The sequence below is a fragment of the Cellulosimicrobium funkei genome (assembly GCF_900155925.1).
Lineage (GTDB): Bacteria > Actinomycetota > Actinomycetes > Actinomycetales > Cellulomonadaceae > Cellulosimicrobium > Cellulosimicrobium funkei.
In genome coordinates this window covers 399293-512747 of sequence record NZ_FTMI01000001.1, presented here as the reverse complement: position 1 = coordinate 512747, position 113455 = coordinate 399293, and the positions used below count along the sequence as shown (strand labels likewise).

Genomic DNA, 113455 nt, shown 5'->3' with positions numbered 1-113455 from the left:
AAGAAGGCCTACGACCCGCGCGCCTGGGGCAAGCTGGCCGAGGCCGGCATGGCCGCGCGCATCATCGAGGCGTCGCAGCAGCTGCGCTCCGCGGGCAACAAGATCCGCTGACGCCGCACGGCCCGGCGTCCGCTCCGGGCCCGCGTCGCACGAAGGCCCCCGGTCCGTGAGGACCGGGGGCCTTCGTCGTGCTGCGGCCGCGGGCGCGCCCGACGACGGGCGTCAGGCGGCCACGGGAATCAGTCGGTGGTGCCCGCGCCGTTGCCGGGAGGCTCGTCGAGGTCGAAGCCGGGGTCCACGTCGACGATGTCGAGCAGCTCGCCGATGCGGGTCACCTCGAGCAGGAACCGGACCGTGGGCGGGGCGCGGAGGACGCGCACGCGGTGCGGGCCGCGCGACGCGAGACGTGCGAGGAACGCCACACCGGACGAGTCCATGAAGGTCACGTGGTGGGCGTCGATCTCGACGGGCAGGCCGGAGTCCTCCGCCGCGGCGGTCGCCTCCTGGAGGTCGGCGCCGAGGTCGGCGTCGATCTCGCCCGAGAGCACGATGCGGGCTCGCGTCGTACCCACGATGACGTGCACGCTCGCGGGGTCGCCCGCTCCTGCGGGGTCGCCGGCGACGCCGACCGGGCGGTCTGCGGCCGGGGGTGTACCTTCGCGCACCGGCGCTCCTCTCTGGCGTGGTCCGGACCGGTTCCGGTCTCGGGAAGCACCAATCTACGGTTGAATGTCCAGTCGGGACAGTAACGCGACCGTGGCGTCCGTTTCCAGACGATCGACGCTCGGACCGTCGGAGGTGACGATGGGCAGCTCGCCGGGGCTCGGCACCGACCTGCCCGCGCACGTCCAGGAACTGTGCACACGCGCGATGGACGCCACCGGGGTCGCGATGTTCGTCACGGGCCCGCGGTCGGCGGAGATGCCGATCGTCTGGGTCAACCGCGCGTTCGAGCGGCAGACCGGGTTCACCGCCGCCGAGGTGCTCGGCCGCAGCCCCCAGGTCCTCGAGTCGCTCCTCGCGAACCCCGTCGACGCCCAGCAGCTCCGCGCCGCCGTGGCCGACGAGCGCGAGCTCACCTACACCGTGCGCACCTTCCGGCGCGACGGGGTCGCGGTGTGGACGCAGCTCTCGCTCGCGCCCCTCACCGGCCCGGACGGCACGGTGACCCACTGGGTCGGTGCGCAGGTCGACGTCTCCGAGCACCTCGACCGGTACGCGGCCCAGGTCGCGTCGCTCGCGCTCGAGCGGCGCGAGCGCGCGGTGCTCGACGTCGTCTCCCGCAGCTCCGACCTCCTCGCCGACCTCGACCAGCCGTACGCGTTGCGCGACATCACGGCGCTGCTCGCGGGGTACGTCGTCGACTGGGCGGGCTTCTACCTCAACGACGACGGGCTGCGGTACGCGGAGGGCGTCGACACGGCGGCGCCCCCGAGCGGGCGCGGCCAGCGGCACGGCCGCTACACGCCCGGCGTCCTGCCCCTGGCCCCGGGCGTGCACGCGACCGACGCGCTCGGCGACTCGGCCTCCGTCACCGGCTCGGTGCCGCGCGTCCGCGTGGACGTGCCCGACCGCGTCCAGGACGTGCTCGACGGGCGCATCGAGGGGCCGGTGACGCTCGACCTCTCCGCCACGTACCCGCAGTGGTCCGCGTCGGGCTGGCTCCAGCGCGACCTCCACCACCGGCTCTCCGGGCTGCCCCGGCGGCCGGGGTCCGTGACGGTGTCCGCCGTCCCGGGGCGCCGGCGCATCCTCGGCCTGCTCGTCACGGGAGACCTGCCCGACACGCCGCCGCAAGGGTTCGGCACCGACGCGGAGGCCCGCGAGGGCGTGCGCACGCTGCTGCAGGTCATCGCCCGCCGCGCCGGCACCGCGATCGACAACGTGCGCCTGTACGCGCGCGAGCACCGCCTCGCCGAGACGCTCCAGCGCGCGATGCTCCCCGAGCAGGCCGACGTCACGGGCCTCGACGTGTGGACGTACTACGCGCCGAACTCCGAGCACGCCCAGGTGGGCGGCGACTGGTACGACGTCCTGCAGATCGCGCCGGACGTCGTCGGCCTCGTCATCGGCGACGTCGTGGGGCACGACGTCGAGGCCGCGGCCGCGATGGGCCAGCTGCGCTCGGTGGTGCGCTCGTACGCGTACGAGCTCACGACGCCCGGCCCCGTGCTCGAGCGCGTCGACCAGCTCGTCCAGGGCATGCGCATCCCGCGCTCCGCGAGCCTCGTGTACGCGGCGCTCACGCAGCCGGACGCCGCGCAGCCCGAGGACACGTGGCGGATCGAGTACTCGCGCGCCGGCCACCTGCCGCCGCTCCTGCTGCGCGACGGCACCGTGACGCAGCTCGACGACGCCGGGGGAGCGCTCGTCGGCTTCGGCGGCCGCAGCCGCTCGACGGGCGTCGCGACGCTCCTGCCGGGCGACACGCTCGTCTTCTACACCGACGGCCTCATCGAGCGCCGCGACCGCGCCCTGCGGGTCGGGCTCGAGGCGCTCGTCGCGGCGTCCGAGGCGGTCACGGCCGTCGACGCCGCGGGCGTGGGCGAGGAGCTGCTGTCGCGCCTGGCCGACGCCCCCGAGGACGACGTCGCGCTCGTCGTCGTGCGCATCCCCGACCCGCAGCGGGACGCGTCCGCCGTCGTGCTCAGCCCGCGCAGCCGCCGCTGGCTCCTGCCGAGCGAGCCGGCGTCGATCGGGCGTGCGCGGCACGCCGTCGTGCGCACGTGCCAGGCGTGGGGCGTGCGGGAGAGCGCCAACGCGGAGCTCGTCGTCTCGGAGCTCGTCGCGAACGGCGTGCTGCACGGCTGGGGCCACCTCGCGCTGCGCCTGTTCGACACGGGCGACGGCATCCGCGTCGAGGTCGAGGACTCCAACCCGGCGCCCCCCGTCCCCACGGACGGGCACCCGAACCGCATGGGCGGCTTCGGCATGCAGATCGTCGAGCGGCTCGCCGACTGGGGGTGGCGCCCGACGGCGTCGGGCAAGCTCGTGTGGGCAACCCTGCGACCCTCGGGGCGCTAGGACGCCCCGCGGGCGTCAGGCCGGGGGCTCGACCTTGGCGAAGCCGGACGGGGGCGTCGCGGGCTCGCAGCGGTGGTCGTTGTCGATGCGGAACAGCTCGAGCGCGCCGCACACCTCGAGCACGAACAGGTCGCGGTCGTCGCAGCCGCGCAGCACCGTCGCACCGCCGCGCTTGCGACCGGCGTCGGCGAGCGAGATGAGGAACGCCGCGCCGGTGGAGTCCATGAACGTCACGCGGCACATGTCGATGACGAGGAGCTGACGGCGCAGCCCGACGACGCGTGCAGCGATCTCCGGGAACTGGTCGCGCTCGGCGAGATCGAGGTCTCCGGCGATGACGAGGGTCGTCGTCGCGGGGGACGTGGCGATCTCGATCATGCCCACGACTCTAGACGCCGCCCGGGTGCGTCGCGCGCCCACCCGGTGGTCGCCGGGCGGACGCGCGGCCGGTCAGCGCAGCGCGCGCACCTCGTCGGCCGAGGTCCCGGAGTCGCGCAGGAACTGCTCGCAGCGCTCCGCCTCCTCGACCTCGCCGAGGTACGCGGCGCACTCGGCGAGGGCCAGGAGCGCGCGCAGGAAGCCCTGGTTCGGCACGTGGTCGGCCGGGATCGGTCCCTGGCCGCGCCAGCCGGCGCGCCGCAGGGAGTCCAGCCCGCGGTGGTAGCCGGTGCGCGCGAACGCGTAGGCCGTCACCGCGCCGCGCGAGCCGTTCTCGTGGAGGAAGTCCTCGGCGAGGTAGGCCCACGCGAGCGAGCTCGCGGGCGAGCGGCCCGCGATCTCGTACGGGTCGCCGTCGGCCGCGATGGCGTCGCGGACGTGCGCGTAGTCGTCGGGCAGGCGGACGGGTGCGGGGCCGTCGAGGAGGTTCGGGTGGGTGTCGCTCATGAGGCCATTCTGCCCATCCCGGGCGTGACGCGGTCGATAGACGCCTCGAAGGTCAATTTCCGTCATCCGCCCGGTAAACTCGGCGCCGGTCCCCGGGTCTCTGCCGCCCGGGTGACGCCTCGGGCCCGCGGGCCCGGCGCCGTCGGGCACGCGTGCCCGCTCCGCTCCGGACGTCGGTGCGCGCCCACGACCATGACCGGCCCGAGGAACAGGCAGCGCGAAAGTGGGGATTCCATGCCAGGCGTGGTGCTCGTCGGTGCCCAGTGGGGCGATGAGGGCAAGGGCAAGGCGACCGACCTCCTCGGGTCCCGGGTCGACTACGTGGTCAAGTTCAACGGCGGCAACAACGCCGGCCACACGGTCGTCATCGGGGACGAGAAGTACGCGCTCCACCTGCTGCCGTCGGGCATCCTGTCCCCGGGGGTCACGCCGGTCATCGCGAACGGTGTCGTCGTCGACATCGAGGTGCTGTTCCAGGAGCTCGACGACCTGATCTCGCGCGGCGTCGACGTCTCGCGCCTGCTCGTCTCGGGCTCCGCGCACGTCATCGCGGGCTACCACCGCACGATCGACAAGGTGAGCGAGCGGTTCCTCGGCAAGCGCCGCATCGGCACGACGGGCCGCGGCATCGGGCCGGCGTACGCGGACAAGATCAACCGCGTCGGCATCCGCATCTGGGACCTGTTCGACGAGAAGATCCTCGCGGAGAAGATCGAGGGCTCGCTCGACCAGAAGAACCACCTGCTGGTGAAGGTCTACAACCGCCGCGCGATCACGGTGGACGAGACCGTGGCCGAGCTGCTGCAGTACGCCGACCGGCTCAAGCCGATGGTGGCGGACACGGCGCTCGAGCTGAACAAGGCGCTCGACGCGGGCAAGAACGTCCTCTTCGAGGGCGGGCAGGCCACCATGCTCGACGTCGACCACGGGACGTACCCGTTCGTCACGTCGTCCAACGCGACCGCGGGCGGCGCGCTCACGGGCTCGGGCGTCGGGCCGACGCGCATCAGCTCCGTGATCGGCGTCATCAAGGCGTACACGACGCGCGTGGGCGAGGGCCCGTTCCCGACCGAGCTGTTCGACGCGAACGGCGAGTACCTGCTCAAGCAGGGCGGCGAGTACGGCGTGACGACGGGCCGCGCGCGCCGCTGCGGCTGGTACGACTCGGTGATCGCGCGCTACGCGACCCGCGTCAACGGCATCACCGACATGGTGCTCACCAAGCTCGACATCCTCACCGGCTTCGAGAAGGTCCCGGTCTGCGTCGCGTACGACGTGGACGGCGTCCGGTACGACGAGATGCCGCTCGACCAGACGGCGTTCCACCACGCGAAGCCGATCTACGAGGAGCTCGACGGCTGGTGGGAGGACATCTCCGGCGCCCGCACGTTCGACGACCTGCCGGTCAACGCGCAGCGCTACGTGCACGCGCTGGAGGAGATGTCGGGCACGCGGATCTCCGCGATCGGCGTGGGCCCGAGCCGCGACGCGATCATCCCGCGCCACGACCTGATCCACTGAGCCGACGACGCCCGCCGACCACGGCCCGGACGCCCCGCGGGGCGTCCGGGCCGTCTCGGTAGACTCGGCGCCCGTGAAGATCCTCGTCGTCGGGACCGGTGCCCGCGAGCACGCCATCGTCCACGCCCTCGCGCACGAGGCCGACCGCCCGGGCGCGGAGCGCCACGAGCTGCACGCCGCCCCGGGGAACCCGGGCATCGGGGACCTCGCCACGCTGCACGCGGTGGACCAGGACGACGGCGCCGCGGTGGCCGCGCTCGCGACGGACCTGGGCGTCGAACTCGTCGTCGTCGGCCCGGAGGCGCCGCTCGTCGCCGGCGTCGGGGACGCGGTGCGCGAGGCCGGCGTCCCCGTGTTCGGGCCGAGCGCCGAGGCCGCGCGGCTCGAGGGGTCCAAGGCGTTCGCGAAGGACGTCATGGCCGCCGCGTCGGTCCCCACGGCGCTCGCGCACGTGTGCACCGACGTCGACGAGGTCGCGGCCGCCGTCGACGCGTTCGGCGCGCCCTACGTCATCAAGGACGACGGCCTGGCCGCGGGCAAGGGCGTCGTCGTCACGGAGGACCGCCAGGCCGCGCTCGAGCACGCCGCCGCGTGCTTCGCGACGCCCCGCCGCGCGGCGGACGGCACGCCCGAGGACCCGTGCGTCGTCGTCGAGGAGTACCTCGACGGTCCCGAGGTCTCCCTCTTCTGCGTGAGCGACGGCGCGACGGTCGTGCCGCTCGCGCCCGCTCAGGACTTCAAGCGCGCGTTCGACGCCGACGCGGGCCCGAACACGGGCGGCATGGGCGCGTACAGCCCGCTGCCGTGGGCGCCCGAGGGCCTGGTCGAGGAGGTCGTCACGCGCGTCGCGCAGCCGACGATCGACGAGATGGCGCGCCGCGGCACCCCGTTCGTCGGCGTGCTCTACGTGGGCCTCGCGCTGACGAGCCGCGGCACGCGCGTCGTCGAGTTCAACGCGCGCTTCGGCGACCCGGAGACGCAGTCCGTGCTCACGCGCCTCGCGACGCCGCTGTCCGCGGTCATGCTCGCGGCGGCGCAGGGGCGGCTCGCCGAGGTCGGCCCGCTGCGCTGGCACGACGACGCGTCGGTCACCGTCGTCGTCGCGGCGCACGGCTACCCGGGCGCCGTCCGCGGCGGCGACCCGATCACGGGGATCGACGCGGCAGAGGGCGTGGAGGGCGTGCACGTGCTGCACGCGGGCACGTCGCGCGCGGACGACGGCGGCCTGGTCGCCTCGGGCGGCCGCGTGCTGTCGGTCGTGGCGCGCGGCGCGGACCTGGCCGAGGCGCGCCGCCGTGCGTACGCGGCGGTCGACCGCATCGTGCTCCCCGGCTCGCACCACCGCACCGACATCGCGGCGAGGGCCGCCGCGGGCGAGGTCACGCTCGCGCGCTGACACTCCGCCGTCGAGCACGGCACGGCGGTCGTTCTCCGCGGGGAGCGACCGCCGTGCCGTGCGCAGCACCTCAGGGGCGAGGCGTCAGGCGCGGCGCCACTTCTGGGCCGCGGTGCCGTTGCACGTCCAGATCTGCAGCTTGGTGCCGTCGGCGCTGTTGCTGCTCGGCACGTCGACGCACTTGTTCGCCAGCACCGACACGAGGTCGCCCGCGCCGCTGAGCACGAACTTCTGGGCCGCGTTGCCGCTGCAGTTCGCGAGCTGGAGCGCCGTGCCGTCGGCCGTGGCCGCCCACGCGACGTCCATGCACCTGCCGCCCGCGCGGACGGTGCCGTCGGCCTCGAACGTCCAGCGCTGCGCGCTCGACCCGTTGCACGTCCACAGCTGGAGGCGCTTGCCGTCGCTGAAGTCGGACCCGGGGACGTCGATGCACTTGCCCGCGAGCCCGACGAGCGCGCTGCCCGACCCGCCGCCCGTGGTCACGAGCGACAGTCCGTAGGCCGACAGGATGGGGTTGACGGGCTGGTAGATGAACTTGCCGCCGTTCGAGCAGTCGTTGATGCGGCCCGACGTGACGCCCTGCGCCTGGTTGCCGGAGATCACCGACCCGCCCGAGTCGCCGCCCTCCGCGCACGCGCTGCCGCGCACGAGGCCGGGAATGTCGCCGTTGCCGTAGTTGACGGTGATGTTCTTCTGCTCGATGACGCCGCAGCGCCAGCCGGTCGTGGCGCCCGAGCGGCACACCGACGCACCCACGGGCGCCTCGGCCGAGCCGGCGACGTCGACGGTGCCGCCCGCGTAGTTGTTCACCCGGGGGACGGGGGAGAACCCGGCGTCGACGCGCACCCACGCGTAGTCGTGGCCGGGGAACGACGCCGCCTGGACCGTACCCATGCGCGCCCAGCTCGCGGTGAGCACCTCCTTGCCCGCCGCGCCGCAGTGCCCCGCCGTGACGAAGCCGCCCTGCACGGCGAAGCCGATCGAGCAGGCCGAGCCCGACGACGCGCCCGGGTCCCGGGTGATGTAGCGGTCGCCGCCGCGCACGTCGGCCGTGAGCTCGTACGGCGCCGCGAGGACCTCGGTGCGCACCGCGGCTGCGTCGACCCCGGACGCGGCGACGAACGCCTGCGCTGCCGCGGGGTCGAGCGACTCGACGACCACCTCGTTCGTGGTGACGTCGACGTACCAGGCCTGGACGGCGTCGGGGGTGGTGGTCGCGTCGAGCCGTGCCGCGACGTCGTCGAGCTCGGCCAGGCCGTGCTCCACGACGACGGCCGTCGCGCCGGCCGCCTCGACGTCGGCGACCGCCGCCGGGTCGGTCACGGCGACGACGGGGGCGCCCGCCTCGGCGTCGACCCACGTGCCGGCGTACGCCGTCCCGAGACCGTCGCTCAGTGCGCGCTCGACGGTGGCCGTCGCGGCGTCGAGCGCGAGCCGGTCGGCGACGTCCGCGGCATCGAGCCCCAGGTCGCGCTCGAGAGCGCGGAGCTGCCCTTCCGACAGGTCGTCGGGGGCGGGGGCGGCGGGGCTCGCGGTCGTCGGTGACGGGCTCGGGCTCGGTGCGGACAGGGGCGCGCCCGCGGGACCGAGAGCGTCCGCGTGCGCGGTCGTCGCGAGGCCCACGCTCGCGACGACCACCCCCACCCCGGCCGCTAGCGCTGTCAGGCGATGGTGCATCGTGCGGTGGTGCATCGTTGCCTCCTCCGTGCGGATGGGGCCCGCCGCCGTCGGTGGGCCCGGACAGCAGCGCACGCGCCCCCGCAGGAGTCGCTCCGGTGCGGCCCCCTGGCGGCGGGAGAGCGCTCCCACGGCCGTCCTGGGAGGCACAGTAGCGACTTTTCGTCCCTACGTCGCGCGCTCCTGGACCGGTGGGCGAACCTCGCCGGGGCCGGTGCGAGACTAGGGGCCGTGACGCACCCACCCCTGGACCCCGGCTCGGCTCTCTCGCTCGGAGAGGCCGACGCCTTCGACACGGCCGCGCTCGACCTGCCCGGCTGGACGCACGCGTACTCCGGCAAGGTGCGCGACCTGTACACGCCGGACCTGCCGGCCGTCGGGGGCGTGCACCCCCTGGGCGACGTCGTCCTCGTCGTCGCGAGCGACCGGGTGAGCGCCTACGACCACGTGCTGTCGCCCGGTATCCCGGACAAGGGCGTCGTGCTCACGCAGCTCAGCCTGTGGTGGTTCGAGCAGCTCGCCGACCTCGTGCCGAACCACGTCGTCTCGACCGCCGTCTCGGCGGTGCCGGGCGACGGCCTCGTGCCGGACGTCGTCGCCGGGCGCGCGATGATCTGCCGCCGCCTCGACATGTTCCCCGTCGAGTGCGTGGCGCGCGGGTACCTGACGGGCTCCGGCCTCGTGGAGTACCGCGCGGGCGGCGAGGTCTGCGGCGTGCCGCTGCCCGACGGCCTCGTCGACGGGTCGCGCCTGCCCGAGCCGATCTTCACGCCGGCGACGAAGGCTGCCGTGGGCGAGCACGACGAGAACGTCTCGTTCGACGTCGTGGCCGAGCAGATCGGCCTCGACGACGCCACGCGCCTGCGCGACCTCACGCTCGCCGTGTACGCGCGCGCCGAGGAGATCGCGCGCGATCGCGGCGTGATCCTCGCGGACACCAAGCTCGAGTTCGGCGTGGACCCGGCGACGGGGGAGACGGTGCTCGGCGACGAGGTGCTCACGCCCGACTCGTCGCGCTTCTGGCCCGCGGACCAGTGGGAGCCGGGCCGCGCGCAGCCGAGCTTCGACAAGCAGTTCGTGCGCGACTGGCTCACGTCGCCCGCGTCGGGCTGGGACCGCGCCGCGGACACCCTGCCGCCGTCGATCCCGGCCGACGTCGTCGCGCGTACTCGCGCGCGCTACCTCGAGGCGTACGAGCGGCTCACCGGATCGCCGCTCGCCTGACGCCTGACGCCTGACGCCTGGCTCCTGACGCCTCGCTCCGGACGCCTCACGCCGTCCGCAGGGTGCCGGGTCGGAGGTAGGTGTGCCCGCTCGGCGCGGTCCACCGGACCGACCCGTCGGCGAGCAGCGCCGGGCGCCAGCCGTCGCGTGCCCGGACGACCCGGTGGTGGCGGCACAGGGCGACGAGGTTGTCGGCCCCGTGCGCGGGCTCCGTGTCGTCGTCCGTGCCCGTGCCTGTGCCTGTGACCGGCCGCGGGGCGACGACGTGGTCGAGGTCGCAGCGGAACGCGGGTACGCGGCAGCCCGGGAAGACGCACGTCCTGTCGCGCGCGAGGACGCGGGCCACGGTGGCCGGCGCGGGTCGTGAACGGCCGCGGTCGATCATCGGGACGGGTGCTGCCGGTGCGTCCATGGTGAGCCTCCGTGCGTCGTCGGGCGAGGTGTCGTGCGAGGGCGGGGAAGGGGCGCGACCCCGCCCTCGCACCGTGCCCGAGCGTGCGTCTCGAACACGTGTTCGAGCCTAGCCCCACCCTCCGACACACTCCGAGCGCTTGCGCACATAGGTCGCCGGGCGATATATATCGACCATGGTCACCTCAGCCCCGTTCCGCATGACGGAGCAGGCGTACCTCGTGCTCCTCGCGCTCAGCGGGGAGCCACTCCACGGCTACGCCGTCATCCGGTCGGTGCGCGACCTCTCCGACGGCCGCACCCGCCTCGGCGCGGGCACCCTCTACGGGAACCTCGACCGCCTCGTCGCGGCCGGTCTCGTCGAGCCGACGGGCGAGGAGGTCGTCGACGGCCGGCTGCGTCGCTACTACCGCGCGACCGACGACGGGCGCCGGGCCGCCCGCGCCGAGACCCTCCGCCTCGCCGAGCTCGCGGAGCGCGCGCGCCGGTCGCTCGCCCGCGGGGCCGGTCGGGGCGCCGCCGACGGTCTCGCCGGGAGCGGCGCGTGACCGGGCGGCGGGCCGGTGCCGGTGGTGCGCAGCCCGGCCGCAGTGCCCGCGGGGCGCGCGGCGCCGACCGGTACGAGCGGTCCGCGCGGTTCTGGCTGCGCGCCTACCCGCGGCGCTGGCGCGACCTGCACGGGGACGAGGCGCTCGCCGTCCTGCTCGACCTGGCACCCGAGCCGGACGACGGCGCCGCTCCGCGCGGCATCGGCGCCCGCGAAGCGTGGGGCCTCGTGCGCGCGGGGTGGGCGCTGCGGTGGCGCGAGCACCCGCCGCTCGGGCGCTGGCTGCTCTACCGGTCGCTCGACCTGCGGCTCCCCGCGCGGTACTGGTGGTGGGTCGCCGACGACATCCACGGGGCGCTCTACCCCTGGCGCGCCACCCTGGGCAGCCTGGGGACCGCGCTGGCGGTGTTCTACGGGTGGCCTGTCCTGGGCCACGTCCTCTTCTCGAACGACGTCACCCGGCCGGACCTCTGGCTCGGCGCCGTCTGGTGCGCGGCCGCGTTCGTGAGCGGGTTCCTGTTCCGCCGCTCCCACGTCGACCGGGCCTGGCGCAAGCACGTGCACGACGGCAACATCCCCGTGGGCACCCCGGACCAGCGCCGCACCGCGGGCGGCTGAGCCCGCCCGCTCACCGTGCGGACGCCCGACCGGGCGGGTGCGCGCGCCCGCTAGACTGAGCGCGGAATCCCGCCGTCGGCTCCCGCTCGTCCCGTCCTCCCGGGCGTCCTCGACGCCCGTGACGTGGCCGGGATCCCGGAGCCCCGGCCCTCCCAACACTCTCGCCAAGGAGCCCCCGTGGGACGCGTCGTCGTCGAGGTCATGCCCAAGCCCGAGATCCTGGACCCGCAGGGCAAGGCCGTCGTCGGGGCGCTGCCGCGCCTCGGCTTCACCCAGTTCACCTCCGTCCGCCAGGGCAAGCGGTTCGAGCTCGAGGTCGAGGGCCCGGTGACGCCGGAGGTCCTTGCCGCCGCCGAGGAGGCCGCGGTGAAGCTCCTGTCGAACCCCGTCATCGAGGACGTCGTGCGCGTCGCCGACATCGAGACGGACGCCGCCGCGACGATCACGTCGCAGGGTCTCGCCTGATGACCGCCTCGGCTCTCGCGACGGCCACGGTCGGCGTCGTCACCTTCCCCGGCACGCTCGACGACCGCGACGCCGCGCGCGCGGTGCGTCTCGCGGGCGGCGAGGCGGTGTCGCTCTGGCACGCCGACGCCGACCTCCACGGCGTGGACGCGGTCGTCCTGCCCGGCGGCTTCTCCTACGGCGACTACCTGCGCGCGGGCGCGATCAGCCGCTTCGCGCCGGTCATGGAGTCGATCGTGGACGCCGCGAAGGGCGGCATGCCCGTGCTCGGCATCTGCAACGGCTTCCAGATCCTCACCGAGGCCCACCTGCTCCCGGGGTCGATGGTCAAGAACGACCACCTGCACTTCGTGTGCCGCGAGCAGGTCCTCGTGGTCGAGAACGCCGACACCGCCTGGACGCGCGACTACACGGCCGGCCAGCGCATCACGATCCCGCTGAAGAACCAGGACGGGCAGTTCGTCGCCGACGAGCGGACGCTCGACGAGCTCGAGGCCGAGGGGCGCGTCGTCTTCCGCTACGACGGGTGGAACCCGAACGGGTCGCGCCGCGGCATCGCGGGCATCTCGAACGCGGCAGGCAACGTCGTCGGCCTCATGCCCCACCCGGAGCACGCCGTCGAGCCCGGCTTCGGCCCGGCCGCCGAGGCCGGCCCGCGCGCCGGCACCGACGGTCTCGGGTTCTTCACGTCCGTCCTGGGCGCGCTCGTCCGCGCGTGACGCTCCCGCGCGTCCTGCCCGACGCCGTCGGGCGCCCCGGGGCCGGGGTCGTCACCGTGGCGACGGTCCCGGCGGACGACGCCGCGGCCGAGCGGCTGCGGTCGCGGCAGCAGGCGGAGCTCGCGGTGCGCTACGGCGAGCCCGACGCCGGCACGTTCGCCCCCGAGGCGGCGCTCGCGAACGTCGTGGTCCGGGAGGACGGCGAGCCGGTCGCGTTCGTCGCGCTGCGCGACGTCTCCGGCACGCCGGACGGACGTGGCGGCACGCACCCCGCGGGGACCGGCGAGGTGAAGCGCCTGTACGTCGAGCCCGCCCACCGGGGTCGCGGGCACGCACGCACCGCGATGCGCGCGCTGCACGAGCGCGCGGTCGCCGCGGGCCTCGACCGGCTCGTGCTCGAGACGGGCACGCTCCAGCCGGAGTCCATCGACCTCTACCTCGCGCTCGGGTACGTGCCGATCGAGTCGTACGGCCACTACGCCGGCCAGCCGCTCTCGCGCTGCTTCGCGCTCGACCTGCGCGTGTCGCCCGCCGCTGCGTCGGATGCCGCCGGAGCGCGGACCGCCGCGCCGGATGCCACCGGACCACGGGGCGCTGCGCTGGACGGCACGAGGTCGGGGCCCGGCGCCGCGGCGGGCGGCCTGGTCGTCGGGGGTGCGGCGGTCGAGCTCCGAGCCGTCCCGTGGGACGACCCCGACGCGGCAGCGCTGCGCCGCGAGATGCACGAGACGTCGTCGGCCGTCCTGTACCCCGAGCTCTTCAGCGGCCTCGACTCCGCCGGAGGCTTCGAGGCCGTGGACGCGCGCCTGGGAGCGGACGTCGTGGTCACCCTCGTCGCGTACCGGGACGGCGAGGCGCTCGGGTGCGCGTCGCTGCGACGGCCCGAGCCCGGCGCGCCGCAGGACGCGCTCGAGGTGAAGAAGGTGTTCGTGCGCGAGAGCGCGCGCCGCACGGGGACCGCGCGCCGGCTCCTCGACGGGCTGGAGACGGCGGCGCGTGAGCGCGGGGTCTCCACGCTCCTGCTCGAGACGGGCATCCGCCAGCCCGGCGCCATCGCGCTCTACCGCTCGCTCGGCTTCCGTGCCGTCGCGCACTTCCCGCCCTACGACGGCGACAACCATGTCGCGCTGTGCTTCGCCAAGCCGCTGACCTGAGGCGATACCCCGCCGTGCCGCATATGACCGCGCTGTCCGGTTCCGCTAGGGTGGACCGGTGATCCCCCTCGCGTCCGGCGCCCACTCCGTGGCCTCCGTCGTCCTCGAGCTGCTCGGGTGGGTCTCCGCAGCCGTGACGCGGGTGCCCGGACGGATCGGTGCGCTCGCGGCGGAAGTGCGCGAGACCGCGGCGGGCTGGGGCCTCCCGGTCGGCGAGGTGACCGACCTCTATGCCGACTTCCCCGTCCGCCTCGCGCTCGCCGTCGGCGCCGTCGCGCTGGTGTGCGCGGTGGTCGCCCTCGTCCACGGCCTGCGGCAGCGGCCCGGCGCCGCGGGCACCGAGGGCGACACCGGGCGCGTCACCGGGAGCTGAGCAGCGGCGCGACCTCTCGCCCGAGGAAGCGCACGAACGCCTCGACGTCGGGCTCGTCCGCGGTCGGCTGGACCGCCACGGCCGTCGCGCCCGCCTCCGCGAGAGCCAGGACGCCCGCCGCGACCGCCTGCGCGTCGCCCGCGGCGCCGATGCCCCGACCGGGCTCCGCGCCCCACACCGGCAGCTCGCGGTCGACCCGCGCCTGCGCGTCCGGGCCCGTCGCGGCGATGAGCGTCGCGTGGACGTCGAACCCGGGGCCCGCACCGCCCTCGCGCGCGACGGCCGCCGCGCCCCGCACGTCCTCGGGGGTCAGCGCGTTCGTGAGGATGAGACCGTCGCCGAGCTCGCCGGCCAGCGCGAGCGTCCGCGGCCCCGACCCGCCCAGCCACAGCGGGACGGGACCCGTGGGCGGCCAGTCGAGCCGGACGGCGTCGAGCGTGACGTAGCGACCGTCCGTCGTGACCTCCTCGCCCGCGAGCAGGCTCCGCAGCGCCGTCGCGTGCTCGCGCAGGAGCGTCAGGGGAGACGCGACGCGCACCCCCGCCTGCCCCATCCACTCCTGGACGCCGTGCCCGACCCCCGCGACGAGGCGACCGGGGAACATCCGCGCGAGCGTCGCCACCTCCATCGCCGTGATCGCCGTGCTGCGCAGCGGGGCGGGCATGAGCCCGATGCCGACGCGCACGCGTTCGGTCCACGCCAGGGCAGCGGCCGCCGAGGCGAGTCCGGACTGCTTGAAGCAGTCCTCCCACACCCAGAGGTCGTCGAGGCCGGCGTCCTCCGCCGTCGTCGCGAGCCGCCGCAGGCTCTCGGGTGCGTGGGTGGGCACGAACGCGATACCGAGCCGTGGTGTCGTCATCCCGTCATCGTGCACCGTGGCACCGACAGTCAGCCGTCGCGGCTCGGGGCGCCGGGGGTGTCGTCGGCCGCGTCAGCTCCGATGTCGGCGATCGTTCTGGTTCTGGTTCTGGTTCTGGTGCTGGTGCCGGTGCCGGTGCCGGTGCCCGCGTCGGTGTCTGGGCCGGCGAGGAACGCGAGCTGCGCCGCGACCGACTGCCGGGCCGCCCCGCGGACCGTGGGGTCGACGTCGGCGTAGACCCGCGCGACCATCTCGTCGACCGCGCCCGGTGCGTCCGGGGCCAGGCCGAGCGTGGTCAGCGCGGCCCGCACCTGGGCGAGACGGTCGTGACGGTGCTCCCGGTACGCGCGAACGCGTGCCGCGAGGTCGTCGACGACCGGTCCGTGGCCCGGGAGGCCGGCCACCGGTCCCAGGCCGCCCGAGACGGCCTCGATCGCGTCGAGGCTCGCGAGGTAGGCGCCGAGGGACCCGTCGGGCGCCGCGATCACCGTCGTCCCCGCCCCGAGCACCGTGTCACCCGTGAGGATCGTCGTGCCCGACGGCGCCCGCGCGCCCTCGTCCGCCGCGGTCCCGGAGCCCGCGGCGGCGGGGCCCGCGGTGCCGGAGCCCGCCGGGCCCGGGTCCGCCGTGCGGCGGGCGCGGTCGTCGGTCGAGGCGACCGGGCCGTCGTCGGGCAGGACGAGGCAGACCGAGTCGGCGGTGTGGCCGGGCGTGGCGAGGACCACGACCCGCAGGCCCGCGGCCTCGATCACCTCGCCGTCGCGCAGCGGCGCGCCGCCGTGGCAGTGGTCCGGGTCGGCGGCCCGCACGGGGGCGCCGGTGCGCGCGCGCAGGCCGGGGGACCCGGCCGTGTGGTCGGCGTGGCGGTGGGTCACGAGCACGAGCTCGACCGGCCCGGCGGCGGCGAGCGCGTCGAGGTGGGTCGCGTCGTCGGGCCCCGGGTCCACGACGACGCACGACGCCGAGCCCGGCGCGCGCAGCACGTACGAGCGCGTGCCGTCGAGCGTCATGGGGCCGGGGTTGTCGGCGCGCAGGACGGCGGCGAGGCGCGTGACGGGCGTCGGGGCGCTCATGTCACGCGCGGTGCCGCAGGACCGCCGGGCGGCCCTCGTCGTCCCACTGGGCGAACCGCGCGTCGATCAGCGGCGCGACGAGCTCGTACGTCTCCCACGTGTCCGGGACGCGGTACACGTCCTCGGGCTCCCCGTCGCCGGGGCTCACGGCGTCCACGTAGTCCTCGAGGTAGAGGCCGGCGTCGCCCTCGTCCTCGTCGTCGCCCGCGTAGTAGGCGCTCGCGAACGCGGTGCCGATGTCGTCGAGGTCGTGGTCGACGAGCTTGCCGTCGCACGAGTCGTGCACGAACGCGCCCGGCGTGACGGTGCGCTCGCGCAGCGCCGCGAGCTCGTCCGCGGAGTCCTCCTCGAGCTCCGGGGACGTGTGCCCCGCGAGCACCGCCCACGCGAGGAACATGCCGATGTGCGTCGCCCCCGCCTCGGGACCGGCCTCGGGCGGGTAGCCCTCGCCGCCGGAGTGCCAGGACGCGTCGTCGTACTTCGTGCTCATGCGCGCGACGCTACCGCCTCCCACCGACGCCGCCGCGCCCCGGCCCCGACGCCGCCGCCGACCACGACGCCGCTCCGCGTCGAGCACGACCTTGCTGTCGTGACGGGCGCCTTGGCGACAGCAACGTCGTGCTCGGCGGGAGGGTCAGACGGCGAGCTCGCCCGCGAGGAGCTCGAGCGTGCGCGCGCGGCCCGGCGTCGTGTCGAGCGCCTCGTCCGCGCGGGACGCGGCGACGGGCACGACCATGACCTCGTCCACGCCATGGCGCTCGGCGAGCCGACGGACCTCGGCCGCCGCGGCGTCGGGCGTGCCGACGGCCCAGCGGCGCAGGCTGTCCTCGACCATCTCCCCGGCCGCGCCGTCGAGCGGCGCGGCCTGCGCCTCCTCGACGGTCTCGAGCGCGGTGAGCGCCTGCCCGGTGCGCAGGCGCGCCATCATGCGGGCCTGGGGGAGTGCCCGGGCGCGCGCCTCGTCGTCGGTCTCCGCGACGACGGCGTTGAGGGTGAGGAACGTGCGGGGCTCGGGGAACGCCTCGCTCGGGCGGTAGCCCTCGCGGTACAGGGCGAGGATCTCGTCGATGCCCTGGCCCGAGAAGTGGTTCGCGAACACGTACGGCAGGCCGAGCTCGGCCGCGAGGCGCGCGGAGTAGTCGCTCGACCCGAGCAGCCAGACCGTCGGGGTGCCGTCCGCGGCGGGCGTCGCGTGCACGTCGTAGACCTGCCCGCTCGTGAGGCGCAGCGTCGCGCCCTGCGGGCTCATGAGCGCGAGGATGTCCGTGACGTGCTGGGGGAAGCGGTCGACGTCGGCCGTCGGGCCGGTGATGCGCAGGAGCTGCGTGACGACCGGGTCCGAGCCGGGCGCGCGGCCGAGGCCCAGGTCGACCCGCCCCGGCGCGATCGCCTCGAGCGCCGCGAACTGCTCGGCCACGACGAGCGGCGCGTGGTTGGGCAGCATGACGCCGCCCGAGCCGACGCGGATCCGGTCCGTCACCGACGCGGCCGCGGCGATCATCACGGGCGGGGTCGAGGCCGCGACCGCGGGCATGTTGTGGTGCTCGGCGAACCAGTAGCGCTCGAAGCCGAGCCGGTCGGCGAGGCGGACCAGGTCGAGCGACGCTCGCACCGCCTGGGTGCTGGACTGGCCCGAGCGGACGGGCACGAGGTCGAGGACGGACAGGCGGGGGGTCTGGGTGCTCACCCTGGTGCCAACCGGCCACCCCCGTGCCTCATTCCCCGGGGCGACCGCGCACGCCTGCCAGGATGGTCGCCATGGACGTCCCCTCGATGATCATGGGCGCCGCCGTCGCGTCCGTCGCCTGGATCGTGCTCGTGCCCTGGGGCCGCCTCAAGGAGCTGCGCGAGCGCGATCAGGCGGAGCGCACCGAGGACTGACCGCCGGGCAGCGGAGTCCGCAGCCCGCTCGCCCGGTGGACCGGGCTCGTCACCGCGGTGCGCACGGCGTCCTCGGAGCCGACGACGCGCACGAACGACTGCGCGCGCGTCACCGCCGTGTACAGCAGCTCGCGCGTGAGCAGCGGCGAGGTCGCGGGCGGCAGGACGAGCGTGACCCGGTCGAACTGGCTGCCCTGCGCCCGGTGGACCGTCATGGCGTGCACGGTCTCCACGGGCGGCAGCCGGTGCGTGCGCACGCGCAGCGGCGCGCGCGGGTCCCCGAACACGGCGACGACCCCGCCCGAGGGCTCCGCGACGAGCACGCCGGTGTCGCCGTTGTAGAGGCCGACGTCGGCGTCGTTCGTCGTGACGAGCAGGGGCCGCCCGGCGACCCACGGGGAGTCGGTCGCGTGGTGGCCGGTCGCCTCCTCGACCCACGCCTCGACCTGCGCCGCCCACCGGCCGCGCCCCGCGGGCCCGCGCCGGTGCGCCACCATGACGCGGTGCCGCGCGAGCGCGTCGAGCGCGGCGGCGGCGTCCCCGGCGCGCGCGGCCTCGACGAGCAGGGTCCCCGCCGCGACGGCGTCCGCGCGGACCGCGGCCAGCACCGCGTCGTCGGGCTCGTCGTCGGGCGCCCCGAGGAACTCCACGGACCCGTGCCCCGCGCGCAGCAGGGCGAGCGTCGCCTCCGCGTCCTCGGCCCGGATCGCGGCGGCGAGCGGCAGGATCTCCGAGTCGCGGTCCTGACGGTGGACGGTGCGCAGCCGGACGACGCCGTTGCCGAGCACCGCCCGGTCGTCGACCTCGCCGTCGGCGGGCGGCGGCGCGTCGGCCAGCGCGGTCTCGGCCGCCGCGAGCACGACCGGTGCGGTGGCCGGGGGCGTGACGGGCTCGCGGTGCACGAGGTCGCCGAGCACGGCGCCGGCCTCCACCGAGGCGAGCTGGTCCGGGTCCCCGACGAGCACGAGCCGCGCGTCGGGCCGCAGCGCCTCGAGCAGCCGCGCCATGAGCGGCAGCGCGACCATCGACGTCTCGTCGACGACGACGACGTCGTGCGGCAGGTGGTGGTGCGCGTCGTGGCGGAACCGGGTGCTGCTGCCCGGCCGGTACCCGAGCAGGCGGTGCAGCGTCGTCGCGACGGGAGTCCCGACGCGCGCGCGGTCGGCCGCGTCCCCGAACCCGGCGACGACCTCGCGCACCGCCTCCTGGAGCCGTGCGGCGGCCTTCCCGGTCGGCGCGGCGAGCGCGACGCGCAGCGCCGTGCCCTGGTCGGCCGGGGCGTTCGCCCCCGTGCGCGACGGAACGGGCGCCACCGCGGCCGCGGGGCGGGCAGCGTTGTGCGGGACGGCGTCGTGCAGGACGGCGAGCAGCCGCGCGACCGTCGTCGTCTTGCCCGTGCCGGGGCCACCCGTGAGGACGGTGAGCCGGCGCGTGGCGGCGTGCGCGGCGGCGAGCCGCTGGCGCGTGTCCTCCGCCGCGGGGAAGAGGCGGGCCAGCGCGGCGTCGAGACGACCGGCGTCGACCGGCAGGTCGGGCGCCGCGAGCCGGCCGTCGACGTCGTGCCGGACCGCGAGCTCGTCGCGCCAGTAGCGGTCGAGGTACAGCGCGCCCCCGACCCAGCGCGCGGGGCGGTCGGGCGCGCCGTCGACCCCGACGGCGACGAGCGGGCTGCGCGCGACGGCGTCGGCCCACGCGGTGCGGTCCGGCCACGGCAGGTCGGCGGCGTCGGTCCGGGCGGCCTCCTCGTCCTCGGGCAGCGCCAGGGAGCCGAGGTCGTCGAGGCGCACGCACACGGAGCCGCTGCGCACGGCACGGACGGCGAGCGCGACGGCGAGCAGCACCCGGTCGTCGTGCTCGCCCGTGAGCCGGCCGAGCCGCAGCGCGACGCGCACGTCGGCGGCCGAGACCACGCGCGCGACGTTGAACGGCGCCAGGCCCGTCGGCACGCCGACGGCGAGCCGCGGGTCGCCCTCGTCGACCGTGTCGCCCGCAGGAGGAGCGGTGGGCCGGAGCGCCGACCCGGGAGTGGTCGTGGTCATGCGCGACCTCCGTCGAGCAGGGCGGACAGGGCGACGACGAGCCCGGGCGGCGGGCTCCAGGCGACGACGCCGTACGGGGTGCCGTCGGGGCCGCGGGGCGTGTCCGGGCCGGCCATGCCGCGCACGAAGAGGTACGCCCCGCCGGCGAGGTCGCGGTCGGGTTCGTAGTCGCGCACGCGCCACCGCAGGTAGCGGTGGAGCGCGACGAGGTAGAGCACGAGCTGCAGCGGGTAGTGCGAGGCGAGCATCGCGTCGCGCATGGCGTCGGGGTGGTAGTCGCCCACGGCGAGCGGGACCCCGAGCGGCCCGACGCGGTTCGTCTTGTAGTCGACGACGAGGTACCGGCGGCGGCCGCCCGGATCCCCGTCCGGAGCGCCGTCGGGACCCGGGGCGGGCACGCGCAGCACGGCGTCGATCGAGCCCGTGAGGTAGCCGCGCAGCGGGACGCCGCCGGTGCTCGTGCCCGTCTCGGACTCGTCGGCCAGCGCCGCCAGGAGGTCGGGGTATCGGGCGAACGCGTCGTCGGCGGGCAGGTGCGCCCGCAGGACGTCCGCGAGGTCGCGCAGCGTCGCGGGACGCACGCCCTCCGTCTCGTCGCCCCCGGCGAGCGGGAGCTCGAACTCGAGCTCGGGCAGCCGGTCCCGCGGGTCGACGTCGGCGAGCGTGAGCCCGCCCGCGATCGGGCCGAGCGGCGTGCGCAGCGACAGGCCGAGCGCCGTCGCGAGCGCGACGGGCTCGACGCCCGGCACGCGGACCGTCGCCGCCTGCGCGCAGCGGGCGCGCACCTCGGCGTCGAGGTCGTCGGCCGCGGTGTCGACGTACTCGAGGATCTCGTGCACGAGCGTGCCGAACGCGGTGCCGCCCGGCTGCCCCTCGTACGGGGACGGCACGTCCGCGCCGGGGCGCGGGGCCGAGGTCGAGGACGCGGGCGCGGGCGCGGCGGTGTCGTCGTCGGTGGTCTCCTCCGGCTCGTCCTGCACGCCCGGGTCCTCGGGCTCGCTCTCGATCCCGCCGACCGGGCCGTGGTGCGCGGCCGCGGTCAGGGCCGAGTACGACGCCCGACGCCATTCGCGGTCCGGGAGGTGGGCCGCGGTCGCGAGCGCGAGGTCCGTGCCCGACCGGGTGCCGGGCGACCAGCGCTCGCCCTTCGGCCGCGCGTCGACCTGCTCGACGACGACCGTCCCGCCCGACCGCGCCGCGACCGCCTCGAACGCGGACCGGACGGCGTCGTCGCGCATCGCGTCGGGCCGTGCGTGGCGCCCGGGCTCGCCGCCGAGCATCCGGTCGGCGAGCAGGAGGCGGGTGAGCGGTCCCGATCCGGTGCTGCGCTTCGTGGGGGTCCAGTGCACGACGACCTGGTGCCGAGCCCGGGTGAGCGCCACGTACAGCAGGCGCAGGTCCTCGCCGAGCTCTTCGTCGCGCCAGCGCGCCTTGGCGTCCACGAACCCGGGGGAGCCGACCCCGCCGAGGTGCAGCACGCGCTGCCCGTGGTCGTCGTGGAACGCGAACAGCTCCTGGTCGTCGGGCTCGAACCGTTCCCACCCGAACGGGACGTAGACGACGCCGAACTCCAGACCCTTCGCGGCGTGCACGGTGACGACCTGCACGGCGGCGGCGTCGGTCTCGAGACGGCGGGTGCGCTCGTCGGTGAAGACCGTCCCGACCTCGGCGATCCGGGTCCGGAGCCAGGCCGTGAGCGCGGCCGTGCCGAGCCCCTCGGTCGTCGCGGCCTCGTGCAGCGCCTGCGTGACGTGGCGCAGGTCGGTGAGGTAGCGCTCGCCGTCGGCGCGCGCCATGACACGGGCCGTCGCCCCGCGCCGTGCGGCGACCTCCGCGACCGCGGCCACGCCCCGGTCGGCGAGCAGGTGCGCCCAGGCCCGGACCGTGTCGCCGAGCTCGTCGTGGTCCGCGTCGTCCGCCGTCGCGAGGCGCTGCGCGTCCCAGCCGACGAACGGGGTGAGGGCGAGCGCCGTCGCGCGCCGGTGGAGGCCCGGCTGCTCCAGCGCCGCGAGGAGCGTGAGCCAGTCCTGCGCCGCGGCCGACCCGAACACGCTCGACGGCCCGGAGACGACCGCGGGCACGCCCAGCGCGACGAGCGCCGAGCGCACCGCCTCGGCCTGCGCGTTCGTGCGCGTCAGCACGGCGACGTCGCGCGGCTCGAGCGGGCGCCAGCGCGCCGCGTCGCCCGCCGCCCCGCCGACGTCGTCGCGCACGCGGTCGCCCCCGCCGGACGCGGTGCCGAGACGGCTCGCGACGTCGGCCGCGACGTCCTTCGCGAGCAGGCCGCGCGCGTCCGGGGCCGACGGCGCCGACGAGGCGCCCAGCCGGTAGGCGCGGCGCGTCACCTGCCGCAGCCGCACCGGCGCGCCGCCGGAGAACCGCGCCTCGGGGTGCGCCGCGTCGACCGGGCGCACGACGATGCGCGGGTCGCCGAGCGCCGTCTCGCCGAGCAGCGCGTGCAGGCCTGCGAGGAGCGGGCCGTCGCTGCGCCAGCTCGTGCTGAGCGTCGCGGTGTCCGTCGCGTCCTCGACGGCCTGCAGGTACGTCACGACGTCCGCGCCGCGGAACGCGTAGATCGCCTGCTTGGGGTCCCCGATGAGGACGAGCGCGCTGCTCTCGTCGGGCCGCCCGTGGAACGCGGTGCGCAGGATCGCCCACTGCTCGGGGTCCGTGTCCTGGAACTCGTCCACCATGACCACGCGGAACCTCGACCGGACGCGCTGCGTCGCCGTCGCACCGTGCTCCGGGTCGGTGAGGGCGCGGCGCAGCAGGACGAGGAGGTCGTCGTAGTCGAGCAGGTGCATCGCGCGCTTGCGCGCCTCCACCTCGCGGCGGGCGGCGACGGCGACCTCGTACCGCGCCGCGGCCACCGAGCCCTCGGCCGCGTCCGACGGCGCGACCACCGCCCCGTGGTCGCTCACCGCCGCGCGGGCGACCGCGCGCACGTCGCGCGGCGAGAGGATCGGCTCGCTCTGGTCGGCGAACCGCCGCACGTACAGGTCGTCCGTGACCTCCTCGACGAGGTCGGCCACGTCGGGCAGGAAGCTCGTCGCGAGGTCGACGTCGGCCGCCGTCCCGAGCGCGGTGAGCATCTGCTGGCAGAACCCGTGCGTCGTCGTGATCGTCGCGGCGTCGAGCTGGGACAGCGCGACGCGCAGGCGCTCGCGACGGCGGGCGAGCTCGTCGGCGTCGACCGCGGCGAGGAACGTGACGAGCTCGTCGGCGCTGTGCGCCGGGTCGTGGCCACGCAGCGCGCGCTCGGTCGCGACGAGGCGCTCGCGCACGCGGTCGCGCAGCTCCGACGTCGCGGCCCGGCCGAACGTCACGAGCATGATCTCGGGCAGCGCCGCCACGCCCTCGGCGACGTAGCGCGTGGTGAGGGTCGCGATGGTGTGCGTCTTGCCCGTGCCGGCGCTCGCCTCGAGCACGACCGTCCCGCGCGGCAGGTCGCCGAACGGGTCGAAGCGCCGCGGGCTCCCCGCGACGGGTCCGGGCACCGCGGGTCCGGACGCCGCGGCGGGCGTGGCGGGTGCGGACGTCGGGCCGCTCATCGCGCACCTCGCAGCTCGTGCTCCAGCAGGGGGTCCCACACGCGGCGCGCGAGCGCGCCGAGGCGGGTCGGGTCGTCGGGGAAGCGGCCCAGGTCGGCGGTCGTCGCGTGGCCCGCGAGGTCGGGGAGCGCCGGGTCCTGGCCCCACGCGAGCACGACGTACGGGTCCTTGCGCTCGAAGCCCTTGTTCCACGCCCACCCGGCGCGCATCAGGGCGTCGCGCGCGTCGGTGGTGCGCCGCTCCTCGGCGTAGCGGAGCGCGACCTCGGGCAGCAGCGGCAGGGGCTCGCGGGCGGCCTCGTCGCGCAGGGCCACGAGGTCGGCCAGCACGGCGGCCGCCGTGTCGCGGTCGGGCGGCGTGAGCGTCGACCACGCGACCCCCGGGCCGCGGGGCGATCGGCCGATCGCGACGGCGTCCCACGGGCGGTCCGGGTCGCTCACGCGCAGCGCGAGCGCCTGCACCCAGGCGCGCAGCCGGTGCTTCGGCCCGAGCCGCGAGTACTCCGTGCGCACCACGCGCGCGCCGTGCACGCCCGGCACGCTGCCGACGAGCGTGCCGCCGTCCGGGAGGGTGGCCCGCACGTCGACCGTCTCGGCGGAGCTCAGCACGTCCTGGCTCACGGGACGACCGGCCGCGACGTCGGCCTCGCGCGCGGCCTCGACGGACGCGACCCGGAGCGGCCCCACGGCCCGGACGACCTCCTGGAGCGCCGACCGGCCGAGCTCGCGCGGCGGGACCTGGCCGCGGCGCCACTCGGCCTGCATCGCGCGGTTCGGGTCGACGCCCGCGAGCGCGGCCCGCAGCACGCGGTCGCCCACGCCCCAGCCCGCGAGCCCCGTGAGGGAGAGGGGCAGCCGGTCCTCGACGTCCTCCTCCTCCAGCACGAGACCCACGTCGAGCGTGTGCTGCGCGAACCAGCGGGGTGCGTTCTCGAGCAGGCGGACCAGGTCGTCGAGCTCGACGTCGGCGCGGCGCCCGGTCGCCGTGGGCGACCCCGGTCCTTCCACGGAGCCGACGGCGGCACCGTCCGGCAGCGAGAGCGGTGCGCCGACGAGCGCCCCGACCGGCTCACGCTTCTCGCGCGCCTGGCGGGCCCCGGCGAACGCCGCGTCGTCGTGGCTGAACGGTCCGGGGACGCCGAGCGCGCCCGGCGTGAAGTTCCGCTCGTCGACCGTCTGGAGCGGGTGCTGCACGACGACGTGCTCCCGCGCGGGGCGCCCGTCGGCCGTGGTGGCCACCCGGTCCAGCGCGTCGAGCAGCTCCGCCACGGGCACCGCGGGCGGGCGCGGCGCCCCGGTGCGCTCGTCGGCACCCGTGTGCACGACGACGAGGTGGTCGCCCGCCGCGGCGACGGCGTCGAGGAAGATCTGCCGGTCCTCGCTGCGCGCGTCGCGCTCGCCGATCTCGGGGTGCCGGGCGAGCAGGTCGTCGCCCGCGGGCGCGGCGGTGCGGGGGAACACGCCGTCGTCGAGCCCGAGGAGGCAGACCACCCGGTGCGGCACGGAGCGCATCGGCTCGAGCGAGCACACGGTGAGCGCGCCCGTGCGGAACCCGGCGCGCGTCGGGCGCCCGGCCAGGCGGTCGTCGAGCAGCGCCCGCACGTCCGCGAGCCGCAGCGCGACGCCGCCGTGCGCGGCACCCGCCGCCCGCACGTCGCCCAGCACGCGGCGTGCGGAGCCGATCTGCCACGCCTCCGTCGGCGGCGCCTCCGCCAGGAGCGTGAGCGCGCGGTCGAGGGTGTCGAGCCAGTGCGCGAGCGGGTGCACGCCGTCGAGGCCGCGCAGGATCTCCGTGAGCCGCGCGACGAGCTCCGCGAGCCGGCCCGCGAGGTCCACGTCCGTCGAGCCGACGTCGTCCAGCGGGAGCGCGGGCCCGACGAACCGGGCGTCCTCGTCGGCCATCGCGGCGCCGAGCAGGATGCGGTCGAGCGCCGCGTCCCACGTGCCCTGCCGCACGTGCTCGTCGATCCCGAAGCGGGCACGCCGCTCGCCGTCCTCGCCCCAGTGGACCCCCGCCTCGACGGCCCACTGCCGCAGGCGGTCGACGTCGTCGTCGGAGAAGCGGAACCGGCGGCGGACCGGGCCGCTCGCCGCGAGGTCGAGCACCTCGGACGCCGTGACGCGGCCGTCCGCGAGGCGCAGCAGCGTGGCGAGCAGCGCGAGCACGGGGTTGGTGGTCCCGGCGCCGCGGTCCGCGAGGCTGACCCGCAGCCGCTGGCCGGGGTGCGCGTCGTCGCCCAGCTCAGGGACGGCGCCGAAGGTCGCGGTGACGAGCGGCGCGAACGTCTCGACGTCGGGGCACAGCACGATGACGTCGCGCGCCTGGAGCGTCGGGTCGGCGGAGAACAGGCCGACGAGCGTCTCGCGCAGCACCTCGACCTGCCGGGCGCGGCCGTGGCACGCGAGCACCTGCACGGAGCGGTCCGTCGGGTCCAGCACGTGCGCGCCGTCCGGATCGTCGGCCCGCAGCGCGGACTGCAGCGCGCCGAGCAGGGTCGGCGGCGGGGGCGCCGCCTCGTGGTGGGTCTCGCGCGCCTCGCCCGTGGCGAGCCGCAGCTGCAGCTCGACCGTGTCCCGGCCGGTGGACGCGAGGAACGGGTGGCGCGCGAACGTCGGCAGGTCCGCGCGACGCCGGACGGGCGCGCCCGCGCGGTCCGAGCCCGAGTCCGCGTCGCCCTTGGAGGGGTCGCCGGCGGACGCGGCGACCGTCGCCCACAGCGCCGGCGAGGGGTGCACGAGCCACAGGTGGACGTCGCGGTGCGCGGCGAGCGCGCGCAGGACCCGGAGCTCGTCCTCGGGGAGCCGCGTGGGCCCGAACACGGACAGCCGCGGCGGCAGGTCGACGGCCGCCGGGTCCGCGTGCAGCGCCGCGACCGCCTCCGTCACGCGCCGTGCCGGGTCCGTCGCCGGGACGCGCTCCACCAGGCGGCGCCACAGCTCGGGCTGCCACGCGAGGTCGTCCGGCGCGACGGCGGTCCCCGTGACCGGGGCCGACCACGCGAGCACGACCTCGGGCCGCTGGCGGGCGTAGTCGACCAGGAGGTCCGCGAGCCGTCGCGCGAGCGTGAGCCGCCGGCCCCGCCGCACCTCGTCGCTCGGGTCGCCGACGTAGCGCGCGAGCGGCGCCGCCCAGGGCTCGGCGAGGTGCGCGTCGAGCACCTCGAGCACCGACCACGCGAGCCGCTCGGGCCGCCACGGGTCGTCGTCGGGGTCGAGGTCCGTGAGGTCGGCCACGACCTGCTCGACGAGCCGCCGCGGGCCCCGGAAATCCACGTTCGCGCAGATCCCCGCCGTCTCGCCCGCGCCCAGGTGGTGCGAGAGCCGCTGCGCGAGCCACCGCTCCACCCCGCGCGTCGGGACCGCCACGACGTCCGGCGTGAACGGGTCCGCCGGGACCTCCGCGAGCACGGCGGCGAGCGGCGCCACGAGCGCCTCGGCACGCTCGGAGCGGTGCACGTGCAGCAAGAGGACCCCTGTCGATGGTGGTGGCGTGATCATGTGCCCGGCCCGTGGCCGTGCGCTATGAGGAATCTACGAGGTGCGACCCACACCGTCGAACCGCCGTCCACAGGCGGCCCGGGGACTACGGTGTCCGCACCGCACGCGCGCGGAGGCCGCGGCGGAATCAGCACCCGAGGGAGGACCGATGCGGCAGCGGAGGACGACGGCCGTGCTGTGCACGATCGCCGACGGCGCCTCGCCGGGCACCGTCGCGGCCGCGTGTCGCGGCGCGCTCCTGGCGCTGCGCGACCGGGTGGCACGGCTCCAGGTCGACGTGTACTCCGACGAGCCGTGGCCACCGGACGCGACCGACGCGGTGCATGCCTTGGAGGAGCTGTGCCGCGCACGACGCGGACGCCTCGCCCGGCGCTTCGGGTGGGAGCCCCCGATCTCGCTCGAGCTCGACCCGCGCGACGACCGCGAGCTCGACCTCGCCCTCGCCGTCGCCCCCTTCACGATCTGCGGCTCGGGCTTCGACGAGCACTGGACGCTGCTCTGGGACGTGAACGACACCGGGACGTCGGTGAGCTTCCTCCTGCTGCCGCACGAGCTGGACGCGGTCCGGTCGCACGTCGCACGGTCGGGCGGCCGCCCGGAGGACGTCGTCGTGCTGGGCGACCGTCGCGGCTGACACGATCGCGCTTCGCGCGGCTCAGCCGCGCCGTGCCACGAAGACCCACTCGCGACCCGGGCGGTCGGGCGCGTCCCGGACGTCCACGACCTCGAACCCGCACGCCACGAGCGACGTCTCGACCTCCCCGCGCTCCCGGAAGCGCAGCGTCGAGTCGGAGTGGAGCGTGGTGCCGTCGGGCAGCACGGTCGTGTCGTGGAAGGACACGAAGGGGAGCGACACGTCGGTGAGGTCGGTCCAGGACTCGACCGGGCCGACGTCGGGCACGTCCACGCGCGTGGTCGTCGCCTCGCGGACCCACCCCTCCCAGGCCCGACGGGCGGGCACGCGGGTCTCGAGCACCAGCCACCCGCCCGGCACGAGCGCGTCGTGGACGCCCCGCAGCGTCGCGGCCCACGCGTCGTCGGTGAGGAACACCTGGGCGACGTTCGCCGTCATCGTCGCGAGGTCGACCTGGAGCGGGGGGAGGGCCGTCGCGTCGCCGTGCAGCCAGCGCACGCGCTCGGCGCCTGGCTTCGTGCGGGCGACGTCGAGCGACGCACCCGCCGGGTCGAGGCCGACCACCTCGACGCCGCGCTGCGCGAGCAGGCACGCGAACGTCCCGGTGCCGCACCCGACGTCGAGCACTCGGCGCGCGCCCAGCTCGTCGACGATCGCGACGTAGGCGTCGAGGTCGGACCGGTCCGGGTCGAGCGGGTCGTAGAGGGCGGCGAGGCGGGGGTCGTCGAAGAGGGCGTCGGGCACCCGACGACGCTACGAAAGCTCACGCGACCGGTCCACCCGATCCTGGGAAGCCCCCGGTGCCGACCAGGCCCCTCCTGCCCGCCGAGCAGGTGGTCGTGGCCCGTCCCGGCGCCGGGACGAACCGATACCGCCTGCTCGGCGGGAGGCGGGGGGTCAGGAGTTCAGCGCCTGGGCGACGTCCTCGATGATGTCGTGCGGGTCCTCCAGGCCCACCGACAGGCGCACGGTCGTCTCCGCGATCCCGACGGCGGCGCGGCCCTCGGGGCCGAGCTTGCGGTGGGTCGTGGTGGCCGGGTGCGTGACGAGGGACTTCGCGTCGCCGAGGTTGTTCGAGATGTCGACGACCTGGAGCGCGTCGAGGAACGTGAACGCGCGCTTCTTCGCCGTCTCGGGGTCGGTGCCCTCGGGCACGGCGAGGTCGAACGTCACGACGGTCCCGCCGCCGCTCTGCTGCGACCGCGCGAGCTCGCGCTGCGGGTGCGACGCGAGGAACGGGTAGCGCACGCGGCCGATCCCGGGGAGCTGCTCCAGCGCCTCCGCGACCTGCGCCGCCGCGGCGTTCTGCGCGGCGACGCGCACGGGCAGCGTCTCGAGGCCCTTGAGCAGCACCCACGCGTTGAACGCCGAGAGCGACGGCCCGGTGTTGCGGATGAAGGTCTGCACCGGGCCGGTGACGTACTCCTCGGTCCCGAGGATCGCGCCGCCGAGCACGCGGCCCTGCCCGTCGATGTGCTTGGTCGCCGAGTAGACGACGACGTCGGCCCCGAGCTCGAGCGGCCGCTGCAGCAACGGCGTCGCGAACACGTTGTCGAGCACGACGACCGCGCCGGCGGCGTGCGCGAGCTCGCTCACGCGCCGCGCGTCGACGATGTCCTGCATGGGGTTGGACGGCGTCTCGAAGAACACGACGTCCGCGGGGGTGGACAGCGCCTCCTCCCACTGCGACAGCACGTGGCCGTCGACGTAGTCCGTCCGCACGCCCCACTTCGCGAAGATCTCGTCGAAGATGACGAGGCTCGACCCGAACAGCGCGCGCGCCGCGACGATGCGCGACCCGGACCGCACCAGCGCGGCGAGCGCCGTGAACACGGCGGACATGCCGGACGCCGTCGCGTAGCACGCCTCCGCACCCTCCAGGAGGCGCAGGCGCTCCTCGAACGTGTGCACGGTCGGGTTGCCGTAGCGTGAGTAGACGAACCGGTCGAGCTCTCCCTTGAACGCCGCCTCGGCGTCCGCCGCACGGTCGTACGTGTAGCCCTGCGTGAGGAACAGCGCCTCGGACGTCTCCTGGAACTCGGTGCGCGCGTGGCCGCCGCGCACGGCGAGCGTCGCGGGACGGGCGCTCGCGGGCAGGGGCTTGCGGCCGGAGCCGCCGGGCACGACCGCGCTCATCGGGCGGCCTCGTCGAACGTCGTGGTGGGCAGCCCGCGGACCTTCCAGCCCTCGACGTCCCGCAGGCCCGAGAACCCCTGGGCGCCCTCGAAGCCCTCGAGCACGTTGTACGACGGCCCGAGCCCGGCGGCCGTGGCCGCGCGCGCCGCGCCGATCGACCGCTGGCCCGAGCGGCACAGGAACACGACGGGGCGCTCGTCGCCGGGGGTCAGGCCTGCTTCGACGAGCCGGTCGAGGAACCGCGGGTTGGGCCCCGCCGGGGTCACCCACTCGTCGAACAGGACGTCGCGGCCGAGCTGAGTGGCGTCGGGCACGCCGATGGTGCGCCACTCGCCCTCGGTGCGGACGTCCACGAGCACGGCGCGCTCGTCGTGCGCGAGCAGGTCCCATGCCTGCTGCGGGGTGAGGTCGCCGGCGTAGCCGACGGCGGGACGCGCCTCGGGGGGTGCCGGCCAGGGTGCCGACGCCTGCTGGGACTGGTCGCTCATGAGAGTCCTCCTCCATCGATCGTGGCAGTAGCACCCTGCGCCCGGCCGCCGAGGCGGTCCGGGGGGTTGCTGCGGCGTCGACGTGCCACGTCACTCGGCCGCTCCGGATGGTTGGCTCGGATCGTACGCCACGCGTCCGACGTGCGGAACGCCCGTCTCGGGGAGCGGCCCGTGAGGGGTGCCCGACGCCGCGCGGCTCCGCTAGCGTGGCCGCGCGGCCGGGCGGGGGTCCCGGCGGGCGGGGGGAGTCGATGCAGACGGGACGAGCACGCGCTGCGGGCGCGGGCGTGGCGGCGGTCGTCGTCGCGGCGGGCGCTTGGTGGTGGGCCGCGTCCGGCGGGGAGGAGCCCCCGCAGGGTGTCGTGAGCGTGGGGCCCGTCGGGGACGATGCCGCGCGGACGCCCGGGGAGCGGCCGTCCGTCCACCCGGTTCGCCCCGAGGGCGAGCGACCCGACGACGAGCGGCCCGACGGCGAGCGGCTCGACCCGCCCCCGCCGTCGTCGGACGGGGCCGCGGCGCACCGGGGCGAGCCGGTCGACCTGGCCGATCACACGGTCGGCGGGTACGAGGGCTGGTGGAGCTCCGACGGGAACGGCGCGGCGTGCGACGCCTACGCCGACGCGCACCCGGAGGTCGTGCTCGCGAGCACCCGCACGGGCGCGGTGATCGAGGCCCACACGCGCGGTGTGCGCCTCCAGCGCCCGCCGGCGACACCGCCGGGCGACCCGGCGCGGTGGCCGGCCGACTCGGTCGTCGTGCTCGACGCCGGCACGGGGGAGGTGCTCGAGTCGTTCGCGGTCGACGAGTCGGGGTGGCGCCTGGAGACGCCCGTGGGCTGCGTCCCGCCATCCGAGACGCCGTGACCACCGGTTGACACGCCACCGTGCGCGCGGACATCCTGGTGTGCAGGTCATGAGTGCCAGCGCGAAACCCCGGTTTGCTGGCCGGCAACCCTCCTCTCGCGGCGGGGTGCCCCGGGTGACGACCAGGCCGCACGCCGACCGGCGGGCGGCAAGCGCGGGGAGGTTCTCCCCGGACGACCCTGGAGGACTGTGCCATGACTGCTCTCGCGGACGTCTCGTGTCCCACCGACGCCCCGGCCCCTGACCTCGCGGCGCTCGCCGACGCGCCCGCGCTCCTGCCCGTCGTCGGCGGGGACACGCTCGTCCCGCTCGTCGACGGCCGCAGCGTGCCGTACGCGAACCTCGACGTCGCGGCCTCGGCCCCGGCGCTGCGCTCGGTCGCGGACCGCGTGACCGAGGTGCTGCCGCTCTACGCGAGCGTGCACCGCGGCGCGGGCTACCTCTCGCAGGTCTCCACGGCGCTCTACGAGGCGTCGCGCCGCACGATCGGCGCGTTCGTCGGCGCGCGCGAGGACGACGTCACGGTCGTCACGCGCAACACGACCGACTCGCTCAACCTGCTCGCGGGCTGCGTCCCGGCGAACGCGGACGGCACGCCCGGGCGCGTGCTCGTCCTCGACGTCGAGCACCACGCGAACCTGCTGCCCTGGCAGCGCGCCGGCGGCGCGACGGTCCTCGCGGGCGGCGCGTCCGTCGCGGAGACGCTCTCGGGCCTGCGCACCGAGCTCGCGCGCTTCCCGTACGCGCTCGTCGCCGTGACCGGCGCCTCCAACGTCACGGGCGAGTCCCTGCCCGTCGCCGAGGTCGTCCGCGCCGCGCACGACGCGGGTGCGCGCGTCGTGCTCGACGGCGCTCAGCTCGTCCCGCACCGCGGGTTCTCGCTCGCCGCGTCGGGCGTCGACTACGTCGCGTTCTCGGGGCACAAGACCTACGCGCCGTTCGGCGCGGGGGCGCTCGTCGGGCGGCGCGACTGGCTCGACGCGGGCACCCCCTACCTCGCGGGCGGCGGCGCCGTGCGCCAGGTCGCGGTGACCGGGACGCAGTGGCAGACGGCGCCCGCACGCCACGAGGCCGGCTCGCCGAACGTGGTGGGCGCTGCGGCGCTCGCGGCGGCGTGCGACGCGCTCGCCGCGCTCGACCCGACCGACCTGCACGCGCACGAGGCGGCGCTCCGCGCGGCCCTCGTCGCGGGCCTGGAGGCGGTCCCGGGTGTCCGGGTCGTGCGCGTGTGGGACGACGCCGTCGACCCGGTCGGCGTCGTGACGTTCGCCGTCGAGGGCCACGACCCGGGCCTCGTCGCCGCCTACCTCTCGGCCGAGCACGGCATCGGCGTGCGCGACGGCCGGTTCTGCGCGCACCCGCTGCTCGCGCGCCTCGGCTACGACGCGGGCGCGATCCGCGCCTCGGTGGGCGTCGGGACGACCGGTGCGGACGTCGTGCGTCTCGTCGAGGCCGTGCGCGCGTATGTCGAGCAGGGCCCGACGACCCGGTACGAGGTCGTCGACGGCTGCTGGGCCGTCGTGGACGACCCCCGCCCGGTCCCCGTGGGGTCCGGCCTGGAGGGGCTCTTCGCGACCGCGGCGGCGGGCTTCCTCGCCGACGCGGCGGGCTGCGGGCCGGCCGTCTGACCGGCGTCGACGGCCGACGGCGGAGCCCGTTCACCGGACCGTCGCCGAGCGTTGTCCACCGCGTCGCCGGACCCTCTTGGCGCGGTGTTCCGCGTGTGCTCTGATATGCGCTGTGCTGCACGACGTCGTCCTCTCGGGGCACGGTTTCCGGCTGGAACCGCTGGCCCTGGAGCACGCTGAGACGCTGGCCGGCCTCGTCGACGAGGCGATGTGGTCAGGGATGAGCATCCCCCTGCCCTACGGGGTCGCGGGGATGGCCGATCTCGTGGCCGCGACCCGCGCGGCCCCGGACCTCACGGGCTTCGTCGTGCGCGCCGTCGACCCCGACGGCGCGCCCGGCGCCGTGCTCGGCAGCACCGCGTTCCGCGACCTGTCGCTCGTCGACCGCCGCGTCGAGGTGGGCCGCACGTTCTACGCGCGCTCCACGTGGGGGAGCCTCGTCAACCCCGTGACGAAGTGGCTGCTGCTGCGCCACGCGTTCGAGACGTGGGACGTGCACCGGGTCGGCTTCCGCGTCGACACGCGCAACGAGCGCTCGCTCGGGGCGATGCGCCGTCTCGGCGCCCACGAGGAGGGCGTCATGCGCGGCCACCGCACCGCGCCCGACGGGACGCGCGCCGACTCCGTGCTGTTCTCGATCCTCGCGCCCGAGTGGCCCGGGGTCGAGGTGGGTCTCCTCGCGCGGATCACGGCCCCGCGCGTCGTCCCGGTGCTCGCCCCGGCGCCGTCGGCCGACGTCCGGCCGCTCGCCGCATCCTGACCGTCGCGGCTCCCGGTCGTCGTGTCCTGGTCGTCGCATCCCGGTCGTCGCGCCCCGGGCGAACGGTCCCGAGACGCCACGAGGGCCCCGCCGGAGCGGAGCCCTCGTGAGCAGAACGGTGGAGCACGTCAGCGGTCGAACGCGTCCTTGACGTCGTCGCCCGCCTGCTTGACGTTGGCCTTGGCCTGGTCAGCCTGGCCCTCGGCCTCGAGCCGCTCGTTGTCCGTGAGCTTGCCCGCGCCTTCCTTGAGCTTGCCACCCGCCTCTTCGGCGGCGTGCTTGGCCTTGTCTCCGAGTCCCATGAGTGCTCCTCTCGTCGGTACCTCTCGACCGTAACCACGGTCGGCCGGCTTCGCACGCGGTCGAGCCACCGGGGTGTGGTGGGATGTGCGGGTGCAGCACGAGACCGTCCTCGAAGGCTTCGGCGTCCGCCTCGAACCGCTCGCCGCGACCCACGCGCCGGCGCTCGGCGCCCTCGTCGACGACGGCATCTGGGCGGGCATGTCCAGCGCCGTCCCGCGCGGCACGGAGGCGATGGAGGGCTACGTGCGCGACGCGGTCGCCGCGCCGGGCCGGCTCGCGTTCGCGGTCCTCGGTGCTCCCAGCGCTCCCGGTGCACCCGGTGCGGACGGCGCGACCGCCGACGCCGTGGTCCGTGGCTCGACGTCGCTCTACGAGTGGGTCCCGTCCCAGGGCCGGGTCGAGCTCGGGTCCACGTTCTACGCGCGCGAGTGGTGGGGCGGTACGACGAACCCGGCGTGCAAGTACCTCCTGCTGCAGCACGCGTTCGAGGACCTCGGGGTCGCGCGCGTCGCGCTCCGCGCCGACGCCCGCAACAGCCGGTCCATCGGGGCGATCCGGCGCCTGGGCGCGGTGCCGGAGGGCGTCCTGCGCAGCCACCGCGTGGCGCCCGACGGCTCCCGCCAGGACACCGCCTACTTCTCGGTCCTCCGCGACGAGTGGCCGACCGTCCGCGACGGCCTGCTCGCCCGCCTGCCCTGACGGACCGGCACGCCGAGCACGAGCCTGCGTGGCGTCGAGCACGGGGTAGGTGTCGTCATGCGCTCGAGAACGACATCGACCCCGTGCTCGGCGGCGAGGGTCAGGGGCGGGGGGTGACGCGGCCCGCGAGGTGGAGGCGGCCCTTGCCGTCCCACGCCTGGTAGGTGACGCCCGTGCCCGGGTCGCCCGCGCCGTCGGGCACGGCCGCCGCGACCTGCCCGACGGCGTCCCGCACCTCGGCGGGCACGTCGCCCGCCGGGCGCAGCGCGACGTCGACCGTGCCGGGCAGCAGCACCGGCTTGGCGAACGTGACGGTCCAGTCGTAGGCGTCGCCGCGACCGGGACCCGCCTCGGCGAGCGCCCGCGCCGCGGTGTACATGCCGTGCGCGATGGCCCGCGGGAACCCGAACGCCTTGGCGCCCAGTGCCGAGGTGTGGATCGGGTTGCGGTCGCCCGACACCGCCGCGTACGCGCGGCCCGTCCCCGCCCCGAGCGCCCACCGTGCGGTGGGCAGGGGCGGGACGAACGCGGGCGGGCCGTCGGCGTCGGCCGGGGCGGGGCCGCCCGGGAGGGACGCGCCCTTCGCGAGGTACGTCGAGACGCCCCGGTAGGCGAGCGTCGTCGCGGCCAGCCCGCTCCCCGCGGCGCGCTCGTCGTCCGTGCGCAGCACCGAGACCTCCGTGACGAGGTCCACCTGGACCCCGCGACGGTGCGGGCGCAGGTCCTGCGCCCACGCGCGGACCTCGAGCGCGTCCCCGAGCCGCACCGGGCGCAGCACGGACACCGAGTTCGCGAGGTGCACCATGCCGAGCAGCGGGAGCGGGAAGTCGGTCCGCACCATGACGGCGGTCGCGAGCGGGAACCCCAGCACGTGCAGGTACCCGGCGGGCAGGACGTCCGACGGCGCCTCGCCCACGAGCCGCGCGTACCGCGCGAGGTGCGCGGCGCTGCCGACGTGGCCCGACGCCGCGTCGTCGCCCGTCGGGACGGCCGCGACCCGGTAGGTGACGTCCGGGAGCGTGAGCTCCGTCCGGTCGCCCCGGACGGGCAGCCGGTGCGCCGCCGCGATCCGGCCCGACGCCGCGAGCCCGCGCACGTACAGGCCGCCCAGACCCGGGACGGCGGGCAGCGTCTCGACGCGCGCCGGGGCGCCCGCGGGCGCCGTCACCGGCCCACCACGTTCTGCCCGCACACGCGCAGCACCTGCCCGTTGACGCCCCCGGCCGCGGGCGACGCGAGGAACGCGATCGCCTCGGCCACGTCCACGGGCTGGCCGCCCTGCTGCAGCGACGCGACGCGGCGCGCGACCTCGCGCTGCACGAAGGGGATCGACGCCGTCATGTCCGTCTCGATGAAGCCCGGCGCGACGGCGTTCGCCGTCCCGCCCGGACCGCCCGGCGCCGCGAGCAGGCGGGCGAACGCGCGCGTGTGCCCGATGACGCCCGCCTTCGAGAACGCGTAGTTCGCCTGGCCCCGGTTGCCCGCGATCCCGCTCGTCGAGGCGAGCGAGACGACGCGCGGCGCGGAGGAGAACCCGTTCGCGCCGAGCAGGTACTCCGTGATCCGCAGCTGCGCGGCGAGGTTCACCGCGACCACCGCGTCCCACTTGTCGGGCGACATGTTGGCGAGCAACTTGTCGCGCAGGATGCCGGCGTTGTGCACGAGGACGTCGAGCCCGCCGTGCCGTGCGCGCGCGTGCTCGAGGATCCGGGCGCCCGCGTCGTCGGCGGTCACGTCGAGCTGCAGCGCCGTGCCCTTGATCTCGTTCGCGACCCGGGCGAGCGCCTCGCCCGCCGCGGGCACGTCGACCACGACGACCTTCGCGCCGTCGCGCGCGAGCGTCCGGGCGACCTGCGCCCCGATGCCGCGGGCCGCGCCCGTGACGACGGCGACCTTGCCGGCGAGCGGCTGGTCGAGGTCGGCGGAGGTGCTCCCGGCGGCGCCGTCGGTCGCGCTCGGTCCCACGCGGAGGAGCTGGCCGTCGACGAACGCCGACTTGGCGGACAGGAAGAAGCGGAGGGTCGCGAGGACGCTCGGGCTGTCGACAGGGGCGTCGTCGGTCACCTGGATGCCGTTGGCGGTCGCGCCGTAGCGCAGCTCCTTGGCGACGGACCGCAGGAACCCGTCGACGCCCTCGCGGGCGGCGGCGAGCTCGGGGGAGTCCGTGTCGGCGGGGGCCCGGGAGATCGTCACGACGCGACCGTTCGGCGCGAGGCGGCGGAGCGTCGCCGAGAGCGCCATGACGGGCGCGGACGCGTCCTGCGGCCGCTCGATCCCGCTGAGCACGACGACGACCGCGCCCCAGCGGGTCGTGTCGTCCGGGGTCTGGCGGACGTCGAGGTCCCAGCCGAGCAGGGCCTCGGCGACGAGGTCGGCGTCGTCGCGCACGCCGGGCGTGCCGCCGAGCACGAGCACGGGCCCGACGGTGAGCGGGTCGCCCGCGCGGAAGCGGCGCAGGACCGCGGGGCGCGGGAGGCCGAGCTTCTTGGCGAGCGTCTTCGTGAAGCCGGAGTTGACGGCCTGGACGTAGGAGTCGGTCACGGTGTTCCTCTCGGTCGTCGGGGCGTCAGGCGGCGTCGGTCGCGGGGACGGACTCGAGGATCGCGGCGACGCCGAGGCCCCCCGCGGCGCACACGGAGATCAGCGCACGCGCGGGCGCCCCGGTCTCGGCGGTGCGCTGCGCGAGGAGCTTGGCCGCCGTCGCGACGATGCGCCCGCCGGTCGCGGCGAACGGGTGGCCCGCGGCGAGCGAGGAGCCGTTGACGTTGAGCCGCGAGCGGTCGATCGAGCCGAGCGCGCCGTCGAGCCCGAGCTCGGTGCGGCAGTACTCGTCGTCCTCCCAGGCCTTGAGCGTCGTGAGCACGGTCGACGCGAACGCCTCGTGGATCTCGTAGAGGTCGAAGTCGCCGAGCGTGAGCCCGTTGCGGGCGAGCAGGCGGGGGACCGCGTGCGCGGGGGCCATGAGCAGGCCCTCGTGGCCGTGCACGAAGTCGACGGCGGCGGTCTCCGCGTCGACGACGCGCGCGAGGAGCGGCAGGTCGCGCTCGCGCGCCCACTCGGCCGAGGCGAGGAGGACGGTCGACGCGCCGTCGGTGAGCGGGGTCGAGTTGCCCGCCGTCATGGTCGGGGTGACGCCTTCCAGGCGCTTGCCGTACACCGGCTTGAGCGCGGCGAGCTTCTCGAGCGACGAGTCGGCGCGCAGGTTGTCGTCGCGCACGAGCCCGCGGAACGGAGTGACGAGGTCGTCGAAGAACCCGGCGTCCCACGCGGCCGCGAGGCGCTCGTGGCTCGCGAGCGCGAGCTCGTCCTGCGCCTCGCGCGAGATGTCCCAGCGGGCCGTCGTGATCGCCTGGTGCTCGCCCATCGACAGGCCGGTGCGCGGCTCGTCGGTCGCGGGCGTGAGGGGCGCGAGGTCGGCGGGGCGGACCTTCGCGAACGCCTTGACGCGCTGGCCGAACGTCTTGGCGTGGCTCGCCTCGAGCAGCGCCCGACGCAGGCCCTCGCTCACGGCGATGGGGGCGTCGGACACGGTGTCGGAGCCGCCCGCGACGCCCGACTCGACCTGGCCGAGACGGATCTTGTTCGCGACGGCGATGGTCGCCTCCAGGCCGGTCGCGCACGCCTGCTGGAGGTCGTAGGCCGGGGTCTGCGGGGAGAGCGACGACCCGAGCACCGACTCGCGCACGAGGTTGAAGTCGCGGGAGTGCTTGAGCACGGCGCCGCCGACGACCTCCCCGAGCCGCTCGCCCTGGAGACCGAAGCGCGCGACGAGCCCCTCGAGCGCGGCGGTGAACATCTCCTGGTTGCTCGCGGACGCGTACTTCTTGCCGGCGCGGGCGAACGGGATGCGGTTCCCGCCCACGACCCACGCGTCGCGGGGAGCGCCCGCAGGGGCGTCTTCCCGGGGGGACTGCTCGGGGGTCGGGCGGGGGCTGGTGCTGGTGGCCACTGTGCCTCACTTCCTGTCCGTGCTCGCTGCGCTGCGTTCGGTGCCGGCCCGGGAGAGCGCCTCGGCACGGCGTGCGCGAGGCGGGGGAGAGGACCGGTTGGTGTCCAATACCAAGAGTACCTGATACTCTCGGTTTCGTGAGTCGGGTCACAGGGCTGTGCCCTGCCCCGGCACGGCACCCGTGACGAGGTGCCGACGACATCGAGGTCGGGCGCAACGGAGGACGACGTGAACGCAGGTGCCGACGCGCGACCGGTCACCCGAGGGCGGGTGCAGCCGGCCGCGGTGGTCGACGGTCGGTCGACCCGCTGGGACGAGCACCGGGCGGCGCGCCGCGCGGAGCTCATCCGGGCGGCGAGCAAGGCGGTGCACCGGGGAGGCCCCGGGGTCTCCATGGACGAGATCGCGGCGGCGTCGGGCACGTCGAAGTCGATCATCTACCGCTACTTCGACGACAAGACCGGGCTCCAGGTCGCCCTGGGCTCCGCCGTCGTGGGGCAGATGCACGACGCCCTGACCCAGGCGGCCGAGGCCGCCGAGACGCCCAAGCGCGCGCTGCGCGCGATGGTCGGCGTGTACCTCGAGATGATCGAGAGCTCGCCCAACGTGTACTACTTCGTCACCCGGACGAGCGCCGTCGCGGGGACGGAGGAGCCCGCCGCCCAGCTCGCGGCGAGCGGCCTCACCCAGGGCGCGGGCGGCGCCGACCGCGCCCCGCTCGCCGCCTTCCTCGACTCGGTGATCGAGCTCGTCGCCGAGCCGTTCGCCCGGGTCACCGACGTCTCCCCGGCCGACGCCGCGGCGTGGGCCGCGGGCGCCGTCGGCTTCGTCCGGGGCGCCGGCGAGTGGTGGCTCGCCCACCGCGAGCGCGCCGACGTCCCCGACCGCGAGCAGCTCACCGAGCGCGTCGCCGCGTGGCTGTGGGCCGGCCCCGTCGGCGTCCTCTCCCACAACCCGGGCACGACCCGCCCGGACGCCGTCCGCCCTCCGCACCCGGCGACCGCCTCAGACCCCAAGGAGAAGCCATGACCGCCACGTCCGACCGTCCCGCGCTCGCACCGCGCACGACGAGCGCCGGCGACGCGGGCCCGACGTCGCAGGGCGACGCCCGCGTCGACGTCGCCGCGCTCGAGAAGATCCTGCTCGGCCGCTGGGCCGACCTGCGCGCGACGGCGCGCGCGACCGCGGGCGAGGAGGCGTTCCAGCGCGTCGAGGGCCTGAGCCTGCGTGAGCACCGCGAGCGCGTGCTGGAGCAGATGCACCTGCTCGTGGGCAAGGGCCAGGTGTGGCGCGGGTACCCGGAGCGCCTCGGCGGCGCGGACGACGCGGGCGGCAACCTCGCCGGGTTCGAGGAGCTCGTCGCGGCCGACCCGTCGCTGCAGATCAAGGCGGGCGTGCAGTGGGGGCTGTTCGGCTCGGCCATCCTGCACCTGGGCACGCCCGAGCAGCAGGACCGCCTCCTGCCGGGCGCCATGGACCTCTCGGTGCCGGGTGCGTTCGCGATGACGGAGATCGGCCACGGGTCCGACGTCGCGAGCATCGCCACCACGGCGACGTACGACCCGGAGACCGAGGAGTTCGTCATCCACACCCCGTTCCGCGGGGCGTGGAAGGACTACCTCGGCAACGCGGGCGTGCACGGCGTGGCCGCCGTCGTGTTCGCGCAGCTGATCACGAAGAACGTCAACCACGGCGTGCACGCGTTCTACGTGCCCATCCGCGACACCGCGGGCGAGCGCGACGAGCTCGGTCGGCTGCCCTTCCTGCCCGGCGTGGGCGGCGAGGACGACGGCCAGAAGGGCGGGCTCAACGGCATCGACAACGGGCGCCTGCACTTCGACCACGTGCGGGTCCCGCGCACCGACCTGCTCGCCCGCTACGGCTCGGTGGACGCCGACGGCACGTACTCCAGCCCCATCGACAGCCCCGGGCGCCGCTTCTTCACGATGCTCGGCTCGCTCGTCCAGGGTCGCGTGTCGCTCGACGGCGCCGCGGTGACCGCGGCGAAGCTCGGCCTCGCGATCGCGGTGCGGTACGCGAACGAGCGCCGCCAGTTCACGGGCGCGACGCCGACGGAGGAGGTCGTGCTCCTCGACTACGGCACGCACAAGCGTCGCCTGATCGTCCCCATCGCGGAGACCTACGCGGCGCACTTCGCGCACGACCGCCTGCTCGACCTGTTCCACTCGGTGTTCTCCGGTGAGGAGGACACCCCGGAGCAGCGCGAGGACCTCGAGACGACGGCGGCCGCGCTCAAGGCCACGAGCACGCGGTTCGCGCTCGACGTGCTCCAGGAGACGCGCGAGGCGTGCGGCGGGGCCGGGTTCCTCACGACCAACCGCATCACGAGCCTGCGCGCCGACCTCGACGTGTACGCGACGTTCGAGGGCGACAACACCGTGCTGCTCCAGCTCGTCGCGAAGCGCCTGCTCGCCGACTACGGCAAGCAGTTCAAGGGCATCACCCCCGGCCAGATGGCGCGCGTCGTCGTCGAGCGTGCGGGCGACATGGCGCTGCACCGCACGCCGCTCAAGCGGGCCGCCCAGGCGCTCGCGGACGTCGGCGACCCGCGCCGCGCGGCCGGCCACCTGCGCGACCCCGAGACGCAGCGCGCGCTGCTCACCGACCGGGTCGAGACGATGGTCGCGGACGTCGCGCAGGCGCTGCGCCCCGCGCAGAAGGCCGACCCGGAGACGGCGACGAACCTGTTCAACGCCCACCAGGTCGAGCTCGTCGAGGCGGCCCGCGCCCACGCGGAGCTGCTGCGCTGGGAGGCGTTCACGCAGGCGCTCGACACGATCGAGGACGCGGGCACGCGCGAGGTCCTCACCACGGTGCGCGACCTGTTCGGCCTGAGCCTCGTCGAGCGGCACCTCGCCTGGTACCTGCTCAACGGGCGCCTCTCGACGCAGCGCGCGCGCACGGTGACGAGCTACCTGGACCGCCTCATCGACCGGCTGCGTCCGCACGCGCAGGACCTCGTGGACGCCTGGGGCTACGGCCCCGAGCACCTGCGCGCGACGATCGCGACCGGCATCGAGAAGGAGCGCCAGGACGAGGCGCGCGACTACTACCGGCGCCTGCGCGCGAGCGGCGACGAGCCGCGGAGCGAGAAGTCGCTGCGCAAGGCCGCGAAGGGCGGCCCGCAGGCCCGCTGACCACCCCGGCGTCGTCCTCGGCGCCACCCCGGAACGTCCTCGGCGTCGCAGGCGGAGCGGTACCGCTGCCGAGGGTCAGGCCCGGGCGGCACGACGTCCACCAGCCGTCGTGCCGCCCGGGCCGTTGCCGTCTCGGTCTCGTTCTCCGTCTCGGTCGCCGAGCACGAGGTTCCTCTCGTTCCGAGGCACATGCCGACAGGAACCTCGTGCTCGACGGGGAGGGACGTCGTGCTCGGCGGCCGAGCCGGTGCGCGGGCCGCAGTCGGGACGACGGCGGCGGTCAGGCGGGGTTGCAGCGCGCGGACATGGTGGCGAGGAGCCCGACGTCGGGCCGCCAGGGCTCGAGGTTCCACGTCGCCTTGTCCGGGGCGCCGACGGCGTGGCACACGAGCTGGTCGTGCATCGTCGGGGTGTCGGCCTCCGGCTCGGCGGCGACGACCTGCGCCCACACGAGCTCCTGGCCCGCCTGCCCCGCGGCGCGGGCCCACGCGGTCGGGTCGACGGCGAGCGACCGGCCGCCCTCGCGCTCGCCCCAGTCGGTGCTCCGCACCGCGCGCGTGCCGAGCGGGACGACGACCTCCCACGCCCCGGCGTCGTCGGTCGTCGCGGTCCCGTCCGGGTCCCCGTCGGGAGCGCCCGCCGCGTCGCCCCCGCCCGGCGCCGTCCCCGCCGTACCCGCCGTCCCCACGAGCGTCACCTCCGCGCGGTGGGCGTCGACGAGCGCGACCCGGACGCGCGGGGTCCCGGGTGCGGGGGTGTCCGCCGCGGGGCCGGCGTCCGTGCCGTCGGCCGTCCCGCCCTCTGCCCCGCTCGCCCCGTTCGCACCGTCGGCGCCGTCCGCGCCGGGCGTGCCCGGCGCGCCGTGCCGGCCCACGACGCGCGGGGCGCCGAGCCCGCCGACGGGCGTGCCGCCGTCGTCCAGGACGGTGAGCGTGCCGTCCGCGTGGCGCACGAGCGAGCCGCCCTCCACCGAGACCACGGCGGCGGCACCCGCGAGGGCGAGCGTGACGTCGGACGCACCCTCGGCGTCGGCCGTGACCCGAGGGGGTGCCGCCCCGCCCGACGCCGGCGGGGGCACGGCGATCTCGACCGTCGCCGTCCCGACGGGGACCCGCAGGGACGCGAGCTCGGCGTCGCCGCTCCGGTCGCCGTCCGGGTCGTCCGCGGCGCGGCCGTCCTCCGTGGTGGCGCCAGGGCCGGGGGACGGGAACCGCGCCGGTGCGGACGTCACCACGTCCGGGTCCGGCGGCGGGGTGCCGGGCGTGCACGCGGCGAGCGCGACCGGGACCAGGACGCCGACGGCGAGCGCGCCCAGCACCGTCGTCCCGGGCCGCCCGTCGGCGACCCGGCGCGGGCGGGTCACGACGGCACGGGGAGCAGGCCGGCCCAGCGGCGGGCCACGTCGACCAGGCCGACGCGGTCCAGCGCGTCGACCTCGTCGGGCGTGAACCAGCCGACGTCGTCGGTCGACTCGTCCTCCTCGACGCGCAGCTCGCCGCCTACCACGTGGGCCCGGTAGACGATGCGGATCGCGTGCAGCGACCGGTCGCGGTCCTCGGGCCGGATCCGGTCGGCGGCGTCGATCACGAGGCTGTCGACGCCGAGCAGGCCGTCGAGCTCGACGTCGTAGCCGGTCTCCTCGCGCACCTCGCGGACGGCCGCGGCGGCGGGGTCCTCGCCCGGGTCGATGCCGCCGCCGGGCAGCGTCCAGCCGCCGCGGTCCCCCTCGCTCCAGTGGGGGAGGAGCATCCGGCCGTCCTCGCGGACGACCACGGCGTAGGCGGCGACGCGGATCTGCATGGACCCATCATGCGCGACGGGCTCCCTCCGTCCGGCGCGGTGCGTCGGTCCCTCGGCTCCCCGGGGCCAGCTCGGGGCGCTGGTCGGTGACGGAGCCCGCCGCCCGCCCCGGGAGGCGACGTCGTCGACGGACGTCCGTGTCAGCATGTGGAAGGTCCCCCCGAGCACGCGGGCGGGAGAGGACGATCCTCCCGTTCGTCCCAGGGGGGGGCGTCAGGAGGGGGACATCGCGATGAGGCGAAAGATCATGGCTACCGTGACCGCGGCGGCACTGGCCCTCGGAGGGGCCCTGCTCGTCCAGGGGTCGGCGGAGGCCGCGCTGTGGGCGAACTGCTCGGGGCAGATCCTGAGGAACGGCGCCGGTCAGAGCGCACCGCGGATCTCGTGCACGACCGTCGGTCCTCGGAGCGAGGCGCGCGGGAAGCTGGACTGCACGGCTGCGCCCGACACGGCCACCGCCTGGGTTCGCGCGTACCAGAGCTCGACCGGGGGCTTCTGCCTGTTCGGCGCCCGCGGCTACTCCTACGAGGTTCGCGGGTACTAGCGACCACGGCGTCGTAGGGAGCAGAGCATGACCACGGTCGAGTTCCGGGATGCGACGCTCGTGGTGGGGAGGGGGCGCGTGGCGCGCCCCCTCTTCCGCGGGTTCTCACGGGTGTTCCGCGCAGGGTGCGTGACGGCCGTCGTCGGCCCGTCGGGGAGCGGCAAGACCAGTCTCCTGCGGGCCGTCCTCGGAGAGGTGCCGCTGTCGGCCGGGTCGGTGCACGTGGCCGGGCGAGACGTCGGTCGGCTCCGGGACAAGTCTGCGCTTCGACGGACCTCGGTCACGACGATCGCGCAGGACCTCAACCTCGTCGACACCCTCACGGCCGAGGAGAACGTCCTGTTCGGGCTCAGGGTGGCAGGGGTCCGCGGTGCCGAGGCCCAGGTCGAGGGCTGGTTCGAGCGGCTCGGCATCGCCGACGTCCGTACCATGCTGCCGACGACGCTCTCGGGCGGCGAGCGGCAGCGGGTCGCGATCGCGCGTTCCCTGGCGTCACCACATCCCGTCGTGCTCGCCGACGAGCCGACGGGAGCGCTCGACGAGGAGAACACCCGCATCGTCGTCGAACAGCTCAAGTACTTCTCGTCCGAGGGAAAGTGCTGCATCGTCGTCACGCACGACCCCGTCGTGGCCGCGGGTGCCGACGAGGTCGTGGCGTTCCACGAGGGCTTCGTGGGATGAGAGCCGTCACCCCCGCGGGCCTGGGCGTGCGCAACCTGCGGGGGCTGTGGCGGCACTCCGCGTTGCTGGCGGTCGTCGTCGCGGTCGTCGTCGCGGGGACGTTCGCTGTGTTCTCGGTGCGCGGCAGCGCCCAGTACTCCGGTGAGGAGCTCGCGCGCATCGCCATGGGCGAGGCGGACCTCCAGGCACGCTTCGCGGGGGGCGACGTCGCGTCCGTGCCCGAGGTCGAGCCCGGGCCCGGGACCGGCATCGCTCGCGTGCTCACCGACACCGACCTGCGCACGACGCTCGTCGCGGGCACCGCGTCGCAGATGCTCGACGGGCGGGTCGTCGCCTACGAGGACCCGATGACGACGGGGATCGTCACCTTCGCCCGCGACGTCTCCGGCTCTCCCGAGCTCGCGCTGTCCCCGGCAGCGGCCGACCGCCTCGGGGTCGTCCTCGGAGACACGGTCGGCGTCCGGACTGCCGGGTCGACCGTGACGCTGACCTTCACCGACGAGGTGCGGTACGCCGGCGCCACCGACGCCGCGTTCTTCCTGATCTCCCCGGCCGGGGCCGACGCAGCGCAGCTCGAGCAGATCGTGGACGGCGCGTCGAGCTCCTTGACTCCCCGATGGCTGGTCGAGAGCACGGACCCGCTCGTGACAGGCCAGCGTCTGCGCGACCTGGGGCTCACGGTGGCGACACGAGGCGGCTTCACGGCTCAGCCACCGACGGACCTGGTCGACGTCGATCTCGTGCTGGGCGGTGTCGGGCTGGTGGCCGCCGGCGTCCTCGGCGCCACGACGGCCTCGCTGGCGCAGGCGCGCGGGCGCCAGGACGCGATCCTGCGCGCGCTGGGTGCGACGAGGCGCGAGCGGCGGACGGTGTGGTCGGTCCACGCGGGCGCGGCAGCGGGAGGTGGTGCGGCGGTCGGCCTCGTGCTCGGGGCAGTCGTGACGCACGTGGGCGTCGCGCTGCTCTCGGGCGTCGTCCACCAGGACTGGGGCGGCATCGACTACGCGTGGCTCCCGGGGATCCTCGCCGCTGCGCTCGCGAGCGCTGCCGTGCTCGTGGTCGTCGTCGGCGGTGTCCGTGAGCCTGCCGCGGCAGGGGAGCCGGCTCGTGCGAGGGGACCCGCGTGGACGCGCCGCGGTGGCTACACGGTGCGTGTGGCCGCACGCCTCGCGACCCGATCCCGGGGACTTCGGAGGGTCGGGGTGGTCGTCGTCGGCTCGGCGGTCGCCGTGAGCTGCGCGGGTCTGGCGACGGTGGAGGCCGCCCGGGAGAGGGCGGTCACGGCCTACGTCGCGGCGGTGCCCGTCGGCGATGCGGAGCTCCGGACGGGCCGAGCGCTGACCGACGCCGAGCGGTCGGCGATCGAGGTGAGCGGCAACCTCCGGGTGATCGACGACGCACGGGCGTCCTTCACGGTCGACTCGGCGGGCACGGACGTCCCGGTCGTCCTCGAGAGCGACTTCACCCGGTGCGCGCGCGCCGGGGCCGTCGACGACTGCCTCGACCGAGCAACCCTGCAGGACGACCGGTCGGTGCTCCTGGTGGACGGCGCCGACGAGGCTGCGGCGCTCCTCGGTCGAGACGTCACGGCCGAGGAGAGGAGCGCGCTCGACGAGGGGGACGGGCTCCTCCTGGTCGAGCCGGACGACGACGTGGTGCTCGTGCCGCCACCCGGCTACAGCGAGTCCGAGACGGACTTCCGCCGGGCGCTCGATCCGGTCGCCGTCGACGGGTACGCGACGTTCGGCAGGCTTCCGGCCCTGATCGTCTCCGCGGAGCGCGGGGTGGAGCTGGGGCTCTTCGAGGAGAGGAGCGGGCTGGGGTTCTCCTTCCTCGTCCCTCAGACCGGGGCGATCGACGAGAGCGTCGTCCGGACCGCGCTGCCGGCAGACGTCTCCGGCACCGCCGAGCTCGTCGTCGAGGCCGGGCCGCCTCTCGTCGGGATCCTCGACACGATCGCCCGCACCACGCTCCTCGTCGGCAGCGGGCTCGTCGTCCTCGTCGTCCTCCTCCTGGTCGCGGCCTGGGCAGAGGACAGCGCGCCTCAGCTGCGCGCCCTGGCCGCCGTGGGAGCACGTCCGCGGATGCTGCGCGGGGTCCTCGTGCTGCGCAGCCTGGTGTCGGTCCTCCCCGCGGTGCTGCTGGGCCTCGGGACCGCCGCGGTCCTCGCGGGCGCGTTCGCGCTGGTCGCCGGAGCCCGTCCCTCCGGGGCGGGAGACGCGTGGTGGCTACCGGTGCTCGTCGCGGTGCTGGGGGCGGGCGCCGCCGCGTGGCTCCTGGCTCCCGTGCCGCGGCAGTCTCTCGCGCGGCGCTGAGGCGGGTGGCGCGGCCGACCGTCGGTCCCGCGGTGCCCATGCGCCTCCCGCCGAACGGCGGGTCGTCGGTCACTCGTCGTCGATGCCGTCCTCCAGGCGGGACACGTCGGAGAACGCGATCCGGCGATGGCGCACCGAGCGGTTGTAGAGCCACGTGACGAACGAGAGCACGACCCCGAGGGCCACGAGCGCGCCCGCGATGACGTACTGCTCCTGCTGCTCGGCGCTGCGGGCCCACGGCCCGGCGAGGTACGCGCACGTGAGGGCGCCGAGCACCGCGAGCCAGGTGCGGGTGCGGAAGTGCTCGTGGTCGACGCGGTCGCGGCGCAGCACGAGGAGCGCGATGTTGACGATCGTGAAGACGACGAGCAGGAGCAGCGACGTCGTCCCGCCCAGCAGGGCGACCGCGTTGGTGCCCGCCGCGGTCCCGGACTGCCGCACGACGTACACGATGAGCGCGAACGCGATGGCCGTCGTCACGAGGATCGCGACCCACGGCGTGCGGCGGAACGGGTGCACCTGGCCGAACGCACGCGGCAGCACGCCCTGGTTCGCCATCCCGTAGAGCAGGCGGGACGCCATGAGCATGTTGATGAGCGCCGAGTTCGCGACGGCGAACATCCCGATGAACGGGAAGATCGTGTCGAACGGCAGGTTCGGCGCGCCCGCCGCGACGACCTGCGTGAGCGCCGACCCCTTGGCGTCGTCCGTGAGGTCGCCCACGGGGACGAGCGCGACGGCGGTGATCGCGACGAGCACGTAGATCGCGCCCGTGATCGAGAGTCCCGTGAGCATCATGCGCGGGAAGTCCCGCACGGGGTTCTTGCACTCCTCCGCCATGTTCACGGAGTCCTCGAACCCGACCATGGCGAAGAACGCGAGCGTCGTCGCGGCGGTGACGGCGAGGAACACGCTCTTGTCGTCGGCGCTCTCGAACACGACGACGCGCGAGAAGTCGGCGCGGCCCTGCGTCGTCGCCCACAGCCCCACGAAGACGACGAGCAGGAGGCCGGACAGCTCGACGAGCGACAGCACGACGTTCGCCTTGACGCTCTCACCGACCCCGCGCAGGTTGACGAGCGCGACGAGGGCCATGAAGGCGAGGGCGATGAGCAGGCGGCCGTCGCCGCCCGTCGGCAGCCCGAGCCCGAACCCGTCGGAGACGAACCCCGCGAACGCGTTGGACGCCGTGGAGGCCGAGGTGATCCCGGAGCTCATGACCATGAACGCGACGACGAACGTCAGCAGGTGGATGCCGAACGCCTTGTGCGTGTAGAGCGCGGCGCCGGCGGCGCTCGGGTACTTCGTGACGAGCTCGAGGTAGGAGAACGCGGTGATCGTCGCGACGACGAACGCGAGCAGGAACGGCAGCCACGCCGCCCCGCCGACCTCGCCCGCGACCTGGCCGGTGAGCGCGTACACGCCCGTGCCCAGGATGTCCCCGACGATGAACAGCAGGAGCAGCTTGGGCCCCATGACGCGCTTGAGCTCCGGTTGCTGCCGTTCCTGCGTGCGGCCCGCGGTCTCGCTCATGAGAGGCTCCTTCGCGTCTCGGACGTCCCGGACTCCCATGGAACCCCCGCGCGGGCGTCCTGTCAGCGCGAACGCGCGCGTGTCGCGGTCGGACCGTCGGTCGCGGTCGCGTCGGGGCGCCCGGGAGCGGGCGCAGAGGGCGGGCCTGCCGCGAGGGAGGACGGCACCGCGACGGAGGGCGCCCCCGCGTCGGGCACGACCGCCGTGCCGGGCGGGCGCTGTCGCCCCAGGACGCCCGTCGTCGTCGCGACGCCCAGCAGGAGCACGGCACCGCCCACCACCTCGGCCGCGTTCGGCACCTCGTCGAGCACGAGCCACGCGGCGAGCATCCCGACCGGCGGCACGAGCATCGTGAACGGCACGACCGCCGACGCCGGGTACCGCGCGAGGAGCGTGTTCCAGATCCCGTAGCCCACGAGGCTCGCGAGCCAGGCGGTGTAGAGGGTCGACAGGACCGGCGCGAGTGTGAGGTGGGTGAGCGCGTGCCCGACGGCGTCCGGCCCGTCGAGCGCGAGCGACAGCCCGAGCATGGGGACCGGCACCACGAGCGCCGACCACACCGTCATCGACAGCCCCTCCAGCCCCGGCCGCGGGGAAGAGCCCCGCCCCGCCGAGGCAGACCCCTGGTCGCCCGAGGTAGAGCCCTGGGTGCGCGAGGTAGAGCCGTGGTCACGGCGGCTCCCGGCGCGTCGGGCGACGACGTTCCCGACCGCCCACGACGCCGCGGCGGCGAGCGTCACGACGAACGCGAGGGCCGGCGTCGAGGCGCTGCGGCCCACGCCGACGACGACCAGCCCGGCGGCGCCGACCAGCACGCCCACGAGCTGCGCGCGCGTCGGGACCTCGCGCAGCGCCGCGGCGGCGAACAGCACGGTGAGCCCGACCTGGGCCTGGAGCACGAGCGACGCGAGCCCGGCGGGCATGCCGAGCGCGAGCGCGGTGTACAGCAGGCCGAACTGGCCGAGGCTCATGAACGCGCCGACGAGCAGCACGTCCCGCCACCGCGCGCGGGGCCGCGGCACGAGGAACACCGCCGGGACCAGGACGACGAGGAAGCGCAGGGCGACGAACAGCGTCGGCGGCATGTCGCCGAGCCCCAGGTCGATGACGACGAAGTTCACACCCCAGACGACGGCGACGAGGACGGCGAGGAGGGACGGGCGAAGCGGCATGGCATCGAGGGTGCGCCCGCAGCATCGTGCACGTCCAGCGCACAGTCGTGCACAGTTCCCGGTAGCCACGCTTCCGGATAGCATCGGTCGCATGATCGACCTCGCCGCCGTGGACGCCCTGCTCGCCGTCGAGCGCACCGGCACCGTGCACGCCGCGGCACGCGACCTCGGGTACACGCCGTCCGCCGTCTCGCAGCAGGTGAAGCGCCTGGAGCGCGACCTCGGCGCGCGCCTGCTCGACCGCGAGGGGCGGGGCGTCGTCCTCACGGCCGCAGGGCGGCGCGTCGTCGAGGAGGGCCGCGCGCTGCGCGAGCAGGTCGAGTCGCTGCGGGCCCGCCTGCACGACGCCGGGGCGCGCCCCACGGGGACCGTGCGCCTCGGGTCGTTCTCGACGGCGGTGCGCGGCGTCGTCGCCCCGCTCCTCGCGCGGGTGCGCGACGACGTGCCGGACCTGCGCCTCGTCGTCGAGGAGACCGAGCCGTGGGACGCCGTCGCGGCCGTCGCGGCGGGCACGCTGGACCTCGCGCTCGTGCACCACTGGGAGGGCGTCGGCCTCGCGCTCCCGCCGAGCCTGCGCGCCGAGGAGCTGTTCCGCGACGAGGCCGACGTGCTCGTGCACGCGTCGAGCCCGCTCGCGGGGCGGGCCGCGCTCACGCCGTCGGACCTGCTCGACGAGACCTGGGTCTGCACGCCCGACGGCACCATCTGCTACGAGTGGTTCTGCCACATGTTCGCGCGCGAGCCGCGCGTCCCGCGCATCGACTTCCGGTGCCTCGAGTTCGCGTCGCAGGTCGAGGTCGTGGCCCAGCGCCTCGCCGTCGCGCTCGTGCCGCGCCTCGGGCGCGGCCCGCTGCCGACCGACGTCGTCGCGGTGCCCGTGCACGAGCCCGTCCCGACCCGCCCGGTCACGGTCGTGTGGCGCGCGACCATGACCGACGCCCCCGCGGTGCGCTACCTGCGCGAACGCCTGCGCGTCGCAGGAACCCGGCACGGCCGCGAGCCGTTAGGCCCCGTGAGCACACCTGCCGACGAAGGGGCACGATGACCGAGCACGCGCCGACCCGACGGGCCGCCGACCCGCGCACCGTGGCGATCGCGGGGCTGTCCACCGTGGCGTGGTACGCCGTGCCCGACGTCGTCCGCCCGCGCTGGGCGCGCGCGCTCCTCAAGACCGCCGTCGCGACGGCCGCCGTCGTGCTGACGTTCACCTCGACGACCGAGGGGACCGAGGCGCGCGAGGGCCTGCGCTCCCTGCGCGACGCGGCCCGCGAGGCGGACGCGGACGAGACCGACGCGGAACCCGAGATCGCGACGGCCGACGGCGCCCCGCGCGAGGACAACACCTGGGCGACCGACGACGACGCCACGCCGGTGCCGGCGGGCGTCGTCGTCGCGGGCGCGGCGGCCGGGCTCGCGCTCGCGTCGACCCTCGTCGTCGCGGGCGAGAAGTGGGTCTACCGGCGCGGGGAGCGCCTGCGCGAGCGCGGCGTGCGGCTGCCGCACACGCGCGTCGGGCTCGTGGTCGGCGCGCTGGCCGTGGCGCTCGCGGCGGCCGAGCCGCTCCTGTGGAACGCTGAGGAGCGCTGAGGCAGCGACACCCGGTCGGTACGCCGGGGTCTGCGCACCGTGCGGCCTCGCGGACCGGGAGGGACCGACGATGATCGGGTTCGGGCTGGCGCTCGCGGGGGTCGCCGCGGCGATCCACGTGTACATCTTCGTCATGGAGTCGCTCACGTGGACGAGCGACCGCACGCGCGCCACGTTCGGCACGTCGCCGCAGGAGGCGGCGGCCACGCGCGAGATGGCCTTCAACCAGGGGTTCTACAACCTGTTCCTCGCGGTGCTCGTCGTGCTCGGCATCGTCCTGTACGCGGCGGACCGGCAGGACGTCGGCCTGACGCTCGTGGTCGCGGGGGCCGGTTCCATGGTCGCGGCGGGGCTCGTGCTCCTCGTCTCGTCGCCGTCGAAGGCGCGGGCGGCGCTCGTCCAGCTCGTCCCGCCCGCGCTCGGCGTACTGGGGGTCGTGCTGGGGCTGACGCTCTGAGCCGTCCCGCGTACCGCGGTGGCCGCGCTCGGAGTCGCGGCCGGGAGCCTGGTCAGCAGGACGCCGCGACGCGCATGGCGCTGAGCATCTCGAGGCGCGACAGGATGCGCTCGCGCTCGGCCTCGAGCTCGTCCCGGTAGCGGCCCTCCGCCGGTTCGACGGTCTCGACGGCCCCGTGGCCCACGTAGGAGCCCGTGCGCCGGGAGTAGCCGTTGAGCTGGCGCTCGACGAGCGTGAGCTCGTGGCCGAGCCGCTCCAGGTGCGGGTCGAGGAGGTCGCTGGTTCTGCTGCGGTCGGTGCCGGACGTCGGTTCGAGAAGGGTGGTCACCCCTCCATCGGAACCCGGAAACCGGGTTTCCGCACGGCGAGACGCTCGTCTCACTTCTCGGCCGCCCGCGACGCGAGACGCGCGGACGGCCTCTCCGCGGGCGCCGGTAGACTGGCCGCGCGCCGTCGTGCGCTCCCCGCTCAGCGCCCACCCGAGGGAAACGATGACCGCCCCCGCACCCCAGGCTTCCGCACGCTCCGAGGCTCGTCCTGCCGCGTCGACGCTCGACACCGTCGAGCACGCCGCCGCCACGCCCGACGAGGTCCAGCCGTTCGCCGAGCTCGGCCTCAAGCCGGACGAGTACCAGCGCATCCGCGACATCCTGGGGCGCCGCCCCACGGCCGCGGAGCTCGCGATGTACTCCGTCATGTGGTCCGAGCACTGCTCGTACAAGTCCTCCAAGGTCCACCTGTCGAAGTTCGGCGCCGCGACCACGGACGAGATGAAGAAGCACCTGCTCGTCGGCATCGGCGAGAACGCGGGCGTCGTCGACATCGGTGACGGCTGGGCCGTGACGTTCAAGGTCGAGTCGCACAACCACCCGTCGTTCGTCGAGCCCTACCAGGGCGCCGCGACGGGTGTCGGCGGCATCGTGCGCGACATCATCTCCATGGGCGCGCGCCCCGTCGCCGTCATGGACCAGCTCCGCTTCGGCGCCGTCGACCACCCGGACACGGCGCGCGTCGTGCACGGCGTCGTGAGCGGCGTCGGCGGGTACGGCAACAGCCTCGGCCTGCCGAACATCGGCGGCGAGCTCGTCTTCGACTCCTCGTACCAGGGCAACCCGCTCGTCAACGCGCTGTGCCTCGGCGTGCTGCGCCACGAGGACATCCACCTCGCCAACGCCTCGGGCGTCGGCAACAAGGTCGTGCTGTTCGGCGCCCGCACGGGCGGCGACGGCATCGGCGGCGCCTCGATCCTCGCGTCGGAGACGTTCGAGGACGGCGTGCCCGCCAAGCGCCCGAGCGTCCAGGTGGGCGACCCCTTCATGGAGAAGGTCCTCATCGAGTGCTGCCTCGAGCTCTACGCGGCGCAGGTCGTGGAGGGCATCCAGGACCTCGGTGCCGCCGGCATCTCGTGCGCGACGTCGGAGCTCGCCTCCAACGGCGACGGCGGCATGCACGTGTGGCTCGACGACGTCCTGCTGCGCGACCCGACGCTCAACGCGGGCGAGATCCTCATGTCCGAGTCGCAGGAGCGCATGATGGCGGTCGTCGCGCCGGAGAAGCTCGACGAGTTCCTCGCCATCACCGCCAAGTGGGACGTCGAGACCGCCGTCATCGGCGAGGTCAACGACTCCGGCCGCCTGACGATCGACCACCACGGCGAGCGCATCGTCGACGTCGACCCGCGGACCGTCGCGCACGAGGGCCCGGTGTACCACCGCCCGTACGCGCGCCCGTCGTGGCAGGACGGGCTCAACGCCCGCACCGTGGCCGCCGACGCTCTCGCCCGACCCGAGAGCGGCGACGAGCTCCGCGCGACGGCGCTGCGCCTCCTCGCGTCGCCGAACCTCGCGTCCAAGGAGTGGGTGACGAACCAGTACGACCGGTTCGTCCAGGGCAACACCGCGCTCGCGCAGCCCGACGACTCGGGCGTGGTCCGCGTCGACGAGAGCACGGGTCTCGGCGTCGCGCTCGCGACGGACGCGAACGGCCGCTACGGCAAGCTCGACCCGCGCACGGGCGCCCGCCTCGCGCTCGCCGAGGCGTACCGCAACGTCGCGACGACGGGCGCCCGCCCGCTCGCCGTGACCGACTGCCTCAACTTCGGCTCGCCCGAGGACCCCGACTCGATGTGGCAGCTCGTCGAGGCGATCGAGGGCCTCGCGGACGCGTGCCGCGAGCTCGGCGTCCCCGTGACGGGCGGCAACGTGTCGCTCTACAACGGGACCGGCGAGCCGGGGCAGATCGACTCGTCGATCCACCCGACCCCGGTCGTGGGCGTGCTCGGCGTGCTCGACGACGTCGCGCACGCCACGCCGTCGGGCTGGCGCGAGACGGGGGAGAGCATCTACCTCCTCGGCACCACGCGTGCGGAGCTCGACGGCTCGGCGTGGGCCGACGTCGAGCACGGCCACCTGGGCGGCGTGCCCCCGCGGGTCGACCTCGCGGCCGAGAAGGCGCTCGCCGGCGTCCTCGTCAACGCGAGCCGCGACGACCTCGTGTCGGCCGCGCACGACCTCTCCGAGGGTGGGCTCGCGCAGGCGCTCCTCGAGGCGTCGCTGCGCTTCGGCGTCGGGGCCACCGTGTCGCTCGACGCGCTGACCGAGCGCGACGGCGTCACGCCGTTCGAGGCGCTGTTCTCCGAGTCGACGGCCCGCGCGCTCGTCGCGGTGCCCCGCGGCGAGGAGTCCAAGCTCGTCGACGCGTGCGTCGCGCGCGGCGTCCCCGTCCTGAAGATCGGCGAGACGGGCACCGAGCCCGGCGCCGTCGCCGAGTCGGGCGAGGCGCTCGAGGTCGCGGGCTTGTTCACCGTCCCGCTCAGCGAGGCGGACGCGGCCTTCCGCGGCACGCTGCCGGCCATCTTCGGCTGACACCCGCTCCACCGACGCCCCGGTCACCACGTGGTGACCGGGGCGTCGTCGTCCGGTCCCGGTCCAGCCCTCGGTCGAGCACGAGGTTGGCGTCGGGACGGACCCCGGAACGACGGCAACCTCGTGCTCGGCGGACGGAGGGGACGGGCGGGTGGGCGGGTTCGGTGGAGATCACCGGGCGGGCCGGTGGGGCGGGTCGCGGCGGCGGGGCGGCGCTGCGAGAGTCCGGGCATGACCTCGGCCACCACGCGCCTCCCGCCCGCGCGCGTCACGACGCGGCGCCGACCGGGCGGCCGACCCCTCACGGTCGTCCTCGCCACGGGCGTCGTCGCGGTGCTCCTCCTCACGCTCGTGCGCATGCTGCCCGACGACGCGTGGACGCCCGTCGCGCAGCTCGTCGGGTTCACGCCGTTCGTCGCCCTGGGCGCCGCCGTCGGGCTCGTGCTCACGCTGCTCGCGCGCCGGTGGCTGCTCGCGGCGCTGCTCGCCGTCTGCGTCACCGTGCAGGCGGTGTGGCTCGTGCCCGCGTTCGTGCCCGGCCCCGCGCCGCCCGACGACGCGGTGACGCTGCGCGTCATGGGTGCCAACACCTGGTACGGCGCGGCGGACGCGGAGGCGCTCGTCGACCTCGTCCGCACCGAGGACGTGCAGGTGCTCGCCGTGCTGGAGCTCACGACGGACCTGCGCGAGCGGCTCGTCGCGGCGGGGATCGAGGACGTGCTGCCGTACAGCGCCGACGGCAAGGTCGGGCGCGGCGCCATGGGCAGCGGGCTGTGGAGCGCGCTGCCGCTCCGCGACGTGGACGTCGAGCCGTTCTCGAACGACGCGATGCCGTCGGCGACGGTCGAGGTCGACGGCGTCCCGGTGCGGGTCACCGCGGTGCACCCGATCCCGCCGATCCCGGAGTACGTGGACATCTGGCACGAGGAGACGGACGCGCTCGCCGAGCGCGCGCACGGCGACCCGCTGCCCCAGGTGCTCGTCGGCGACTTCAACTCCACCCACGACCACGCGACGTTCCGCCGGCTGCTGGGCGACCGGTTCCACGACGCGTCGCGCGCCTCGGGCGGCGGGCTCGACCTGTCGTGGTCGCCGCGCCCCGGCGTCGTGCCGCCGGTGCTCAACCTCGACCACGTGGTGACCGACCGTGAGAACGTCGTGACCGACGTCTGCTCCCTGCACGTCGTGGGCAGCGACCACCGCGCGATCGTCGCGACGGTGCACGTGCCCCGCCCCTGACGACGACGGACCCGGCACCACCGGCCGACGAGCGGGCTCGCTCGTCGACCGGTGGCACCGGGTCCGGTGCGGGGCTCCGCGGCCTCAGCCGCGCGCGGTCTCCGGCTCGGTCGCGTCCGGGCCGGTCGTGCCCGGCTCGGTGCCGTCGTCGGGCGCGACGCCCTGAGCCGCCGGGTCGGTCGACCCGTCGAGGTGGTGCGGGTGCCGGCGCTCGAGCGCGGCGCCCTCCACGTCGACGTCGGGCAGGATGCGGTCGAGCCAGCGGGGGAGCCACCACGCCTTGTCGCCCACGAGGTGCATGAGCGCCGGGACGAGCAGCATCCGCACGACGAACGCGTCGACCAGCACGCCGAACGCGAGCGCGAACCCGATGGGCCGGATCATCGCGCTGTGCGAGAAGACGAACCCGCCGAAGACGGAGATCATGATGATCGCCGCGGCCGTCACCACGGCCCGGCCCGCGCGGACGCCCTGCACGATCGCGACGCGCGCGGGGGCGCCGTGCGCGTACGCCTCGCGCATCCCCGAGCCGAGGAAGAGCTGGTAGTCCATCGCGAGGCCGAACAGGATGCCGACGAGGATCGTGGGCAGGAAGTTGAGGATCGGGCCCGGCGTCTCGACGCCGAACACCCCCGCGAGCCAGCCCCACTGGTAGATCGCGACGACCCCGCCGAGCGCGGCGAAGTACGACAGGATGAACCCGAGCGTCGCGACGACCGGCACGAAGATCGACCGGAACACGAGCACGAGGATGACGAGCGACAGCCCGACGACGACCGCGAGGTAGATCGGCAGGGCCTGCGCGAGCTTCTCCGAGATGTCGATGTTGCCGCTGGCCGAGCCCGCGACGCCGAGCGTGACCTCGCCGTCGAGCGGCTCGAGGGCGCGCAGCGCGTGCACGAGCTCCTCGGTGGACTCGCTCGTCGGGCCCTCGGCAGGGATCACCTGGAACGCCGCGACCGTGCGGTCCTCGGACGTCCCGATCGGGGCGACCGCCACGACGTCGTCCTGCGCGAACAGCTCCTCGGCCACGCCGACCTGGTACTCGAGCGCCTCGGCCTCGGTGGGCTCGCCCGGCAGGTCGGCGACGACGAGCAGCGGCCCGTTCGTGCCCTCGCCGAACTCCTCGGCGACGGTCGAGTACGCGCGGTACTGCGTGGAGTCGTGCGCCTCGGACGAGCCGTCGGGCAGGTTGGTCCGCAGGTCGAGCGCGGGCAGGGCGATCACGCCGAGCGCGACGACGGAGAGCAGGGCCGTCCCCACCGCGCGGACGGTCGACATGGGGCGCACGGGCTCCGCGGCGGGCAGGCCGCCCGCGGCGCCCGGCTCCGACGACCCGGCTCCGGCCGACGCACCCGTCGAGGCGCCCGCCGTCGCGGCGGTCCCGGCGAGCGCGGCGCGCTCGCGACGGCTGAGGATCCGCGGGCCGATCATGCCGAGGAGGGCCGGCGTGAGCGTGACGGCGATGAGCACGGCGATCGCGACGCACAGCGCACCGACCGTGCCCATGAGGCCGAGGAACGGGATGCCGGTGACGTTGAGCGCGAGCAGCGCGATGAGCACCGTCGCCCCGGCGAACACGACCGCGTTGCCCGACGTGCCGTTCGCGAGCGCGATCGACTCGTGCAGCTCGTCGCCCTGCTTGAGCTGGCGCCGGTGCCGGTTGACGATGAACAGCGAGTAGTCGATCCCGACGGCGAGCCCCAGCATGAGGCCGAGCACCGGCGTCACCGACGACATCTCCACGACCCCGGACAGCGACATCGCGGCGAGCGCGCCGATCCCGACCCCGATGAGTGCCGTGAGGATCGGCAGGCCTGCGCCCACGAGCGTCCCGAGCATGACGACGAGCACGATCGCCGCGACGACGAGGCCGACGGCCTCGCCCACGCCGAACACCTGCGGCACGCCCTGGGCGATGTCGGACGAGAAGTCGGTCTGGACGCCGTCGACCGGGTCTTCGGCGAAGACGGCCACGAGGTCGTCCTTCGTCTGCTGGTCGATGCTCATGTTCGGCTCGGTGAACGTCACGTTCGCGACCGCCGCGCTCCCGTCCGTGGACACGAGGCGGATGTCGGACGCCATGTCGAGCAGGGGAGCGGAGAGCTCGAGCTGCGCGGACTGCTCCTCGAGCGTCGCGCTCTGGTCCTCCAGCGCGGTGACCTGCTGGTCGAGCGTCGTGGCCTGCGACTCGAGCGTGGCGCGGCCCGCGTCGATCTCGGCCTGCTGCGCGTCGAGCTGCGGCGCCGCCTGCTCCAGCGCGCCCGCGGCCTCCGCCTGGGCACGTGCGGCGTCGAGCTCGGCCTGGCCCGCGTCGAGCTGGGCGCGCGCGGCGTCGACCTGCTCCTGCGCGGCGGCGAGCTGCGCGCGGCCGTCCTCGATCTGCTCGCGTCCCGCGGCGATCTGGGTGCGGCCGTCGTCGATCTGCTTCCGCTGGTCGGCGAGCTCCTCCTGCGTCGCGAACGGGTCGACGACCGACGCGACGCCGTCGACCTCCTCCGCCGCGGCGAAGCGGTCCGCGATCGCCGCCTCCTGCTCGGGCGTGAACGGCGCGCCGTCCTCCGTCGCGAGGACGATCGTGCCGCTCCCGCCCGACGCCTCGGGCAGCGCGGTCTGGAGCCGCTCGGTGACGTCCGCGGTGGGGGTGCCGGGGATCGAGAAGCTGCTGGCGAGCGTGCCGCCGAACGCGACGAACGCCGCCCCGGCGAGCACGAGCACCGCGAGCCACGCGGCGAGGACGGTCCGCGCGCGGCGCGCGCACGCGCGGCCGAGGCGGTAGAGGAGTTCAGCCATGAGGATCCTTCGGTGGGAGTCCGGTCCGGGTCCGGCGGGTGTGCCCGGGGTGGCGGGTGCGGTGCTGCGGGAGAGGTGGTCGCGAGGCGGGACAGGGCGGGGAGGGTGCGGGTCGTGTCAGACGGGGTCCGCCCAGCCGGCGCGGATCCGTTCGACGAGGCGGTCGAGCAGGCCGGACCACACCGCGCGCGACGCGTCGTCGTCGGCGGCGCCGGTCTCGGCCCACCAGCGCCGCTGGATGACGAGGACCCCGGCCATGAGCGCGCCCACGAGCATCTCGATCTCGAGCGGGTCGACGTCCGGGTGCCGGCGCGTGGTCGCCGCGACGAGGCGCTCGGCGAGGTGGGTGAAGGTGCGCACGACCATCGTCGTGACGCGCGGCGTGGGCTCGGTCGCGGTACCGCCGAGGGCGCGCGTGAGGTAGGCCATGGGGCCGACGAGGTCCGTGCCGCGCAGCGCCGCGGTGACGTCGTCGAGGGGCGTGGGGCGGTCGGTGCCCGGCTCGGCCGCGCTCGCCCCGAGCGTCTCGACGACGGTGCCCAGCACGTCCTCGCAGACCTCGACGACGACGTCGTCGAGCGACGCGAAGTGGTTGAAGATCGTGCGGCGCGCGACGTCGGCCCGGGCCGCGAGCTCGTCGACGGTGAAGCGCGCGCCGCCCTTCTCCTCCATGAGCGACGCGGCGGCGGCGACGATCGCGCGGCGGTGGCGTGCGCGCAGGGCCGCGCGACGGTCCGGAGCCGCGGCGTCCGGGCCGGGGACGTCCGCGCTCGGCGCGTCCGGGGTCACGGCGTCCGTCGCGGGCGCGGTCGGGCGCTCGGGTCCGGGGAGGAGAGGCACCTCTTGACACTAGGTGCATCGATGCACTCGGTGCAAACGAGGGCCTCGGCTGCTCAAAGTTGACCGATCGAGTCCAGTATGTGGGAAGGTCCCGGCGGTGCGTTGACACCCTCTCCGACCGCTCGTAGGTTCCCGGCAACCGAGGTCCACGGACCCCGGCACAGGACATGGTCATGAGCTCCGACGCGAAGCCCCGGCTCGTCGGACGGCAACCCTCCCGCGCGGCGGGGTGCCCCGGGTGAGGACCAGGTCCCGCGTCGCGCGACCTGCGCGGTGCGGGGCAACACGCGGCGCCCGGAGACGGGCACGAAGGAGACGGACGATGGACCGGCGAGAGTCGAGCACCGCGGTGAGCACCCCGCACGCGCCGACGTGCCCCTGTCCGGTCCGCGGTGCGGCCGTCGTCTCCTGTCCGGTCGGCGCCCTCGCGGGCGTCACCTGTTGTCGCTGACGACGCCCCGCTCCTGACGCCGCGCGCCCCCGCGCGCACGCCCTGACGGGCCTCCCTCCGGCCTCCCGGGCCCGCCCTGCCGCCCCGCGGCGGGGCGACCCTGCCCACCCCCGGCACCCCGCCGCGCCCTGAGCGCGCGGCCGGCGCCTGTCCCAGAACGGATCCTCGCGATGCCCGACCCCCGCCCCGCCCGTACCGTCCACCTGGGCGTCGACCTCACCGACGCCGGTGCGCACCCCGCCGCCTGGCGGACCGTGGGGTCCCAGGCCCAGCGCCTGTTCGACGCCAAGCGCCTCGTCGAGCTCGTGGCCACCGCCCAGCGCGGCCTGCTCGACCTCGTCACGCTCGACGACGCGTTCACCCTCCAGCCGGGCCGCAACGGGTCCGTGCGCGGCCGGCTCGACGCCGCGCTCGTCGCGTCCCGGCTCGCGCCGCGCAGCGCGGGCATCGGCCTCGTCCCGACCGTCACCACCACGCACACCGAGCCGTTCCACGTCTCCAAGGCGGTCGCGACGATCGACCACGTGAGCTCCGGCCGCGCGGGATGGCAGGTCGGGTGGTCCACGACCCCGGCCGAGGCCGCGGCCTTCGGGCGCAAGGGCGCCCAGGACGAGCCCGACGCCGTGGCCGAGGCCGACGAGGCGGTCGAGGTCGTCACGCGGCTCTGGGACTCGTGGGAGGACGACGCCGAGATCCGCGACGTCGCGACGGGCCGGTTCGTGGACCGCGAGAAGCTGCACTACGTCGACCACGAGGGCATCCGGTTCGCGGTCAAGGGGCCGTCGATCACGCCGCGCCCGCCGCAGGGCCAGCCGCCCGTCGTCGTCCGCGCGAGCACGCCGGCGTCGCTCGACCTCGCGGCCCGGCGCGCCGACGTCGTGCGGGTCCGCGCGGCGACGCGGGACGAGGCGGTCGCGCTGCGGGCGCAGGTGCGCGACGCCGCCGCGGACGCCGGGCGCGACCCCGACGGGCTGCGGGTCCTCGTGGACGCGTACGTCGTCGTCGGGGACACGCGCGCGAGCGCGCAGGCCCGCCTCGACCTGCTCGAGGACCTCGAGGGCGTCTCGTGGGACACCGACTCGCTGACGCACGTCGGCACGGCGCGCGACCTCGCGGCGACGGTCGAGGAGTGGGCGCACGCCGGTGCCGCCGACGGCTTCCTGCTGCGGCCGTCGTCGCTGAGCACGGACCTCGACGCGATCGTCGACGGGGTCGTGCCGCTGCTCCAGGGCGTGGGCCTGTTCCGCACCGCGTACCCGGGCACGACGCTGCGCGACACGCTCGGCCTCCCGCACCCCGCGAACCGCTACGCGGCGATCGCCTGAGCCCGGACGGACGCGACATGAGCACCCGACCCCGCAAGCAGATCCACCTCGGCGCCCACTTCCCGGGCGTCAACAACACCACCGTGTGGAGCGACCCCCGCTCGCGCAGCCAGATCGACTTCGCGTCGTTCGAGCACCTCGCGCGCCGCGCCGAGGAGGCGAGGCTCGACTTCTTCTTCCTCGCCGAGGGCCTGCGCCTGCGCGAGCACAAGGGCCGCATCCACGACCTCGACGTCGTCGGCCGCCCCGACACGCTGCCCGTCCTCGCCGCGCTCGCCGCCGTCACCGAGCGGCTCGGCCTCGCGGGCACGATCAACACGACGTTCAACGAGCCGTGGGAGCTCGCGAAGCAGTTCGCGACGCTCGACCTGCTCTCCGAGGGCCGCGCGGCCTGGAACCTCGTGACGAGCCCCGACGCCTTCACGGGCGCCAACTTCCGCCGCGGTGGGTACCTGCCCTACCCCGAGCGGTACGCGCGGGCGGCCGAGGTCGTCGAGGTCGCGCGCGCCCTGTGGGACTCGTGGGACGACGACGCGGTGCTGGCCGACCGGATCGCGGGCGAGTTCCTGCGGCCCGGGGCGGTGCGGCCGGTCGCGCACCACGGGACGTACGCGGACGTCGTCGGGCTGTTCGAGACGCCGCGCGGGCCGCAGGGCCACCCCGTCCTGTTCCAGGCGGGCGACTCGGCCGACGGGCGCGAGTTCGCCGCCGCGACGGCCGACGTCGTGTTCTCCGCGCACTCGACGTTCGACGCCGGGCGCGCGTTCTACGAGGACGTCAAGGGGCGGCTCGCGGCGCACGGGCGCGAGCGCGACTCCCTGAAGATCCTGCCCGCGACCGTCGTCGTGCTGGGCGACACGCCCGCCGAGGCGGAGGAGCGCGCCCGGGAGATCCGGCTCCAGCAGGTCTCGGGCCCGACGGCGATCGCGTTCCTCGAGCAGGTCTGGGGCCGCGACCTCGAGGCGTACGACCCCGAGGGCCCGCTGCCCGACGTCGACCCCGACACCGAGAACCTGTCGATCACGCGCGGCCGCGTGCGGCACGCGAAGGACCCGGCGGCGGTCGCCGCGGCGTGGCGCGAGCAGGCCGAGGCGAACGGGTGGTCGATCCGCGAGCTCGTCATCCAGGTGACGTCGCGCGGCGGGTTCGTCGGCACGCCGCAGCAGGTCGCGGACGACATCGACCGGCACGTCCAGGAGGACGCCTCCGACGGCTTCATCCTCGTGCCCCACCTCACGCCGGGCGGGCTCGACGACGTCTTCGACCAGGTCGTCCCGCTGCTCCAGGAGCGCGGCTCGTTCCGCACGGAGTACGCGGGCACGACCCTGCGCGAGCACCTCGGCCTCGCCCGCCCCGGCGCGACGCGCGGCGACGGCGAGCCCACGACGGCGCACCCCGCCGAGCTCGTCGGCTGACCGCCGCCGGCACCGCGGCGACCACCGCACCGACCACCCGCACCGACCTCGGAGGACCCATGAGCACGAGCACGCCGACCGCCACGGGCGCCGTGGCCACCGCACCCGCCGACCCCGTCGTGTCCGCGTCGCCCGACGCCGCCGCGTGGGCCGCCTGGCACGCCGACCGCGAGGACGGGCTGCGCCCGCCGCACGGCTGGCTGAGCCTCGTCGCGTACCACGCGCTCCCGGCCGAGCCCGCCGCCCTCCCGGGTGTCCCGGGGCTCTGGTGGGCCGACGCCGACGGCGCGCACCACCGCGCGGACGAGGGCGGCGCCGTCCGGACGACGGGCAGCGCCGTCGGGACCGTCGTCGTCGCGGAGGGCGGGTCGACGCTCGCGGGCACGTTCCTCCCGGACGGCCGGGACGCGGGCGACCCGTCCGACGGCGGCGAGACGCGCGAGGTCGCGGTGGAGGTCGTGCGCCGCACGGGCCGCTACGCCGTCCGCGTGCGCGACCCGCTCGCCCCGGCCCGGACGGCGTTCGACGGCGTCCCGACGTTCGCCTACGACCCCGCCTGGGTCGTCGACGCGCCGGTGCGCTGGTACGACGCGCCGCGGCCCGTCGTCGTCGGCGCCGCCCGGCCCGGCCTCGTGCACCACGTGCGCACGGTCGGCGAGGTCGACCTCGTCGTCGAGCGCGACGGCGCCCGGCGCGGCGCGACGCTCGCCCTCACCGGCGCGCCGGGCGGTGCGGTGACGCTGCTCTTCAGCGACGAGGCGGACGGCGTCGCCCCCTGGCGGGTCCTGCGCGTGGACGCCGACGCGGTGCCCGGCACCGCGGGCAGCGTGCGCCTCGACCTCAACCGGGCCGTCAACCTGCCGTACGCGTTCAGCGACTTCGGCACGTGCCCGGCGCCGGTCGAGGGCAACCACGTGCCGTTCGCCGTCACCGCGGGCGAGAGGGCACCCCGGTGACCGCCGTCGCCGCGCGCCCCGCCGGGCAGGGGACGCGCGAGGTCCGGTCCGTCGCGATGCACGACCCGCTCGTGCGGCCGCTGCTCGACGAGCTCTCCCACGAGTACTGGACGCGGTACCAGCGCGTGCTCAGCGCCGAGGAGCTCCGCGCCGAGATGGAGCACTACCCCGCGCAGGACTTCGCCGCGCCGCACGGCGAGCTCGTGCTGGTGCTGGAGGACGGCGAGCCCGTCGCGGGCGGCGCGTTCCGCCGTCGGGCCGAGCCGGAGCTCGGCGACCCGGCGCGCCTCGCCCGGCCGGCCGCGCGCCGCGCCGACGGGACGCCCGCCGTGCGCACCGCCGAGCTCAAGCGGATCTGGACGCACTCGGCGCACCGGCGCCGCGGGCTGGCGCGCCTCGTGCTCGCCGAGCTCGAGCGCCGGGCCGTCGAGCGCGGCTACCGGCGCGTCTACCTCACGACGGGCCCGCGCCAGCCCGAGGCCGCCGGTCTGTACCTCGCGACCGGCTACACGCCCCTGTTCGACACCGGGACCGATCCCGAGGAGATCGGCCCGCTCGCCTTCGAGAAGTGGTTGGAGGTCGCGCCATGAGCACCGTGTCGCTCCCGCAGGACGAGTCCCGGCAGCTCGCGCCGCCGTCGGGCCGGCACCCCGCCGACCCGCGCGGCGGTGTCGAGGACGCGCTGCCGCTCGAGAGCCTGCGCATCGTCCCCGCCCGGCACCCGGGCCGCTGGGTCGCGACGGCCGGCGTGGCCGTGCTCCTCGCCATGGTCGTCAGCTCGCTCGTGACGAACGACCGCTGGGAGTGGGGCGTCGTCGCGCAGTACCTCACCTGGCCCTCGATCCTCGAGGGCGCGTGGGCGACGATCCGGCTCACGCTCGTCGCGTCGGTCGTCGGGTTCGCGCTCGGCACCGTGCTCGCGCTCATGCGCCTGTCGCGCTCGCCGCTCCTGCAGTCGGTCTCGTGGACGTACACGTGGGTGTTCCGGTCCGTGCCGCTGCTGCTGCAGCTCCTGCTCTGGTACAACCTCGCCTACCTGTACCCGTACCTGAGCGTCGGCATCCCCTTCGGGCCGGAGTTCCTCTACTTCGACACGCTGTCCGTGATCGACAAGTTCTGGGCCGCGATCCTCGGGCTCGGGCTCTCGCAGGCCGCGTACTCGGCCGAGATCGTGCGGGCCGGGATCCTCTCGGTCGACCAGGGGCAGCAGGAGGCCGCCGCGTCGCTCGGCATCCCCAAGCGCCGCCAGGTGAGCCGCATCATCCTGCCGCAGGCGATGCGCTCCATCATCCCGACGGCCGTCAACGAGGTGATCGGGCTGCTCAAGGGCACGTCGATCGTCTACGTGCTGGCGTACGGCGAGCTGTTCTACATCGTCAGCGTCATCTACGGCCGCAACGGCCGCGTCGTGCCGCTGCTCATCGTCGCGTCGATCTGGTACCTCGTGCTCACCACGCTCATCACCGTCGTGCAGTACTACGTCGAGCGGCACTACGCGAAGGGCGCGGTGCGCACGCTGCCCCCGACCCCGCTGCAGAAGGCGCGGTGGACCGTGCTCGTCTGGGCGTCGCGGCTCTCCGGCCGCCCCGTGCCCGACGCCGTCCCGCCCGCGTACGCGGCCCGCGCCCGGGTGGGCGTGCTGACCCGCACCGCGCGCACGTCGGGAGGTGCGGCATGAGCGCCGACGTCGCGACCGCCGGGCTCGTCGAGATCCACGGCGTCCACAAGAGCTTCGGCACCCTCGAGGTGCTGCGCGACGTGTCGCTCACCGTGCCGCCCGGGTCCGTGACGGTCGTGCTCGGCCCGTCCGGCTCCGGGAAGTCGACGCTGCTGCGCGCGATCAACCACCTGGAGAAGGTCGACAAGGGGTTCATCTCGCTCGACGGCGAGCTCATCGGGTACCGCCGCAAGGGCAACACCCTGCGCGAGCTCAAGGAGCGCGAGATCCTCGGCCAGCGCACCCAGATCGGGTTCGTCTTCCAGAGCTTCAACCTCTTCCCGCACCTCACCGCGCTCGAGAACGTCGTCGAGGCGCCGGTATCCGCGCAGCGTCGGCGCCGCGAGGACGTCGAGCCCGAGGCCCGCGCGCTGCTGGAACGCGTCGGGCTCGCGGACAAGGCCGACGCGCGACCCCGCCAGCTCTCCGGCGGGCAGCAGCAGCGCGTCGCCATCGCCCGTGCGCTCGCGCTGCGGCCCAAGGTGCTCCTGTTCGACGAGCCCACCTCGGCGCTCGACCCCGAGCTCGTCGGGGAGGTGCTCGAGGTCATCAAGGACGTCGCGAGCACCGGCACGACGCTCGTCGTCGTGACGCACGAGATCGGCTTCGCCCGCGAGGTCGCCGACACCGTCGTGTTCATGGACGACGGCGTCGTCGTGGAGCAGGGCACGCCCGCCGAGGTGCTCGACCACCCGCGCCACGACCGCACCCGGGCCTTCCTCCAGAAAGTCCTCTGAAACCCACCCGACGTCCACCGACGCCCGCCGTCGTGACCCGCGACCGGCCGCCGGCCGTCCCGCACACCCGCACTCCCTGCGTCACCCCGACGCACCACCCGAGAGGTAGGACTCCCGTGACCGCAACGACCACCCGCGCCCGCGCCCCCCGCGCGCTCGCCGCCCTCGCCGTCGTGCCCCTGCTGGCGCTCGCGGCCTGCTCCGGGGTGAGCACCGACGCCCCGGCCGCCGCGGACGAGGGCGCGGCGACCGACGAGAGCACGACGTCCGTCTCGGACGCCCTCGACGTGAGCACGAGCCCGGACCAGGACCGCATCCGCACCACCGAGTCGGCCGAGGCCGTCGCGCTCCTCCCGGACGCCTGGAAGGACAAGGACGAGCTCGTCGTCGCGATCTCCGCGGGCGCGGCGCCGCCGCTCGGCTTCCTCGCCGACGACGACGAGACGCCCATCGGCAACGAGACCGACATCGCGCAGCTCGTCGCCGACGCGCTCGGCAAGGACCTGCGCCTGGAGGTCAAGGCCTGGGCCGACTGGCCGCTCGCGCTCGGCTCGGGCGACGTCGACGCCGTGATCTCCAACGTCACGGTGACCGAGGAGCGCAAGGAGACGATCGACTTCTCCACGTACCGCAACGACGAGCTCGGCTGGCTCGTGGGCGCCGACTCCGACATCACGTCGATCACGAAGCGCGAGGACATCGCGGGCAAGGTCGTCGCCGTCGGCTCCGGGACGAACCAGGAGAAGATCGTGCTCGAGTGGGACCGCCTCAACCAGGAGGACGGCCTCGAGCCCATCCAGGGCCCCGAGTACTACGAGCAGTTCTCCGATGTCCTGCTCGCGCTCCAGTCCGGGCGCATCGAGACGTACGTCGGCCCCAACGCGTCGCTCGCGTACCAGGCGGCGATCTCCCCGCAGGACTTCAAGGTCGTGGGCACGCTCAACGGCGGCTGGCCCGACACGGCGCAGATCGCCGTCGCCACGAAGAAGGGCAACGAGGCGGCCCCGGCCATCACGGCCGCGATCAACCACGCCATCGAGGACGGCACCTACCTCGAGGTGCTCCAGCGGTGGGGCCTGGAGTCCGAGGCCGTCGAGGAGTCGCAGACCAACCCGCCCGGCCTGCCGAAGACGGAGTGACCCGCGCATGACCACCAGCACCCAGCACGTCGACCACCTCGTGGTCGGGGGCGGCGTCATGGGCTCGGCCGCGGCGTGGCAGCTCGCCCGGCGCGGGCGCGACGTCGTGCTGCTCGAGCGCTTCGCGCCCGGGCACGCGCACGGCGCCTCGCACGGGACGTCGCGCATCTACCGCACGACGTACGCCGAGCCCGAGTACCTCGACCTCGCGCAGGAGGCGCTACGCCAGTGGCGCGAGGTCGAGGACGAGACCGGGACCGAGCTCCTCGACGTGACCGGCGGCGTGAGCCACGGGCGTCGTGACGGCGCGGCCGAGCGCCGCGTCGACGCGATCGGCGCCGCGTTCGCGGTCCGGGGGATCGAGCACGAGTGGCTCGACCCCGCGGCCGCGGCCGAGCGCTGGCCGGGGCTGCGGTTCGAGGGCCGGGTGCTGCACGAGGTCGCGACGGCCGGCCGGCTCCACGCCGACCGGGCCGTCGCGGCCCTCCAGGGGGCCGCGGCCGCGCGGGGCGCCGACGTGCGGCACGAGGTCGCCGTCCGGCACGTCGAGCGCGTCCCCGAGGGCGTGCGCGTCGTCACCGACGGCGCCGACGTCGTCGCGCGGGTCGTCGTCGTGACCGTCGGGGCGTGGAGCGCGGGTCTGCTGGGTTCCCCGGCGGGCGGCCTGCTCGGGCAGGAGCTCCCGCTCGTCGTCACGCAGGAGCAGCCCGCCCACTTCGCGCTCGCCCCCGGCACGTCGCCCGCGGGGTGGCCCGCGTTCACGCACGACGTCGGTCCCGGCACCGCGTGGCCGAGCGGCGTCTACGGGCTCGCGACCCCGGGCGAGGGCGTCAAGGTCGGCTTCCACGGCGTCGGCCCCGTCGTCGACCCCGACCGGCGCTCCTACCGGCCGGAGCCGGGCCAGCTCGCCGCGCTGCGCGACTACGTGCGGACCTGGCTGCCCGGCCTCGACCCCGACGCCTACGTCCCCGTGAGCTGCACGTACACCACGACGCCGGACCACGACTTCGTGCTCGACCGGCGCGGCCCGGTCGTCGTCGGCGCCGGGTTCTCCGGCCACGGCTTCAAGTTCGCCCCGGCCGTCGGGCGCGTGCTCGCCGACCTCGCGACCGCCCCCGGCGCCCTGCCCGACGGCGGCACCGCCGCCGAGCGGTTCGCGCTCGCCCGCCTCGCCGCACTCCCCGAGAGGACCGCCTCATGACGATCGCTCCCGCACCCACCGCCGGGGACGCTCCGGCCCCGGCCGCGGACCCCGGGACGCTCCCCGCGCCGCCCCACGACACCGACGGTGCCCGCGCCGCGCTCGCCGCGCGGTACGGCGTCGACCTCGCCGCGGTCGAGGACGTCGCGCCCGGCGCGGCCGCGGGCCTGGCACCCGCCGCGGACCGTCCCGGCACCGTCCTCGCGACGCAGCTGGGCCACCGGACGGTGCGCCGCTACCGCACCGACCCGCTGGCCCACCACGTCGTGCCGACGCTCGTCGCCGCCGCGCAGTCCGCCCCGACGTCGTCGAACCTCCAGCTCTGGAGCGTCGTCGCCGTCACCGACCCCGTGCGCAAGGCGCGGCTCGCGGCGCTCGCGGGCGACCAGGAGCACGTGCGCACCGCGCCGCTGCTGCTCGTCTGGCTCGCCGACGTCGCGCGGGCCCGCGCTCTCGGCGAGCGCGAGGGCGTCCGGCTCGAGGCGACCGACTACCTCGAGACGACGGTCGTCGCGTTCCTCGACGCCGCGCTCGCCGCGCAGAACGCCGTCGTGGCGGCGGAGTCGCTCGGTCTCGGCACCGTGTACATCGGCGCGCTGCGCAACCACCCCGCCCAGGTCGCGGCCGAGCTCGGCCTGCCCGAGGGCGTCGTCGCGGTCGTGGGGCTCGTCGTCGGGCACCCCGACCCCGCGGGCGGGGAACGGGTCAAGCCGCGGCTGCCGCAGGCGGCCGTCCTGCACGCCGAGCGCTACCGCGCCGTCGGGCAGGACCAGCACGTCGCGGCGTACGAGGAGCGCATCGCGCCCTTCTACCGCGAGGAGGGGCTCGACGGCGGCTGGCGCGACCGCGTCGTCGACCGCCTGCGCGTCCCCGGCGCCCTGCGCGGGCGCGCCCACCTGCGCACCACGCTCGCCGCGCTCGGGTTCCCGTCCAAGTAGCCCGGCGACCGCGTCGCCCCGAGCCACCGCACCCCACCAGAGGAAGCCATGTCCCACCAGCACCCGCACCCGACCGCCACCCCCGGCGGGCCGCGACCGGCGTCCGGCCGCGTCCCGCTGTCCGTGCTCGATCTCGCGATCGTCCCCGAGGGGGCGACGGGCCAGGACGCGGTGCGCCGCGCCGTCGGGCTCGCGCGCGACCTCGACCGGCTCGGCTACCACCGCGTCTGGTACGCCGAGCACCACCTGTCGCCCGGCGTCGGCTCGGCGTCGCCCGCCGTGCTCGCCGCCGCCGTCGCGGCCCGGACCGAGCGCATCCGCGTCGGCAGCGGTGCCGTGCTGCTCAGCACGACGAGCCCGCTCGTCGCCGCCGAGCAGTTCGGGACGATCGCCGCGCTCCACCCGGGCCGCGTCGACCTCGGGCTCGGCCGCGCGTTCACGCCGCCGACGGGGGAGAAGGGGGCCGGGGCGCCGCGGCGGGCCCGGCCCGCCACCGGGCCGCGGGTCGTCGACGGGCTGTACGTGCCCGGCGCGCCGCCCGCCGACGTGAACGACTCCGTGCTGCGCGAGCGCATCCTCGCGCAGAAGCGGATCGTCGGGGCGTCGCGCACCCCGGCGAGCTTCCGCGACGAGCTCGAGCTCGTGCTCGGCCTGCGCGCGGGGACCTACCGCGACGAGCGCGGGACGTCGTACGTGAGCCCGCCCGTCGAGGGCGCCGACTGGGACCTGTGGGTCCTCGCGTCGAGCGCGGGCGAGAGCGCGCGCGTCGCGGGCGAGCTCGGGCTGCCGCTCGCCGCGAACTACCACGTGGCGCCGTCGGCGACGCTCGACACCGTCGCCGCGTACCGCGAGGCGTTCCGGCCGGGCGTGCTCGACGAGCCCTACGTCGTCGTGTCCGCCGACGTGCTCGTCGCCGACACCGTCGAGCGGGCCCGCGAGCTCGCGACGCCGTTCGCGGACTGGGTGCTCTCCATCCGCAGCGGCGCCGACGGCGCGATCGCCTACCCGGAGCCGGGCACGTCGCCCGCGTGGGAGGAGCGTCCGGAGGCGGAGCGCGCGCTCGTCGCCGACCGCGTCGACACACGCATCGTCGGTGACCCCGAGACCGTCGTGCGGCGGCTCGAGACCCTGCGCCGCGCGACCGGCGCGGACGAGCTCCTCGTCACCACCGCGACCCACGACGCCGACGACGCCCGACGCTCGTTCGCGCTGCTCGCCGAGCACTGGTTCGCGGACGCCGACGCCGACGCTGCCGCACGCGCCGCCGTCGCCCCCGACGTCGCACCCGCGCTCGCCGCCACCCACTGACACCACCACCCCGCGAAGGAGACACCGATGACCACGACCCCGCCCCTGCGGGCCGCGACCGACGCCGCCGCCCAGGTCGCCGACGGCGCGCTGCTGATCGACGTGCGCTCGGCCGGCGGTCGCGCCGCGCACGGCGAGATCCCCGGCGCCACGCACGCCGACCGCGACGACCTCGACGCGCTGTTCGGCCCCGCCGACGCCCCGGTGATCTCGCTCGACACGCCCGTCGTCGTCGTGTGCGGGTCGCCGAACGGCTCCGGGCCGGTGGCCGAGGCGCTCGCACGCCGCGGGTACACGCACGTGTCCCACGTCGACGGCGGCTTCCCCGCGTGGAAGGAGGCCGGCCTCCCGGCGTCCGACCCCGTCGGGGCGGCCCCGGAGCCCGCGCCCTCGGGGTCCGCGGCGCCGCCGGAGCCGACGGCACCCGCCCGGCCCTGAGCCGGCGGCCGGACCGTGCCCCGCACGTCCGGTCCGCGACCCCGCACCCCGAACCACCCGCACCGACACCACGGAGACCCTCATGCCCGTCGAGTTCCTCGGCATCGCCACGACCAACGACGCCTCGGAGACCACCGAGCGCACGACCGCCGCGTTCGACCCCGCCTACCTCGAGCGCCTCGTGCGCGCGCACGAGGACAACGGCTGGACGCGCGTCCTCTTCGCGTACGGCTCCTCCGGCCCCGAGCCCGCCGCGCTCGCCGCCTACACCGCCGCGCGCCTGCAGTCGATCGAGCTGCTGCTCGCGCACCGGCCCAACGTGTCCTACCCGACGTACGCCGCCAAGACGTTCGCGACGCTCGACCAGCTCTCCGGCGGGCGGCTCTCCGTCCACTTCATCACCGGCGGCAACGACCACGAGCAGGGCCGCGAGGGCGACACGCTGACCAAGGACGAGCGGTACGCGCGCACCCACGAGTACATCCAGATCGTCAAGCAGGCCTGGTCGAGCGCCGAGCCGTTCGACCACCACGGCCCGTTCTACGACTTCGACGACTTCGTGCTCGACGCCAAGCCCTTCGAGGGCCGCACCCCGACCATCTCGTTCGGCGGGTCGTCGGACGCCGCGTTCCGCGTCGGCGCGGCCGAGGCCGACATCTACGCCGTCTGGGGCGAGCCGCTCGACCGCACCGCCGAGCAGATCGCGCGCGTGCACGCCGAGGCCGCCGCCGCGGGCCGCACGACGCCGCCGCGCATCCACGCCGCGTTCCGGCCGATCGTCGCGCCGACCGAGGAGCTCGCCTGGGAGAAGGCGCACCGCATCCTCGACCGGATCGAGGCGCGCAAGGCCGCCGCGGGGGGCCAGCTCAGCCGTCGGCACCCGATCGACAAGCCCGAGAACGCGGGTTCCCAGCGCCTGCTCGAGATCGCCGCCCAGGGCGAGCGCTTCGACACCGCGCTGTGGACCGCGACCGCGAAGGCCACCGGCGGCGCCGGCAACTCCAACGCGCTCGTCGGCACGCCCGAGCAGGTCGCCGAGGCGCTGCTCGCCTACTACGACCTCGGCGTCCGCGTCATCTCCGCGCGCGGCTACGACCTGCTCGACGACGCGGTCGGCTTCGGTCGCTACGTCATCCCGCTCGTCCGCGAGGAGGTGGCGAAGCGCGACGCCGCCGCCGCCGAGGCCACCGCGGCCTGACAGATCGGCAACCCCGCCCCGGGTCGGCAGCTCCGGTCGGGTTCGGCACCTGCGCGTGCCGAACTCGACCGGAGCTGCCGAACGCGCCGGTACCGGCCCCCGGACGACGACGAACAACAAGGAGAAGGACGTGCGGTTCCAGGTACTCGACATCGTGTTCAACCCGCCCCACCCCGTGACCGGGGAGGCGGTCGCGCCGTCCGACCGGTTGAACCGGGTCGTGGAGACGGCGGTGCTGGCCGAGGAGCTCGGGTTCGACTCGTTCGCGGTGGGGGAGCGGCACGCGGGAGAGGTGCTGTCGTCGGCGCCGACGGTGCTCCTCGGCGCGGTCGCGGCGCGGACGTCGCGCATCCTGCTGAGCACGGGCGTCACCGTGCTGTCGCTGCTCGACCCGATCCGCGTCGCCGAGGACCTCGCGACGGTCGACCAGCTGAGCCGCGGGCGGCTGGAGATCGTCATCGGCAAGGGCAACGAGGTGCTGCAGTACCCGCTGCTCGGGCTGGACCTCGACAAGCAGTACGAGTACCTCCAGGAGAACTACGAGCTGCTGCGCCTGCTGCTGTCGGAGGAGGACGTCAGCTGGAGCGGGCGGCACCGCCACGCGCTGGAGCACGCGACGACGCTGCCACGGCCGTTCGCCGGGCCGTTCCGGATCTGGCACGGGTCGGCGACGTCGCGCTTCGCGGTCGACCTCGCGGCCCGGTACGGGGACCCGATCGTCAGCGCCAACGCGCTGCAGCCGCGCGAGAACTACCAGGTGCTCATCGACCGCTACCGCGAGCAGTACGCGGCGCACGGGCACGACCCGGCGTACGGGTTCGTCGGGTCGGGCTCGGGCGGGCTGTTCCTCGCCGACACGACGGAGGAGGCGATCGAGCAGTACCGCCCGATCTACGAGGGCCAGGTCGCGGCGGCGGCGCGCCGGGGGTACGGGCCCGACGCCGTGGGGAAGGCACCGAGCTTCCGGACGGTCGAGGACGCCGTCGAGCGCGGGCCCGCGCTCGTGGGGTCGCCGGAGCGCGTGGCCGAGAAGATCCTCGACTACCACGCCTCGTACCGGCACGACCTGCAGTCCGTCTCGGTGAACCACCTGATCCCCGCGGCGCAGCAGGAGGACGTGCTGCGCCGGTTCGCGGAGGAGGTCGTGCCCGTCGTGCAGGCCGAGGTGAAGACGGACCTGTGGAGCCCGGCCGACGCCCGCCGCGCGGCGGGCTTCACCGCGGCCTGAGGTAGCCCGACGGACCGGAGGGGAGGGGCCCGTCTCGCCTGGCGAGGCGGGCCCTCGCCGTGCTCGTGGCGGCCTGCCGGCGGGTCACGACGTCGCGGAGCAGGAAACAACCGTCCGTCTGGCGGGACGGCTGTCTCGATACTTGACTCAACCGGTCGAGATTGTCTTTCCTGCTCCCAGGTGACGAGCGTCAGCACGCAGGCCCGGCTCGCTGACCAGCAACCCTTCGACGTGACGGGGTGCTCCGGGAACGACCTGACCGCGCCGCTCCCGCGGCGCGGTAAGCACGGCACCCCGGTGGGCACCCCCGCCGCGCCGGCCCTGGGCCCGGCGCGGACGACCACCGGCGCCGGACGACCGCCGGTCCTCAGCCGGCACACGAGGAGAGCAGCACGACATGATCCCCACACCTCACCGACGCCGGTCCCTGACCGTCGCCGCGGCGGCCGCCGCGACGGGCCTCCTGCTCAGCGCGTGCGCGGGCGGCGGCTCCGGCGCGTCCGACGGCGACGGGTCGCCCAGCCCGTCCGGCGAGCCCGTGGCGGGCGGCGACCTGACGTTCGCCCTCACGGTCGACTCGCACTGCATCGACCCGCAGCAGGTCGGCAACAACGACGCCATCGCGGCGGCCCGCCAGACGGTCGCGTCGCTCACGGCGCAGGACCCGGAGTCGGGCGAGATCCTGCCGTGGCTCGCGGAGAGCTGGGAGGTGAACGACGACGCGTCGAGCTACACGTTCCACCTGCGCGACGACGCGACGTACGCCGACGGCACGCCGATCGACGCCGAGTCGGTGAAGACGAACTTCGACGCGATCGTCGCGCTCGGCGCGACGGCGTCGCTCGGGTCGCAGTACCTCGTCGGCTACGAGGGCACGACCGTCACCGACCCGCAGACCCTCACGGTGGACTTCGCGGAGCCGAGCGCGCAGTTCCTCCAGGCGACGTCGACGTTCTCGCTCGGCCTCCTCGCCCCGTCCTCGGCCGACCTGAGCGTCGAGGACCGCTGCGCCGGGAAGTTCGTCGGCTCCGGCCCGTTCTCCGTGAAGTCGTACACGCAGGACCAGGAGATCGTGCTCGAGAAGGTCGCGGGCTACGCGTGGGGCTCGGAGGCGAGCGACCACCAGGGCGAGGCCTACCTCGACACGGTGACGTTCAAGGTCATCCCCGAGGCGAGCGTGCGCAGCGGCAGCCTGCAGTCGGGGCAGATCGACGCCACGGCCGCGATCTCGACCGTCGACCTGCCGCAGTTCGACGGGAACGGGTTCTGGCTCGAGTACCGCGCCAACCCGGGCGTCGTGTTCAACCTCTTCCCCAACGAGTCGAGCCCGCTCGCGGGCGACGAGGCCGTGCGGACGGCGATCCTCCAGGGCATCGACCGCGAGCAGATCGCGGACACCGTGCTCAGCGCCCAGGACGAGCCGGCCACGAGCGTCCTGTCGCACTCGACGCCGCTCTACGAGAGCGTCGCGGACGAGCTCGCCTACGACCCCGAGGGCGCGAAGAAGATCCTCGACGACGCGGGCTGGGTCGAGGGCGCCGACGGCGTGCGGGAGAAGGACGGCCAGAAGCTCTCCACGACCGTGACGTTCTGGCAGGTGCCGGAGCCGCTCGAGCTGGTCCAGCAGCAGCTCGCGCAGATCGGCGTGGACCTCCAGCTCCAGCACGTGACCGTCGCCGAGTCGCAGGCGATCAAGGAGAGCGGCGACTTCGACTTCGACTACTACAACCTCACGCGCTCCGACCCGGACGTGCTGCGGACGATCTTCTCGGCGAACGCGCGCAACATCAACCAGCGCGACGCGGAGGAGGTGGACGACCTGCTCGACGCGTCGGCCGCGGCGACCGACCCGGCCGAGCGCCAGAGGCTCGTCACGGAGGCGTCACGCCTCCTGGTCCAGAAGGGGCACGCGATCCCGGTCTACGAGCTCTCGACGACCATCGCGGCCGCCGACACGGTCCACGGCCTGACGTTCGAGGCGTCGTCGCGCCTCGACTTCTACGACGCCTGGGTCACCCAGGGCTGACCCGCCGGGCCCGCCTGCCCGACGCCGCGGCGTCGGGCAGGCGGGCATCCCCCACGGAAGGAGGCCGACCATGGGCCGGTACGTCCTGCGTCGCGCCGGGCAGGGCCTGTTCGTGCTCTGGGCGGCGTTCACCATCTCGTTCTTCGTCCTCTACCTGCTGCCCAGCGACCCGGCCGCGCTCATGGCGAGCGGCGGGGGCGAGGCGGACCAGGTGGACCCCGCGCTGCTCGAGGCCCTGCGCGCCCAGTACGGCCTCGACCGGCCCGTGCTCGTGCAGTACGCGGACGCGCTGTGGCACGCGCTGCGGCTCGACTTCGGGACGTCGTACGCGTCCGGGGCGCCCGCGACGCAGCTCGTGCTCCAGGCGCTCCCGGAGACGCTCCGGCTCACGGCCGCGGCGCTCGTCCTCGCCGTCGTGGCGGGCGCCGGCATCGCGATCGCGATCACGTTCCCGCGCGCGGCCTGGCTGCGCCACGCGCTCGCATCGCTCCCTCCGCTCGGCGTCGCCCTGCCGCCGTTCTGGCTGGGCCTGCTCCTGCTGCAGTGGTTCTCCTTCCAGATCCCGCTGTTCCCCGCGATCGGCAACCAGGGCGCGATCAGCCTCGTGCTCCCGGCGATCACGCTCGCCGTGCCGGCGAGCGCCGCGCTCGCCCAGGTGCTCGCGCGGAGCCTGCGCGGGACGCTCGGCGAGCCGTACGTCGAGACGGCGCGCGCCAAGGGCGCGAGCCGCGCGCGCGTGCACTTCGGCCACGCGCTGCGCAACGCCGCGATCCCCGCGCTGACCGTGCTGGGGGTCGTCGTGGGCGGGCTGCTCGGCGGCACGGTCGTCACCGAGACGGTGTTCTCGCGCGCGGGCCTGGGACGGCTCACGGTCACGTCGGTGGACGCGCAGGACATCCCCGTGGTGCAGGCGGTCGTCGTCCTCTCGGCGCTCGTGTTCGTGGTCGTCACGCTCGTGGTCGACCTGCTCTACCCCCTGCTCGACCCCCGGATCGACGCACGACAGAAGGCGGTGGCCGCATGAGCACCAGGCCGGGAGTGCGCATCGTGCTCCGGGACGAGGCCCGGGTCGCGGACCGTGCCGCGGTGGCGGACGCGCCGCCGGCGGGCGCGCTCGCCCCCGACGCCCCGCCCGCCGACGCGCCCGAGGGGCGCACGCCCGCGGAGATCGAGGTCGAGGACCGCGAGGACGCGCGCGCGATCCTCCGGCACGGCCGCGTGCGGACCCGGGGCACGGCGGGCCGGTGGCGGCGCGGGGCGCGGTACGCCGTCCGGCGTCCCGGGCTGGTCGTCGCCGTGCTCGTCGTCCTGCTCGTCACGGCGTGGGCGGTCGTCCCGCAGGTCTTCACGGCGTACGACCCGCTGACGGGCGTGCCCGCGGACCGGCTGCAGCCGCCGTCGGGCGCGCACCTGTTCGGCACCGACCACCTGGGGCGGGACGTGTACGCGCGCGTCGTCCACGGCGCGTCGGCCTCGCTCGGCGCGACCGTCATCGCGGTCGCGGTCGGGCTCGTCGCCGGGTCGCTGCTCGGCCTGCTCGCGGGGTTCGTGCGCGGGTGGGTGGACGACGTCGTCGGCCGGTTCGTCGACGTGCTGCTCGCGATCCCCAGCATCCTGCTCTCGCTCGCGATCATCACGGCGCTCGGGTTCGGGACGGTCAAGGTCGCGATCGCCGTCGGCATCACGAGCGTCGCGACGTTCGCGCGCGTCATGCGGGCCGAGGTCCTGCGCATCTCGACGTCGGTGTACGTCGAGGCGGCCCGCGCGTCGGGGGTGCGCTGGTACGGCGTGCTGGGGCGCCACGTGCTGCCCAACTCGACGGGACCGGTGCTCGCGCTCGTCGCGCTCGAGCTCGGCACGGCCGTGCTCGCCATCTCGGCCCTGAGCTTCCTCGGCTACGGGACGCCGCCGCCCGCGCCGGAGTGGGGGTCGCTCGTCTCGGGCGGGCGCGACTACCTGGCCACCGCGTGGTGGCTCACGACCATGCCGGGCCTCGTGATCGTCGCCGTCGTGCTGTCGGCGAACCGCATCGCGCGGGCCCTGGAACGGACCGGAGGGGACGCATGACCGCCACGACGCCGACCACGCAGGAGCGTCCCGGCCCGACGTCGGGCGAGGCGCCCGCGCTCGAGATCCGCGGTCTGGAGGTCGCCTACCGCACGCGCGACGGCGGCTCGTACGCCGCCGTGCGCGGCGTCGACCTCACGGTCGGGCCGGGCGAGGTCGTCGCGCTGGTGGGCGAGTCCGGGTCGGGCAAGAGCACGACGGCGCACGCGGCCCTGCACCTGCTCGCGCGCGGGGGCGAGGTGACGGCAGGGACCATCCGCCTCGGCGGCCGCGACGTCGGACGGCTCTCCGAGAAGGAGTGGCAGCAGGTGCGGGGCCGCGACGTCGGGCTCGTGCCGCAGGACCCGACGGTCTCGCTCAACCCCGTCACGCGCGTGGGCGACCAGGTCGCGGAGGTGCTCGTCATCCACGGGCTCGCGCGGCGCAAGGAGGCGCGCGAGCGTGCGGTCGAGCTGCTGCGCCAGGCCGGGATCGACGACCCGGAGGCCCGCGCGCGGCAGTTCCCGTCGCAGCTCTCCGGCGGGATGCGCCAGCGCGTGCTCATCGCGATCGCCGTCGCGGCCCGGCCGCGCCTCGTCGTCGCGGACGAGCCCACGAGCGCGCTCGACGTGACGGTCCAGCGCCGCATCCTCGACCACCTCGACGGACTCGTGCGCGACCTCGGCACCGCCGTCCTGCTCATCACGCACGACCTCGGCGTCGCGGCGGACCGCGCCGACCGGATCGTCGTTCTCGAGCACGGGGTCGTCGTCGAGGAGGGCACCGCCGAGCAGGTGCTGCACGACCCACGCCACCCGTACACCCAGCAGCTCATCGCGGCGGCGCCGAGCCTCGCGAGCTCGCGCCTCGTCGCAGGCGGCACCCCGGAGACGGCGCCGAACGACGGCGTCGTCCCGCGCGCCGACGCGAGCCGCGCCGCGGTCGCGAGCCGCGCCGTCGACCAGGGGATCGCGGTGCCCGACGCCGCCGGCCCGGACACCGCGAGCGCGCCCGTCCTCGCGGTGCGGGACCTGCGCAAGGAGTTCACGCTGCCGCGCGGGTCGTCGCACCGGACGCTCGTCGCGGTGGACGGCGTGAGCCTCGAGGTCGGGCGCGGCGAGACGTACGCGCTCGTGGGGGAGTCGGGGTCGGGCAAGAGCACGACGGCGCGCCTCGCCCTCCGGCTGGAGCGGCCCACCGCGGGCACGGTGGAGTTCGCCGGCGAGGACATCACGACGGCACGCGGCGAGCGGCTGCGGTCGCTGCGCCGCGGCTTCCAGGTGGTCTACCAGTCCCCGTACGCGTCGCTCGACCCGCGGTTCACCGTCGAGCAGATCGTCACCGAGCCGCTCCGGGCGTACCGGGTCGGGTCGCCGTCCGAGCGCGCCGACCGGGCGCGTGCGCTCGTCGAGGACGTCGCGCTCCCGCCCGACGTGCTCCGCCGGGGACCGCGCGAGCTCTCGGGCGGGCAGCGCCAGCGCGTCGCCATCGCGCGGGCGCTCGCCCTGAACCCGGCGCTCGTCGTGCTCGACGAGCCCGTCTCGGCGCTCGACGTGTCCGTGCAGGCGCAGATCCTCGAGCTGCTCGTGCGGCTCCAGGCCGAGCACGGGCTCGCGTACCTGTTCATCTCGCACGACCTCGCCGTCGTGCGGCAGGTGTCCGACCACGTCGGCGTCATGCACCGCGGGCGCGTCGTCGAGCAGGGGGCGGCCGAGCAGATCCTGCTCGACCCGCAGGAGGAGTACACGCGTGAGCTCGTCGCGGCCATCCCCGGCCGCCGCGCGCTCCAGGACGCGCGCCGGGCGTCGTCCACGACAGCAGGGAGCGCACGATGACCGTCGCCGCACGACCCGCAGCGCCCGGCACCCGGCCCGGGACCAGGGCGACGCCCGGGCCGCGCGTGCTCGCGGAGCCCGCCCCCGCGCCGTCGCGCACCGAGCTCGCGGGCCGCACCACCGAGCTGCTCCAGGCGATGATCCGCAACGGGTGCGTCAACGACGGCACCGTCGGCTCGGGGCACGAGGCCCGCAACGCGCGCGCCGTCGCGGACGTGCTCGACGGTCTGGGCCTCGAGGTCGAGTGGGTCGAGCCGCAGCCCGGTCGCACGTCGCTCGTCGCGCGCCTGCGCGGCACCGACCCCGGTGCCCCGTCGCTCGCGCTCGTCGGGCACACCGACGTCGTCCCGGTCGAGCCGGAGGGGTGGACGCGCGACCCGTTCGGCGGCGAGCTCGTCGACGGCTGGGTCTGGGGCCGGGGCGCGATCGACATGCTCGGGCTCACGTCGGCGTTCACGGTCGTCACGCGGGCGATCGCGGAGAGCGGGCATCGGCTGCGCGGCGACCTCGTGCTCGCCGCCGTCGCCGACGAGGAGCACGGCAGCACGTGGGGGGTCGACTGGATCACGCAGCACCGGTACGACCTCGTGGACGTCGACGCGGTCCTCACGGAGTCGGGCGGGGTGCCGCTCGGGCCCCGGGGGAGCCGCACGGTCGCGGTGGGGGAGAAGGGCGGCGCGGGGCGCCGGCTTCGCGTCGTCGGTCGGCCGGGGCACGGGTCGGGGCCGTACGGGTCGCTCAACGCGATCGTGCTCGCGGCCGAGGCCGTGCGGCGGATCACCGCGCACCGCGGCCCCGTCGTCATCGGAGACCTGTGGCGCCGCTACGTCGACGCGCTCGACCTCGCGCCCGACGTGCGGGCCGCGCTGCTCGACCCCGCGCGGATCGACGACGCGCTGCCCGCGCTCGGTGCGCTCGCGTCCGTCGCGCACGCCACGACCCACACGACCGTCGCGCCGACCGTGCTGCACGCCGGGTCGAAGCCCAACGTCATCCCCGGGCTCGCCGAGGTCACGCTCGACATCCGCGTCCTGCCGGGCGCGACGCCCCAGGACGTCGCCGACCTGCTCGACGACGCGCTCGGCGACCTGCGCGAGCACGTGCACGTCGAGGGGGACTGGTTCGGCGAGGCCTCGCAGTCGCCCACCGACGGCGCGGCGTACGCGGCGATCGAGCGGGCCGTGCGCGCGCACGCGGGCGCCGACGTCGTGCCGGTCCTCGGTACGGGCGGCACGGACGGGCGCTTCTTCCGCCGTCGCGGCGTGCCGGCCTACGGGTTCGGGCTGCTCAGCGAGCAGTGGGACCCCGGGGTCTTCCGGTCCCTGTTCCACGGGAACGACGAGCGCGTCGACGTCGAGTCCCTCGGCCTCACGGCCACCGCGCTGCACGACGTCGTCACGAGCTACCTCGGGTGAGCGGTCGTCCCGGCGTCGGCGCCCCGCCGTGGCGGTGACCGCGGGCGGGCGCGCGTCGCGGGCCGTGCTGCGGGTCTGCCTCGCGACCGGGTTCGTCACGCTGCTCGACTCCGCGATCCTCACCGTCGCGGCGCCGGCGCTGCGGGCCGAGCTCGGCGCGACGACCGCCCAGCTCCAGTGGATCCTCGCCGGGTACTCCCTGACCTTCGGGCTCGCGCTCGTCCCGGCCGGCCGCCTCGGCGACCGGCTCGGTCGCGGCGGACCGCTGGCCGTCGGGCTCGGGCTGTTCGCCGTGGGGAGCCTGGTCGGCGCGACGGCCTCCGACGCCGACGTGCTCGTCGCCGCGCGCCTGCTCCAAGGAGCCGGCGCCGGGACCGCGAACCCGCAGGTCATCGGCCTGCTCCAGGACCACTACGCCGGACCGGCTCGCGCGCGTGCGCTCGGCGCCTACGCCTCGACGGGGGCGTTCGCCATGGTCCTGTCCCCGCTCGTCGGTGGCGGCATCCTGTCCGCGCTCGGACCGGCGGCGGGGTGGCGCGCCGCGGTCGGGCTCGCCGCGCCGCTCGGGCTGGCGGTCATGGTGGTCGCCCTGCGAGCGCTGCGGCCGGGGGACGCCGGACCTGGCGTCGCGGGAGAGGGCCGGGCTGGTGCGAGCACGGACGGCGGCCGCGGGGGCCGGTCGCGCGGCAGTCGGGTCGGGGCGGGCTTCGACGTCGTGGGCCTCGTGCTCGTCACCCTCGTGACCCTGGGCCTGCTCGTCCCGTTCGTCGCCGACGGGCCGCGCGCCGTCGTGCTGCCGGTCTCGCTCGGGGTGCTCGTGGCCGCCGTCGGGGGGCTCGTCGTGTGGGAGCCGCGCTACGCGCGGCGTGGCCGGGCGCCGGTGCTCGTCCCGGGGCTCCTGCGTTCCCCCACCTACGTGCTGGGGTGCGTCGTCGCGGCGTTCAGCTTCGGGGCCGCGCTCGGCTACTCGGCGGTCCTCATGCTCTTCCTGCAGGACGGCGCGGGCCTCAGCCCGGTCCAAGCCGGCCTCGTGACGACGCCGGGCGCCGTCGCGTCGGTGGTGGCGGCGAACCTCTCGTGGCGGTCGTTCCGGCGGTTCGGTCGGCGCGGCGTCACCGTCGCCGTCGGGGCGAAGGCCCTCGTCGCCGTGGGCACGGCGCTCGCCGTCGGCGTCGCGCCCACGGCGGCCGTGGTCGCCGCGCTCGTCGTCTCCCAGGTGCTCACGGGTGTCGCCGCGGGGCTGACGATCTCGCCCAACCAGACGCTCACCCTGGAGGGGGCGCCCGGCACCGAGCGCGGCGTCGCGGGGGCGGCGCTCCAGCTCGTGCAGCGCGTCGCGGCCACCGTCTGCATCGCCGCGATGACCGGCGCCTTCGTGGCCCGGACCGACGGCGCGGCCCCGGGTCTCCTCGACGCGCACCGCGACGGCCTCGTCGCCGTCAGCTCCGCCGTCGCGGCCCTCGCCCTCGTCGCCTGGGCGGCATCGTGGCTCGACGAGCGTCTCGCCCGCCCCGCCACCAGATAGAGCCGCAGGCCGTGGGGGAGGACACCCGGTGTCCTCCCCCACGGCCTGCGGCTCGACGGCGCGGTGCCGGACGGGTCAGGCCTCGCGGTTCTCCGAGGAGAGGAACCAGGCCTGCTTCTCCAGGTCGGCGATGATCTCGTGCAGGATGTCGGCGCTCGTCGGGTCCTCGGCGTCGACGTCGTCGTGCACGGCGCGGACGACCTCGACCGTCTGCGCGATGCGTTCGACGACCGCGTCGACCGTGTCGCCGACCGACACGAGGCCGGCCGGGTACGGCGAGAGGTCCGTCGTCGTCGCGACGGTCTCGGTGCGGCCGTCGGGCACGACCTGGAGCGCGCGCATGCGCTCGGCGACGGTGTCGCTGTGCTCGCGCGCGGCGTCCACGACGTCGTCGAGCTGGAGGTGCAGGTCGCGGAACCCGCGGCCCGTGACGTTCCAGTGGGCCTGCTTGCCCTGGACGTGCAGGTCGACGAGCGCGACGAGCACGCGCTGCAGGTGGGCGCGGAGCTTCTCCGACGCCTCGAAGCGGGCCGTCGTGCGGTGGATGGTGGGTGCGGACATGGTGCTCCTCGCTCTCTCGGGGGTCGCCCGGAATCGTGCGGCGGTCACCCGGCTTCCGTCGGTGCCGTTCACTTGAACGATTCCAGACTAGGTGGCATTCCGCGCGCCCGCCAGCAAGGAGAGGCGTGCCTGACCTGCGGCGGGGCTCGTCGCGCGCCGAGCCGCAGCGTGGCGCGTCACGTCCTCTCGCCAGGTGAGAGGACGGCGTCCGGCCTTGCCCCGGGCGGCGCGCGGTGGTCCGCTGGGGCCATGACCGACACCTCCCGGACCCTCGCCTTCGGCACCCTCCCGTCGCGCACGCTCGGCACCGGCGGGGCGGCGCTCGCCGTCTCCGCCGTCGGGTTCGGCGGGATGTCCGTCACCGACGCCTACGGCCCCGCGGACGCCGCGGAGGCCGAGGCCGTGCTGCTCCGCGCGCTCGATCTCGGCGTGACGCTCTTCGACACGGCCGACGTCTACGGCCACGGCCGCAACGAGGAGCTGTTCGGCCGGGTCCTCGGGCCGCACCGGGACGAGATCGTCCTCGCGTCGAAGTTCGGGCTCCCGCCCGCGGGCGGCCACCCCGACGGGCGTCCGGTCGACGGCCGCCCCGAGTACGTCCGTGCCGCAGTCGACGCGAGCCTGCGCCGCCTCGGCACCGACCGCCTCGACCTGTACTACCTGCACCGCGTCGACCCCCAGGTGCCGATCGAGGACACGGTGGGCGCGCTCGCCGAGCTCGTGGAGGCCGGGAAGGTCCGCGGCATCGGTCTCTCGGAGCCGTCCGCCGCGACCGTGCGCCGCGCGCACGCCGTGCACCCCGTGACGGCCGTGCAGAGCGAGTACTCGCTGTGGACGCGCGACCCGGAGGACGAGGTGCTGCCGACGCTGCGCGAGCTCGGGGTCGGCTTCGTGCCCTTCTCGCCGCTCGGCCGGGGCATCCTCACCGGGACCGTGGACGCCACCGACGGCTTCGCGGAGGACGACGTGCGCCGCGCCCACGCCCGGTACGCCGGCGAGGCGTTCGAGCACAACCGCGGCCTCGTGCGCTCCCTGGAGCAGCTCGCCGCGGAGCACGGCGTCACGACGGCACAGCTCGCGCTCGCGTGGCTCCTCGCGCAGGGCGACGACGTCGTCCCGATCCCGGGGACGAAGCGCGTCGCGTACCTGGAGCAGAACGTCGCGGCGGCCGCGGTCGAGCTGACGCCGGACGACGTCGCGACGATCGGCGCGGCGATCCCGCGCGCGGCCGTCCAGGGCGTGCGGCACCCGCAGCCGGACCTCCTCGACGGCTGACCCGCCGCGCGGGCGGCGGCGAGGACAGGGGGCCGCCCACCCTGCCTCGCGGGGCCGGGGAGACCTAGACTGGAGAGGTCCTGTGGGTCTCCCCGCGCAGAGGTCGGCTCCGATGTCGTGGCTGCTCATGATCTGGTGCGCGACGGCGTGCACGGCCGCCGCCGCGTGGTGGGTGCTGCGCCGGGCCGGGCGGCCTCCGAGCCACCGGGCGGGCGCGGGCCGTCGTGCCGCCGCGGCGCCGGACCCGCTGACGACGCTCGCGCTCCAGGTGCGGCTCACCGCGCTCGCCGCGGAGCTCCGGCGCATCGAGGCCGACCCGGACGTCTACGCGCGCGCCCACCACTACCTCGCGGTCCAGGGCGCCTACGACGCGCTGCTGCGCGAGGCCTGTCGGCTCACGGGGCTCCCGGTCGCGGACGCGCCCCTGCGCGCGGGCTTCCGCACCGGCGACGACGAGCGGTTCCGGGAGGAGCTCGAGCTCAGCGCGCGCGGCTGGAGCTGGTGACGGACCACCCGTGAGGGGCGGCACGGGACGGGCGAGGGGCCCGACGGCGGGACCTCCGCCGTCGGGCCCCTCGCCCGTCCGTGCGCTCAGAGCGCGGAGTGGTCGCCGATCCGGTGGTAGGTGCGGTCGTGGTAGACGAGCGGCGACGCCGCCGCCTCCCGCGACGCCCCGGGCGCGGCGCCGACGCTCGACGCGAGCGCGCGCAGCGAGACGAGGTAGGAGTCGCCCACCGGGGTGCGCTGGACGACCCGCCCGCGCACCCACGACAGCGCGCCGTCGATCACGGGCTCGCCCGTCGGCAGGCGCGACCAGCCGCCGTCCGCGAACCGGTCGATGCCGCTCGTCGCGAACCGGGCCGAGACGTCGTCCTGGTGGTCCGCGAGGAAGCTCACGGTCAGCGTGCGCGCCGTCGAGACCGCGGGCCACGACGACGACGTGGACGCGAGCGAGAACGCGAGCAGCGGGGGCGCGGCCGAGACGGAGATGACCGACGTCGCGGTGAAGCCGACGAGGCGGTCGCCGTGCTCGAGCGCGACGACGGCGACGCCCGCGGGGTGGCCGCGGAACACGGCCTTGTACTCGTCGGGGGAGAGCTGGGGCTCGTCCTGCTCGGCCAGGAGGGCCTCCAGGTGGGTGAGCTCGGCGGTCATCGGGCCACCCCCGCGAACGCGTCGGCGACGGCTGCGTCGGTGCGGGCCGACGGGCGGTCCTCCGCCGGGGGGAGCTGCGCCGTGGCGCGGCGCAGGGCGTCGCCCTCGCGCGCGAGCCACGCGTCCACGACCGGTCCCAGGTCCGCGAGCTGCGGCTCGGTGACCGTGAGCGACCGGGTCGGGACGACGGCGCCGAGCTCGACGAGCACGGGTCGCAGGTGCACCTCCCCGACGAGCGCGTGCGCCGGGTTCCCGGACACGACGAGCGGGACCACGACGACGCCCGCGAGCCCGTCGGGGCCGTAGAGGTCGAGGAAGGCCTTCAGCAGCCCGGTGTAGGACGCCTTGTAGACCGGCGTCGCCACGACGGCGACGGTCGCCCGGGCGAGCTGCTCACGGGCGGCGTCGGCCGCCGGGTGGTCGGCGGCGAGCACCTCGCCGGCGAGCGACGCCAGGTCGACCGTGGCGACGTCGTCCGCGCCGAGGAGGTCGGCGACGCGGCGCGCGACCGTCTCGGCGGCGCCGAGCGTGCGCGAGCCGGGCCGCGGGTTGCCCGAGACGGCGAGCACCGTCGGGTGGGTGGGGTGGTGGGTCATGTGCACCTCGCAGTAGTCGTCGATCACGCTTGCCGTGCGGGCCGTCCTCGCCGGTGGCGGGGCAGGCCGGGCCCGGCCTGGTCATCTCCCGGAGCACCCCGCCGTGACAGGGGGTTGCCGGCCAGCGAGCCGGGGCTTGGCGCTGGCGCTCGTGACCTGGGGACGGGTATAGCAACCGCCCCGAGAAACTGCACCAGATCGGTAGGGTTTCTCAGTGGGTGGACGGATGTGTCGTCGTCGGTGACTCCTGTGCCGCCCCGTGCGGTCGCTCGTGCGCTGCGGCCGCCCGTGCCGGTGCGCGCGGAGTGAGACGGTGTGACGGGAGCTTCTGGCACAGGCGTACCGTCAGCAGGAGTTCCGCCCGCGTCAGACGAGGAGTACCCATGGACAGCCGACTGCAGTCCGTCTACGACGAGGTCCTGCGTCGCAACCCCGGCGAGGCCGAGTTCCACCAGGCCGTGCGCGAGGTCTTCGACTCGCTCGGCCCCGTGCTGCGCAAGCACCCGCGCTACGTCGAGGCCGCCGTCCTCGAGCGCGTGTGCGAGCCGGAGCGCCAGATCATCTTCCGGGTCCCGTGGGTGGACGACACCGGGCGCGTGCAGATCAACCGCGGCTTCCGCGTCGAGTTCAACTCCGCGCTCGGCCCGTACAAGGGCGGCCTGCGGTTCCACCCGTCGGTCTACCTGGGCATCGTGAAGTTCCTCGGCTTCGAGCAGATCTTCAAGAACTCGCTCACGGGCATGCCCATCGGCGGCGGCAAGGGCGGCTCCGACTTCGACCCGCGCGGGCGGTCCGACGGCGAGGTCATGCGGTTCTGCCAGTCGTTCATGACGGAGCTCTACCGGCACATCGGCGAGAACACGGACGTCCCCGCGGGCGACATCGGCGTGGGCGGCCGCGAGATCGGCTACCTCTTCGGGCAGTACAAGCGCATCACCAACCGGTACGAGTCCGGCGTCCTCACGGGCAAGGGCATCTCGTGGGGCGGCTCGCTCGTCCGCACGGAGGCCACGGGCTACGGCACGGTCCTCTTCGCGCAGAACATGCTGGAGACGCGCGGGCAGGAGCTCGACGGGCGCCGCGTCGTCGTCTCGGGCTCGGGCAACGTCGCGATCTACGCGACGGCCAAGGCGCAGCAGCTCGGCGCGAACGTGGTCGCGTTCTCCGACTCGTCGGGGTACGTCGTCGACGAGGCCGGGGTCGACCTCGAGCTCCTGCGCCAGATCAAGGAGGTCGAGCGCGGGCGCGTCGCCGACTACGCCGCGCGCCGCCCCGGGGCCCGCGTCGTCACCGACGGGTCCATCTGGGACGTGCCGTGCGACGTCGCGCTCCCGTGCGCGACGCAGAACGAGCTCGACGAGGCGGCGGCCAAGCAGCTCGTCGCGAACGGCGTCGTCGCGGTCGCGGAGGGCGCCAACATGCCCACGACGCCGAGCGCCGTCGCGCTGCTCCAGGAGGCGGGCGTCCTCTTCGCGCCGGGCAAGGCAGCCAACGCGGGCGGCGTCGCGACGTCGGCCCTCGAGATGCAGCAGAACGCGTCGCGCGACGCGTGGTCCTTCGAGTACACGGAGGACCGCCTCGCGCAGATCATGGCGGGCATCCACGACCGCTGCGTCGAGACGGCCGACGAGTACGGCACGCCCGGCAACTACGTGCTCGGCGCCAACATCGCGGGCTTCACCAAGGTCGCCGACGCGATCCTCGCGCTCGGCGTCATCTGACCCGAGCCGCACGACGACGGCCGTCGGTGCCCCGCGCGGAGCGGTGGCATCGGCGGCCGTCGTGCGCCCGTGAAAAGCCCTCCGGCCGAGAAGGGTCGGGCGCCTAGGGTGGCCGGATGGCGACGGTCAGGCAGGTCCAGGTCACGTTCGACTGCGCGCAGCCACGGCGCGTCGCCCGGTTCTGGTGCGAGGTGCTGGGCTACGTCCCGGCGCCGCCCCCGGAGGGCTTCAGCACCTGGGACGACGCCGAGGCCTCCCTCCCGGCCACAGAGCGGGACGCGTGGTCCGCGTGCAGCGACCCCACCGGGGCCGGTCCGCGCCTGTACTTCCAGCGTGTCCCCGAGGGCAAGGTCGTCAAGAACCGCGTGCACCTCGACGTGCGTGCCGGCACCGGGCTCGTGGGTGCCGAGCGTCTCGCCGCGCTCGAGGCCGAGCGCGACCGGCTCGTCGCGCTCGGCGCGACGTGCGTGCGCGTGATGGTCGCCGACGAGGAGAACGAGTCCTGCATCGTCATGCAGGACGTCGAGGGCAACGAGTTCTGCCTGGACTGACCGCCGGGCCGACCCGCGGACCGCTCCGCCAGCCGGCCCCGGCGGTCGTGCCGAGGGGTGCCCTACGCGACCGTCGTGCGGACGGTGACCGGGATGTTGCCCCGGGTCGCGAGCGAGTACGGGCAGACGGCGTGCGCGGCCTCCGCGAGCTCCTCGGCGACGTCCTGGGTGACGCCGCCCCCGAGCTCGACGTGCAGCGTCGCGCCGAGCGAGAAGCCGCCGTCGCCGGTCGGGACGAGGTCGACCTCGGCGACGACGGCCGAGTCGGCCACGGGGACCTTGCGCTGCGCCGCGACCATCTTCAGCGCCGAGTGGAAGCATGACGACCACCCGGCTGCGAACAGCTGCTCCGGGTTCGTCCCGCCACCGGGGCCGCCCATCTGGCGCGGGACGGCGAGCGTGACGTCGAGCTGGCCGTCGTCGGACACGGCGCGGCCTCCGGCGCGACCGTCGCCGGTCGCGGTGGCCACGGCGGTGTAGAGGGTGTCAGCCATGAGGTGCCTCTCGAGAGTCGGGATCGAAGTAGAGTTACTAGTACGTCTACATCGGAGAACCTAGACTGGCGGCCGACCGCGCGCAAGGGCGGAGACAAGGAGGGGGCATGGTCGACGACTCGCCGACGCCCGGGGCGACGGGCCGCGGCACCGCGGCCGACACGCGCCGCCGCATCCTCGAGGCAGCCTCGGCGCTCTTCTACGCCCAGGGCATCCGAGCGACGAGCGCCGACCGCGTCATCGAGCAGGTCGGCATCACCAAGGTGACGTTCTACCGCCACTTCCGCACAAAGTCCGACCTCGTCGTCGCCTACCTCGAGGCGCAGGCCACACGCGACCGTGCCGTCGTCGACGAGTCGCTCCGCGACGCCGAGCCGCTCGACGCCCTGAGCGCCCTCGCGGGCGCCATCGGCGCCGTGAGCTGCGTGCCGGGCTTCCGCGGCTGCCCGTTCATCAACGCCGCGGCGGAGACACCCGACCCGCAGGACCCGGTGCGCGTCGTCGTGGACCGCCACCGGCGCTGGACGCGGGACGTGTTCGCCCGCCTCGCCGCCGCGGTCGGCGTCACGGACGCCGACGCGACCGCGGCGCAGCTCATGATGCTGCGCGACGGCGCCATGGTCGCGGGCTACCTCGGCGACCCCGACGAGGTGGCCGCGACCCTGCGGTCCGCGTGCCTCGCCGCCGTCGCCACGGGACGGCCGACGCCGGCCTGAGCTCCCGCGCCCGGCCCGCGCCCGGAGTCGTCTACCCTGGCCGACGGCCGCCGTCGTGCGGGTCGCGCGACGCGACGGCCGCCGGACCGGACGACGGGAGAGCGCCATGACGACCACCCACCCCGAGGGGGGCGCGGCGCCCGCGGCCCGCGACGTGGCCCTCGAGCTCGCGGTCCAGGACCCCGACGGCGTCCGCGTGGCCGCGGCCGTGCGTGCGCACCGGGTCGAGCTGTGCGTCGGGCTCGGCGCGACGGGCGGGCTCACGCCCAGCGCCGGGCTCGTCGAGGCCGCGGTCGCCGCCGCAGCGGAGGCCGACGGTCCGGGGCCGCGCGTCGAGGTGCACGTGCTCGTGCGCCCGCGCCCGGGCGGCTTCGTCCTCACGCCCACCGACCTCGACGTCCAGGTGCGCGACGTCCGGGCCGCGGTGGCGGCCGGGGCGCGCGGCGTCGTCGTGGGTGCGCTCACCCCGGACGGCCTGGTCGACATCGGCGCCGTCCGCGCCCTCGTGGACTCCGCCGACGGGCGCGAGGTCACGTTCCACCGCGCCGTCGACGTCGTCGCCGACCCGCTCGCCGCGCTCGACGCGCTCTCCGGGGCCGGGGTCGTGCGCGTGCTCACGTCGGGCGGTGCGTCGCGCAGCATCGACGGCACCGACCGGCTGCGCGCCATGGCGGCGCACGCGCGCGACGCGCTCGGCGGGCGTGTGCAGGTCATGGCCGGCGGGGGAGTGCGGCCGCAGGACGTCGGGGCCCTGGTGGCCGCGGGCGTCGACGCCGTGCACCTCTCGGCCAAGCGCGTCGTCGCGGACGACGCCGGGCCGGGGGGCGGCGGCGACGCCGGCTACGAGGTCACCGACCCCGAGGTCGCGCGGGCCGCGCGTGCCGCGCTGGACGCCGCTCGCTGACCCCGCTCCCGGCTCGCCGCCGGCGCTGCCGCCGTCCCGCCGCCGACCCCGTCCCCGACCGCTCCCGCCAGCGCGGCCTGCTGCGCCCGTGCGACGCGCTGCGCCCCGCACGACCCGCTGCGCCGGGACCGGCCACGGGCCGCCCCACCCCCTCCTGACCGTCCTCGGCACCTCGGCCGGACCCCGTTCCACGGGGTCCGGCCGAGCCCGTCGCGCGCGATCCTGGTATCGATGTCTCAGTTAGGTAACTTTCCTGTCGTATTCGTAGGAGGGCCGGTGGCTATTAGTTAGTGTTCCTGCCACACGCCTGCGGGCGCCGAAGTACGACGTGAGGACGCGTCGTCCATGCGAAAGGACCGAAGATGATTCGAAGCACGGCGCGCAAGCGTCTGCTCACGGCCGCGGCACTCGTGACGGGCGTCTCGCTGCTCGCGAGCGCCTGCACCGGCGGGGGCGATGGCGAGGGTGAGGGCAACGGCGGTGAGGCCCGTGTCCTCAACGTCTGGGCCGGCACCCAGACGCCCATGGTCGCGAACTTCAACCCGTACGCGCCCAACCCGCTGCACGTGACGAACGGTGGCATCTACGAGCCGCTGTTCTTCTACAACCGCGCCGAGGCCGGCGACCCGACGCCCCGCCTGGGCGAGTCCTACGAGTGGAGCGAGGACGGCACCGAGCTGACCGTCAAGATCCGCGAGGGCGTGAAGTGGTCCGACGGCGAGGACTTCACGGTCGAGGACGTCATCTTCTCGTACACCAACGACGCGGCGAAGCGCGACTACCTGAACACGATCGAGAAGGTCGACGAGTCGACCGTCAAGTTCACGTTCAACGGCGCGCAGTTCACGAGCGCCGTGCAGATCCTCGGCACCACGCTCATGGTCCCCGAGCACCTCTTCAAGGAGGTGTCGGACCTCATCACGTTCACGAACGACGAGCCGGTGGGCACCGGGCCGTTCACGCTCGACACCATCACGAACGCGACCTACACCGTCGTCCCGAACGAGGACTACTGGGGCGGCGAGCCGAGCCTCGGGAAGGTCCGCTTCCTCGCGCTCGACAAGAACCAGAGCGCCCAGGACCTCCTCGCCACCGGCAAGATCGACTGGACCACGATGTTCATCGCGGACCCGGAGACGGTCACCGGCGGCGGCCAGGTCTCGCTGCTCAACACCCCGCAGGACCCGACCACGATCATGTCGTGCTCGAACGCGGCGCTCGGCTGCGCGGGCCCGCAGACGGACCTCGCCGTCCGCCAGGCGGTCAACCTGCTCGTCGACCGCGGCGAGATCAACGAGAAGGCGTTCTCGGGCCACGCGGCCGTCGCGTCGCCGTCGCTCGCGCTCGTCGGTCGTGACGACCGCTGGATCTCCTCCGAGATCGAGAAGGAGAGCCCGCAGGAGGGCGACCCGGCCGAGGCGGCCAAGGTCCTCGAGGCGGCGGGCTACACCAAGGGTGCTGACGGCATCTTCGAGAAGGACGGCCAGAAGCTCTCGGTCGACCTCATCTCGGTCGACGGCTGGAGCGACCACAACGCGGCGGGTGACCTCATCGCGCAGCAGGCGCTCGAGGCGGGCGTGCAGATCAACCACGTGAAGATCACGCAGCAGGAGATGTCCGACGCCCGGACCAGCGGCAACTACCAGATGATGATCAGTGGCATCACGGGCACGTCGCTCGACGACCCGTTCGCCATCTACCGCCAGTGGCTCACGACCGAGTACACGACGCCGGTGGGCGAGACCATCGAGGCCGGCCGCTTCAACTTCCCGCGCTACTCGAACCCGCTCGTCGACGAGGCCGTGGCCACCGCCGCCGGCACCAACGACGAGGACACGAAGAAGGCCGCGTACGCCACGGTGCAGAAGGAGATCGCCCGCGACCTCCCCTACATCGCCCTCGTCGTGAACCCGACCATGTCGTTCGTCAACACGAAGGACTACACCGGCTGGCCGTCGGAGGACGACATGTACGCCTTCCCGCCGTCGTGGGCCACGATCAGCAACGGCGTGATCCTCTCCCAGCTCAAGCCCGCGAGCTGATGTCGCACTGCCGAAGAGGAGCTCGGGTGAACGAGGAGTCGGTTCAATGAGGTACTACGCACGGCGGATCGCGTTCTACGTGGTCACCTTCTGGGCCGCCGTCTCGCTCAACTTCCTTCTCCCGCGGGCCATCCCCGGTGATCCCAAGCAGATCTACCTCGACACCCTGCTCCGGAAGAACGGTGAGCTGACTCCGGGCCTCATCCAGAGTGTCGACATCCTCTTCGGCAGTGACGACGCCTCGCTGTGGGAGCAGTACCTCACGTACTGGAAGAACATCTTCACAGGTGATCTCGGTACGTCGGTCCTGTACTTCCCGGCACCCGTCAGCCAGCTGCTCGGCGAGGCCCTCCCCTGGACGGTGGGCCTCGTCGGGCTGGCGACGATCATCGCGTTCCTCCTCGGCGTCGGCCTCGGCGCATGGGTCGGGTGGAAGCGCGGTACGTGGGTCGACCACATCATCCCCGCGTCGACCTTCCTCCAGGCGGTGCCGTACTTCTGGCTCGCCCTGGTCCTCATCTCGATCTTCTCGGTGTCGCTCGGCTGGTTCCCCATCGTGGGCGCGTACGACATCTTCGAGTTCGACAGCGGTCCCGAGTGGTCGTGGGACTTCGTGGGCAGCGTGATCTACCACGGCACCCTCCCGGCCGTGACGATCATCCTGTCGGCGATGGGCGGCTGGCTCCTCGGGATGCGCAACATGATGGTCTCGACGATCGCCGAGGACTACGTCACGACGGCCGAGGCCAAGGGCCTGCGCCCCTTCCGGGTCGCGCTGACGTACGCGACGCGGAACGCGGTCCTGCCGTCGGTCACGGGCTTCGGCATCGCGCTCGGCTTCGTCGTCGCCGGGTCGGTGGTCATGGAGCAGGCCTTCAGCTACCCCGGCATCGGCAAGCTGCTCTTCACCGCGGTCCAGGCGAAGGACTACGCGCTCATGCAGGGCGCCTTCCTCGTGATCACCGTCGTGGTGCTCGCGGCGAACTTCCTCATGGACCTGATCAACGGCATCATCGACCCGAGGACGCGGAACAATGGCTGACCCCACCCGTGACGCCGAGACCGTGACTCCCGCGGCCGACGCCGCTCCTGCCGCCTCCGTGGTGGTGGACGGCCTGCCGCCCGAGAACCGGACCGCCGGCATCGTGCCGGACGTGCCCATCGCCCCGCCCGAGGCCGTCGTCGCGGGCGAGCCCGTCCCACAGAGCACCGCGCCGAAGCGCGGCATCCGGGCGATGCTCCCGCGCCGTTCGGGCAAGCTCGTCGTCGGCCTCGTGCTGACGCTCGGGATCGTGCTCTTCTCCGTCGTGGCGCCGCTGTTCAGCCAGAGCCCGCGGGCGACGTCGAACCCGGCGTACCTGCCGCCGAGCACCGAGCACCTGCTCGGCACGAACAACATCGGCGTCGACATCTTCGCCCAGGTCGCGCACGGCGGCCTCGGCTCCCTCACGGTGGGACTGCTCGCGGGCGTGATCGCGATGGTCCTCTCGCTCCTGTTCGGCATCATCGCCGGCTACGTCGGGGGCTGGACCAACGAGATCCTGTCCTTCGTCACGAACATCATGCTCGTGATCCCCGGGCTCCCCCTGATCATCGTGATCTCCGCCTACCTCGAGTCCCGCTCGCTCTTCCTCGTCGCCCTGATCCTCGGCATCACCGGGTGGGCGGGGGCGGCGATCGTGCTACGGGCACAGGCCCGGTCCCTGCGCAGCCGCGACTACGTCTACGCGGCCAAGGTCGCGGGCGAGAAGGCGCCGCGCATCGTCCTCGTCGAGATCCTGCCGAACCTCCTGCCGCTGCTCACCGCGAACTTCCTGGGCGCCGTGCTCCTCGCGATCCTCAGCGAGGCCGGCCTCTCGTACCTCGGCCTCGGGCCGTCCGGGTCGGTGACGTGGGGCACCATCCTCAACGAGGCCAGCACGCAGAACGCGATGGCGTACGGGCGCTGGTGGTGGTTCGTCCCGCCGGGCCTCCTCATCGCGCTGTTCGGCTGCGGGCTCGCCCTCATCAACTTCAGCATCGACGAGATCATCAACCCCAAGCTGCGGACGGCCCCTGCCGCGGTCAAGAACGTCCGCCTCGCGCGCAAGCAGCGTGCGAAGCTCCAGGCGGCGACCGCGCCGAGCACCGCCAAGGCCGGCACGGCGGGCACCGCGGCCGACACCCCCGCCCGCGACGACGAGAAGGTCCAGTCATGAGCGCACCGACCCTCACCGCGAAGCCTGCGGGCGACTTCGGGGCCCCGCCCGGTGCGGTCCCCGTGCTCACGGCGCGGAACGTCTCGATCGAGTACCAGGTGAACCCGGTCGTGCAGGCCGTGAAGGACGTGTCCCTGACCCTGCACCGAGGCGAGATCCTCGGCCTCGCGGGCGAGTCCGGCTGCGGCAAGACGACCCTCGCGTACGGGCTCAACCAGCTCCTCAAGCCGCCGGCGCTGCGCACGAGCGGGGAGATCGTCCTCCACGACAAGGACGGCGACGACATCGACGTCGCCGCCCTGTCCGGGGACTCGCTGCGGGCGTTCCGCTGGGACAAGGTCTCGATGGTCTTCCAGGGGGCGATGAACTCCCTCAATCCCGTGATCAGCATCAAGGCCCAGCTGTTCGACGTCTTCGCGACGCACCGCCCGGGGATGTCCGCGAAGGCCAAGCTCGAGCGCAGCCGTGAGCTGCTGGAGCTCGTCGGGGTCGACCCGAACCGGCTCGACAGCTACGCGCACGAGCTCTCCGGCGGCATGCGCCAGCGCGTCATGATCGCGATGGCCCTCGCGCTCCAGCCGCAGGTCATGATCATGGACGAGCCGACGACGGCGCTCGACGTCGTCGTCCAGCGCGGCATCCTGCGCGAGATCATGCGGCTCCGCGAGCAGTTCGACTTCGCCGTCGTCTTCATCACGCACGACCTGCCGCTGCTGCTGGAGATCAGCGACCGGATCGCGGTCATGCTCCGCGGCGAGATCGTCGAGCTCAACACGGCCGAGGAGATCTACAACGCGCCCGCGCACGAGTACACGCGCCGCCTGCTCGGGTCGTTCCCGAGCCTGACGGGCGACCGTGGCGGGTTCGTCCGGTCCGGCGAGGACACCGCCGACAGCACGGGAGGGGTGGCCTGATGGGCACGCTCGAGATCCGGAACCTCACCAAGGACTTCGTCATCCGCAACGGGTGGAAGCGGTCGCGGCTGCGTGCGGTGAACGACGTGTCGTTCACGCTCGAGCCGGGCAAGACGATCGCCATCGTCGGTGAGTCGGGTTCCGGGAAGTCGACCGTCGCGCGGATGATCGCGAAGCTCGAGACGCCGACGTCCGGCGACATCCTGCTCGACGGCGTCCCGTCCGCCCGGCGTGGCCGTGGCCTGGCCGAGTACCGGCACGACGTCCAGATGGTGTTCCAGGACCCGTTCGCGTCGCTCAACCCGTTCCACTCGATCCGTCACCACCTGGAGCGGCCGCTGCGGATCCACGGGCGCGCGAAGACGGCCGCCGAGCTCGACGCGGCCGTCGACGAGCTCCTCACGCGCGTGAACCTCACGCCCCCGGGGACGTTCGCGGAGAAGCGTCCGCACGAGATGTCCGGAGGTCAGCGGCAGCGCGTCGCGATCGCCCGCGCGCTCGCCCCCGGCTCCCGGTTCCTCGTCGCGGACGAGCCCGTGTCGATGCTCGACGTGTCGATCCGGCTCGGGGTGCTCAACCTGCTGGCGCGCCTGCAGCGCGAGGAGAACCTCGGCGTCCTCTACATCACGCACGACCTCGCGACGGCGCGGCACTTCAGCGACGAGATCCTCGTGATGTTCCGCGGGAACGTCGTCGAGCGCGGGCCGTCGGACCAGGTCATCCTCGACCCGCAGCACGAGTACACGAAGCTGCTCCTCGGGGCGGCGCCGGAGCCGCAGAACCACGGCCGCCTCCGCGAGGAGGTGCGCCGCGAGCTCGCCGCGGCCGCGGCGGGCGAGGGCGACGCCGTCGCCCGCGACCGCTTCGGCACGCGCGGCATGTGAGACGGGCGTCGCCCGTCCCCTCTTCGTCCGGGCAGCGGGGGTTGCCCGGCGGCACGCGTCGGTGGTGACGCGTGCGCGTCGCGCGGGCCAGGTCAGTCGGACGCCCTGGCCCGCGCGCTCGCCCCGTCCGTCGTCGTTCGTCCTGCCACGCAGGACGTCCCCGGCGACGGGTGGGTAGGGTCGGGCTCGTGCCCGCCCGTCACCTGCGCCTCGCGCGACCCGAGCCCTCCGCCCCGAGCAGCACCGCCCGGGTCACCGACGCGCTCGCGGCGCTGCGCCGCGAGATGGAGGTGCCGGAGAGCTTCCCGGACGGGGTGCTCGCCGAGGCCGAGGAGGTCGTGCGCGAGGACCGCCCGGTGCCCGGTCCGGGGCGCGTCGACCTGCGCGACGTCCCGTTCCTCACGATCGACCCGCCGGGCTCGATGGACCTCGACCAGGCGCTGCACCTGGAGCGTGCCGGGGGAGCGCCGGACGACCCGGCGGGCGCCGCGTTCGTGGTGCACTACGCGATCGCCGACGTCGGCGCGTTCGTCGTGCCGGGCGGCGCGATCGACGCCGAGGTCCACGAGCGCGGCACGACCCTCTACGCACCCGACGGCCGCACCCCGCTGCACCCGGCCGTGCTGTCCGAGGGCGCGGCGAGCCTCCTGCCGGGCGAGGACCGCCCGGCCGCGGCCTGGCGCGTCGTGCTCGACGCCCGCGGCGAGATCCTCGACGCGAGGGTGCGGCGCGCCGTCGTGCGCTCGACGCAGCGCCTCACCTACGACGAGGCGCAGGCCCGGATCGACGCTCGTCCCGCCGGGGACGACACCGGCGACCCCCTCCTGCTGCTCCGCGAGGTGGGCGAGCTGCGGCTCGCGCGCGAGCGCGAGCGCGGCGGTGTGTCGCTCGAGGTCCCGGAGCAGGAGATCGTCACGCGCGACGACGGCTCGTTCGGCCTCGAGTTCCGCTCGACCCTCCCGGCGGAGGCCTGGAACGCGCAGGTGTCGCTGCTCACGGGCATCGCGGCGGCGCGGATCATGCGCGCGGGGGGCGTCGGCGTCTTCCGCGCGCTGCCGGACGCGGACCCGCGCGACCTCGCGCGCCTGCGCCGCACGGCCCGGGCGCTCGGCATCGGCTGGCCGCGCGAGACGCCGTACGCCGAGCTCGTCCCGACGCTCGACTCGCGCGTCCCGCGCCATGCCGCGTTCCTCAACGAGGCGACGTCGCTGTTCCGGGGCGCGTCGTACGAGGCGTTCGGCGGCACGGGCCAGGAGCCCGGCGTGCCCGACGACGCGGCGCACGCCGCGATCGGTGCGGAGTACGCGCACGTCACCGCGCCCCTGCGCCGGCTCGTGGACCGCTACGGCACCGAGGTGTGCCTCGCGCTGTGCGCGGGGGAGGACGTGCCGCGGTGGGTGCTCGACGCCCTGCCCGGCCTGCCGCGCACGATGGCCCGCACGGGCCAGCGCGCGAGCGCGTACGAGCGCGCGATCGTCGACGTCGTCGAGGCCGCGCTGCTCACCGGTCGCGAGGGCGAGGAGTTCGACGGCGTCGTGGTCGACGTCGAGGACGACCGCGAGCGCGCCCGCCGCCTTGAGCGCGAGGACGCCGACGAGGCGGGCGGGGCACGGCGCGGCCAGGTGGTCCTCGCCGACCCGGCGGTGCGCGCTCCCGTCGAGGGGACGGACCTCCCGCTCGGCGACCCGGTGCGCGCCACGCTGCGCGAGGCGTCGGTGCCCGGGCGCCGCGTCCGGTTCACCGTCGGCTGACGCCGGGCCGCGCGGCCTAGGCTGGTCCTCGTGCTTGCCCGACGCCGTACCGACCCCGCCGCCGGCCGCCTCGCCCTGGCGACGTGGCGCGACGACCCCACCGACCGCCGTGCCGTGACGACGGCCGTGCGGTTCACGCTCGAGGAGCTCGCCGACGTCGCGCCCGGGCACACGGTCGAGGTGCGCGTACCGCCCGCGGGGGCCGTCCAGGCGGTCGAGGGCCCGCGGCACACGCGCGGGACGCCGCCGAACGTCGTCGAGACGGACCCGCAGACGTGGCTGGGCCTCGTGACGGGGGCCGTCGCCTGGGCCGACGCCGTCGCGGACGGGCGCGTCCGTGCGTCGGGCGAGCGCTCCGACATCTCCTTCCTGCTCCCGCTCCAGGCGGCCCGTCCGCGCTGACCACTCAGGCGGGGGCCTCGGCATCCGCTCGCGGGCGGCGAGCGTGTTACCGGTGGGTAACGTTCTGGGGGCCGGTCTGGCGGAGCGCCGGACGGGGGACTAGCGTCCCAGGATGACCGGCCGCCGTCCGCGCGGGCGCTCGCGGCACGACGACGTGCGCTGGCGTTCTCGTGACGGTGACACGGCAGCAACCGCACGTTCATCCAGGTGGGGTGCGATGTCCCGCGGAGGCAGGGTGTCGCCCCGTCCGAGGGACGTCCCCGACCCACGGGAACGCGCGAGCTGCTGCCCGGCCGTCCGCACGAGATGAAGGAGTCAGCGTGACCGACCACCAGCACCTGCGGCGACGGAGGGTGGTGGCGGGCACGTTGACCGTGGCCCTCGCCGTGCCGTTCTCCGTCGCGGCGGCCACCGCCGCGAGCGCGGCGCCCGACGGGTCGGGCCTCGTCATCAACGAGGCCTACCTGAGCGGCGGCAGCGCCAACGCCCCGTACACCCACAAGTTCGTCGAGCTGTACAACCCCACGCAGGCGGCGATCGACCTCTCCGGGATGTCGCTGCAGTACCGCTCCGCGACGAGCACGGGCGCCTTCACGGGCGTGACCGCGCTGACCGGGTCGGTCGCCCCCGGGGGGTACTACCTGGTGCAGGGCGGGTCGAACGGCTCGAACGGCGCCGCGCTGCCCACGCCCGACGCGACGGGCGGTCTCAACCCGTCGGGCACGACGGGCACCCTCGCGCTCGTGCGGTCGACCTCGCCGGTGACGCTGCCGGCCGGGAACGCCGCGGGCGCCGCGAACGTCGTCGACCTCATCGGGTACGGCACCTCGAACACGTTCGAGACGGCCGTGGGCCCCGCGCCGTCGGCCAACAACGTGCCCGCGTCGATCAACCGGACCGGGTACGCCGACTCGGACGACAACAGCAAGGACCTCACGCTCTCCAGCACCGTCACGCCGCAGAACAGCGGCGACGACGGCGGCGGCCCGGGCCCTGAGCCGGGCGAGGTCGTCCCGATCGCGGAGATCCAGGGCACGGGCGCGGCGAGCCCGCTCGTCGGGCAGACGGTCACCACGCGCGGCGTCGTCACCGCGACCTACCCCACGGGCGGCTACGACGGCTTCTACCTGCAGACGGAGGGCACCGGCGGCGACCTCGACGCGTCGCACACGGCGTCGGACGCGATCTTCGTCTACTCGAAGGCGGGCGCGGCCGCGGTGGCGGTCGGCGACCACGTCGAGGTGACGGGCGCGGTGTCCGAGTACTTCACGCTGACCCAGATCACGCCCGCGGCGGGCGGCTGGACCGTGCTCGACGAGGCGGCGCAGGACGTCAAGCCCGCGAACGTCGCGTTCCCGGCGACCGACGCCGAGCGCGAGGTCCTCGAGGGCATGCTCGTGCAGCCGGCGGGCGACTACGTCGTCGCGGACAACTACGACACGAACTACTACGGGTCGTTCGTGCTCGCGGCGGGGACAGACCCGTTCGTCCAGCCGACGTCGGCCGGGCGGCCGGGCAGCGCGGAGGCGGCGGCCGCCGTCGCGGACCGTGCCGCGCGGGCCGTGGTGCTCGACGACGGCGCCACGACGAACTTCAACAACACGGCGAACAAGGGCGTCCCGCTCCCGTACCTCACGGGCGGGGCACCGGCGCGCGTGGGTGCGGCCGTGTCGTTCACGACGCCGGTCATCCTCGACTACCGGTTCGACGCCTGGACGTTCCAGCCGCGCACGCAGCTCACCGCGGGCGACGGCGGCAACGCCGCCACGGTGCAGCCGGTCACGTTCGAGAACACGCGGGAGGACGCGCCGGCCGAGGTCGGGGGCGACCTCTCCGTCGCGACGTTCAACGTGCTCAACTACTTCACGACCACGGGCGACCAGGTCGCGGGCTGCCAGTTCTACACGGACCGCGCGGGGAACCCGATCACGGTCCGCACGGGCTGCGACGCGCGCGGCGCCGCGGACGGCGCGAACCTCGAGCGGCAGCAGACGAAGATCGTCGCGGCGATCGACGCCCTCGACGCGGACGTCGTCGCGCTCATGGAGATCGAGAACTCGGAGCCGTTCGGCAAGGACCGCGACCAGGCGCTGTCGGACCTCGTGGACGCGCTCAACGCGGCCGCGGGCGCCGAGGAGTGGGCGTTCGTCCCGTCGCCGGCCGCCGTGCCGACGGACGAGGACGTCATCCGCCTCGCGTACATCTACCAGGTGGCCGAGGCCGAGCCGGTCGGCGACTCCGTGATCCTGCTCGACGACCCGGCGTTCTCGAACGCGCGCGAGCCCCTCGCCCAGGTCTTCCAGCCCGCGGGCGGGATCACCGAGGGTGACGACGCGGCGAGCGACGACGTGCTCGTCGTCGCGAACCACCTCAAGTCGAAGGGCGGCAGCGACTCCGCGCCCGCCGACCAGAAGGACACCGGCGACGGCCAGGGCGCGTACAACAAGGCGCGCGTGGGCCAGGCGACGGCGCTCGTCGCCTTCGCCGAGGACGTCGCGGCCGACGCCGGGACGGACAAGGTCCTGCTCGCGGGCGACTTCAACTCCTACGAGCAGGAGGACCCGCTGCAGGTGCTCAAGGACGCCGGCTACACCGACCTCGGTGCGTCGACGGGCGAGCACACCTACCTGTTCGACGGGTACGTCGGGTCGCTCGACCACGTGTTCGCGTCGTCGGCCGCGGCGGACGCCGTCACCGGCACCGACGTGTGGAACATCAACTCGGTCGAGCCGATCGCCAACGAGTACAGCCGGTACAACTACAACGCGTCGATCCTCTACGACACGACGCCGTTCCGGTCGTCCGACCACGACCCCGTCCTCGTGGGCCTCCAGCTCGGCGCCGCCGAGCCCGGCACCACGCAGCTGGACCTGCTGGCGATCAACGACTTCCACGGTCGCATCGACGCCAACACGGTGAAGTTCGCGGGCACGATCGAGCAGCTGCGCGCGGCGAACCCCGACGGGACGGCCTTCGTCTCGGCGGGCGACAACATCGGCGCCTCGCTGTTCGCGTCGGCGCTCCAGGAGGACCAGCCGACGATCGACGTGCTGAACGCGCTCGACCTCGCGGCGTCCGCGGTGGGCAACCACGAGTTCGACCAGGGCATGGACGACCTCACGGGTCGCGTCACCGACGAGGCCGACTGGGCCTACCTGGGCGCGAACGTCTACGACAAGGGCACGACGAACCCGGCGCTGCCGGAGTACCAGGTCGTCGAGATCGACGGCCTCGACGTCGGCTTCGTCGGCGTCGTGACGGAGGAGACCCCGACGCTGGTCACGCCGTCGGGCATCGCGGACGTCGAGTTCGGCGACCCCGTCGAGGCGCTCAACCGCGTCACCGCCCAGCTCCAGGACGGCGACCCGGCGAACGGCGAGGCGGACGTCGTCGTGGGCCTCGTCCACGAGGGCGCGTCCGCGGGCACGCCCGACGGTGCGACGCTCGAGGAGGAGGTCGCCGCGGGCGGCGCCTTCGCGGACATCGTCGACGGGACCGACGCGCGCGTCGCGGCGATCTTCACGGGCCACACCCACAAGCAGTACGCGTGGGACGCGCCCGTCCCGGGCGTCCCGGGCAAGACCCGCCCGATCGTCCAGACCGGCAACTACGGCGAGTTCATCGGGCACGTGTCGCTCACCGTGGACACCGCGACCCACGAGGTCACGGCGTACACGGCGCAGAACGTGGCCCGCACGAAGGCGGAGGACGCGACCCTGGTCGCGACGTACCCGCGCGTCGCGGAGGTCAAGACGATCGTCGACGCGGCGCTCCAGCAGGCCGAGATCATCGGCGCGACCCCGATCGGCGAGGTCACCGCGGACATCACGACCGCGTTCGCGGGCGGCTCGTACACCGGTCCCGGCGGGACGTACGTGGGCTCCGGCCCGAACCCGACCTCCGGGCGTGACGACCGCGCCTCGGAGTCGACGCTCGGCAACCTCGTCGCCGACTCGCTCCTCGCGACGCTCTCCGACCCGGCGCGCGGCGCTGCGGACATCGGTGTCGTCAACCCCGGCGGGCTGCGCAGCGAGCTGTTCCACGACGGTGACGGCGTCATCACCTACGCCGAGGCCAACGCGGTGCTGCCGTTCGTCAACAACCTGTGGACCGTGACCCTCACGGGCGAGCAGGTCGTCGAGATGCTCGAGCAGCAGTGGCAGACGGACGCGAACGGCAACCGTCCGTCGCGCCCGTACCTCGCCCTGGGCCTCTCGGACAACGTGTCGTGGACGGCGAGCACCGCCGACCCGAACGCGGCGCCGGGGAGCAACGTCTCCTCCGTGACGATCGACGGCGAGCCGATCGACCCCGCCGGGGAGTACCGCGTCGCGACGTTCTCGTTCCTGGCCACCGGGGGCGACAACTTCCGCGTGTTCACGGACGGCACCGACCCGCGCGACTCCGGTCTGGTCGACCGGGACGCGTGGATCGCGTACCTGCAGCAGAGCTCGCCGGTGTCGCCGTCGTTCGACCGCTCGCGCGTGGTCGTCGACGAGCTGCCCGGCACCGTGACGGCGGGCTCCGACGTGAGCGTGGGGCTCTCGGGCCTGAACCTCACGTCGCTCGGGTCGCCGACGAACACGTCGGTGGACGGGTACCTCGTCGCCGCGGACGCCACGTTCGACCCGGCGAACCCGGGCACCGCGGCGGGCACCGCCACGGTGACGGGCGGGGCGGCGACCCTGACGGCGACGGTCCCGGCCGACGCCGCGGCGGGCGAGTACGACCTGTGGGTCGTCGCGTCGCCGAGCGGCACGACGGCGCGCATCCCCGTCACGGTCGAGGCCGCGGCCCCGACGGTGGAGCTCGTGAACCTCGAGGCCACCGCGCGCTGCACGGGCAAGTTCGTCCACCTCGCGGTCCGCGCCACCAACGGCGAGGACGCGCCGGTCGAGGTCGTCCTCCAGACGCCCTACGGTTCCAAGCGGTTCCCGAACCTCCAGCCGGGCAAGAACGCCTACCAGTCGTTCAACACCCGGGCCACGTCGATCGAGGGCGGGACGGTCACCGTGACCGCGACGCTCGACGGCGTGACGCAGGAGTACGAGATCCCCTTCGAGGGTCAGACCTGCGGCTGACGCCTGCCTGACGCCGTGCGGCGCCCCCGAGGAGGCGACGCTACATCCCGCGACCCGGGTCCCGTCCGACGGGCCCGGGTCGCGGTGCGTCCGGGGCGAGGACTCTGCGGGGAGTCCCAGGAAGCGCGGGTAGGGTCGTGCTCGTGAGCTCCGAGCAGTCCCGCGTGCCCGACGGCACGACCCCAGACCCGTCCGCCGCGCCCGACGCCGTGGTGCCCGACGCCGCGCGCCCCGAGGCCGGGTCCGAGGCCGCCGAGCCCGGGGGCGCTGAGCCCGAGGCCGCCGGGCCGGGGACGAGGGCGGACGAGACGCCCGGCGCGGTATCCGACGACGCCGCCTCCGCCGGTGGCGAGGAGGTCGAGATCGAGTCCGTGGTCGACCCGGCGACGGTCCGCCGCGCCCCCCGCTACCGTGCGTTCTTCACGGTCGGCATCCTCCTGGGCACGGTCCTCGGCCTGGGCATCGGTGGTGCGTGGCTCCAGTCGCCCGCCGCGGCGCCGGTCTTCAAGCCCGGCGTCTACTTCACCGTCATCCTCGTGACGTGCGCGGCGCTCGGCGCCGCGGTCGCGGGCGTGTGGGCCGTCGTCGCCGACCGCCGCAGCCTGCGCGGGCGCCGCTGACCGCTCAGCCGACGAGCGGCTCGGCCACGCGCCGGTCCGCCGGCTCGGACGCCGTACCGGTCGGGGCGCCGGCGGCGGGGGAGAGCCGCACCGCCACGCCGGGCGCCAGGCCCAGCGTCCGCGCTTCCGCGCGGGTCACGACGACGGACACCACCTCGTCGCCCGCGGTCACCTCCGCGCGCACCTCGAACCCCACGCGCGTCGTGCGCGTGACGACGCCGGTCACGCCCGCCGCGTCCGCCGTGTCCCCGATCGCGACGCCCCGGTGCAGGTGCGCCGACGGGTCGAGGCCCGCCCCGCCGTCGGGCAGGACCTCGACGTGGACGTCGTGCGGGCGGACGAGGACCCCGCCGAGGCGGGTCACCGGCCCGAGGAATCCCATGACGAAGTCGTTCGCGGGGCGGTCGTAGAGGTCGTCGGGGGTGCCGACCTGCTCGATGCGGCCCTCGTTGACGACGACGATCTCGTCCGCGACCTCGAGCGCCTCCTCCTGGTCGTGCGTGACGAACACGGTGGTCACGGGGATCTCGTCGTGCAGGCGGCGCAGCCAGTCGCGCAGCTCCTTGCGGACCTTCGCGTCCAGCGCGCCGAACGGCTCGTCGAGCAGGAGGACGCTCGGGCGGATCGCGAGCGCGCGGGCGAGCGCCATGCGCTGGCGCTGCCCGCCGGAGAGCTGCGACGGCAGCCGGTGGGCGAAGCTCTCGAGGTGCACGAGCCGTAGCAGCTCGTCGACGCGCTCGGCGATCTCGGCCTTCGGCGTGCGGCGGATCTCGAGCCCGAACGCGACGTTCCGCGCGACGCTCAGGTGCTTGAAGGCCGCGTAGTGCTGGAAGACGAAGCCCACGTTGCGGCGGCGCGCGGGCAGGTTCGTGGCGTCACGGCCCTCGATCTCGACCTGGCCGGAGTCCGGCACCTCGAGCCCGGCGACGACGCGCAGCAGCGTGGACTTGCCTCCGCCGCTCGGGCCGAGCAGCGCCGTGAGGCGGCCGGTCGGCACCGAGACGGAGACGTCGTCGAGCGCGACGAAGTCGCCGAAGGTCTTGCGGACGTTGCGGATCTCGATGCTCATGCGTCGGCCTCCGTGGGGGCGGCGGTGCGGGTGGACCTGACGGTGCGGGGGGACCTGGCGGTGCGGGGGGAGCGGCGGGTGCGGGGACCGGCGGCGTCGTCGGAGCGCAGGAACGTCACGGCGACGATGCACGCGACGGACACCGACGCGAGGAGGAACGCGACGGCGTAGGCGGTGCCCTGCTCGAAGTCCTGGTACCGCTGCTCGACGAGCAGCGTGGACGTCTGCGTGCGGCCCTCGAAGTTGCCGGAGACGACCTTGACCGCGCCGAACTCGCCGAGGGCGCGCGCGAGCGTGAGCACGACGCCGTAGACGACGGCCCACCGGATCGCCGGCAGGGTGATGCGCCGGAACGTCTGGAGGCGGCTCGCCCCGAGGCTCGTCGCGGCGAGCTCCTCGTCGGTGCCGAGCTCCGTGAGGACCGGCACGACCTCGCGGACGACGAGCGGGAGGCACACGAACGCGGTGGCGAGGACGATGCCCGGCGGCGCGAAGATCACCTGGAGCCCGGCGTCCTCGAGAGCGCCGCCGAACCAGCCGTTCTTCCCGTACACGAGGACGAGCGAGAGCCCGACGACGATCGGCGAGACGGACAGCGGGAGGTCGAGCAGGGCGTTGAGGAGCGCCTTGCCCGGGAAGTCGTACCGGACGATGAGCATCGAGATGCCGACGCCGAACACGGTGTTGATCAGCACGACCTGCACCGCGACGGCGGCGGTGAGCTGGAGCGCGAAGACGACGGACGGGTCGGCGAGGGCCCGCTGGAACGTCTCGAGCCCGTCCGCGAACGCGCCGCGCACGACGAGCGAGACCGGCCACCCCACGAGCAGCACGAGGTACACGACCACGACGGCGCGCAGCGTGCGGCGCACCCAGGGGGAGCTATCCACGGCGGGCCACCCTGCGCTGGAGGAGCTGGATCGTCGCGATGACGAGCAGCGAGACGAGGAGGAGCACCGACGCGACGGCCGCCGCCTGCTCCGGCTGGCCGTTCTCCAGGTAGCTGAGGATGCGCACGGAGCCCACCTCGGTGCGCATGGGCAGGTTCCCGGAGAGCAGCACGAGCGCGCCGTACTCGCTGATCGCGCGCGCGAACGACAGCGCGGCGCCCGCGGTGATCGCGGGCGCGAGGGCCGGGAGGACGACGCGGCGGAAGGTCGTGGCCCGCGTCGCGCCGAGCGACGCGGCGGCCTCCTCGACGTCCCGGTCGAGCTCGGCGAGCACGGGCTGCACGCTGCGCACCACGAAGGGCAGCGTGACGAAGAGGAACGCGAGGAAGACGGCGGCGCGCGTGTTGGCGACGTCGACCCCCAGCGGCCCCGACGGCCCGTACAGCGCGAGCAGCACGAGGCCGGCGACGATCGTGGGGAGCGCGAACGGGATGTCGATGAGCACCTCGAGGAGCCGCTTGCCGGGGAACCGGTCGCGCACGAGGACCCACGCGACGAGCGTGCCCATGACGACGTTGACGGCAGTCACGGCGAGCGCCTGCGTGACCGTGAGTGTCAGCGCCGCGGCGGTCTGCGGCTGCGTCACAGCGGCGACGAAGGCCGGCCAGCCGCCGACGGACGTCTCGACGAGCACCGCGATCAGCGGGACGAGGGCGAGGGCCGAGAACCACACGAGCGCGACGCCGAGCCCGAGGCCGGAGGTCGCCGTGAGCCGGTAGGGGCCGTTGGGCGCCCGACGGCGCGTGCGGCCGGGAGGCGCGGCCGAGGCCGGGCGGCGCTCGCGCGCCGCCCGGCCCGGTCGTTCAGCGAGGGTCGAGGACACGGGTCACTGCTTCCCGGTCTCGGCCTGGATCTTGGTCACGAGGCCCTCGTCGCCGAAGAACTTGTCGTTCGTGGCCGACCAGCCGCCGAAGTCGTCGGCGATGGTGAGGAGCGTCGGGACGGTGGGGAACGGGTCGCTCGGGTCGTTGGCGCCCTCGACCTCGAAGTCGACGTCCCCGGTCAGGGGGCGGAAGCCCACGTGCGCGAACGCCTCTTGGCCCTCGGGCGTGAGGACGAAGTCGAGGTAGCTCTGCGCCTTGGGGTCGGCGTCGACCGTCACCGCGGCGGGGTTCTCGATGAGGAGCGTCTGGTCGGGGACCACGTAGTCGAACGTCTCGCCGTTCTGCCGCGCGAGGATCGCCTCGTTCTCGTAGGACAGCAGGACGTCGCCGGTGCCGGACGTGAAGGCGGTGGTCGCGTCGCGGCCGCTGCCGGGGAGGGCGACGGCGTTGGTGAAGAACTTCCGCAGGTACTCGGTCGCGTCCTCCTCCGAGCCGCCGTTCGCGATGACGCTGCCCCACCCGGCGAGGATGTTCCAGCGGGCCGAGCCCGAAGAACCGGGGTTCGGGGTGACGATCTCGACCCCGGGCTGGACGATGTCCTCCCAGCTCTGGATGTTCTTCGGGTTGCCCTCGCGGACCACGAGGACGACGACGGACTGGCTGACGATGCCCTGGTTCTCGCCCGCGTTCCAGTCCTCGGCGACGAGGCCCGCGTCGACGAGGCGCGTCACGTCGCCCTCGAGCGAGAAGTGCACGTAGTCGGCCTCCAGCCCGTCGGCGACCGCGCGGCTCTGGTCGCCGGACGCGCCGTACGACGTCTCCCAGGTCACGCCCTGGCCGTCCTCGGTCTCGCCCCACAGCTCCTGCGCCGCGTCGTTGCCCGCCTTCGGCACGGCGAAGCCGACGAGCGAGAGCGTCGTGGGCTCGACGTCGGAGCCACCGTCGCCGCTCGCGTCGCCCCCGCCCGACCCGTCGACGGCGGTCGGCGCGCAGGCGGTGAGGACCAGGGCGGTGGCTGCCGCGGCAGCCGCGAGGGTGATCGTCGTCCGGAGGCGTCGCATGGTGTCGTCCTTCGTCGGGGTCCCGGGGAGCGGGAGCGGTGGTGGAACGGGCCCGGCGCGCGGCCATACTGGACCCCCGCGGTCGGGTAAGTCGAGATTCAAGCGCGGCGTTCCCACGCAGCGAAACCCCCGACCGACAGGTGGGACGACGTAACGCCACCGTGAACGACGGCCGGGGGCCGTCCGCCTGGTCGTCCGCTTCCGCCCTCGCCCGCACGCTGTGGGACACTGAGGTACGTGGCCCCCCGCGGAGATGGACTTCTCAACCACGACCTCATGCCCGGCGAGAAAGGCCCCCAGGACGCCTGCGGCGTCTTCGGTGTCTGGGCGCCCGGCGAGGAGGTCGCCAAGCTCGCCTACTTCGGGCTCTACGCGCTGCAGCACCGCGGCCAGGAGTCGGCGGGCATCGCGACGAGCAACGGCGAGCAGATCCTCGTCTACAAGGACATGGGCCTCGTCTCCCAGGTCTTCGACGAGACGGCCCTCAACGCCCTGACGGGGCACATCGCCGTCGGGCACTGCCGGTACTCGACCACGGGCGGCGTGACGTGGGAGAACGCGCAGCCGACGCTCGGCGCCACCGCGTCCGGGACCGTGGCCCTCGGGCACAACGGCAACCTCACGAACTCCGCCGAGCTCGTCAACCTCGTCGCCGAGCGCTACGGGAGCCAGCGCCGCGGCGAGCTCGCGCGCGGCAACACGACGGACACCGCGCTCGTCACCGCCCTGCTCGCGGGCGACGCCGACCACACGCTCGAGGCGACGGCGCTCGAGGTGCTCCCGCGCTTGCGCGGTGCGTTCTCGCTCGTCTTCATGGACGAGCGCACGCTGTACGCCGCGCGCGACCCGCAGGGCGTGCGCCCGCTCGTGCTCGGCCGCCTCGAGCGCGGCTGGGTCGTCGCGAGCGAGACGCCGGCTCTGGACATCGTGGGCGCGTCCTTCGTGCGCGAGGTCGAGCCCGGGGAGCTCATCGCGATCGACGCGGAGGGCCTGCGCTCGCAGCGCTTCGCGCCCATCGAGCGCGCGGGCTGCGTCTTCGAGTACGTCTATCTGGCCCGCCCGGACACGAGCATCAACGGCCGCTCGGTGCACGCGGCGCGCGTCGAGATGGGCCGCCAGCTCGCCCGCGAGCACCCCGTCGAGGCGGATCTCGTCATCCCGGTCCCCGAGTCCGGCACGCCCGCCGCGGTCGGCTACGCCGCCGAGTCGGGCATCCCGTTCGGCCAGGGGCTCACGAAGAACGCCTACGTGGGCCGCACGTTCATCCAGCCGTCGGACACGCTGCGCCAGCTCGGCATCCGGCTCAAGCTCAACCCGCTGCGCGACGTGATCCGCGGCAAGCGGCTCGTCGTCGTCGACGACTCGATCGTGCGCGGCAACACGCAGCGCGCGCTCGTGCGCATGCTGCGCGAGGCCGGCGCGGCGGAGGTGCACGTGCGCATCAGCTCGCCGCCCGTGAAGTGGCCGTGCTTCTACGGCATCGACTTCGCGTCGCGCGCCGAGCTCATCGCGAACGGCCTCTCGCCGCACGAGATCGGCCAGTCGCTCGGTGCCGACAGCCTCGGCTACATCTCGACCGAGGGCATGATCTCGGCGACCGAGCAGCCGTCGTCCCAGCTCTGCACGGCGTGCTTCACCGGCAAGTACCCCATCGAGCTGCCGCCGGACGACCAGCTCGGCAAGCACCTCCTCGAGCAGGCCGAGCTCCCGCTCGGGGCGCCCGAGGACGGGCTGCGCAGCCTCTCGGTGACCGCCGGCGGCGCCGGCGCCCTCCAGCACCCCTGACCCGCACCCTCCGCACCACCGGCGCGCGCGCCGCGAGACACCTTTGGAGCCGACACCATGACTGCCGACTCGCCCCGCACGGGCCTCACCTACGCCGCCGCGGGGGTCGACACCGAGGCCGGTGACAAGGCCGTCGAGCTCATGAAGGACGCCGTGCGCCGTACCCACGGGCCGCAGGTCCTCGGTGGCGTCGGCGGATTCGCCGGCCTGTACGACTTCTCCGAGGTCGCGACGTACCGCCGTCCGCTGCTCGCGACGTCGACCGACGGCGTCGGCACCAAGGTCGCGATCGCCCAGGCGCTCGACGTGCACGACACGATCGGCTTCGACCTCGTCGGCATGGTCGTCGACGACATCGTGGTGGTGGGCGCCAAGCCGCTGTTCATGACCGACTACATCGCGTGCGGCAAGGTCGTGCCCGAGCGCATCGCGGGCATCGTGCGGGGCATCGCCGCCGCCTGCGAGGTCGCCGGCACCGCGCTCGTCGGCGGCGAGACGGCCGAGCACCCGGGCCTGCTCGGCGAGGACGAGTACGACGTCGCGGGCGCGGCCACGGGCGTCGTCGAGGCGGACGCGCTGCTCGGCCCGGAGCGCGTGCGCGAGGGCGACGTGCTCGTCGCCATGGCGTCGTCGGGCCTCCACTCGAACGGCTACTCGCTCGTGCGCGCCGTGCTGAAGCACGCGGGCTGGGGCCTCGAGCGGCACGTGGACGAGCTCGGCCGCACCGTCGGCGAGGAGCTGCTCACCCCCACGCGCGTCTACGCGAGCGACTGCCTCGCCCTGGCCGCCGACGACGCGGCTCAGGTCCACGCGTTCACGCACGTCACGGGCGGCGGCCTGGCCGCGAACCTCGCGCGCGTCCTCCCGGCCGGGCTCGTCGGGGTCGTGGACCGGGGGAGCTGGGACGTCCCGCCCGTCTTCCGCCTCGTGCGCGAGCTGGGCGGGGTGCCGCGCGGCGACCTCGAGAACACCCTCAACCTCGGCGTCGGGATGGTCGCGGTCGTGGGCGCGGACGGCGTCGACGCCGCCCTGGCGCGGTGCGCCGCGCTCGGCGTGCCCGCGTGGGTGCTCGGCACGGTCGAGGCGTTCGACCCGGACGCGGCCCGTGACCTCGCCGACGGCGACCTGGTCGCCGGCACCAAGGGCGTCCAGGCGGGCGCGGTGCGGCTCGTCGGGGACTACCGCTCCTGATCACCGCCCGGTCGGGTCGGCGCGCGGATCGTGGCGTCGGCCCGGCCAGGGCTGCTTTCCCGCGGGCGTGACGGGTCGATCCGTCAAGGATGTCGCGGTGGGGTGATCCGCCGCGGACGCACGACGACGGCGCCACCGCCTGCGGGCAGGCGGCGGCGCCGTCGAGGTCAGGTGCGTCCGTGCGAGACGGCGGAGGGGGTGTCGCGGACGACCGTCAGCGGTCGTCGGACCAGTCGTTGTAGCGCTGGTCGTAGCGCTCGAGGTCGTCCGGCTCGGCGCCGAAGCGCGAGTCCGTCACGACATCCGTACGGCTGTGACCCGTGAGCTCCTGCTCGAGCGCACTGTAGTTCGTCTCGGGGCTGTAGTACTTCAGCGCGCGAGCGACCTTGGTCTGCTTTGCCTTCTGACGGCCGCGGCCCATGGCTCCGACCCCCTCAACGTAGAAGCGGGGCGGCAACGTACTCAGACGTGCGGCCCCGGGGTGTAGTTTCGTCTGTTCAGGGTCCAACGGTACATGCTCAGGGCCTATTCCATCCACTCAGAGACCCTGGCCGAGCCGTGGACGTGCCTACCGTCACACAGTCTCCACCGCGCGGCACCGCCCGGACCGGGTCGGGCGGTACGGAGGGCCCCTGCGGACCACCTGCGGCAACGCTCTCGTATGCCGCAGGAGCGCCTATCCGGCCGATCCGACCATAGAGCGCCTAATTCACCCGTCCGTCAAGTCGCCCGAAATCCGCATGCTGCGACAATGGAAGGTACTGGCGTCGTGCTGTCGTCGTGATCCGGGGTATCTGCCGGACCAGCGCGTACCAGGAGGAGGTGTCGTGATGTCCATGCACGGGGAGTCCGAAGTTCTGCTCACGCCCGCCGAGGTCGCCAGCCTTTTCCGCGTCGACCCCAAGACCGTCACCCGCTGGGCGAAGGCGGGCAAGCTGTCGTCGATCCGCACCCTCGGTGGCCACCGGCGCTACCGCGAGTCCGAGGTCCGGGCCCTGCTCGGCGCCGCGAGCGAGCCCGCGGACGGTACCGACAAGTCCTGACCCGGGGTCGCGCCCGGCCCACGGCCCACGGCACGCCGACGTGGCGGCGCGCACCCGAACGGACGCCGGCACGACGCACGTTCTCGGTCGGCGCCGGCCTTGCCACCCAGCCCTGCGCGCGTGCGACGCTCCCGCACGCCGGATGGCCCGCGTCCCCGAACCCTCCCCGCGTGCCGGACGCCCCGCGCGTCGTCGAACCCTCCCGCACGCCGGAACGCCGCCGACCCCGCGTCCGGTGGAGCACCGGCGCGGGGTCGACGGCGTTCGTCGACGGGGTCGCTACGAGCGGCGGCGGAGGATCGCCGCGGCCACCAGCGCGACGCCGACCACGGCGGCGCCCAGCAGCAGCTTGACGTTGCGGGACCGGTCCGGGTCCTCCTCGGGCAGCCCGTTGCCGGAGAGGAACGCCCCGGTGTCGCTCGCCGCCTGCTTCGCCTGCTGCGCGGCGGCCTTGGCCTGGACGCGCGGGTCGAGCCGCGTCGTGAGCTCGTCGATCGTCCCCGCGAGCTCCTTGCGGGTGCGCGCGATCTCGTCCTCGAGCTGGGACGGGGAGAGCTGGGGGTCGGGGGTCTCGCCGGTTCCGCTCACGGGCGCAGTCCTTCCTTGATGGTCGCGACGTCTTCCTTGATGCTCTCGACCGCACCGGTCGGCGTCGGCGGCACGCCCCGCTGGAGCTGCTTGACGCCGACGAACGCGAGCGTACCGGCGACCAGCACGAGGACGCCGCCGACGATCAGCGCCGCGAGCCACAGCGGCATGGCGGTCGCGAGGCCCTCCATGGCGGAGTGCAGCAGGAAGCCCAGGCCGTACAGCACGAGCACGCCGCCGACGACGAGCAGGCCGATGCCGATGCCGGCGTGCTTCGCCTTCGTCGTGAGCTCGGCCTTCGCGAGGGCGATCTCCGAGCGGACGAGGCGGGTCGCTTGCTCGGACAAGCGCTCAACGAGCTGTCCGACCGTCGGCTTCTGCTCCTCGGGCGGGATGCGCCCGTCGATCCAGTCGCTCATCTCTCAGCCTTTCCGCAGGTGATCCCCCACCACTCAACCGGCACCGGGGTCGGCGCGCAACTTCCCCGGGGGTGCTCGCGGTGCCCCGGGGGCGAGGAGGGTCGCGCGAGGGACGCCGCGCCGGCTCGGGACGCAGAAGACCCCCGTCCGGAATCCCGGGCGGGGGTCTTTCGGTGGCTCCGACCGGCGTCGATCCGGTGACCTTTCGATTTTCAGTCGAACGCTCTACCAACTGAGCTACAGAGCCATGGGGGAAGAGCCCGGCCGGCCGATGCCGACCGGGCTCTTCGCCTCACGCGACCCTGACGGGACTTGAACCCGCGACCTCCGCCGTGACAGGGCGGCGCGCTAACCAACTGCGCTACAGGGCCTTGCTGTTCTTCGCGAGACACACCTTAGCACCAG

General features: G+C 74.9%; 101 protein-coding genes, 2 tRNA genes and 4 riboswitches (1 of these 107 only partly in view). Of the genes, 64 read left to right on the top strand and 39 right to left on the bottom strand.

Annotated features, from left to right (window positions below; genetic code table 11):
* A protein-coding gene (gene fbaA, locus BXA05_RS02210; RefSeq protein ID WP_021482032.1) for a class II fructose-bisphosphate aldolase crosses the window boundary here: on the top strand, positions 1-111 show its end. The gene continues 912 nt to the left of window position 1, outside the view; 111 of the gene's 1023 nt are visible here — the last part of the coding sequence; the start codon falls outside the window, past its left edge; its stop codon occupies positions 109-111.
* Positions 112-239: 128 nt separating this feature from the next.
* Here fbaA and BXA05_RS02205 read toward each other — a convergent pair whose 3' ends face one another.
* The gene (locus BXA05_RS02205) at positions 240-665 is read right to left on the bottom strand and encodes an STAS domain-containing protein (protein ID WP_021482033.1); all 426 of its coding nucleotides are present in this window, start codon (positions 663-665) and stop codon (positions 240-242) included.
* 139 nt (positions 666-804) lie between these two features.
* Here BXA05_RS02205 and BXA05_RS02200 point away from each other — a divergent pair, with 139 nt between their 5' ends.
* Positions 805-3024: a SpoIIE family protein phosphatase gene (locus BXA05_RS02200; protein WP_061267141.1), complete on the top strand. Its 2220-nt coding sequence runs from the start codon at positions 805-807 to the stop codon at positions 3022-3024.
* A 15-nt stretch (positions 3025-3039) separates the two neighbouring features.
* Here BXA05_RS02200 and BXA05_RS02195 read toward each other — a convergent pair whose 3' ends face one another.
* Entirely contained in the window at positions 3040-3402 is a 363-nt protein-coding gene (locus BXA05_RS02195) for an STAS domain-containing protein (RefSeq protein WP_043653881.1), read from the bottom strand.
* A 72-nt stretch (positions 3403-3474) separates the two neighbouring features.
* Positions 3475-3909 (bottom strand): DUF3151 domain-containing protein, encoded by a 435-nt coding sequence (locus BXA05_RS02190; protein ID WP_043653884.1) that lies wholly within the window; start codon positions 3907-3909, stop codon positions 3475-3477.
* Between the two features lie 234 nt (positions 3910-4143).
* Here BXA05_RS02190 and BXA05_RS02185 point away from each other — a divergent pair, with 234 nt between their 5' ends.
* Together BXA05_RS02185 and purD are read left to right on the top strand one after the other, a co-directional pair.
* Positions 4144-5430 carry an adenylosuccinate synthase gene (locus BXA05_RS02185; protein ID WP_021482868.1) on the top strand — a complete coding sequence of 429 codons (1287 nt, stop codon included), beginning with the start codon at positions 4144-4146 and terminating at the stop codon, positions 5428-5430.
* Between the two features lie 73 nt (positions 5431-5503).
* Positions 5504-6826 carry a phosphoribosylamine--glycine ligase gene (gene purD, locus BXA05_RS02180; protein WP_076403643.1) on the top strand — a complete coding sequence of 441 codons (1323 nt, stop codon included), beginning with the start codon at positions 5504-5506 and terminating at the stop codon, positions 6824-6826.
* A gap of 84 nt (positions 6827-6910) precedes the next feature.
* On the opposite strand, the gene BXA05_RS02175 is transcribed toward purD, so the two are convergent.
* A complete protein-coding gene (locus BXA05_RS02175; RefSeq protein ID WP_244550361.1) occupies positions 6911-8518 on the bottom strand; it encodes a ricin-type beta-trefoil lectin domain protein in 1608 nt (535 codons plus the stop codon).
* Positions 8519-8734: 216 nt separating this feature from the next.
* Between BXA05_RS02175 and BXA05_RS02170 the strand changes: the two genes are divergently transcribed.
* Positions 8735-9727: a phosphoribosylaminoimidazolesuccinocarboxamide synthase gene (locus BXA05_RS02170; protein ID WP_425291908.1), complete on the top strand. Its 993-nt coding sequence runs from the start codon at positions 8735-8737 to the stop codon at positions 9725-9727.
* 46 nt (positions 9728-9773) lie between these two features.
* On the opposite strand, the gene BXA05_RS02165 is transcribed toward BXA05_RS02170, so the two are convergent.
* A complete protein-coding gene (locus BXA05_RS02165; RefSeq protein ID WP_076403642.1) occupies positions 9774-10139 on the bottom strand; it encodes an HNH endonuclease in 366 nt (121 codons plus the stop codon).
* 175 nt (positions 10140-10314) lie between these two features.
* On the opposite strand from BXA05_RS02165, the gene BXA05_RS02160 reads away from it, so the two are divergent.
* The 6 genes from BXA05_RS02160 (at position 10315) to BXA05_RS02135 (ending at position 14014) form a co-directional block, all read left to right on the top strand.
* Positions 10315-10686, top strand: a complete 372-nt coding sequence (locus BXA05_RS02160; protein WP_076403640.1) for a PadR family transcriptional regulator — start codon at positions 10315-10317, stop codon at positions 10684-10686.
* On the top strand, positions 10683-11303 hold the full coding sequence (locus BXA05_RS02155) for a hypothetical protein (RefSeq protein ID WP_076403638.1): 621 nt from the start codon (positions 10683-10685) through the stop codon (positions 11301-11303). Before BXA05_RS02160 ends, BXA05_RS02155 begins: the two co-directional genes overlap by 4 nt.
* A 177-nt stretch (positions 11304-11480) precedes the next feature.
* The gene (gene purS / locus BXA05_RS02150) at positions 11481-11768 is read left to right on the top strand and encodes a phosphoribosylformylglycinamidine synthase subunit PurS (RefSeq protein WP_021483374.1); all 288 of its coding nucleotides are present in this window, start codon (positions 11481-11483) and stop codon (positions 11766-11768) included.
* The gene (purQ, locus tag BXA05_RS02145; RefSeq protein WP_034654359.1) at positions 11768-12487 is read left to right on the top strand and encodes a phosphoribosylformylglycinamidine synthase subunit PurQ; all 720 of its coding nucleotides are present in this window, start codon (positions 11768-11770) and stop codon (positions 12485-12487) included. Before purS ends, purQ begins: the two co-directional genes overlap by 1 nt.
* Entirely contained in the window at positions 12484-13641 is a 1158-nt protein-coding gene (locus BXA05_RS02140) for a GNAT family N-acetyltransferase (RefSeq protein WP_244550360.1), read from the top strand. Before purQ ends, BXA05_RS02140 begins: the two co-directional genes overlap by 4 nt.
* Before the next feature lie 58 nt (positions 13642-13699).
* On the top strand, positions 13700-14014 hold the full coding sequence (locus BXA05_RS02135; RefSeq protein WP_076403636.1) for a hypothetical protein: 315 nt from the start codon (positions 13700-13702) through the stop codon (positions 14012-14014).
* On the opposite strand, the gene BXA05_RS02130 is transcribed toward BXA05_RS02135, so the two are convergent.
* The 4 genes from BXA05_RS02130 to BXA05_RS02115 form a co-directional block, all read right to left on the bottom strand.
* On the bottom strand, positions 14001-14873 hold the full coding sequence (locus BXA05_RS02130) for an LLM class flavin-dependent oxidoreductase (RefSeq protein WP_076403635.1): 873 nt from the start codon (positions 14871-14873) through the stop codon (positions 14001-14003). The two genes, BXA05_RS02135 and BXA05_RS02130, sit on opposite strands and share 14 nt — an antisense overlap.
* Before the next feature lie 29 nt (positions 14874-14902).
* Positions 14903-15946 carry an MBL fold metallo-hydrolase gene (locus tag BXA05_RS19215; RefSeq protein ID WP_083711265.1) on the bottom strand — a complete coding sequence of 348 codons (1044 nt, stop codon included), beginning with the start codon at positions 15944-15946 and terminating at the stop codon, positions 14903-14905.
* 1 nt (position 15947) lies between these two features.
* Positions 15948-16436 (bottom strand): DUF7832 domain-containing protein, encoded by a 489-nt coding sequence (locus BXA05_RS02120; RefSeq protein ID WP_076403633.1) that lies wholly within the window; start codon positions 16434-16436, stop codon positions 15948-15950.
* Between the two features lie 144 nt (positions 16437-16580).
* Positions 16581-17633 (bottom strand): LLM class flavin-dependent oxidoreductase, encoded by a 1053-nt coding sequence (locus BXA05_RS02115; protein WP_076403632.1) that lies wholly within the window; start codon positions 17631-17633, stop codon positions 16581-16583.
* Positions 17634-17704: 71 nt separating this feature from the next.
* On the opposite strand from BXA05_RS02115, the gene BXA05_RS20635 reads away from it, so the two are divergent.
* The gene (locus BXA05_RS20635; RefSeq protein ID WP_021483523.1) at positions 17705-17827 is read left to right on the top strand and encodes a hypothetical protein; all 123 of its coding nucleotides are present in this window, start codon (positions 17705-17707) and stop codon (positions 17825-17827) included.
* Here BXA05_RS20635 and recD read toward each other — a convergent pair.
* From recD to recC, 3 genes are read right to left on the bottom strand one after another with little or no spacing between them, the layout of a single operon-like run.
* Entirely contained in the window at positions 17803-19866 is a 2064-nt protein-coding gene (gene recD / locus BXA05_RS02110) for an exodeoxyribonuclease V subunit alpha (protein ID WP_083711263.1), read from the bottom strand. The genes BXA05_RS20635 and recD overlap by 25 nt on opposite strands.
* A complete protein-coding gene (locus BXA05_RS02105) occupies positions 19863-23417 on the bottom strand; it encodes a UvrD-helicase domain-containing protein (protein WP_083711261.1) in 3555 nt (1184 codons plus the stop codon). Before BXA05_RS02105 ends, recD begins: the two co-directional genes overlap by 4 nt.
* Positions 23414-26872: an exodeoxyribonuclease V subunit gamma gene (recC, locus tag BXA05_RS02100; RefSeq protein WP_244550375.1), complete on the bottom strand. Its 3459-nt coding sequence runs from the start codon at positions 26870-26872 to the stop codon at positions 23414-23416. The genes BXA05_RS02105 and recC overlap by 4 nt, the downstream gene beginning before the upstream one ends.
* A 190-nt stretch (positions 26873-27062) precedes the next feature.
* Here recC and BXA05_RS02095 point away from each other — a divergent pair, with 190 nt between their 5' ends.
* Positions 27063-27548, top strand: a complete 486-nt coding sequence (locus BXA05_RS02095) for a hypothetical protein (RefSeq protein WP_076403629.1) — start codon at positions 27063-27065, stop codon at positions 27546-27548.
* 21 nt (positions 27549-27569) lie between these two features.
* Here the strand turns inward: BXA05_RS02095 and BXA05_RS02090 are convergent, their stop codons facing one another.
* The 3 genes from BXA05_RS02090 to BXA05_RS02080 all read right to left on the bottom strand — a co-directional run bounded on the left by BXA05_RS02090 (position 27570) and on the right by BXA05_RS02080 (position 30172).
* Positions 27570-28292 carry a class I SAM-dependent methyltransferase gene (locus BXA05_RS02090; RefSeq protein WP_076403627.1) on the bottom strand — a complete coding sequence of 241 codons (723 nt, stop codon included), beginning with the start codon at positions 28290-28292 and terminating at the stop codon, positions 27570-27572.
* A gap of 153 nt (positions 28293-28445) precedes the next feature.
* A complete protein-coding gene (locus tag BXA05_RS02085) occupies positions 28446-29684 on the bottom strand; it encodes an O-succinylhomoserine sulfhydrylase (protein ID WP_076403625.1) in 1239 nt (412 codons plus the stop codon).
* Entirely contained in the window at positions 29681-30172 is a 492-nt protein-coding gene (locus BXA05_RS02080) for a rhodanese-like domain-containing protein (protein ID WP_076403624.1), read from the bottom strand. Before BXA05_RS02080 ends, BXA05_RS02085 begins: the two co-directional genes overlap by 4 nt.
* A gap of 251 nt (positions 30173-30423) precedes the next feature.
* Here BXA05_RS02080 and BXA05_RS02075 point away from each other — a divergent pair, with 251 nt between their 5' ends.
* The 3 genes from BXA05_RS02075 to BXA05_RS02065 all read left to right on the top strand — a co-directional run bounded on the left by BXA05_RS02075 (position 30424) and on the right by BXA05_RS02065 (position 33423).
* Complete coding sequence (locus BXA05_RS02075; protein WP_128957621.1) at positions 30424-31035, top strand: hypothetical protein; 612 nt, start codon at positions 30424-30426, stop codon at positions 31033-31035.
* Positions 31036-31080: 45 nt separating this feature from the next.
* A riboswitch (SAM riboswitch) is annotated at positions 31081-31196 on the top strand.
* 33 nt (positions 31197-31229) lie between these two features.
* Complete coding sequence (locus BXA05_RS02070) at positions 31230-32663, top strand: aminotransferase class V-fold PLP-dependent enzyme (protein WP_076403622.1); 1434 nt, start codon at positions 31230-31232, stop codon at positions 32661-32663.
* Between the two features lie 112 nt (positions 32664-32775).
* On the top strand, positions 32776-33423 hold the full coding sequence (locus BXA05_RS02065; RefSeq protein WP_076403620.1) for a GNAT family N-acetyltransferase: 648 nt from the start codon (positions 32776-32778) through the stop codon (positions 33421-33423).
* Positions 33424-33551: 128 nt separating this feature from the next.
* On the opposite strand, the gene BXA05_RS02060 is transcribed toward BXA05_RS02065, so the two are convergent.
* Positions 33552-33725, bottom strand: a complete 174-nt coding sequence (locus tag BXA05_RS02060) for a CsbD family protein (RefSeq protein WP_009866995.1) — start codon at positions 33723-33725, stop codon at positions 33552-33554.
* 91 nt (positions 33726-33816) lie between these two features.
* Here BXA05_RS02060 and BXA05_RS02055 point away from each other — a divergent pair, with 91 nt between their 5' ends.
* Entirely contained in the window at positions 33817-34425 is a 609-nt protein-coding gene (locus BXA05_RS02055; RefSeq protein WP_076404067.1) for a GNAT family N-acetyltransferase, read from the top strand.
* A 100-nt stretch (positions 34426-34525) separates the two neighbouring features.
* On the opposite strand, the gene BXA05_RS02050 is transcribed toward BXA05_RS02055, so the two are convergent.
* The 3 genes from BXA05_RS02050 to BXA05_RS02040 are packed head-to-tail and all read right to left on the bottom strand — an operon-like array spanning position 34526 to position 38374.
* Positions 34526-35593: a MaoC/PaaZ C-terminal domain-containing protein gene (locus BXA05_RS02050; RefSeq protein WP_076403618.1), complete on the bottom strand. Its 1068-nt coding sequence runs from the start codon at positions 35591-35593 to the stop codon at positions 34526-34528.
* Entirely contained in the window at positions 35590-36966 is a 1377-nt protein-coding gene (locus BXA05_RS02045; RefSeq protein WP_076403616.1) for a 3-oxoacyl-ACP reductase, read from the bottom strand. Before BXA05_RS02045 ends, BXA05_RS02050 begins: the two co-directional genes overlap by 4 nt.
* 25 nt (positions 36967-36991) lie before the next feature.
* The gene (locus BXA05_RS02040; RefSeq protein ID WP_021482930.1) at positions 36992-38374 is read right to left on the bottom strand and encodes an acetyl-CoA C-acetyltransferase; all 1383 of its coding nucleotides are present in this window, start codon (positions 38372-38374) and stop codon (positions 36992-36994) included.
* A gap of 285 nt (positions 38375-38659) precedes the next feature.
* Between BXA05_RS02040 and BXA05_RS02035 the strand changes: the two genes are divergently transcribed.
* Positions 38660-39403 carry a TetR/AcrR family transcriptional regulator gene (locus tag BXA05_RS02035; protein ID WP_241005685.1) on the top strand — a complete coding sequence of 248 codons (744 nt, stop codon included), beginning with the start codon at positions 38660-38662 and terminating at the stop codon, positions 39401-39403.
* Entirely contained in the window at positions 39400-41532 is a 2133-nt protein-coding gene (locus BXA05_RS02030) for an acyl-CoA dehydrogenase family protein (protein ID WP_076403605.1), read from the top strand. The genes BXA05_RS02035 and BXA05_RS02030 overlap by 4 nt, the downstream gene beginning before the upstream one ends.
* A 280-nt stretch (positions 41533-41812) precedes the next feature.
* Here the strand turns inward: BXA05_RS02030 and BXA05_RS20365 are convergent, their stop codons facing one another.
* On the bottom strand, positions 41813-42895 hold the full coding sequence (locus BXA05_RS20365) for a DUF2599 domain-containing protein (protein WP_076403603.1): 1083 nt from the start codon (positions 42893-42895) through the stop codon (positions 41813-41815).
* Positions 42892-43332 (bottom strand): NUDIX hydrolase, encoded by a 441-nt coding sequence (locus tag BXA05_RS02020; protein WP_061267120.1) that lies wholly within the window; start codon positions 43330-43332, stop codon positions 42892-42894. Before BXA05_RS02020 ends, BXA05_RS20365 begins: the two co-directional genes overlap by 4 nt.
* A 247-nt stretch (positions 43333-43579) precedes the next feature.
* Between BXA05_RS02020 and BXA05_RS02015 the strand changes: the two genes are divergently transcribed.
* Genes BXA05_RS02015 through BXA05_RS02005 form a run of 3 tightly spaced genes read left to right on the top strand, consistent with a single transcriptional unit; the run spans position 43580 to position 46872 of the window.
* Positions 43580-43876, top strand: a complete 297-nt coding sequence (locus tag BXA05_RS02015) for a hypothetical protein (protein WP_143311005.1) — start codon at positions 43580-43582, stop codon at positions 43874-43876.
* A gap of 27 nt (positions 43877-43903) precedes the next feature.
* Complete coding sequence (locus tag BXA05_RS02010; RefSeq protein WP_076403599.1) at positions 43904-44557, top strand: ABC transporter ATP-binding protein; 654 nt, start codon at positions 43904-43906, stop codon at positions 44555-44557.
* On the top strand, positions 44554-46872 hold the full coding sequence (locus BXA05_RS02005) for an FtsX-like permease family protein (protein ID WP_076403597.1): 2319 nt from the start codon (positions 44554-44556) through the stop codon (positions 46870-46872). Before BXA05_RS02010 ends, BXA05_RS02005 begins: the two co-directional genes overlap by 4 nt.
* A gap of 69 nt (positions 46873-46941) precedes the next feature.
* On the opposite strand, the gene BXA05_RS02000 is transcribed toward BXA05_RS02005, so the two are convergent.
* The gene (locus BXA05_RS02000) at positions 46942-48405 is read right to left on the bottom strand and encodes an APC family permease (protein WP_076403595.1); all 1464 of its coding nucleotides are present in this window, start codon (positions 48403-48405) and stop codon (positions 46942-46944) included.
* A gap of 62 nt (positions 48406-48467) precedes the next feature.
* Entirely contained in the window at positions 48468-49577 is a 1110-nt protein-coding gene (locus BXA05_RS01995) for an EamA family transporter (protein WP_083711411.1), read from the bottom strand.
* 91 nt (positions 49578-49668) lie between these two features.
* Between BXA05_RS01995 and BXA05_RS01990 the strand changes: the two genes are divergently transcribed.
* The 3 genes from BXA05_RS01990 to BXA05_RS01980 all read left to right on the top strand — a co-directional run bounded on the left by BXA05_RS01990 (position 49669) and on the right by BXA05_RS01980 (position 51621).
* Positions 49669-50622: a LysR family transcriptional regulator gene (locus BXA05_RS01990; protein ID WP_076403593.1), complete on the top strand. Its 954-nt coding sequence runs from the start codon at positions 49669-49671 to the stop codon at positions 50620-50622.
* Positions 50619-51164, top strand: a complete 546-nt coding sequence (locus BXA05_RS01985) for a hypothetical protein (protein WP_076403591.1) — start codon at positions 50619-50621, stop codon at positions 51162-51164. Before BXA05_RS01990 ends, BXA05_RS01985 begins: the two co-directional genes overlap by 4 nt.
* A gap of 70 nt (positions 51165-51234) precedes the next feature.
* Positions 51235-51621, top strand: a complete 387-nt coding sequence (locus tag BXA05_RS01980) for a DUF1304 domain-containing protein (RefSeq protein WP_061267114.1) — start codon at positions 51235-51237, stop codon at positions 51619-51621.
* A gap of 52 nt (positions 51622-51673) precedes the next feature.
* Here BXA05_RS01980 and BXA05_RS01975 read toward each other — a convergent pair whose 3' ends face one another.
* Positions 51674-51949, bottom strand: a complete 276-nt coding sequence (locus BXA05_RS01975) for a hypothetical protein (protein WP_021482313.1) — start codon at positions 51947-51949, stop codon at positions 51674-51676.
* A gap of 163 nt (positions 51950-52112) precedes the next feature.
* On the opposite strand from BXA05_RS01975, the gene purL reads away from it, so the two are divergent.
* Both purL and BXA05_RS01965 read left to right on the top strand, forming a co-directional pair.
* Positions 52113-54485 (top strand): phosphoribosylformylglycinamidine synthase subunit PurL, encoded by a 2373-nt coding sequence (purL, locus tag BXA05_RS01970; protein ID WP_061267112.1) that lies wholly within the window; start codon positions 52113-52115, stop codon positions 54483-54485.
* A gap of 231 nt (positions 54486-54716) precedes the next feature.
* Complete coding sequence (locus BXA05_RS01965; protein WP_076403589.1) at positions 54717-55724, top strand: endonuclease/exonuclease/phosphatase family protein; 1008 nt, start codon at positions 54717-54719, stop codon at positions 55722-55724.
* 84 nt (positions 55725-55808) lie between these two features.
* Here the strand turns inward: BXA05_RS01965 and BXA05_RS01960 are convergent, their stop codons facing one another.
* Both BXA05_RS01960 and BXA05_RS01955 read right to left on the bottom strand, forming a co-directional pair.
* Positions 55809-58517, bottom strand: coding sequence for an MMPL family transporter (locus tag BXA05_RS01960; protein ID WP_076403587.1), 2709 nt, complete (start codon positions 58515-58517; stop codon positions 55809-55811).
* 117 nt (positions 58518-58634) lie between these two features.
* Positions 58635-59357: a TetR/AcrR family transcriptional regulator gene (locus tag BXA05_RS01955; protein ID WP_244550359.1), complete on the bottom strand. Its 723-nt coding sequence runs from the start codon at positions 59355-59357 to the stop codon at positions 58635-58637.
* Positions 59358-59526: 169 nt separating this feature from the next.
* Positions 59527-59634: riboswitch (SAM riboswitch) on the top strand.
* Positions 59635-59978: 344 nt separating this feature from the next.
* Here BXA05_RS01955 and BXA05_RS01950 point away from each other — a divergent pair.
* The 19 genes from BXA05_RS01950 to BXA05_RS01860 all read left to right on the top strand — a co-directional run bounded on the left by BXA05_RS01950 (position 59979) and on the right by BXA05_RS01860 (position 82255).
* Positions 59979-61133, top strand: coding sequence for an LLM class flavin-dependent oxidoreductase (locus BXA05_RS01950; protein ID WP_043657610.1), 1155 nt, complete (start codon positions 59979-59981; stop codon positions 61131-61133).
* Between the two features lie 17 nt (positions 61134-61150).
* A complete protein-coding gene (locus tag BXA05_RS01945) occupies positions 61151-62548 on the top strand; it encodes an NtaA/DmoA family FMN-dependent monooxygenase (protein ID WP_076403585.1) in 1398 nt (465 codons plus the stop codon).
* 59 nt (positions 62549-62607) lie between these two features.
* The gene (locus BXA05_RS01940) at positions 62608-63504 is read left to right on the top strand and encodes a DUF1684 domain-containing protein (protein ID WP_083711257.1); all 897 of its coding nucleotides are present in this window, start codon (positions 62608-62610) and stop codon (positions 63502-63504) included.
* Complete coding sequence (locus BXA05_RS01935) at positions 63501-64094, top strand: GNAT family N-acetyltransferase (protein WP_076403583.1); 594 nt, start codon at positions 63501-63503, stop codon at positions 64092-64094. Before BXA05_RS01940 ends, BXA05_RS01935 begins: the two co-directional genes overlap by 4 nt.
* Positions 64091-65182, top strand: coding sequence for an amino acid ABC transporter permease (locus tag BXA05_RS01930; RefSeq protein WP_076403581.1), 1092 nt, complete (start codon positions 64091-64093; stop codon positions 65180-65182). The genes BXA05_RS01935 and BXA05_RS01930 overlap by 4 nt, the downstream gene beginning before the upstream one ends.
* Positions 65179-65958: an amino acid ABC transporter ATP-binding protein gene (locus tag BXA05_RS01925; RefSeq protein WP_076403579.1), complete on the top strand. Its 780-nt coding sequence runs from the start codon at positions 65179-65181 to the stop codon at positions 65956-65958. The genes BXA05_RS01930 and BXA05_RS01925 overlap by 4 nt, the downstream gene beginning before the upstream one ends.
* Before the next feature lie 116 nt (positions 65959-66074).
* Positions 66075-67097 (top strand): ABC transporter substrate-binding protein, encoded by a 1023-nt coding sequence (locus BXA05_RS01920; RefSeq protein WP_043657600.1) that lies wholly within the window; start codon positions 66075-66077, stop codon positions 67095-67097.
* 7 nt (positions 67098-67104) lie between these two features.
* Positions 67105-68298: an FAD-dependent oxidoreductase gene (locus BXA05_RS01915; RefSeq protein WP_061268343.1), complete on the top strand. Its 1194-nt coding sequence runs from the start codon at positions 67105-67107 to the stop codon at positions 68296-68298.
* Positions 68295-69236: an NADPH-dependent oxidoreductase gene (locus BXA05_RS01910; protein WP_083711255.1), complete on the top strand. Its 942-nt coding sequence runs from the start codon at positions 68295-68297 to the stop codon at positions 69234-69236. The genes BXA05_RS01915 and BXA05_RS01910 overlap by 4 nt, the downstream gene beginning before the upstream one ends.
* A gap of 48 nt (positions 69237-69284) precedes the next feature.
* Complete coding sequence (locus BXA05_RS01905) at positions 69285-70544, top strand: LLM class flavin-dependent oxidoreductase (protein ID WP_076403576.1); 1260 nt, start codon at positions 69285-69287, stop codon at positions 70542-70544.
* Positions 70545-70571: 27 nt separating this feature from the next.
* Positions 70572-70982, top strand: coding sequence for a rhodanese-like domain-containing protein (locus tag BXA05_RS01900; protein WP_076403573.1), 411 nt, complete (start codon positions 70572-70574; stop codon positions 70980-70982).
* Between the two features lie 82 nt (positions 70983-71064).
* On the top strand, positions 71065-72180 hold the full coding sequence (locus BXA05_RS01895) for an LLM class flavin-dependent oxidoreductase (protein WP_076403571.1): 1116 nt from the start codon (positions 71065-71067) through the stop codon (positions 72178-72180).
* Between the two features lie 130 nt (positions 72181-72310).
* Complete coding sequence (locus tag BXA05_RS01890) at positions 72311-73408, top strand: LLM class flavin-dependent oxidoreductase (protein ID WP_076403569.1); 1098 nt, start codon at positions 72311-72313, stop codon at positions 73406-73408.
* Between the two features lie 179 nt (positions 73409-73587).
* Positions 73588-73701: riboswitch (SAM riboswitch) on the top strand.
* Between the two features lie 104 nt (positions 73702-73805).
* Positions 73806-75434: an ABC transporter substrate-binding protein gene (locus BXA05_RS01885; RefSeq protein ID WP_076403567.1), complete on the top strand. Its 1629-nt coding sequence runs from the start codon at positions 73806-73808 to the stop codon at positions 75432-75434.
* Between the two features lie 70 nt (positions 75435-75504).
* Positions 75505-76458 (top strand): ABC transporter permease, encoded by a 954-nt coding sequence (locus BXA05_RS01880; RefSeq protein WP_076403565.1) that lies wholly within the window; start codon positions 75505-75507, stop codon positions 76456-76458.
* Positions 76455-77501, top strand: a complete 1047-nt coding sequence (locus BXA05_RS01875) for an ABC transporter permease (protein WP_083711254.1) — start codon at positions 76455-76457, stop codon at positions 77499-77501. The genes BXA05_RS01880 and BXA05_RS01875 overlap by 4 nt, the downstream gene beginning before the upstream one ends.
* Complete coding sequence (locus BXA05_RS01870; protein WP_076403563.1) at positions 77498-79315, top strand: dipeptide ABC transporter ATP-binding protein; 1818 nt, start codon at positions 77498-77500, stop codon at positions 79313-79315. Before BXA05_RS01875 ends, BXA05_RS01870 begins: the two co-directional genes overlap by 4 nt.
* A complete protein-coding gene (locus BXA05_RS01865; protein WP_083711252.1) occupies positions 79312-80730 on the top strand; it encodes a M20/M25/M40 family metallo-hydrolase in 1419 nt (472 codons plus the stop codon). The genes BXA05_RS01870 and BXA05_RS01865 overlap by 4 nt, the downstream gene beginning before the upstream one ends.
* Before the next feature lie 28 nt (positions 80731-80758).
* Positions 80759-82255, top strand: coding sequence for an MFS transporter (locus BXA05_RS01860; protein WP_076403561.1), 1497 nt, complete (start codon positions 80759-80761; stop codon positions 82253-82255).
* A gap of 75 nt (positions 82256-82330) precedes the next feature.
* Here the strand turns inward: BXA05_RS01860 and BXA05_RS01855 are convergent, their stop codons facing one another.
* Positions 82331-82816 carry a Dps family protein gene (locus BXA05_RS01855; RefSeq protein WP_051028364.1) on the bottom strand — a complete coding sequence of 162 codons (486 nt, stop codon included), beginning with the start codon at positions 82814-82816 and terminating at the stop codon, positions 82331-82333.
* A gap of 249 nt (positions 82817-83065) precedes the next feature.
* Here BXA05_RS01855 and BXA05_RS01850 point away from each other — a divergent pair, with 249 nt between their 5' ends.
* Both BXA05_RS01850 and BXA05_RS01845 read left to right on the top strand, forming a co-directional pair.
* Positions 83066-84091, top strand: coding sequence for an aldo/keto reductase (locus BXA05_RS01850; RefSeq protein WP_076403559.1), 1026 nt, complete (start codon positions 83066-83068; stop codon positions 84089-84091).
* Positions 84092-84203: 112 nt separating this feature from the next.
* Positions 84204-84596, top strand: a complete 393-nt coding sequence (locus BXA05_RS01845) for a hypothetical protein (protein WP_228485210.1) — start codon at positions 84204-84206, stop codon at positions 84594-84596.
* A gap of 86 nt (positions 84597-84682) precedes the next feature.
* On the opposite strand, the gene BXA05_RS01840 is transcribed toward BXA05_RS01845, so the two are convergent.
* A complete protein-coding gene (locus BXA05_RS01840; protein WP_076403557.1) occupies positions 84683-85246 on the bottom strand; it encodes a flavin reductase family protein in 564 nt (187 codons plus the stop codon).
* Positions 85243-85842 (bottom strand): NADPH-dependent FMN reductase, encoded by a 600-nt coding sequence (locus BXA05_RS01835; protein WP_083711407.1) that lies wholly within the window; start codon positions 85840-85842, stop codon positions 85243-85245. Before BXA05_RS01835 ends, BXA05_RS01840 begins: the two co-directional genes overlap by 4 nt.
* 54 nt (positions 85843-85896) lie before the next feature.
* Positions 85897-85999: riboswitch (SAM riboswitch) on the bottom strand.
* Between the two features lie 226 nt (positions 86000-86225).
* Here BXA05_RS01835 and gdhA point away from each other — a divergent pair.
* Together gdhA and BXA05_RS01825 are read left to right on the top strand one after the other, a co-directional pair.
* Positions 86226-87563, top strand: coding sequence for an NADP-specific glutamate dehydrogenase (gdhA, locus tag BXA05_RS01830; RefSeq protein ID WP_021482903.1), 1338 nt, complete (start codon positions 86226-86228; stop codon positions 87561-87563).
* Positions 87564-87679: 116 nt separating this feature from the next.
* Complete coding sequence (locus BXA05_RS01825) at positions 87680-88114, top strand: VOC family protein (RefSeq protein ID WP_076403555.1); 435 nt, start codon at positions 87680-87682, stop codon at positions 88112-88114.
* Positions 88115-88176: 62 nt separating this feature from the next.
* On the opposite strand, the gene BXA05_RS01820 is transcribed toward BXA05_RS01825, so the two are convergent.
* Positions 88177-88608 (bottom strand): organic hydroperoxide resistance protein, encoded by a 432-nt coding sequence (locus BXA05_RS01820; protein ID WP_076403553.1) that lies wholly within the window; start codon positions 88606-88608, stop codon positions 88177-88179.
* A 107-nt stretch (positions 88609-88715) separates the two neighbouring features.
* Between BXA05_RS01820 and BXA05_RS01815 the strand changes: the two genes are divergently transcribed.
* From BXA05_RS01815 to BXA05_RS01765, 11 genes are all read left to right on the top strand, one after another.
* Complete coding sequence (locus BXA05_RS01815) at positions 88716-89324, top strand: TetR/AcrR family transcriptional regulator (protein ID WP_083711250.1); 609 nt, start codon at positions 88716-88718, stop codon at positions 89322-89324.
* 106 nt (positions 89325-89430) lie between these two features.
* Entirely contained in the window at positions 89431-90228 is a 798-nt protein-coding gene (locus BXA05_RS01810; RefSeq protein ID WP_076403551.1) for a copper homeostasis protein CutC, read from the top strand.
* A gap of 362 nt (positions 90229-90590) precedes the next feature.
* Entirely contained in the window at positions 90591-92270 is a 1680-nt protein-coding gene (locus tag BXA05_RS01805; RefSeq protein WP_076403549.1) for an ABC transporter substrate-binding protein, read from the top strand.
* Between the two features lie 46 nt (positions 92271-92316).
* On the top strand, positions 92317-93312 hold the full coding sequence (locus BXA05_RS01800; RefSeq protein WP_061268323.1) for an ABC transporter permease: 996 nt from the start codon (positions 92317-92319) through the stop codon (positions 93310-93312).
* Positions 93305-94468 carry an ABC transporter permease gene (locus BXA05_RS01795; protein WP_076403547.1) on the top strand — a complete coding sequence of 388 codons (1164 nt, stop codon included), beginning with the start codon at positions 93305-93307 and terminating at the stop codon, positions 94466-94468. The genes BXA05_RS01800 and BXA05_RS01795 overlap by 8 nt, the downstream gene beginning before the upstream one ends.
* Complete coding sequence (locus BXA05_RS01790) at positions 94465-95382, top strand: ABC transporter ATP-binding protein (RefSeq protein WP_082774603.1); 918 nt, start codon at positions 94465-94467, stop codon at positions 95380-95382. The genes BXA05_RS01795 and BXA05_RS01790 overlap by 4 nt, the downstream gene beginning before the upstream one ends.
* Positions 95382-96266, top strand: coding sequence for an ABC transporter ATP-binding protein (locus tag BXA05_RS01785; protein ID WP_061268322.1), 885 nt, complete (start codon positions 95382-95384; stop codon positions 96264-96266). Before BXA05_RS01790 ends, BXA05_RS01785 begins: the two co-directional genes overlap by 1 nt.
* Before the next feature lie 188 nt (positions 96267-96454).
* The gene (locus BXA05_RS01780) at positions 96455-98017 is read left to right on the top strand and encodes an RNB domain-containing ribonuclease (RefSeq protein WP_076403545.1); all 1563 of its coding nucleotides are present in this window, start codon (positions 96455-96457) and stop codon (positions 98015-98017) included.
* Between the two features lie 30 nt (positions 98018-98047).
* Positions 98048-98419, top strand: a complete 372-nt coding sequence (locus tag BXA05_RS01775; protein ID WP_076403543.1) for a sterol carrier family protein — start codon at positions 98048-98050, stop codon at positions 98417-98419.
* Positions 98420-98739: 320 nt separating this feature from the next.
* Positions 98740-103500 carry an ExeM/NucH family extracellular endonuclease gene (locus BXA05_RS01770; RefSeq protein ID WP_076403541.1) on the top strand — a complete coding sequence of 1587 codons (4761 nt, stop codon included), beginning with the start codon at positions 98740-98742 and terminating at the stop codon, positions 103498-103500.
* A gap of 143 nt (positions 103501-103643) precedes the next feature.
* Positions 103644-104120 (top strand): hypothetical protein, encoded by a 477-nt coding sequence (locus tag BXA05_RS01765; protein ID WP_143311004.1) that lies wholly within the window; start codon positions 103644-103646, stop codon positions 104118-104120.
* A gap of 4 nt (positions 104121-104124) precedes the next feature.
* On the opposite strand, the gene BXA05_RS01760 is transcribed toward BXA05_RS01765, so the two are convergent.
* From BXA05_RS01760 to BXA05_RS01745, 4 genes are read right to left on the bottom strand one after another with little or no spacing between them, the layout of a single operon-like run.
* Positions 104125-105189, bottom strand: a complete 1065-nt coding sequence (locus BXA05_RS01760; RefSeq protein WP_076403537.1) for a sulfate/molybdate ABC transporter ATP-binding protein — start codon at positions 105187-105189, stop codon at positions 104125-104127.
* A complete protein-coding gene (locus BXA05_RS01755; RefSeq protein ID WP_143311003.1) occupies positions 105186-106079 on the bottom strand; it encodes a sulfate ABC transporter permease in 894 nt (297 codons plus the stop codon). The genes BXA05_RS01760 and BXA05_RS01755 overlap by 4 nt, the downstream gene beginning before the upstream one ends.
* Positions 106072-106962, bottom strand: coding sequence for a sulfate ABC transporter permease subunit CysT (gene cysT / locus BXA05_RS01750; protein WP_076403536.1), 891 nt, complete (start codon positions 106960-106962; stop codon positions 106072-106074). The genes BXA05_RS01755 and cysT overlap by 8 nt, the downstream gene beginning before the upstream one ends.
* Before the next feature lie 3 nt (positions 106963-106965).
* Positions 106966-108024 carry a sulfate ABC transporter substrate-binding protein gene (locus BXA05_RS01745; protein WP_034653459.1) on the bottom strand — a complete coding sequence of 353 codons (1059 nt, stop codon included), beginning with the start codon at positions 108022-108024 and terminating at the stop codon, positions 106966-106968.
* 237 nt (positions 108025-108261) lie between these two features.
* Between BXA05_RS01745 and purF the strand changes: the two genes are divergently transcribed.
* On the top strand, positions 108262-109809 hold the full coding sequence (purF, locus tag BXA05_RS01740; RefSeq protein WP_031315107.1) for an amidophosphoribosyltransferase: 1548 nt from the start codon (positions 108262-108264) through the stop codon (positions 109807-109809).
* A 57-nt stretch (positions 109810-109866) separates the two neighbouring features.
* Positions 109867-111000, top strand: a complete 1134-nt coding sequence (purM, locus tag BXA05_RS01735; protein ID WP_076403534.1) for a phosphoribosylformylglycinamidine cyclo-ligase — start codon at positions 109867-109869, stop codon at positions 110998-111000.
* Between the two features lie 214 nt (positions 111001-111214).
* Here the strand turns inward: purM and BXA05_RS01730 are convergent, their stop codons facing one another.
* A complete protein-coding gene (locus tag BXA05_RS01730; RefSeq protein ID WP_021482112.1) occupies positions 111215-111421 on the bottom strand; it encodes a DUF3073 domain-containing protein in 207 nt (68 codons plus the stop codon).
* Positions 111422-111830: 409 nt separating this feature from the next.
* On the opposite strand from BXA05_RS01730, the gene BXA05_RS01725 reads away from it, so the two are divergent.
* The gene (locus BXA05_RS01725) at positions 111831-112043 is read left to right on the top strand and encodes a BldC family transcriptional regulator (RefSeq protein WP_021482113.1); all 213 of its coding nucleotides are present in this window, start codon (positions 111831-111833) and stop codon (positions 112041-112043) included.
* A 279-nt stretch (positions 112044-112322) separates the two neighbouring features.
* On the opposite strand, the gene BXA05_RS01720 is transcribed toward BXA05_RS01725, so the two are convergent.
* The 4 genes from BXA05_RS01720 to BXA05_RS01705 all read right to left on the bottom strand — a co-directional run bounded on the left by BXA05_RS01720 (position 112323) and on the right by BXA05_RS01705 (position 113421).
* Positions 112323-112631, bottom strand: coding sequence for a DUF3618 domain-containing protein (locus BXA05_RS01720; RefSeq protein WP_021481598.1), 309 nt, complete (start codon positions 112629-112631; stop codon positions 112323-112325).
* Entirely contained in the window at positions 112628-113050 is a 423-nt protein-coding gene (locus BXA05_RS01715; RefSeq protein ID WP_021481597.1) for a phage holin family protein, read from the bottom strand. The genes BXA05_RS01720 and BXA05_RS01715 overlap by 4 nt, the downstream gene beginning before the upstream one ends.
* A 174-nt stretch (positions 113051-113224) precedes the next feature.
* Positions 113225-113297, bottom strand: a tRNA-Phe gene (locus tag BXA05_RS01710).
* Between the two features lie 50 nt (positions 113298-113347).
* Positions 113348-113421: transfer RNA gene (locus BXA05_RS01705), tRNA-Asp, on the bottom strand.
* Between the last annotated feature and the right edge of the window lie 34 nt (positions 113422-113455).

Bases quoted from the DNA above. Each gene is read 5' to 3' on its own strand.
- BXA05_RS02200 (WP_061267141.1), top strand. From the start codon at position 805: ATGGGCAGCTCGCCGGGGCTCGGCACCGACCTGCCCGCGCACGTCCAG.
- BXA05_RS02195 (WP_043653881.1), bottom strand. From the start codon at position 3,402: ATGATCGAGATCGCCACGTCCCCCGCGACGACGACCCTCGTCATCGCC.
- BXA05_RS02190 (WP_043653884.1), bottom strand. From the start codon at position 3,909: ATGAGCGACACCCACCCGAACCTCCTCGACGGCCCCGCACCCGTCCGC.
- BXA05_RS02185 (WP_021482868.1), top strand. From the start codon at position 4,144: ATGCCAGGCGTGGTGCTCGTCGGTGCCCAGTGGGGCGATGAGGGCAAG.
- BXA05_RS02175 (WP_244550361.1), bottom strand. From the start codon at position 8,518: ATGCACCACCGCACGATGCACCATCGCCTGACAGCGCTAGCGGCCGGG.
- BXA05_RS02165 (WP_076403642.1), bottom strand. From the start codon at position 10,139: ATGGACGCACCGGCAGCACCCGTCCCGATGATCGACCGCGGCCGTTCA.
- BXA05_RS02160 (WP_076403640.1), top strand. From the start codon at position 10,315: ATGGTCACCTCAGCCCCGTTCCGCATGACGGAGCAGGCGTACCTCGTG.
- purQ (WP_034654359.1), top strand. From the start codon at position 11,768: ATGACCGCCTCGGCTCTCGCGACGGCCACGGTCGGCGTCGTCACCTTC.
- BXA05_RS02130 (WP_076403635.1), bottom strand. From the start codon at position 14,873: ATGACGACACCACGGCTCGGTATCGCGTTCGTGCCCACCCACGCACCC.
- BXA05_RS19215 (WP_083711265.1), bottom strand. From the start codon at position 15,946: ATGAGCGCCCCGACGCCCGTCACGCGCCTCGCCGCCGTCCTGCGCGCC.
- BXA05_RS02120 (WP_076403633.1), bottom strand. From the start codon at position 16,436: ATGAGCACGAAGTACGACGACGCGTCCTGGCACTCCGGCGGCGAGGGC.
- BXA05_RS20635 (WP_021483523.1), top strand. From the start codon at position 17,705: ATGGACGTCCCCTCGATGATCATGGGCGCCGCCGTCGCGTCCGTCGCC.
- recD (WP_083711263.1), bottom strand. From the start codon at position 19,866: ATGACCACGACCACTCCCGGGTCGGCGCTCCGGCCCACCGCTCCTCCT.
- BXA05_RS02105 (WP_083711261.1), bottom strand. From the start codon at position 23,417: ATGAGCGGCCCGACGTCCGCACCCGCCACGCCCGCCGCGGCGTCCGGA.
- BXA05_RS02095 (WP_076403629.1), top strand. From the start codon at position 27,063: ATGCGGCAGCGGAGGACGACGGCCGTGCTGTGCACGATCGCCGACGGC.
- BXA05_RS02085 (WP_076403625.1), bottom strand. From the start codon at position 29,684: ATGAGCGCGGTCGTGCCCGGCGGCTCCGGCCGCAAGCCCCTGCCCGCG.
- BXA05_RS02080 (WP_076403624.1), bottom strand. From the start codon at position 30,172: ATGAGCGACCAGTCCCAGCAGGCGTCGGCACCCTGGCCGGCACCCCCC.
- BXA05_RS02075 (WP_128957621.1), top strand. From the start codon at position 30,424: ATGCAGACGGGACGAGCACGCGCTGCGGGCGCGGGCGTGGCGGCGGTC.
- BXA05_RS02070 (WP_076403622.1), top strand. From the start codon at position 31,230: ATGACTGCTCTCGCGGACGTCTCGTGTCCCACCGACGCCCCGGCCCCT.
- BXA05_RS02060 (WP_009866995.1), bottom strand. From the start codon at position 33,725: ATGGGACTCGGAGACAAGGCCAAGCACGCCGCCGAAGAGGCGGGTGGC.
- BXA05_RS02030 (WP_076403605.1), top strand. From the start codon at position 39,400: ATGACCGCCACGTCCGACCGTCCCGCGCTCGCACCGCGCACGACGAGC.
- BXA05_RS02020 (WP_061267120.1), bottom strand. From the start codon at position 43,332: ATGCAGATCCGCGTCGCCGCCTACGCCGTGGTCGTCCGCGAGGACGGC.
- BXA05_RS02015 (WP_143311005.1), top strand. From the start codon at position 43,580: ATGGCTACCGTGACCGCGGCGGCACTGGCCCTCGGAGGGGCCCTGCTC.
- BXA05_RS02010 (WP_076403599.1), top strand. From the start codon at position 43,904: ATGACCACGGTCGAGTTCCGGGATGCGACGCTCGTGGTGGGGAGGGGG.
- BXA05_RS02005 (WP_076403597.1), top strand. From the start codon at position 44,554: ATGAGAGCCGTCACCCCCGCGGGCCTGGGCGTGCGCAACCTGCGGGGG.
- BXA05_RS02000 (WP_076403595.1), bottom strand. From the start codon at position 48,405: ATGAGCGAGACCGCGGGCCGCACGCAGGAACGGCAGCAACCGGAGCTC.
- BXA05_RS01995 (WP_083711411.1), bottom strand. From the start codon at position 49,577: ATGCCGCTTCGCCCGTCCCTCCTCGCCGTCCTCGTCGCCGTCGTCTGG.
- BXA05_RS01990 (WP_076403593.1), top strand. From the start codon at position 49,669: ATGATCGACCTCGCCGCCGTGGACGCCCTGCTCGCCGTCGAGCGCACC.
- BXA05_RS01985 (WP_076403591.1), top strand. From the start codon at position 50,619: ATGACCGAGCACGCGCCGACCCGACGGGCCGCCGACCCGCGCACCGTG.
- BXA05_RS01980 (WP_061267114.1), top strand. From the start codon at position 51,235: ATGATCGGGTTCGGGCTGGCGCTCGCGGGGGTCGCCGCGGCGATCCAC.
- purL (WP_061267112.1), top strand. From the start codon at position 52,113: ATGACCGCCCCCGCACCCCAGGCTTCCGCACGCTCCGAGGCTCGTCCT.
- BXA05_RS01965 (WP_076403589.1), top strand. From the start codon at position 54,717: ATGACCTCGGCCACCACGCGCCTCCCGCCCGCGCGCGTCACGACGCGG.
- BXA05_RS01960 (WP_076403587.1), bottom strand. From the start codon at position 58,517: ATGGCTGAACTCCTCTACCGCCTCGGCCGCGCGTGCGCGCGCCGCGCG.
- BXA05_RS01950 (WP_043657610.1), top strand. From the start codon at position 59,979: ATGCCCGACCCCCGCCCCGCCCGTACCGTCCACCTGGGCGTCGACCTC.
- BXA05_RS01945 (WP_076403585.1), top strand. From the start codon at position 61,151: ATGAGCACCCGACCCCGCAAGCAGATCCACCTCGGCGCCCACTTCCCG.
- BXA05_RS01940 (WP_083711257.1), top strand. From the start codon at position 62,608: ATGAGCACGAGCACGCCGACCGCCACGGGCGCCGTGGCCACCGCACCC.
- BXA05_RS01930 (WP_076403581.1), top strand. From the start codon at position 64,091: ATGAGCACCGTGTCGCTCCCGCAGGACGAGTCCCGGCAGCTCGCGCCG.
- BXA05_RS01925 (WP_076403579.1), top strand. From the start codon at position 65,179: ATGAGCGCCGACGTCGCGACCGCCGGGCTCGTCGAGATCCACGGCGTC.
- BXA05_RS01915 (WP_061268343.1), top strand. From the start codon at position 67,105: ATGACCACCAGCACCCAGCACGTCGACCACCTCGTGGTCGGGGGCGGC.
- BXA05_RS01910 (WP_083711255.1), top strand. From the start codon at position 68,295: ATGACGATCGCTCCCGCACCCACCGCCGGGGACGCTCCGGCCCCGGCC.
- BXA05_RS01905 (WP_076403576.1), top strand. From the start codon at position 69,285: ATGTCCCACCAGCACCCGCACCCGACCGCCACCCCCGGCGGGCCGCGA.
- BXA05_RS01900 (WP_076403573.1), top strand. From the start codon at position 70,572: ATGACCACGACCCCGCCCCTGCGGGCCGCGACCGACGCCGCCGCCCAG.
- BXA05_RS01895 (WP_076403571.1), top strand. From the start codon at position 71,065: ATGCCCGTCGAGTTCCTCGGCATCGCCACGACCAACGACGCCTCGGAG.
- BXA05_RS01885 (WP_076403567.1), top strand. From the start codon at position 73,806: ATGATCCCCACACCTCACCGACGCCGGTCCCTGACCGTCGCCGCGGCG.
- BXA05_RS01880 (WP_076403565.1), top strand. From the start codon at position 75,505: ATGGGCCGGTACGTCCTGCGTCGCGCCGGGCAGGGCCTGTTCGTGCTC.
- BXA05_RS01875 (WP_083711254.1), top strand. From the start codon at position 76,455: ATGAGCACCAGGCCGGGAGTGCGCATCGTGCTCCGGGACGAGGCCCGG.
- BXA05_RS01870 (WP_076403563.1), top strand. From the start codon at position 77,498: ATGACCGCCACGACGCCGACCACGCAGGAGCGTCCCGGCCCGACGTCG.
- BXA05_RS01865 (WP_083711252.1), top strand. From the start codon at position 79,312: ATGACCGTCGCCGCACGACCCGCAGCGCCCGGCACCCGGCCCGGGACC.
- BXA05_RS01855 (WP_051028364.1), bottom strand. From the start codon at position 82,816: ATGTCCGCACCCACCATCCACCGCACGACGGCCCGCTTCGAGGCGTCG.
- BXA05_RS01850 (WP_076403559.1), top strand. From the start codon at position 83,066: ATGACCGACACCTCCCGGACCCTCGCCTTCGGCACCCTCCCGTCGCGC.
- BXA05_RS01845 (WP_228485210.1), top strand. From the start codon at position 84,204: ATGTCGTGGCTGCTCATGATCTGGTGCGCGACGGCGTGCACGGCCGCC.
- BXA05_RS01840 (WP_076403557.1), bottom strand. From the start codon at position 85,246: ATGACCGCCGAGCTCACCCACCTGGAGGCCCTCCTGGCCGAGCAGGAC.
- BXA05_RS01835 (WP_083711407.1), bottom strand. From the start codon at position 85,842: ATGACCCACCACCCCACCCACCCGACGGTGCTCGCCGTCTCGGGCAAC.
- gdhA (WP_021482903.1), top strand. From the start codon at position 86,226: ATGGACAGCCGACTGCAGTCCGTCTACGACGAGGTCCTGCGTCGCAAC.
- BXA05_RS01825 (WP_076403555.1), top strand. From the start codon at position 87,680: ATGGCGACGGTCAGGCAGGTCCAGGTCACGTTCGACTGCGCGCAGCCA.
- BXA05_RS01820 (WP_076403553.1), bottom strand. From the start codon at position 88,608: ATGGCTGACACCCTCTACACCGCCGTGGCCACCGCGACCGGCGACGGT.
- BXA05_RS01815 (WP_083711250.1), top strand. From the start codon at position 88,716: ATGGTCGACGACTCGCCGACGCCCGGGGCGACGGGCCGCGGCACCGCG.
- BXA05_RS01810 (WP_076403551.1), top strand. From the start codon at position 89,431: ATGACGACCACCCACCCCGAGGGGGGCGCGGCGCCCGCGGCCCGCGAC.
- BXA05_RS01805 (WP_076403549.1), top strand. From the start codon at position 90,591: ATGATTCGAAGCACGGCGCGCAAGCGTCTGCTCACGGCCGCGGCACTC.
- BXA05_RS01800 (WP_061268323.1), top strand. From the start codon at position 92,317: ATGAGGTACTACGCACGGCGGATCGCGTTCTACGTGGTCACCTTCTGG.
- BXA05_RS01795 (WP_076403547.1), top strand. From the start codon at position 93,305: ATGGCTGACCCCACCCGTGACGCCGAGACCGTGACTCCCGCGGCCGAC.
- BXA05_RS01790 (WP_082774603.1), top strand. From the start codon at position 94,465: ATGAGCGCACCGACCCTCACCGCGAAGCCTGCGGGCGACTTCGGGGCC.
- BXA05_RS01785 (WP_061268322.1), top strand. From the start codon at position 95,382: ATGGGCACGCTCGAGATCCGGAACCTCACCAAGGACTTCGTCATCCGC.
- BXA05_RS01760 (WP_076403537.1), bottom strand. From the start codon at position 105,189: ATGAGCATCGAGATCCGCAACGTCCGCAAGACCTTCGGCGACTTCGTC.
- BXA05_RS01745 (WP_034653459.1), bottom strand. From the start codon at position 108,024: ATGCGACGCCTCCGGACGACGATCACCCTCGCGGCTGCCGCGGCAGCC.
- purM (WP_076403534.1), top strand. From the start codon at position 109,867: ATGACTGCCGACTCGCCCCGCACGGGCCTCACCTACGCCGCCGCGGGG.
- BXA05_RS01730 (WP_021482112.1), bottom strand. From the start codon at position 111,421: ATGGGCCGCGGCCGTCAGAAGGCAAAGCAGACCAAGGTCGCTCGCGCG.
- BXA05_RS01725 (WP_021482113.1), top strand. From the start codon at position 111,831: ATGTCCATGCACGGGGAGTCCGAAGTTCTGCTCACGCCCGCCGAGGTC.
- BXA05_RS01715 (WP_021481597.1), bottom strand. From the start codon at position 113,050: ATGAGCGACTGGATCGACGGGCGCATCCCGCCCGAGGAGCAGAAGCCG.